Consider the following 115343-nt stretch of genomic DNA (forward strand, 5'->3'; position numbering starts at 1 on the left):
GGCTGTTTTCGATCGTCCCGCCCATCGGGTGCTCCCCTCGCGGCAGGACGAGCCGCAGTTTCCTGCCCGCGTTTCCCGTACGGAGGAGCGTCCTGTGACGGCCGGCCCGCTCAACCCCCAGATCGACACCAGCAAACCCCATCCGGCGCGCGTCTACGACTGGCTGCTCGGCGGCAAGGACAATTACCCGGTCGATCAGGCGGTCGGGGAGAAGCTGCCCCCGGAGGCGCGGGCCAATGCGGCTCGGAACCGGGCCTTCATGCACCGGGCCTCCGCCTGGCTGGCGCACCGGGGTGTCGATCAGTTCCTCGACGTCGGGACCGGCATTCCCACCTCGCCGAACCTGCACCAGATCGTCCAGGCGATCACGCCCACGGCCCGCATCGTCTACGCGGACAACGACCCCATCGTGCTGCGTCATGCGGAGGCGCTGCTCGTCAGCAGCCCCGAGGGTGCCACCGACTACATCCACGCGGATGTCCGGCAGCCGCAGCTGATCCTCGACCGAGCCCGTGAACTGCTGGACTTCGACAGGCCCATTGCCCTGTCGCTGATCGCGCTCATGCACTTCCTGCCCGACGAGCAGGACCCGTACGGCATCACCCGCACCCTGGTGGACGCCCTGCCGTCGGGCAGCTATCTGGTCCTGTCGCACGGTACGGCCGACCAGCATCCGGAGCTGCGCGTCGAGACCGAGGCGGCGTACAAGAAGGGCGCCATCGCGCTGCGGATGCGCACGCGCAGTGAGGTCGAGCCGTTCTTCGACGGTCTGGATCTCATTGCGCCCGGGCTGGTGCCGGCCGCGGAGTGGTACCAGGAGGAGCCGGCTCCGGAGAACGAACGGAGCGGTTTCTATGTGGGTGTCGCGCGCGTGAAGTGAGCGGGGCAGGTGGTGCCGACGCTCTCCGGCACCGCTTCGTGATCCTGTGTCATGTGCCGATCGGAGGCGGAGGGCGCGCTCCAGCCGGACGCGCCCGGACCGCCTTCTCGGCGCGGCTGCACAGCAGTTCGCCGTGGCTGCTCGCCGGTTGCGGACGCCGAGGCCATGCACCGGCTGATCCCGCAATCCGCGCTCGTCGTCGTCGACCGCGCCGGGCACCTGCCGAACCTGGAGCGGCCGGAGCGGTTCGACGCAGCGCTGCTCGGGTTCCTCGGAAGGCTCTGGACCAGGACAGAGGCCTGGATCAGGACTCCTGGAGCGGTTTGGCGAAGCAGAGGCTGCTCTCGTACGTGCGGTAGTAGCCGAACTTCTCGCACGGGGTGTAGCCGCTGGAGGTGTACAGCGCGATCGCCTCCGGCTGCTGGTTGCCGGTCTCCAGCACCATCCGGATGCGGCCCGCTGCCCGTGCGTCCGCTTCGAGGGCGGCGAGGATACGGCGGGCCAGACCCTGCCCGCGGCCCTCCCGGGTCACGAACATCCGCTTGAGCTCGGCGTCCCCGTCCGAGTAGCCCTCGTCGTTCCGGTCCTGCGCACGCCAGCCGCCGGTGGCGACCGGTGCGCCCGACTCGTCGTAGGCGAGCAGATACAGGCCGTTCGGCGGCCGGAACATCGACGGGTCGAGCGGTGTGACATCGCCCTCGTCCCCGTAGCGCTCGGCGTACTCGAGCTGCACCTCGTCGTTGAGTTTGACGGCGTCGGGGTGGTCGAAGGACCGCGGATGGATATACATGCGAAATATGGTACATGTATGCGGCATCCGTTAATCGGTATGGTGCCGGGATGCTCACCGTGACCACTGTAAATGTGAACGGGCTCCGCGCCGCCGCGAAGAAGGGCTTCACCGAGTGGCTGGCGCAGACCGACGCCGATGTGATCTGCCTGCAGGAGGTGCGGGCCGAGCCGCAGCAGCTCGCCGCCGAGGTGCGTGAGCCCGACGGCTGGCACACCGTGCACGCACCTGCCGCCGCCAAGGGGCGGGCCGGGGTCTCGCTCTACACGCGCCGGGCGCCGGAGCGGGTGCAGATCGGGTTCGGCGGGTTCGGGGACGCCGGGAGCGAGGAGTTCGTCGGCAGCGGCCGGTACGTCGAGGTCGACCTGCCCGGTGTGACGGTGGCGAGCCTGTACCTGCCCTCCGGTGAGGTCGGCACGGAGCGGCAGGACGAGAAGGAGCGCTTCATGGGCGCCTTCCTTTCATACCTCAAGGGACTCAAGGTGCGGGCTGCGGCCGACGGCCGCGAGGTGCTGGTGTGCGGTGACTGGAACATCGCCCACCAGGAGGCCGACCTGAAGAACTGGAAGGGCAACAAGAAGAACTCCGGCTTCCTGCCGGAGGAGCGGGAGTGGCTGACCCGGGTCTTCGACGAGGCCGTATACGTCGATGTGGTGCGGTGGCTCCACCCCGACGAGGAGGGGCCGTACTCCTGGTGGTCCTACCGGGGGCGGGCCTTCGACAACGACACGGGCTGGCGCATCGACTACCAGGTGGCCACGCCCGGTCTCGCCGGGCGTGCGGTGAAGGCATGGGTCGAGCGGGCCGCCACGCATGCCGAGCGGTGGAGCGACCACGCGCCGGTGACGGCCGTCTTCAACCTGTGAGGGTGCGGCGGTAGCTGCTGCCGTCCTTGGGGCGGGTCAGCAGGCCCGCCACCACCAGATAGCGGCGCAGCGCCGAGTAGTCGTCGTGCACCGTCAGCAGAGCCTCGTTGACCTCGCGCTCGCTGTACGTGCGGTCCGGCGCGAACAGCGTCCGGGCGAGGTGGACGAGCAGCTGTTCGCGGCGGGCCGGCTTGCGGGGGATCGCGGTCAGTCGACCGTGGGAGAACAGGGCGGCTACCCCGTGCGAACTGCTCGGATCGTTGTCAGGCATGAGCGGAAGCCTGGCGCACCGGGCAGGTGCGGGCAACGCAATTTCGGGCGACGACTCCGAGGGCTACGTCTCCGGCTCCGAGGGCTTTGGCCGGGTGTCGTCGTCGCGGCGCAGCCTGCGGTCGAAGGCCATCGAGAGTTCCGCGTCCACCACCGCGCGGGCGAGCGGGCGGAGTTGGGCCGGTTCGGCCTCGGTGGAGTGGGCCCGCATCACCCCGACGAAGAGTTCGGCGAGCGCGTCCGCGTGTTCGCGGACCCGGCGGCCCGCCGAGAGAACTGTGGAGAGCGGCACCCCTTCCCGTACCAGCTCAGCCGACACCTCCAGGAGGCGGCGGCTGATGTGCACGATCTCGTCGCCGTCGGTGGCGAGATAGCCGAGGTCCAGGGCGGCGGCGAGGTTCTCCGGGGTGACCTCGCCCTCGAAGTAGTCCGCGAGCTGTTCGGGCGTGAGGCGGACCGGGGTCTCCTCGGTCGGTTCGCCCAGCCCCAGCACCTCGGCGACATCTCGGCCGCTCTCGAACGTCCGGGCCAGATCCGCGATTCCGGTGAGGGTGTGGCCGCGCTCCAGCAGGCCGGCGATCGTCCGCAGTCGCGCCAGGTGATGGTCGTCGTACCAGGCGATGCGTCCCTCCCGGCGCGGTGGCGCGATCAGTCCGCGCTCCCGGTAGAAGCGCACGGTCCGTACGGGGATGCCGGCCTCTCTGGCCAGCTCCTCCATGCGGTATTCGCGGTGCTCGCGTCCTTCAGCCACAACGGCACCCTATGTTGTACCGTCGGTAACTTTCCCTTGCCCGACCCCTACCCATCGGTACGGAGCTGCTCTACTCTCCCCACAATGCCAGTGATTGCTGGCAGAGTCGTGTGACGTACCGCGGGAGGCGGCAGCATGGCCCAGCACGAGCATGTACGAGTGGCGGTGATCGGATCCGGATTCGGGGGCCTGGGGGCCGCGGTCCGGCTGCGCCGCGAAGGCATCACCGACTTCGTCGTCCTGGAACGCGCCGACTCCGTCGGTGGCACCTGGCGCGACAACAGCTATCCGGGCTGTGCCTGCGACGTACCGTCCCACCTCTACTCGTTCTCGTTCGCCCCCAACCCGGAGTGGCCGCGCACCTTCTCCGGGCAGGAACACATCCGCGCCTACCTGGAGCGCGTCGCCGACACCTTCGGGCTGCGTCCGCACATCAGGCTGGGTCACGAAGTGACGATGATGCGGTGGGACAACGACGAGCTGAACTGGACGATCGAGTCCGCGAACGGGACCACGATCGTCGCCGATGTCGTCGTCTCCGCGACCGGCCCGCTCTCCGACCCCAAGATGCCGGACATCCCCGGTCTCGCCGACTTCCCCGGCAAGGTCTTCCACTCGGCCCGCTGGGACCACGACTACGACCTGACCGGCAAGCGCGTCGCCATGATCGGCACCGGTGCCTCCGCCATCCAGATCGTGCCGTCGATCCAGCCGAAGGCCGAGAAACTGACCCTGTTCCAGCGCACCCCGCCGTGGGTCATGCCGCGCATGGACCGCAGCATCAGCGGTGCCGAGCGGTGGCTGCACCGCACGCTGCCGTTCACCGGCGCCGCGCGCCGCGGACTGCTGTGGGGCATACGGGAGTTGCAGGTCAGCGCCTTCACCAAGCACCCGAACGAGCTCGGTCTCGTCGAGAGGATAGCCAAGTCCAACATCGCCCGGGCCATCAAGGATCCGGCGCTGCGGGCCAAGCTGACCCCCTCGTACCGCATCGGCTGCAAGCGGATCCTGCTCTCCAGCGCCTACTACCCGGCTCTCGCCCAGCCCAATGTGGATGTGGTCGCCTCCGGGCTGACGGAGGTGCGCGGCTCCACCGTCGTCGCCGCCGACGGTACGGAGACGGAGGTCGACGCGATCATCTTCGGCACCGGCTTCCATGTGACGGACATGCCGATCGCCGACCGGGTCGTCGGCGCGGACGGCATCACGCTTGCCGAGGCCTGGAAGGACGGCATGCAGTCGCTGCGTGGCGCCACCGCCGCGGGCTTCCCCAACTGGATGACGATCATCGGCCCCAACACGGGGCTGGGGAACTCCTCCATGATCCTGATGATCGAGTCCCAGCTGAACTACATGGCGGACTATCTGCGCCAGCTGAACGTCCTGGGCGGACGGGCCGCGCTCGGCGCGCGGAAGTCGGCGGTCGGGATGTGGAACCGGCGGGTCCAGGAGCGGATGAAGCGGACCGTCTGGAACACCGGTGGCTGCACCAGTTGGTATCTGGACGCCAACGGGCGCAACACCACGGTCTGGCCGGGGACGACAGGTGAGTTCCGCCGTGCGACACGGACGGTGGACCTCGGGGAGTACGAGGTCATCCGGCCCCGGAAGGCTGATGCCGCCGCCGAGACCGTCGTCGCCGGGAAGTCCGTCGCCGAGGAGGTCGCGCGATGAGCCGGCTGCTGCGACGCGAGGACGCCCCGCCGGTGCCCGCGCGCGAACTGACCGCCGTCTCCGCGGACGGCTCCCGCATCCACGTCGAGGTGTACGGGCCGGACGACGCCCCCGCGGTGGTGCTGGCGCACGGCTGGACCTGCAACACCCACTTCTGGGCCGCGCAGATCCGGGACCTGGCGGTGGACCACCGGGTCGTCGCCTACGACCAGCGCGGACACGGGCGTACGCCCGCCGTCGGCCCCGAGGGGTACAGCACCGACGCGCTCGCCGACGACCTCGAAGCGGTGCTGGCCGCCGCTCTCGCCCCCGGCGAGCAGGCGGTGCTCGCGGGGCACTCCATGGGCGGCATGACGCTGATGGCCGCCTCGCGGCGGGCAGGGCTGCGTGAGCACGCGGCAGCCGTACTGCTGTGCAGCACCGGCAGTTCGCGGCTGATCGCCGAGTCGCTCGTCGTGCCGATGCGGGCCGGGGCCGTCCGGACCCGGATGACCCGCGCGATCCTGGGGGCGCGGGCCCCGCTCGGGCCGGTCACACCCGTCTCGAAGCGGATCCTCAAGTACGCGACGATGGGAGCCGGTTCGGCGCCGGAGCGGGTCGAGGCCTGTGCCAGGATCGTGCACGCCTGTCCGCGGGCGTCACGGGTCGCCTGGGGGCATGTGCTCGCGGAGCTCGATCTCGACGCGGGGATACGGGAGTTGCGGGTGCCCACGGCCGTGATCACCGGCACGGAGGACCGGTTGACGCCGCCGGTCCACGCCCGTGCCCTCGCTGCCGCGCTGCCCGACTGTCTGGGGCTGACCGAGCTGGCGGGCATGGGCCACATGACACCGGTGGAGGCGCCGGAGGCGGTCACCGCGAAAATCCGGGAACTGGTCGCCGGGTATGTCACCCCTGCCACCGGCACGGTCGGTGGCAGTGTTGAGGAGGAGGTCGTATGAGCGGCAGGCGCAGTCTCGAAGGACAGGTCGTGGTCGTCACCGGCGCGGCGCGCGGCGTGGGCGAGCTGCTGGCCCGCAAGCTCTCGGCCCGCGGTGCGAAGCTGGCGCTGGTCGGCCTGGAGCCGGACGAGCTGAAGAAGGTCTCCGAGCGGCTGCACTCGGAGAGCGCCCACTGGTATGCGGACGTCACCGACCATGTGGCGATGGCGCAGGTCGCGCAGGAGGTGAAGGAGCGGTTCGGCAAGGTCGATGTCGTCGTCGCCAATGCGGGGGTCGCCTCGGGCGGGCCGTTCGTCGACTCCGACCCGGAGTCGTGGCGGCGGGTCATCGAGGTCAATCTGATCGGCGGCGCGGTGACCGGGCGGGCGTTCCTGCCCGCACTGATGGAGAGCCGCGGCTATTTCCTGCAGATCGCGTCGCTCGCCGCGATCACTCCGGCGCCGATGATGACCGCGTACTGCGCGTCGAAGTCGGGTGTGGAGGCGTTCGCACACAGCCTGCGGGCGGAGGTCGGGTACCGGGGGGTGAAGGTCGGCGTCGGTTATCTGTCCTGGACGGACACCGACATGGTGCGGGGCGCCGATGAGGACGACGTCATGCGGGAGTTGCGGCAGCGGCTGCCGTGGCCGGCGAATCGTACGTATCCGCTGGGCCCGGCGATCGACCGGATCGTGGCCGGCATCGAACGGCGTTCCGCGCATGTGTACGCGCAGTGGTGGCTGCGGGGCATGCAGTCGGTGCGGGGCTACCTGCCGGCGGTCATCGGGGTGGTCGGGCAGCGTGAGATGAAGCGGTTCGGGCCGCGGCTGGAGGGCGTGGGCAAGGGGCTCGTGGGCGCCGGGGGTGCGGCGGACGAGAGTGCGCGGGGCGTGGGGGGAGCGGGGGGTGCGCGGGGTTCGGGCACTCAGCGTGACTGATCGAAATGCGTGGGATGTCCTGCCGTGTAAGTCTGGTCGAGGCCCTTACGGGCCACCCCCAAGCACCCCACTAGGAGTGAACAGCATGGGTATCGCAGACCAGTTCAAGGACAAGGCGCAGGAGCTCGCCGACCAGGCGAAGAAGAATGTCGGCGACAAGAAGGGCGACGCGCGGCAGCGGTCGTCGTCCGAGACGTCGGAGCGCGGGCGTGACAGGGCCCAGAACACGTCGCGGAACGCGGCGCGGGGCACGCACGACCGGATCGACGACGAGTCTTGACTTGATCGTTGGTGACCTGCGCGGAGGCGTGGGTTGAGGCTTCGCGCGGATGAGGGGCGCGTCCGGGAGACCGGGCGCGCCTTTCGCGTGCGTGGCGGGTTTCCTTCCCCACCCCGCCCCTTCCCGAATCCGGGGGCAAGCCCCCGGGCCCCCCTTGTCCGCAATCGCCGGACGGGTTCACATTGCCCTCGCCGGACGGCTTCACGAGCTGCCGTCGGCGGGCGTGGCTTACGAGTTGTCGTCGGCGGGTGGGTTCACATGGCCGTTGCCGGACGGCTTCACGAGCTGCCGTCGCCGGGTGGGCTCACGAATTGCCGTCGCTGGACGGGGCCCACAAGCTGCCGTCGTCGGACGTGGCTCACAAATCGCCGTCGGTGGACGGGGCCACGAGATGCCGTTGTCGGACAGAGCTCACGAGTTGCCGTCGCCGGGTGGCTCACAAGTTGCCGTCGGCGGACGGGTTCACGAGTTGCCGTCGGCGGACCGGCTCACGAGCTGCGTTCGTCGGGCGGCGCTCGTGAATCGCCATCGGCGTGGGGCCACATTCGCCCGCGGTCGCCCTCGAAGCCGGCGCGGGCAGTCGGCCCGGCCGGCGATCGAGGACGAACCGTGGAGCCGGGCCCCCGCGCCGAGTTACCTCGGGGGCAGGGGCGGGCGTGCCCGGTCCGGGACTGTTTCGTACGTGGGCGGGGTGGCGGCCGGCTGGGTCTTCAGGAGGTCCAGGGCCACTTGCACCGCGTCGTCCAGCACCGCGTGGCGGCCCTCCGCCCAGTCCAGCGGGGTGCGCAGGGCCTCCAGGTCCGGTTCGACGCCCCGGTTCTCCACCGACCAGCCGTACTCGTCGAACCAGGCCGCATTCATCGGCACCGTGATCACCGTGCCGTCGATCAGCCGGTGCCGGCCGGTCATGCCGACCACGCCGCCCCACGTCCGCTGACCCACGACCGGCCCCAGCTCCAGCAGGCGGAACGCGGCGGTGATCATGTCGCCGTCGGAGGATGTCGCCTCGTCGGCGAGGGCCACCACCGGGCCCCGGGGGGCGTTGGAGGCGTACGAGACCGGCTGGGCGTTGCGGGTCAGGTCCCAGCCGAGGATCGTGCGGGTCAGTTTCTCGACCACCAGCTCGCTGATGTGGCCGCCCGCGTTGCCGCGTACGTCGACGATCAGGGCCGGGCGGGAGACCTCCAGGCGCAGGTCCCGGTTGAACTGGGCCCAGCCCGAGCCGCCCATGTCGGGGATGTGCAGGTAGCCACACTTGCCGCCGCTCAGCTCGCGCACGACTTCGCGGCGTTTGGCCACCCAGTCCTGGTAGCGCAGCGGCCGCTCGTCGATCAGGGGCACGATCGCGACGCGGCGCGCGGGGCCCTCGCCCTCGGCGGGCTGGAAGGTGAGTTCGACCGTGGTGCCGCCCGCCGCGGAGAGGAGGGGGTAGGGGCCTGCGACGGGGTCCACCGGGCGACCGTCGACATGGGTGAGGATCGCGCCCTCCCGGATGCCGGTACCGGCGAGCGGTGAACGGGCCTTGGAGTCCGAGGAGTCGCCGGGCAGGATCCGCCGGACCACCCAGGCTCCGTCCCGGCACACCAGGTTCGCGCCGAGCAGCCCGATCGGCCGCTGGTAGTGCGGCGGGCCCTCGTTGCGGCGGGCGGGTGCCACGTACGCGTGCGAGGTGCCCAGTTCGCCGAGCACCTCGCGCAGCAGGTCGGCGAACTCGTCCGGCGTCGCCACCCGTTCGACCAGCGGCCGGTACTGGTCGAGCACGCCTTCCCAGTCGATGCCGCACATGTCCGGCTCCCAGAAGTAGGCGCGGATGATGCGCCCCGCCTCTCCGTACGCCTGCCGCCATTCCGCCGGCGGGTCGACGTCGTGCAGGATCCGCCGCAGGTCGAGGTAGACCGTCGAGTCGCTGTCGCCGGCCTCGGTGGCCGGTACGGCCCGCAGTTCGCCGTCGTCCATGACGACGAGCCGTGTCGCGTCGCCGCTGACGGCGAACCAGTCGAGATGGCCGACGAGTTCGGTCTTTCTGGCCTTGGTGATGTTGAAGTGTTCGAGGGTGGGGCGGCCCGAGGTGTCGGCCGGGTTGACGAACGTCTCGCCGAGCGCGCCGGAGATCGGCCAGCGCAGCCAGACGAGCCCGCCGCCGCTGACCGGATGGAGCGCCGAGTACTTCGACGCGGTGACCGGGAACGGTGTCACCCGGTTCTCCAGCCCCTCGAACTCGACGGTGACCGTGGCCCCTTCGACCGGGGTCGCTTCCGGAGCGTCGACCGGGTCGAGGCCGCCGGCCGCCGGGCGCCCTTCCGGTGAGAGAGCGAACGGGGACGGGGTGGCCGAGGAGAGCGGCACCAGGTACGGGCGGCAGCCGAGCGGGAAGGAGAGGTCGCCGGTGTGGACGTCGTACACCGGGTCGAAGCCGCGCCAGGAGAGGAACGCGAGGTACCGGCCGTCGCCCGTGAACACCGGGTTCTCGTCCTCGAAGCGGCCGTTGGTGACATCGACGATCACCGGCGCGCCGGGTCCCATGATCCGGGCCAGTTTGATCTGCCGCAGCGAGCGGCCGATCCCGGGGTGGGACCAGGTCAGCCAGGCGCCGTCCGGCGAGAACGCCAGATCGCGGACGGGGCCGTTGATGGAGCGGATCAGTTCGGTCGGTTCGCCGGTGGACTCTTCGGCGGTCTCCAGGAGGAGCAGGCGGCCGTCGTTCGTCGCGATCGCGAGCCGTTCGCCGTCCGGGTCGGAGGTCAACTCCTGGACCCGGCCGATCTGCCCGGAGGCCAGCCGGCGCGGCTCCCGGGGTCCACTGGCGCGCGGCAGGTAGGCGATCTCGATCGCGTCCACACCGTCCGCGTCCGTGACGTACGCGACCTGGCCCATGCTGCCGAGCATCTCGGGCTGCCGGATCCGGACCCCCGGTGTGTCGCTGATCGTGCGGGCCGGTCCGTCGCGGTGGGTGAGCCAGTACAGACTGCCGCGTACCGCGACGGCGCTCGCGCGTCCCGTCTCGTCCACGGACAGCGAGTCGACATGGCTGGCGGCCGGCACCTGGTACGGACGCCGCCCGGCCCGCGGCCCGCCGAGCCGCACCTCCAGCTTCCGCGGCACCGCGTCCGGCGACAGGTCGTCGACCAGCCACACTTCGCCCGCGCACTGGTAGACGACCCGGCGCCCGTCGCTGGACGCGTGCCGGGCGTAGAACGCGTCGTGGTCGGTGTGACGGCGAAGATCGCTGCCGTCGTGCAGACAGGAGTAGAGGTTGCCGACGCCCTCGTGGTCGGAGAGGAACGCGATTCGTCCGCCGACGAACATCGGTGCGTCCAGATGGCCGTCGAGATCGGGCAGCAGCCGCACGCCGTGCAGCCACAGTCGTCCCATCGCCCCGCCCCGGTACCGCTTCCAGGCGGCCGGTTCGTGCGGCGGCGTGCCGGTGAGGAGCAGCGTGCGCCGCTCGCCGTCGATGTCCGCGACCGCGATGTCGGCGACCGGGCCCCAGGGGAGCTTCCCGCCGGGGGAGCCGTCCGTGGGGACGCTGAAGGCCCAGGAGAAGTACGAGAACGGCTGGGCGTGCGAGGACACGGCGAGGATGTGGGACTGCTCGCCCGGATCGGGCGTCCAGCCGCGGACCCGGGCGTCGGTGGCCCCCCAGTAGGTGATCCGGCGGGCCGGCCCGCCCTCGACCGGGGCGAGATGGATCTCGGGGTCGAGGCTGCGCCAGGTCGTGTAGGCGATACGGGTTCCGTCGGGGGAGAAGCGAGGGTGGCTGACCCGGGTCCGGTCGACGGTCACCCGCCAGGCCCGGCCGGGCCGGTGCCCCTCGGGGACGAGGGGAGCGACCCAGAGGTCGTCCTCGGCCGCGAAGCAGAGCAGGTCCTCGTGGAGGTGCGGGAAACGGAGATACGCGACGTCGTCACTCACCCCCCAATGCTTTCCGTGCGAGAGGGCCCCGGCAACTCGTGGCGCGCCAAGTTGTGGTGCAGCACACAAGCGAAACGATTTAGTTTCGCTGAGTCGGCGAGGTACCGTCGATGTGTACGAAACAGTTTCGTTCGACTGATGTACGAGCGACTGACGTACGACCAGGAGAACAGGAGGTCGCACCATGGCACGCACCAGGCTCACGCCGGAGCGCGAGAGCGAGATGTACGCCGCGGTGCTCGACCTGTTGCGCGAGGTCGGCTACGACGCCCTGACCATGGATGCCGTCGCCGCCCGCACCCGTTCCAGCAAGGCCACCCTCTACCGCCAGTGGGGGAGCAAGGCGGAGCTGGCCGTCAAGGCGCTGCGGCACAACAAGCCGGGCGGCCTTGCCGAGATCGACACCGGCTCGCTGCGCGGCGACTTCCACGCCGCCCTCGGCCGTGCCGACGACTGCCAGATGGAGAAGGACTCCGCGCTGATGCGGGGCCTGATGCATGCCGTCCACGAGAATCCCGATCTCCACCAGGCCCTGCGCGAGCTGCTCATCGAGCCGGAGATGACCGGCCTCGACACGCTGCTCCGCCGAGCGGTGGGCCGGGGTGAGCTGCGTCCGGACAACCCGGCGCTGAAATATGTACCGCACATGCTGATCGGCGCCTTCGCCGCTCGGCAGCTGGTCGAGGACCGCGCCGTCGACCGGGCGTTTCTCATCGACTATGTCGACTCCGTGATCCTCCCCGCTCTCGGCGTCTGACCCCGTCCCCTCCGTACGGCCCTCTCCCCAAGCTCCACCTGACACGCCGCTCTCGTCGTCGGGCTGGTTCCTCACGCCCTTTTCCACTCACACGACCTGACCGGGAGTACGCCCCCGTGGCCACATTCCTCTACAAACTCGGACGGTTCGCCTTCCGGCGCCGCCGCTATGTCGCCCTCGTCTGGGTGGCGCTGCTGGCGCTCGCCGGATTCGGCGCGGCCTCCGCGTCCACTGCCACCTCCAGCTCCTTCTCCATTCCGGGTACGGAGGCACAGAAGGCCTTCGACCTGCTGGAACAGCGCTTCCCCGCCGCCAGCGCCGACGGCGCGACCGCACGGGTCGTCTTCAAGGCGCCCGACGGCGAGAAGATGACGGACCCGGCCAACAAGGCCGAGGTGCGCAAGGTCGCGGACGAGCTGAAGTCCGGCTCGGACCAGATCGCCTCGGTGACCGACCCGTACACGGGCAAGGCCGTCAGCAAGGACGGTTCCACCGCGTACGTCTCCGTCTCCTACAAGGTCAGCTCGATGGAGCTGACCGACGCGACACGGGACGACCTCCAGGACACGGGCAAGGCGGCGCAGCAGAGCGGGCTCACCGTGGAGATCGGCGGTGACGCGCTCCAGGTGATGCCGGAGACCGGTGCCACCGAGATCATCGGTGTGGCGATCGCGGCGGTCGTGCTGGTCATCACCTTCGGGTCGCTGATCGCGGCCGGGCTGCCGCTGCTGACCGCGCTCATCGGCGTCGGCATCGGCGTCTCGACGATCACGGCGCTGGCGAACGTGCTCGACCTGGGCTCCACCACCTCCACCCTCGCGATGATGATCGGCCTCGCGGTCGGCATCGACTACGCGCTCTTCATCGTCTCCCGCTACCGCGCCGAGCTGGCCGAGGGCCGCGAGCGCGAGGAAGCGGCGGGGCGGGCGGTCGGTACGGCCGGTTCCGCGGTCGTCTTCGCCGGTCTCACCGTGGTCATCGCCCTGGTCGGCCTGGCTGTCGTCAACATCCCGATGCTGTCGAAGATGGGCTTCGCCGCGGCCGGTACGGTCGCCATCGCCGTCCTGATCGCGCTGACCCTGGTCCCGGCGATGATGGGCTTCGCGGGCAAGCGGGTGATGGGACGCAAGGCACGCAAGGCCGCCGAGGCGGAGATCAAGACGGAGCCGAAGCCGAACATGGGCACCCGGTGGGCGCGGTTCGTGCTGCGCAAGCCGGTGTGGGTGCTGTTGGTCGGAGTCATCGGCCTCGGGACCATCGCCGTGCCGGCCGCCTCCCTGGAGATGGGCCTGCCCGACGACGGCTCCCAGCCCACCAGCACCACTCAGCGCCGCGCCTACGACCTGCTCTCCGACGGCTTCGGCCCCGGCTTCAACGGTCCCCTGATGGTCGTCGTGGACACGGCGAACAGCTCGGACGGCAGGACCGCGGTCAACCGCGTCACCGACGAAATCTCCGGTATCCCGCACGTCGTCGCCGTCTCCCCGGCCACCTTCAACAAGGCCGGCGACACCGCGATGATCACCGTCGTCCCCAAGGACCGGCCGAGCTCCGCCGAGACGGAGAACGTGGTCCACGCGATCCGTGACGCGGGCACGGACATCAAGTCCGACACCGGCGCCGAGGTCCTGGTCACCGGTTCCACGGCGATGAACATCGACTTCTCGCAGAAGATGAACGACGCGCTGCTGCCGTATCTGGCGCTCGTCGTCGGTCTGGCGTTCCTGCTCCTGATGGTGGTCTTCCGGTCGGTGCTGGTGCCGCTGAAGGCGGCCCTCGGCTTCCTGCTCTCGGTCGTCGCTGCCCTGGGTGCGGTCGTCGCGGTCTTCCAGTGGGGCTGGCTCGGCTCGCTCTTCGGTGTCGAACAGACCGGCCCGATCATGTCCATGATGCCGATCTTCATGGTGGGTGTCGTCTTCGGCCTCGCCATGGACTACGAGGTCTTCCTCGTCACCCGGATGCGCGAGGCGTACGTCCACGGGGAGAAGCCCCCGCAGGCGATCGTCACCGGCTTCCGGCACGGCGCCCGCGTCGTCACCGCCGCGGCCGTGATCATGATGGCGGTCTTCGCCGGGTTCATCGGATCCAGCGAGTCGATGATCAAGATGATCGGCTTCTCGCTCGCCATCGCGGTCTTCTTCGACGCGTTCGTCGTCCGGATGGCGATCGTGCCTGCGGTCCTCGCCCTGCTCGGCAAGCGCGCCTGGTGGCTGCCGCGCTGGCTGGACCGGCTGCTGCCCAACGTCGACGTGGAGGGTGAGAGGCTGCGCAAGCAGCTCGGCGAGACGCCGTCCGACGGCGAGGGCCACGGTGACGCCCAGGGTGAGCGCGAGCTGACCCGGGTCTGATTGCCGGGGGGGGGCAACCCCCTGAGAGCCCCGGGGCCCGCGTCTGAGCGGAGCGCGGCCCCGGACTGCACCGGTTACCTGTGGGGACGGGGGACCGGGGCGACGATGAGCCCCCGTGCGAGCGGCACGGGGGCTCATTCATGCCGTCACGCCCGGGCCGTCACCGCCTGCGCGGCCTCGGGACTGGTCTCGTCGTGGATGCGGTGCAGGAAGCGGATCATCGACGCGTTGTCGAACTGGACCACCTCGACACCGTCCGTCGAGTGCTTCTCCACCACCAGCTGTGCCCGGCCCAACGGCCATATCCGGATGGCGCCGCTCCTTGCCGGGGAGCGCATCCCGCCTTCCAGCAGATCGCGGCCGAAGGCCCAGTCGGTGCCGCCGGGGAAGGCGACATGGACGGTTCGCGGGTCGGAGCCGGCGTCGTACCGCAGGTCGACGGGGACTGTGAAGGTGTCGGTGGCCTCGGTGATGAGCCGGGCTTCGGTGTGCTCTTCGATCACGGGGGACATGGCCGACTCCTCCTATTTATTCACTCCTGCCCTCTAATGTCCCATATTTTGGCCGGTTGGCACGACGAGACCGGTTGGCGCGACGAGGGCGCCGGGCGGCCGGGGCGCACAGCTGTGAGGTATGCGCTCTTGCGAATGGTTCGCAACAAGGCCCTATCATTGAGAGGTTCATGACCCCGCGCAGCGAAGCAGGAAGCGGAGCCTCCTCCATGCATGTACCCGACGGATTCATCAACGCACCCGTCTCCGCCGCCGCCGGTGTCGTCGCCGCGGGTGCCGTTGCGGTCAGTCTGCGGGGTGCCCGCCGCGAGCTCGATGAGCGCACCGCGCCGCTCGCGGGTCTTGTCGCCGCCTTCATCTTCGCCGTGCAGATGCTGAACTTCCCGGTGGCCGCAGGTACCAGCGGCCATCTCCTGGGCGGAGCGCTGGCCGCGATCCTGGTCGGTCCTTATACCGGGGTGCTCTGCATATCCGTCGTCCTGCTCATGCAGGGCATCCTCTTCGCGGACGGCGGGCTCACCGCGCTGGGCGTCAACGTCCTCGACATGGGCATCACGACCACCGTCGTCGCGTACGCCCTCTTCCGCGGACTGGTCGGTGTGCTGCCGCGGACCCGTCGCTCCATGACGGTCGCGTCGTTCGTCGCCGCGCTGGTGTCCGTACCGGCCGCGGCGGTCGTCTTCACGCTGATCTACTGGATCGGCGGTACCACCGACATCGCGATCGGCAAGGTCTTCACCGCCATGGTCGGCGTACACGTCCTGATCGGGATCGGTGAGGCCCTGATCACGGCGCTGACCGTCGGCGCCGTGATCGCCGTCCGCCCCGACCTGGTGCACGGCGCCCGGGGACTGACCGCACCGCTCAAGCTCCGGGTCGGCGGCGAACTCGTCGACGCGCCGGCACGCGAGACCGCCCCCGTCGCCGGCCGGTCGACGCGCAAGGTCTGGGCCACCGGCCTGGTCACCGCCCTCGTCCTCGCGGGCTTCGTCTCCTTCTACGCCTCGGCCAGCCCGGACGGCCTGGAGAAGGTCGCCGCCGACCAGGGCATCGACGAGAAGACCGAGCCGCATGCGTCCAAGGACTCCCCGCTCGCCGACTACGGCGTCCGGGACATCTCCGACGCCCGGATCTCCGGCGGCCTCGCCGGAGTGATCGGGGTCGGCGCCACGGTCGTGGCCGGCAGCGGGGTCTTCTGGGCCGTGCGCCGCCGCCGTACGCCGGACGCACTCGACGCGCGCACCCGGGAAACCGTCTGATGGGCGCCGGGCACGCCCACAAGCTCTACCGCCACGGGCACTCGCCGGTCCATGATCTGCCGCCGCACTGCAAGCTGGCCGCCGTCTTCTGCTTCGTGGTGGTCGTCGTCTCGACGCCGCGCGAGGCGGTCTGGGCGTTCGCGCTGTACGCGGCGCTGATCGCCGCGGTCGCCGTGCTCGCCCGGATCCCGGCCGGGTTCCTCCTCAAGCGGCTGCTCATCGAGGTGCCGTTCGTCGCGTTCGCGCTGCTGATGCCGTTCGTGGTGCCGGGCGAGCAGACCGAACTCCTCGGTGTCCCGGTCAGCGTCCCCGGCCTCTGGGGCGCCTGGAACGTGCTGGCCAAGGGCACCCTGGGCGTCGCCGCCTCGGTGCTGCTGGCCTCCACCACCGAGCTGCGCTCCCTGCTGCTCGGCCTCCAGCGGCTCAAGCTGCCGCCGCTGCTCGTCCAGATCGCCTCGTTCATGATCCGGTACGGGGACGTGGTCACCGACGAGATGCGGCGCATGTCGATCGCCCGCCGTTCCCGGGGCTTCGAGGCGCGCGGCCTGCGGCAGTGGGGGGTTCTCGCCGCATCGGCGGGTGCCCTCTTCATCCGCTCCTACGAACGCGGCGAACGGGTCCATCTCGCCATGGTCAGTCGCGGCTACACCGGCTCGATGCCGGTCATCGACGAAGTGTCGGCGTCCCGTGCCCAGTGGGCGTACGCCTCGGCACTCCCCGTCCTCGCCCTCGTCGTCTGTCTGCTGGGATGGACCCTATGAGCATGTCACCGACGCCCCCCGCCTCCCTCGAGGTCAGCGGCCTCGCCTACGCCTACCCCGACGGCCACCAGGCGCTCTTCGGCGTCGATCTGACCGTCGCCCGCGGCGAGCGCGTCGCCCTGCTCGGCCCGAACGGCGCCGGCAAGACCACCCTCGTCCTCCACCTCAACGGCATCCTCGACGCGGGCGCGGGCACCGTCCGGGTCGCCGGTCTCCCGGTGGAGAAGCGCAACCTCGCCGAGATCCGCCGCCGCGTCGGCATCGTCTTCCAGGACCCCGACGACCAGCTCTTCATGCCGACCGTCCGGGAGGACGTCGCTTTCGGGCCCGCCGCCTCAGGGCTGCGCGGCGCCGAGCTGGAGGAGCGGGTCGTCGAGGCTCTGAAGCAGGTCGGCATGGAGGGGTACGCGGACCGGCCCCCGCATCACCTCTCCTTCGGCCAGCGCCGCCGGGTCGCCGTCGCCACCGTGCTCGCGATGCGGCCGGAGATCCTCGTCCTGGACGAGCCGTCGTCCAACCTGGACCCCGCGTCGAGGCGTGAACTCGCCGACATCCTGCGGTCGCTGGACGTCACCGTGCTGATGGTCACGCATGACCTGCCGTATGCCCTGGAGCTCTGCCCGCGCGCCGTCATCCTCAGCGACGGTGTCATCGCCGCCGACGACCGTACGCATGACCTGCTGTGCGACGAGGAGCTGATGCGCGCCCACCGTCTGGAGCTGCCGTTCGGATTCGACCCCCGCTCCGTGACCATGGGCGCGTGACCGGCGGGGGACGCGCGGCCGCCCCGGTCGTGCCGGGATGAACGTCACCCGCGGTACCGCTCACCTGCGGCGCCGTGCACCATGGGGGGATGAGCGGGAGTGCAGGAGCAGGCGTGGACGTACGGGGCACGGTGGCGGCCGGATTCGAACCGGTCAGGGACGCCTTCATCCGTAACTTCGAGCACCGCGGCGAGCGGGGGGCCGCGGTCGCCGTCTACCGGGACGGGCGCAAGGTCGTCGATCTCTGGGCCGGTACGAGGGACGTGGACGGCGCGGAGCCGTGGGCCGTCGACACCGTGCAGATCGTCCGCTCGGCGGGCAAGGGCATCGCCGCCGCCGTACCGCTGCTGCTGCACCAGCGCGGCCAGGTGGACCTGGACGCACCGGTCGGCACGTACTGGCCCGAGTTCAAGACGGCCGGCAAGGAACGCGTCCTCGTACGCCACCTCCTCGCCCACCGGGCCGGGGTCCCCGCCCTCGACCGGCCGTTGACGCCGCAGGAGGCCGCCGACGGGATATCCGGGCCGCTGGCCGTCGCCGCGCAGTGCCCGCAGTGGGAGCCGGGCACCGCGCACGGCTACCACGCGCAGACGTACAGCTGGCTCGTCGGCGAACTGGTGCGCAGGGTCACCGGGCGCACCGTGGGCCGCTGGGTCGCCGAGGAGATCGCCCGCCCGCTCGGCCTGGACTTCTGGTTCGGGCTGCCGGCGGAGGAGGCGCACCGGGTGGGCCGGATCGGACCGGTCGAGCCGCCCGCCCTCCAGGACAACGGCGGCGCACTGCGGCTGCGCCCCAAGCGGTCGGTCACGGAGGCCTACCGCGACCCGGAGTCGCTGACCCGTCGCGCGTTCGGCGCGATAGACCCGCTGCCCGACGAGAACGACCCCGCCTACCGGGCGGCCGAACTCCCCGCCTCCAACGGCACCGCGACCGCCCGCGCCCTGGCCCGGTGCTATGCCGCGATGATCGGACCGGTCGACGGCCACCGGCTGTTCGCTCCGGCCACCCTCACCCTGGCCCGCACCGAGGAGTCCGCGGGCCCGGACCGGGTGCTCGTCGTGAACACCCGCTTCGGCCTCGGCTACATGCTGCACGGCCCGGCCGCCCCGCTCCTCGCCCCCGGCTCCTTCGGCCACCCGGGCCGCGGCGGCTCGCTCGGCTTCGCCGACCCCGAATCGGGCATCGCGCTCGGCTATGTGACGAACGGTCTGCAGAGGGGAGTCACCGCCGATCCCCGTGCCCAGGCCCTGGTCAGAGCAGTACGGTCGGCGCTATGACTCCTACCGGTGATTCCAGGTTCGACGGATACGGCGTACTCATCACGGGCGCGGGACAGGGCATCGGCGCGGCCACGGCCCGCCGGCTGGCCGGCGAGGGCGCGCGCGTCCTGGTGACCGATCTGGACGGTGACCGCGCCGAGCAGACGGCGGCGGCGATACGGAAGACGGGCGCCACCGCCGAGTCGCTGCCCTGCGACGTGGGCGACCGGGCGGCGGTCGAGGCTGCGGTGGCCCGCGCGGTCGAGGCGTTCGGCACGCTCGACGTGCTGGTCAACAACGCCTACCGCTGCACCCCCGACACCCCGCTCTTCGAGGACGAGCCCGACGACGTCTGGCAGGGCGACCTGGACGCCACGCTCACCGGCCCGTACCGCTGCTCGCGCGCCGCTCTGCCGCATCTGGTGGCGTCGGGGAGGGGCGCGATCGTCAACATCGGCTCGGTCAACGGCGAGCAGGACTTCGGCAACCACGCCTACAGCGCCGCCAAGGCCGGACTGGGCAGTCTGACCCGTACGCTCGCCGGCCACGCCGGTCCGCGCGGGGTCCGGGTCAACCTGGTGGCGCCCGGCACGATCCGAACGGACGCCTGGGCCGGACGTGACCTCGAGCTGGACCGGGTGAGCGCGGTCTACCCGCTGGGCCGGGTCGGCGAACCGGACGACATCGCGGCCGCGGTCGCCTTCCTCGCCTCCCGCGACGCGGCCTGGATCACGGGTACGACGCTGCGGGTGGACGGCGGCCTGCTCGCTGTGAACACAGGCTTCCGGAGGGCGATCGCGGAGGACTGAGCCGGGTGGCCGCCGCCGGGCGGCATGCCTCTCGCGTACGGACGTGACAGGTGATCCTCGGGTGTCACGTCCGTTCACGGCACGTCCGCTGCCGTCCGGGACCGTCGCCGCGCGCGGGACGGCGTGCTCAACTCGTGTGCAGCATCAGCCCGATCCCGATGACCATCAGCCCGGCCGCCGCGATGCGCGGTGCGCCGAACCGCTCCTTGAAGAACACCGACCCTATCGCCGCGCCCACGATGATCGACGATTCGCGCAGGGCTGCGATCGGGGCCAGCGGGGCCTTCGTCTGCGCCCACAGGACCAGCCCGTACGCGACCACCGACAGGGCCGCGCCCAGCAGCCCCCGTGCCGCGAACGGCCTGAGCTGGGCGGCCAGTTGTCCGCGGCGGCGGCAGAGCGTGTACGCCGGGACGGCGAGCCCCTCCAGGATCATCAGCCAGGCGATGTAGCCGAGCGAGGTGCCGGAGGCCCGGACCCCCACTCCGTCGACGGTCGTGTAGCCGGCGATCGCCAGACCCGTTGCCAGCGCCGCGGTGATCGCGGGCCAGTGCGGGCGGGCCTGCGAGCCCCGGATGCCCCAGAGCGCGACGCCGACGAGCCCGGCGCAGGCGACCGCCACCCCCGCCGTCGCCCAGCCGTCCGGCCGCTCGCCGACGAAGACAGCCGCGAGCACCGTCACCACCAGGGGCGCCGTGCCGCGTGCGATCGGGTACATCTGGCCGAAGTCGCCGAGCGTGAACGACCGCATCAGCAGCGCCATGTAGGCGACGTGCAGGACCGCCGAGACGACCAGATACGGCCACGCCTCCGCGGCCGGCAGCGGTACGAAGCAGGCGGTGACCGCGCCGAGCAGCGCCCCGCCCCCGGAGATCAGGGTGAAGGAGAGCAGTTGGTCCTTGATGGCGTGCGCGATCGCGTTCCAGCTGGCGTGCGTGATCGCCGCGGCCAGGACCGCGATCGCGACCAGCGGCGTCACTTCGCCTGCTCGCGCACGTCCACCACGGTGCCGCCGGCATGCCCGATGACCGTCTTGGGGTCGAGCGGGAAGACGGTGTACGGGGTGCCCGCCGCGGCCCACACCACGTCGTGGTCGAGCAGCCCGCGGTCGGCCAGCACCCGTGTCTTCGTACGGTGGCCGAAGGGCGGCACCCCGCCGATCGCGTATCCCGTGGTGTCCCGGACCAGGTCGGCCCCGGCGCGCTTGACCTTCCCGGCGCCCAGTTCCCGCCGCACGAGCTCCACGTCGACCCGTGACGAGCCGTCCATCAGGACCAGCACGGGCGCCCCGTCGGCCTCGAAGATCAGCGACTTGACGATGGCGCTGAGGTCGCAGCCGATCGCGGCGGCGGCCTCGGCCGCCGTACGGGTCGCCTCCGGGAAACGGCGGATCTCGACATCGAGGCCCAGCTCGCGCAGGGCTTCGGCGAATCGGGGGTGGGCTTCGGCTGCGGCCTCAGGAGCTGGGGTGACGGGAGCCGTGGCGTCGGGAGTACTCATGCCCCGCACGCTAGCGGCCGTCCAGCGGGGCACGCGATTCTGTTTCGGCCACCGGACCCCGGTCGGAGCAGATCACGGCCCCGCGCGCAGCACCTGAGCCACCACCGGGCCCGCCGCGTCGCCGCCGTGGCCGCCGGACTGGACGACCGCCGCAGCCGCGAGGTCGTTGCTGAAACCGGTGAACCAACTGTTGGACGTGGCCTGTCCGTCGACCTCCGCCGAACCGGTCTTCGCGCCCTTGTCACCGCCGACCGAGGCCATCGCCGCCTTGCCGGTGCCCCAGCTCGCGGTCTGCCGCATCATGTTCGTCACCTGCTGGGAGACGGACGCGGGCAGCGAACGGGATGCGGTGGCCAGCTGACGGCCGTCCAGCTCCTGCGGCACGAGGACCGGCTGCCGGAAGGTGCCGTTGCGTGCGGTGGCGGTGATGGACGCCATGTTGAGTGCGTTCATCTCGATGGTGCCCTGGCCGATGTACTGCGCGGCGGCCTCACCGCCGGTGGCCTCGGGCACGCTGCCGTCGAAGGACGCGGAGCCGGTCTTCCAGTCGAGACCGATCCCGAAGACGTCCCGTGCCTCCTTGGCCAGTGCGGCGTCGTCCTTGGTCTCGTCGATCAGCTTGATGAAGGCGGTGTTGCAGGAGCGGGCGAAGCTGGTGGTGAGGGTGCCGTCCGGGATGGAGAACCCGTCCAGGTTCTGGAACGTACGGCCTTGGTACATCACGGTCTTCGGGCACTCGATCTTCTGGTTGGCGCCCGCGAGTCCCTTCTCGACCAGCATCGACGCGGTCACGATCTTCATCGTCGAACCGGGTGCCTGCTTGCCGAGCATGGCCGCGTTGAAGCCGGTCGCAGGGTTGTTGGCGACCGCGCGGATCGAACCGGTGGACGGCCGGACCGCGACCACCGAGGCCTGGCTGTACTGCTTGACCGCCTTCTCGGCCGCTGCCTGGACGTTCGCGTCCAGCGTGGTCTGCAGCTTGCCGGGCTTCCCCTTGGACAGCGTCAGCAGCGTCTGGTCCGGGGTGTCCTCGCCCGCGGACTCGATCCAGGTCTCAATGCCTGCGGTCCCGCCGACCTTCTCGCCGTACTTCTCGCGCAGCGCGTCCAGGATCGGCCCCAGCGACGGGTACTTCTCCTTCGTCAGCACCCTGCCGTTGTGGTCGAGCGCCTGGATCGACGGGGCGGAAGCCTCGCCGGTCTTCAGCGACTCGCCGTCCGCCAGGTCCGGGTGGATCACCGAGGGCTTCCAGTCGACCAGCGCCCGGCCGGTGGTCAGGCCGCGCACGACGGTCAGTTCGGAGGAGTACGACCAGGGCTTGGACTTCCCCTCGTAACTCACGGTCGCCTTCACCGTGAACGGCACTGTCGTGCCGGTCGCCGGGCCCGGAGTGATCACCGCCTTGGTGACGTGGGCCTGGGCGCTGTATCCGCTGAGAGCCGGTTCGGCCTCGGACGCGTTGTTGGTGAGCTGGGACGCGTCCGCCGCCTCGCCGGCCGCCCAGGCCTCGAGGAACTTCTTCGACGTCTCACTGATCTCCGCCTTGCTCGGCGGCCCCGTCTTCACCACGGCGGAGGCGGGGCGGCCGTCCGCTGCGTCACCCCCGCCGCCCCCGAGCCCGTCGAGCACGTTGTAGGCCCCGTACCCCACGCCGCCGACCACCAGCACGAACACTCCGCCGATGACGGCGACCTTCGCTCCACTGCGCATCTGTGCAGTCCCCCTCCCCAGGAGGCTCCCTTGAACATGTTCAAGAGAGCGCTTGCGGGCACTTTACGGGACGGCAGTGACTCCAGGGGTAGTTGTTATCGGACCGCGACCGGCAGCGGCAGGAGGAGGCCGGTCAAATCCAGGCATCCGACCACATGCGGTTGAACCAGGACCGTTCAGCTTGCCGCTTTGACTGTTGATGGCGCCGACACCACCATTTCCGGCGGCTTCGAGGTCGCCGGCCCCGCAGGCGCCCTCACCCTCGACGGCGCAGACCGAGGCCGCGACCGCGGCGACCGCCCGGCCCCCTGGAACATTGCCAGCCCGCTCCTCACCAGCATCGACCGCGACCACCGCGACGACCGTGACCAGGGTTGCCGGAACGGCTCAGGCCTGACCGTCCGGGGCGGCAACAGCACCGGCAACGGAGGCGCGCCGCGGTGTTGTCGGTGAGGGTGACGCAGTGCAGGGTGAGGCTGCGGTCGTCGTCGACGAGGACGGTCATCGCATCCAAGCTGAACCAGAACGCCGCGGGCGAGGGTGGCGCCGTGAACCTTGCTGGAGGGTCCGCGACGATCAGCAGGAGCCTGATCGAGGACAACACCGCCTCAAACGCCGGCGGCATCTTGGCCAACAGCACGACGGTGGACATCGACGACAGCACCATCCAGCACAACACCGCCACCAGCATCGGCGGCGGCCTGGCCACGATCGGCAACGGTTCCCTACATCTCCGGCGGAGCTCCGTCAGCGAGAACACCGCCACCGTCCAGGCCGGCGGCATTCAAGACCAAACCCCAGCGGTGATCGAAGACAGCAAGGTCAACGGAAACTCCGCCGCTCTTGGCGGCGGCATTGTGGTGGTCCTCGGCGACATGACCATGCGCCGCAGTCAGGTCAACGAGAATCGGGCAACCACTGGCGGCGGCATCGTCAACGTCAACAGCCTGACACTCACCGACGTCGAAGTGGCCCGCAACACCGCCAACACCTCCCCAGGCGGTATCCGTAACAGCGGCACCGTCACCACCAACGGCCAAATCCGCATCACCGACAACGTCCCCAGCAACTGCGCAGGCAGCTCCAGCCCTGTGCCCGGCTGCTCCGACTGACGGTCACATCGGAAAGCCCACGCCCACATTCGTGGCCCCGCCGCACGGCAACAGCGTGAGTCCTGAGCGGAATGACCACCCCCGCCCCTGAAATGCCTCGGCGAGCCACCAGGAAGGGCTCTGTCCTGGCTACGGACGGAATTTCGGCGGCGGGGGCTGTCAGGGCTTCGGCGTGTTCGCGCGATGTCCGTTTCATGATCATGTGAGCCGAGGAGGGTGAGCGGTCGGCGGGCGTCTTCACGCCCGCCCTGGGGCGCGTCATGCGCCCGCGGCGTCCTCGGCCTCCCAGCGCAGCAGGTCGCCCGGCTGGCACTTGAGCACCTCGCAGAGTGCGGCGAGCGTCGCGAAGCGCACCGCCTTGGCGCGGCCGTTCTTGAGTACCGCCAGGTTGGCGGGCGTGATCCCTACGCGATCCGCGAGCTCGCCCACGGACATCTTCCGCCTGGCCAGCATCACGTCGATGTCGACGGTGATCGGCATCAGATCACCTCGTCCAACTCGGCCTGCATCTGCGCCGCTTCGACATCGCGCGCGACGGCCTGGGCGAGCAGCATCCGTAGTACGAGCACCATGAGCGCGACCCCCAGGATGGCCACGCCGACCCCGCCCATGATGACGGTGACGCCCGGGTCTTCCCGCTGGCCCGGAGCGTTGAGGGCCGTGACCGCGAACCACACGAGAGCGGCCGCCACGATCGCGCCGATCATGACGTCCACGTACCGGAAGGCGGCGTGGGAGAACACGGTTCCGCGTCGCACCATCGTCACCAGCCGCCACACGCAGACCAGGGCGACCTGGGCCGACATCATGCCCAGGATCGTGATCACGCGCAGCGGGGTCAGCGGGAGCGACCCGTCCTCCGGGTCGCTCCCGCTGACCAATGCCCACACCATTCCTGCCTGTACGAACACGGTGCCGGCGAGCACCACCACGAGCACGGCGCGCAGCGCACGCACTGCCAGGTTTCCCATGACCCATCCTTCCATCGAGTTGCGATGGGAATCTATCGAATATCGATAGGTGAAGCAAGGGTTGGGACGGCGGGTGGGCGACGGTTTCGCACTGCGGCGGGACGTCGCCGAAGCCCTGAGGGGGCGTCTGCGGGCCGTCCGACGGTGGCCGATGGTCACCGATAGCGGCCGACGAACACCAAGAGGGCGCGGCCGCCGGCCGCGCCCTCTTGGTGTTCGTCAGCCGCTAAATCCAGGTATCCAGCCACATGCGGTTGCGCCAGGAATTCTCCGGAATGGACATGCCCGTGTACAGCGGCCAGAAATAGATGAAGTTCCAGATGATCAGCAGGACGAGTACGCCGGCCGCGACCGCCCCCAATGTCCGCCGCCGTTCACCGGACGGATCGCCCGTCACCAGGCCCAGTTCCCGCCTGGCCCCGGTGCCCGCCGCGGGCCCGATCATCGCGCCGATCATCATCGCCACCGCGAGACAGAGGAACGGCACGAACACGACCGCGTAGAACAGGAAGATCGTCCGTTCCTGGTAGAGGAACCACGGCACCCAGCCCGCCGCCACACCGCAGGCGATCGCGCCCGCCCGCCAGTCGCGCCGGAAGAGCCACCGCCACAGGACGTACACCAGGGCGAAGCACGCGGCCCACCACAGCAGCGGTGTGCCGATCGCCAGCACCTCACGGGCGCACTTGCCGGTCTCCGAGGCCGTGCAGCCGTTCTGCTCCTCGTAGAAGTACGAGACGGGGCGGCCCAGGACGATCCAGCTCCAGGGGTTCGACTGGTACGTGTGGCCGGACGTCAGGTTCACATGGAACTCGTAGACCTGGTACTCGTAGTGCCACAGGCTGCGCAGCCAGTCCGGCAGCCAGGTCCAACTGCCGCCCTTGCCGTCGGTGGTGGCCCAGTCCCGGTAGTAGCCGTGGTGGTCGGGATCGTTCCTGATGATCCAGCCGGTCCACGAAGCGATGTACGTCAGGATCGCGACCGGCACGGTCGAGACGAACGCGGGCACCAGATCCCGCAGGATCACCGCCCGGTACGGCTGGATCGCACCCGCCGTCCGGCGCGCGCCGACGTCCCACAGCACCGTCAACAGACCGAACGCGACCAGGATGTACAGCCCGTTCCACTTCGTGCCGAACGCCAGCCCCAGGGAGAGCCCGGCCGCGATCCGCCACGGCCGCCACCCCAGCCGCAGCGTCTCGGCGATCCGCGCGTCCGGGCGCAGCACCCCCTCCGCGTCGACCGGCAGTGCCGCGGCGAGCCTGCGCCGCGCCCAGTCCCGGTCGATCAGCAGACAGCCGAACGCCGCCACCACGAAGAACATCAGTACCAGGTCGAGCAGTGCGGTGCGGCTCATCACGAAGTGCAGCCCGTCGACGGCGAGCAGCGCGCCCGCCAGACACCCCAGGAACGTCGAGCGGAACAGCCGCCGCCCGATCCGGCACAGCATCAGCACCGACAGCGTGCCGAGCACCGCCACCATGAACCGCCAGCCGAACGGCGTGAACCCGAAGAGCTGCTCGCCGAACCCGATGATCCACTTCCCGACCGGCGGATGCACCACATAGCCGGGCGCCGTCGGCACCGTCACCAGCGAAGGATCGGCCAGGATCGACTTGTCGACGTCCTTCGGCCAGGACCCCTCGTACCCCTGCTTGATCAGCGCCCAGGAGTCCTTGGCGTAGTACGTCTCGTCGAATATCACCGCCTTCGGGCTGCCCAGATGCCAGAACCGCAGCACCCCCGCGACCAGCGTCACCAGCAGTGGCCCGCCCCAGGCCGACCACCGCACCAGCCGCTCGGCGGTCGGCGGCGACACTCCCAGCACCGCCCACAACTGCGGTCCCGGCCGGTTGTACGGCGGGACCAGCCGTTCCCGCAGCCCGATACCGGGCCGCGGCGAATGGCCGAAGCGGCGCAGCCGCTGCTGCCAGGAAGGCGGCTTTTCGCCGTGCTGTTCCCCGGCGTCTTGACCCTGCTGGGCTTCGGGCGCAGTACTCGTCACCGCGCCATCGTAGGGAACGCATCTGTGCGACTGCTGTCGCCCGTGCTGGGAGGATGGCTGATGTGACTGGAACGACTGGAACGCTGGTACTCGCAGGGACCCCCATCGGCGATGTGGCGGACGCCCCGCCACGGCTCGCCGCAGAACTGGAGACGGCGGACGTCGTCGCCGCCGAGGACACCCGCCGGCTGCGCCGGCTGACGCAGGCGCTCGGCATCCACACCACGGGGCGTGTGGTCTCCTACTTCGAGGGCAACGAGTCGGCGCGTACGCCCGAACTCGTCGAGGCGCTGACCGGTGGCGCCCGGGTCCTGCTCGTCACGGACGCCGGGATGCCGTCCGTCTCCGACCCCGGCTACCGGCTCGTCGCCGCAGCGGTGGAGAAGGGCATCAAGGTCACCGCGGTCCCCGGCCCGTCCGCCGTGCTCACCGCGCTCGCCCTGTCCGGTCTGCCTGTCGACCGGTTCTGCTTCGAGGGCTTCCTGCCGCGCAAGGCGGGCGAACGGCTCGGCCGGCTCCGTGAGGTCGCCGACGAGCGCCGCACCATGGTCTTCTTCGAGGCCCCGCACCGGCTCGACGACACCCTCGCCGCGATGGCCGAGGTGTTCGGCGGCGACCGCAGGGCCGCCGTGTGCCGGGAGCTGACCAAGACGTACGAGGAAGTGAAGCGCGGCCCGCTGGCCGAACTGGCGGTCTGGGCGGCCGAAGGCGTACGCGGCGAGATCACCGTCGTCGTCGAGGGTGCGGCGGATGTGGCCGAAGAGCTGGACGCCGCCGAGCTGGTACGCAGGGTGCGGGTGCGCGAGGAGGCGGGGGAGCGGCGCAAGGAGGCGATCGCCGCTGTCGCCGCGGCTGCGGGGCTGCCCAAACGCGAGGTCTTCGATGCGGTCGTCGCCGCAAAGAACGCGTCGCGGACCGGCCCTGCGGACGGCAAAGGACTGTCGTAAAAGAGCAAAGTGCGAGCCGCGCATCTGGCCCCTTTTGCCACGAGAAGGGCAAGACCGCTCCAATACTCGACAGGGCATGGTGCACTCCCGCCGGTAGAGGCGTCCACTGAATCAGGGACGCATTCTCCGGAGTGCTTGTCCGGCGGACAAGAGGAGCAGGCATGAGCGAGACCGCAGCAACCACCGTGCATGAGGCGTATGCCTTCGCCTGTATGAGGTGCGGACACGGCTGGGAACAGGCCTACGAGATAGAGCACCACGTCGACGGTTCCAACAACGACTTCGTCATCTACAAGGCGAATGGGGAGCGGGTCCCGTCACCCCTGTCCAAGCCCACCTGCACGAACTGCGACGGCCATGTGGTCCGGATCATGCGGTCCGGCCGGGTGTCGACCGTCCAGCGGCTGCTCCAGTCGCAGTACGAGACCGCCGGACACCCCGAGGACAGCGACGTCCGCGAACGCGAGGCGGTAGCCGCATCCGCAGCCGCTCCGGCGGCCGCGGAACACCACTGGCACCTCTCCGACCTGCTGCACCCCTTCCACCGCAAGTGAGAGCGGCGCCACGGTCCTCGTACGATCGTGGCATGAGCCGTACGGAAGCCCCGCCACTGCCCGAACCCCTGCGGGTACCGGTCGCCGATTCGCACACCCATCTGGACATGCAGGACGCCACCGTCGAGGAAGGCCTGGCCAGGGCCGCGGCGGTCAACGTCACCACCGTGATCCAGGTGGGCTGCGACGTGCGGGGCTCGCGCTGGGCCGCCGAGACCGCGGCCGCGCACGCAGGTGTGTACGCGGCGGTGGCCCTGCACCCCAACGAGGCGCCGCGCATCGTCCACGGCGACCCGGACGGCTGGTCCCGCCAGGAGGCGCGGGAGCCGGGCGGGAAGGCCGCCCTCGACGAGGCCCTTGCCGAGATCGACAAGCTGGCCGCCCTCGACCGGGTGCGCGGCGTCGGCGAGACCGGCCTCGACCACTTCCGTACGGGCCCCGAGGGCATGGCCGCCCAGGAGGAGTCCTTCCGGGCCCATATCGAGATCGCCAAACGGCACGGCAAGGCGCTAGTCATCCACGACCGCGAGGCGCACGCCGATGTGCTGCGCGTGCTCGCCGACGCGGGCGCCCCCGAACGGACCGTGTTCCACTGCTACTCAGGGGACGCCGAGATGGCCCGGATCTGCGCCGACGCCGGGTACTTCATGTCCTTCGCGGGCAACGTGACGTTCAAGAACGCCCAGCCGCTGAGGGACGCTCTGGCCGTCGCGCCGATCGAACTGGTCCTGGTCGAGACGGACGCGCCGTTCCTCACCCCCGCCCCGTATCGCGGCCGGCCCAACGCGCCGTATCTCATTCCCGTCACGCTCCGTGCGATGGCGGAGGTGAAGGGGGTCGACGAGGACACCCTGGCGTCGGCGATCAACGACAACACGGCTCGCGCGTTCGATTACTGACAGATCACGCTGTCACGGTGTGCGGTCGCGTCGCTTTGGAGAGTGACCGAAGCTCCACTATCGTCCCGGACGCCCATCGGGCGACCGGGACGAACGGACCTTCTGGAGCGTCGTGATCAATGCGCAGGGCAGTCACCGTGCGGTACCGGGCAGGGGACATGCGGGAGGTGCGGCGGTGGCGACACCGCCGACCGCTCCCGCGCCCCTGCCGTTCCACGAGGAGCAGGCGCTCGTCGCCCTCTGGCCGGTCCACGATCCGACCGTCGTCGACACGCCTGCGGCGCCGCCCGCCGGCCCCCGCACCGGCGGCCGGGCCGATGCCCGGCGGGCCGCGCACCGCCGCAAGAGCCCCGCACGTCCGGAGAACCTGCGCCGCCTCGTCCCGCAGGCCCTGGTCGTCGCCTTCCTGGCCGGCGGCACCACCGCGTTCGTCGCCCACGACAAAGCGGTGCGGCTCACCGTCGACGGGGAGCCGCGCACCCTGCACACCTTCGCGGACGACATCGACGAACTCCTCGACGACGAGGGCATCGCCGTCGGCGCCCACGACGTCGTCACCCCGGCCCCCGTCGGCGACCTCGACGACGGCGACGAGATCACCGTCCGCCACGGGCGCCCCATGACCCTCACCCTCGACGGGGTGCAGCGCCGGGTGTGGACCACCGCAGGCTCGGTCGACGGCGCCCTGCGCCAGCTCGGGGTGCGCGCCGAGGGGGCGTACCTCTCCGTCGCCCGCTCCTCCTCGATCGGCCGCACCGGGCTCGCCCTGGACGTCCGTACCGAACGCACCGTGACCTTCATGGCCGACGGCCGGGAGCGCACCGTCCGCACCAACGCCGCGACCGTCCGCGAGGCCGTCGCCGAGGCGGGCATCACCCTGCACGGCGAGGACACCACCTCCGTGGACCCGCACAGCTTCCCGCGCGACGGCCAGACGGTCTCCGTGATGCGGATCACCGACTCCCGCGAGGTGCACGAGGAGCCCGTCCCGTACGCCGAACAACGGTCCGAGGACGATTCGATCCGCGCCGGTACGGAGGTCGTCGAGCGCGAGGGCAGGCCGGGCGTCCGCCGGATCACGTACGGGGTGCGGACCGTCAACGGCGTCCGGCAGCGGCCGCGGGCGCTGGACGCCGAAGTCGTCCGCACGCCGGTCGACCGGATCGTGAAGGTCGGCACCGGAGCCCGCCCGCGGTCCGTGGCGGGCGCGGGCGGGCTGAACTGGGCCGGCCTCGCGTCCTGCGAGTCCGGCGGCCGGCCTCGCGCGGTCGACGCCAGCGGCACGTACGGCGGGCTGTACCAGTTCGACGCGCGGACCTGGCACTCCCTCGGCGGCAGCGGACGGCCGCAGGACGCCCCGGCGTCCGAGCAGACGTTCCGGGCGAAGAAGCTGTACCTGCAAAGGGGGGCGAGCCCGTGGCCGCATTGCGGCCGTAGGCTTACCGGGTGAGCACCACAGAGCCCGACGCCCTCCTGGGCCCCGCAGACATCCGCGACCTGGCCGCGAAACTGGGGGTACGCCCCACGAAGCAGCGCGGTCAGAACTTCGTCATCGACGCCAATACGGTCCGCAGGATCGTACGGACCGCGGAGGTCCGTCCGGACGACGTGGTGGTCGAGGTCGGACCCGGTCTGGGCTCGCTGACCCTGGCGCTGCTGGAGGCGGCGGACCGGGTCGTCGCCGTCGAGATCGACGATGTGCTGGCGGCGGCGCTGCCGGCCACGGTCCAGGCCCGGATGCCGCGCCGCGCCGACCGGTTCTCGCTGGTCCACTCCGACGCGATGCTGGTCACGGAGCTGCCGGGCCCGCCGCCCACCGCCCTGGTCGCCAACCTGCCGTACAACGTGGCCGTGCCGGTCCTGCTGACGATGCTGGAGCGGTTCCCGACCATCGAGCGGACCCTGGTCATGGTGCAGGCCGAGGTCGCCGACCGGCTGGCCGCCCGGCCGGGCAACAAGGTCTACGGCGTGCCGTCGGTGAAGGCCAACTGGTACGCGGAGGTCAAGCGGGCCGGGTCCATCGGCCGCACGGTGTTCTGGCCGGCCCCGAACGTCGACTCCGGTCTGGTGTCGCTGGTCCGGCGCACCGAGCCGATCACGACGACCGCGAGCCGGGCCGAGGTCTTCGCGGTCGTCGACGCGGCGTTCGCTCAGCGCCGCAAGACGCTTCGGGCCGCCCTGGCCGGCTGGGCGGGCTCCGCGCCGGCCGCAGAGGCGGCTCTGGTCGCGGCCGGGATCTCGCCGAAGACGCGGGGTGAAGCACTGACCGTCGAGGAGTTCGCGGCCATCGCCGAGAACAAGCCGGCGGTGGACGAGCCGGCGGCGGACTCGTCGAGCGGGAGCAGGCCTGGCGCGGACGAGCCCGCCGGGAACGGGAACGAGTCCACCGGGAGTGGCGAGTGAGCGTCACCGTTCGCGTCCCCGCCAAGGTCAATGTGCAGCTCGCGGTCGGCGCCCCGCGCCCCGACGGCTTCCACGACCTGGCGAACGTCTTCCTCGCCGTCGGGCTCTACGACGAGGTCACCGTCAGCCCCGCGGACGCGCTGACCGTCACCTGTTCGGGCCCGGACGCCGCGCAGGTCCCGCTGGACGCCGGCAACCTCGCCGCCCGCGCCGCGATCGCGCTCGCCGAACGCCACGGCGTCGCCCCCGACGTGCACATTCACATCTCCAAGGACATCCCCGTCGCGGGCGGCATGGCGGGCGGCAGCGCCGACGCCGCAGCCGCCCTGGTGGCCTGTGACGCCCTCTGGGCCACCGGCGCCACCCGGGACGAACTGCTCGCCATCTGCGCGGAGCTCGGCAGCGACGTGCCGTTCTCCCTGGTCGGCGGCGCCGCCCTCGGTATCGGCCGCGGCGAGCAGCTGACCCCGATCGACGTCGGCGGCACGTTCCACTGGGTGTTCGCGGTCGCCGACGGCGGGCTCTCCACCCCGGCCGTCTACGGGGAGTTCGACCGGCTCACCGCGGGCACCGACGTCCCCGCACCGGAAGCCTCGCCGGCCCTCCTCGACGCCCTGCGCACCGGCAGCACCGACGTGCTCGCGAAGGCCCTCTCCAACGACCTGCAGCCCGCCGCGCTCTCCCTGCGGCCCTCGCTCGCCGACACCCTCGCCGCCGGCACCGGGGCGGGTGCGCTGGCCGCGCTGGTCTCGGGCTCCGGGCCGACCACCGCGTTCCTGGCGGCGGACGCGGAGGCGGCGCGCAGGATCGCGGACACGCTGCGGACGTCGGGGACCTGCCGGACCGCGCGGGTCGCGGTCTCCCCGGCGCCGGGTGCCACGATCGTCTGACCGCGGGTACTCAGTCGGGAATTGAGTACGGTCGCGCTGCCGCCCCCGGGGCATCGGGCGCGACCGTACCCATATGGGATCAAGTGTTCGTGAACTGGCCGGGGCCACCCCGGCCACCCGGGACCGGTACATCGACCTGCTGCGTGTCGCCTCGCTCGGGACGGTCGTCCTCGGGCACTGGCTGATGGCCGCCGTCACCGCCGACGGCGTCGGCAACCTGCTCGCCGTCGTCCCCGGCCTCCAGCTGCTGACCTGGGTGCTCCAGATCATGCCGGTGTTCTTCTTCGTCGGCGGCTTCTCGCACGCCCTGTCGTACCGCTCCCTCGGCCGCAAGCAGCCCGCCGGCTCGACGGACTCCGTCTACTCGGCCTTTCTCCGGGCCAGACTGCAGCGGCTGCTGCGCCCCACCATGGTCTTCATCCTGGTCTGGGGGACGGCCGCGCTGATCGTCCAGCTGCTCGGCGGGGGCGGCGGGCTGACCGGGGTCACGCTGCGGCTGGTGGCCCAGCCGCTCTGGTTCATCGGGATCTACCTCGCGATGGTGGCGTTCACACCGCCGCTGCTGAAGCTGCACGACCGGTACGGCTGGGGTGCCTTCGCCGGGCTTGCCGCGGCGGCGGTCGCGGTCGACGTGCTGCGGTTCGCCGCCGGTGTCCCGTACATCGCGTTCCTCAATTTCGCGTTCGTCTGGCTCGCCGTGCACCAGCTGGGCTTCCTGCGCGCCGACGGCCGCATCAGCCGCCCCGCGCTGCTGGCCGGCCCCGGCCTGGCCGCCGCGGCCGCGCTGGTCGCGTTCGGCCCGTATCCGCTCTCCATGGTCGGGATGCCCGGCGAGAAGATCAGCAACATGGCGCCGCCGACGCTCGCCCTGCTCTGCCACGGCCTGTGGCTGGTCGGCGCGGTCGAGCTGCTGCGCGGCCCCGGCGCCCGGCTGGTCGCCCGCCCGCGGTTGTGGCGCGGGGTCGTGGCGGCCAACGGGGTGGCGATGACCGCGTTCCTCTGGCACCTCACCGCGATGCTCGGGGTCTACGGGGCGATGATCGCCCTGCACGTCCCGCTGCCCGAACCGGCGACCGGCGCCTGGTGGGCGCAGGTGCCGGTACGGATCGCGGTGGCGGCAGCCGTCACGGCGGGGCTGGTCACCGTCTTCCGCACGTTCGAGCGGCCGGTCACCGCGATACCGGGGAAGGGCTCCGGGCCGGTGTCCGCGCTCGGTGTGACCCTCTGCCTGTTCGGGGTGCTCGGGGTGTCGATGGTCGGGTTCGGCGGGCTGCTGGACGGGCATACGGCGGTGCTGATCGCCGTACGGGTCAGCGCCCCGACGGCCGTCGCGATGGCGCTGGGCGGCTGGCTGCTGGTGGAACGGGCGGGGCGGGGGAGGCGGGCCGGGGACGGAAGCCCCGGGTGACCCCCGCCCGGCTATGCCGGGCGCGGTGCCGTACAGCCGTGCCGTTGCGCCGATGCGTCGGCGAACCGCCGGAGCGCCGCCCGCAGGCCCTTGTGGTCCACGGCCGGGGCGGCCGTGTCGCGCCGGACGTCGTCGCGCAGGGTCCCGACCTCGTACACCGCCACGCCGCCCGCTCCAGGGCACTGGGCGACCAGGGTGTAGGTGCCGTCCTCCGTATCGACGGGGCCCTTGCCGTCGCGGGCCTTGTCGTGCGACGCGTAGCGCAGGTCGTCCCGCTTCTCCTGGCCGAACAGGCTGTAGTACGCGGTGAAGCCGTACAGCCTCGCGCCTTGGAGCCCGCCGAGTTCGCAGCTCTCCAGAGGCGCCGGGGCGGCGGCGGTCTCCACCGCGGTGCGCACACCCCACCGCTGGGCCGTTGTCGGGGACAGCAGCCCCGCGCAGGTGCCGTCCGCGGTCGTCAGCGGCTTGTAGTCCCAGTCGGTCATGGTGACCCCGACATCCTTCACCGGCCTTCCGAGGGGTGCGGCGCACTCGACGCGGTGCGTGTACGCCGTCGCCGTACCGGTCAGCACGGCGGTGAGTCGCTCGCGGGCCGCGGGGTCGTCGAAGCCCCCCTCGCCGAACTCCGCGTCGACCGTCATCACCAGCCCGTTCCCGGGCTCCTTGCCGCAGTCGAGCAACAGGGACGCCCGCGCCTCGTCCTGGTCGTACGCGTCGTCCGGGGAGAAGGCGAAGGAGCCCGTCCAGCCGTGCCCCAACGGGGCATCGAAGCCACTCGCGTCGACGGCGGCGAAGCGGGCGTCCGCGTCGCGGACCCGCAGTGTGAGACCGGCCGGGCCGTCCTTGTGCCTGTCGGCCGCGCTCACCGAGCAGCGCCATCCGCCGGACGTGTGGTCGTCGGAGGACTTCAGCTCGATGCCCCGGAACAGCTTTCGCACCTGGCCGGCCGCCAGGTCTCCGTCGCAGACCGAGTCAAGGGCCCGGTCGTGGCGCCAGGAGCCGTAGCCGCCCGACAGCAAGAAGAATCCGCCCACCGCCACGACAGCCACCGCCGTCCAGACGGCCGTGAGGCGTATGCGCCGCCTGCGCCAGTAGCGGTCGTCGCTCACTTCCATACCTTCCCCAGGATCCTGGTGTCACGGCAGTCGGCGGAGTCCAGATACGCGTCGACGAGCCCGTCGATGCGGGCGACCGAGAGTGCGCGGGTGGCGGTGTCCACCGTTACCCGGCTCAGCGTCCGGCCCTTCGCGCACACCGATTCGGCCCACACGGCGAGCGGATAACTGCGCTGGTCGGCCGTCGTCGCCGGGCTGTCCGTGAGCGCGGCGAGCTCCGCCCCGTACTCGCCCCGCACCTCGGGCAGCACCGCGCCCCACCAGCTCGCGGACGAGACCGCGGCGACCTGGTCCTGGAGGGTCGGGGTGTCCGCGCGCTGCAGGGAGAGGGAACAGGCACGCGCCCAGTCATGGCTCGCGCCCTGGTTACCGTGGTCCGCGCGGGCCCAGCCGTCGTCGCCGAGCAGCCCCGGCCGGAACCAGCGGCAGGACGCCGGATTCTCGTCTGAGTCCCGGTAGTCGTTCACGGGCCTCGGCAGTGGCCGTACGTCCGAGGGCTCGACCGCCGTCCCGCCGCAGTGGCTCTTCTCACGTACGTCGTTGGCGACGGCGGTCACCGCCTCACCCAGTTGCGGTTCCAGGCGTGCTTCCCGGTCGTCCTCGGTGTTCAGCGAGGCATGGACGCGGAAGCGGGTCACCGGCCGGGGATAGCCGGGCAGCCCGGTGGGGCACGCGGCCGTCACCTGGGTCGTGGCCCTCTCGTACGCGGTGGCCCACCTGGGTTCCTCCTCGTACGGCGAGGTGCTCAGGAGATCGCTGAGCCGGACGCCCCGCAGCGGTGCGTCGAGCACGGGCACCACCGTCACATCGAGGCTGCCCTCTTCGCCCCACTCGACGGAACACGTCATCAGCGTCCGCGGCCCGTGGCCGGACCGTCCGGTCAGGTCCAGATCCGTCCGCAGCCGCCAGGTCTCGTCGTCGGGCAGGACGCCGTGTACGGCCCGCTCGGGCAGAACGCCCGCGCAGGCTGTGGCCAGGACATCGGCATTGTGGTCTTCGCGCCGCTGGAACCGGACCAGGACCAGGCCCGTCACCATTGCCGCGAGCAGCACCACCACGGTCAGCTTCGGCAGCCATCGATGCCGCACGAATCGCGCCCATACCGTCGCCGCCATCGCGAGCCCCCGCCTCTTGATCGATCGCTGCACGCTATCGCACACGCCGAGGCGACTACCCTGGGATGTCGATCGATCCCCCAGTCAGGAGTGAAATGGCCGTCAATCTGGTCAATGTCGAGCAGGTCAGCAAGGTGTACGGCACCCGTGCCCTGCTCGACGGTGTGTCCCTCGGTGTGTCCGAGGGGGACCGGATCGGTGTCGTCGGCCGTAACGGCGACGGCAAGACGACCCTCATCCGGATGCTCGCCAAGCTGGAGGAGGCGGACACCGGCCGCGTCACCCACAACGGTGGCCTGCGTCTCGGTGTCCTCACACAGCACGATTCGCTCGACCCGAAGGCGACGGTCCGCCACGAGGTCATCGGCGATCTCGCCGACCACGAGTGGGCGGGCAACGCCAAGATCCGTGACGTGCTGACCGGACTCTTCGGCGGGCTGGACCTGCCCGGCTTCGAGCTCGGCCTGGACACCGTCATCGCCCCGCTCTCCGGCGGCGAGCGGCGCCGGATCGCGCTCGCCAAGCTGCTCATCGCCGAACAGGACCTGATCGTCCTCGACGAGCCGACCAACCACCTCGATGTCGAGGGCATCTCCTGGCTGGCCCGGCACCTGCAGAGCCGGCGCTCGGCCCTGGTCTGCGTCACCCACGACCGGTGGTTCCTCGACCAGGTCTGTACGCGTATGTGGGACGTCCAGCGCGGCACGGTCCACGAGTACGAGGGCGGCTACAGCGACTACGTGTTCGCCCGGGCCGAGCGGGAGCGGATCGCCGCGACCGAGGAGTCCAAGCGGCAGAACCTGATGCGCAAGGAGCTGGCCTGGCTGCGGCGCGGCGCCCCCGCCCGTACGTCGAAGCCGCGCTACCGCATCGAGGCCGCCAACGAGCTGATCGCCGATGTGCCGCCGCCGCGCGACACCAGCGAGCTGATGAAGTTCGCCAACGCACGACTCGGTAAGACCGTCTTCGACCTGGAGGACGTGACCGTCCAGGCCGGACCCAAGACGCTGCTCACCCACCTCACCTGGCACCTCGGCCCCGGCGACCGGATCGGCCTGGTCGGGATCAACGGTGCGGGCAAGACCTCGCTGCTGCGGGCGCTCGCCGAGGCGGCCCGCACCCAGGGCGAGGAGCAGCCCGCGGCCGGGAAGATCGTCGTCGGCAAGACCGTCAAGCTCGCCTACCTCTCCCAGGAGGTCACCGAGCTCAAGCCCAATCTGCGGGTGCTGGAGGCCGTGCAGCAGGTACGGGACCGGGTCGACCTCGGCAAGGGCCGGGAGATGACCGCGGGCCAGCTCTGCGAGCAGTTCGGCTTCTCGAAGGAGAAGCAGTGGACCCCGGTGGGTGACCTGTCGGGCGGTGAGCGGCGACGGCTGCAGATCCTGCGGCTGCTGATGGACGAGCCGAACGTTCTCTTCCTCGACGAGCCCACCAACGACCTCGACATCGAGACCCTGACCCAGCTGGAGGACCTCCTCGACGGCTGGCCGGGATCGATGATCGTGATCTCCCACGACCGGTTCTTCATCGAGCGGACCACGGACCGGGTGATGGCGCTGCTCGGCGACGCCACGCTGCGGATGCTGCCGCGCGGTATCGACGAGTACATCGAGCGCAGGCGGCGGATGGAGGAGGCGGCCGTACCCGCCTCGGCGCCCACCGCGGCGAAGGAGGCGCCGGCCGCCGCCGCGGTCTCGCCGCAGGCCGCCCGCGCCGCCAAGAAGGAACTGCAGAAGATCGAGCGGCAGCTCGACAAGATGTCGAGCAGGGAGACGACCCTGCACGCGCAGATCGCCGACAACGCCACGGACTTCGAGAAGGTGGCGAAGCTCGACGCGGAACTGCGGGAACTGGTCGTGGAGCGCGACGAGTTGGAGATGCGCTGGCTGGAACTGGCCGAGGACGCCTGATCGCTGACGTGCCTTCGGCGTGACCGGTGGGGTCTGTGGGGCGGGTGGTAGAAAGTAGGCTCGCCCGGCGCAGGTGCAGATGCCGGACCGATCCGCGCGAAGGGGGACGTGCTGATGGCCCAGCCGCCCGGCCAGCAACCGCCGCAGGGAAGCTTCGGGGATCCGTACGATCCACCGCCGGAGTCGGTCCAGCCGTCGCCACCCGGATACGGCTCCGCGCCGCCGCCCGGTCAGGCCGCGGGACCGTACGGGGCGCCGGTACAGCCGGGCCCGTACGGCACACCCGCTCAGCCGGGTCCGTACGGCGTTCCGCAGCCCGGGCCGTACAACGCGCCGACTCAGCCCGGGCCGTACGGCTATCCGTCGTCGCCGCAGCCCGGATACGGCTACCCGCAGCAGCAGTCGCAGCAGCCCCCGCCGCCCGGTGGCGGAGGGTTCTTCAGGGGCGGACGCGGTGCGGTCATCGGTGCCGTGCTCGCGGTGGTGCTGCTGGCCGGCGGTGGCATCTGGTTCGCCACCAGCGGGGGCGACGACGAGTCGAAGCCCACGGCAAGGGCGAGCACCGACCCCGGGCCGGGCGCCACCGGCGGCGGGGGCGGCGGGGGCGGCGGCAAGGCCGAGGACCGAGGCATGCACGACCTCGGTGCCGAGGCCGACGCGCTCAATGCCCAGCGCAGGCCGGGCGAGGCGAAGGTCCTCTGGCTCCAGGAAGGCGGCGTCGACCTGCCGCGCAACGGCTCGGACGTGTACGGCCCCTGGATCGTCGGCGACACTGTCGTCAAGGCCATGTTCCGGACGGTCTCCGGCTACTCCGTCACCGACGGCAGCCGGAAATGGAGTCTTCGTATGCCGTCGAGTCTGTGCGCGGCGCCTTCGCAGCCCACCGTGGACGGCAAGATCGTCTTCGGAATCGAGACCGGCACCGCGGACGACGCGCTCTGCAACTCCCTCCAGATGGTCGACCTCACGACCGGCAAGGCCGGCTGGCGCAAGACATACCGGCGCCAGGGTGCCTGGGATCTGCTGTCCGACGTCTCGATGGCGATCAACGGCGACACCGTGACCGTGGGGCGCACCAGCAGGACGGACGCCTTCCGAGTCAGCGACGGCGCGGTGCTCTTCGGCGAACTGCCGGGCAACTGCCAGCCGTTCGGCTTCGCCAGCGGCCCCGTGGCGATCGCCGCCACCAGTTGCCAGACCGCGGCCGACGACCACAAGGAGCAGCAGGTGCAGCGGATCGATCCGGTCACCGGAAAGGTCCAGTGGACGTACAAGGTCAAGAAGGGCTGGGAGGTTGCACAGTTCTACTCGGTCGGCCCGCTGGTCGTCTCGCTGAAGCAGGAGGACAAGTGGGCGATCATCGTGCTCAACGAGAACGGCACCTATCGGTCCCAACTGGTCGGCGGCACCGACGACTACGGGACGAAGTGCGGCGGTGACCTTCTCACCGAGGGCAAGAACCTCGACAACTGTCTCGGGGTGGCGGCCGACGACCGGATGGTCTACCTGGCGACCAAGCCCCCCGAGGACGACCTCACCCCCACCAACAAGGTCGTCGCCTTCGATCTGAACACCGGTCAGGCGAAGTGGAAGGCCGCGGCCCCGGCCGGACAGACCCTGATGCCGATACGGACGGAGGGCGGCAGGCTGCTGATGTATCTCGCCGCCGGGAAGAACAAGGGCGGCGGCATCGCGTCCCTCCCGCCGGCCGGTGGCACGCCGCAGATGGTGCTGCGGCACCCGGCAGCGGCCTCCATGGTGGAGCGCGGCTTCTTCGATTCCAGGGTCGCCTATCAGAACGGGCGTTGCCTCCTCATGCACGCGAGGATCAGCGGGATCGACGACGAGGACGAGAAATCGATGAAGTCGATGGCGGGCTTCGGCAGCTGACGGGCCGAGGCGTAACGAGGGCATCACGGCGCGGTTCTCCCTTGGGAACAGGGGGCGGACCGACTCGGTGTCCGATGCGTCGCGGGTGGTACAAAGAAGCCCCGCTCGACTGTCGTAACGCCGCGGAAGCCATGCCCGATTCGCTCCTTTCCGAGGGGAATTCAGCCCAGCGGAATCGCGGGGGAGACCGGAACGGGCACCGGACCGCACGAAGGGGGACGTGCTGATGACCCAGCCGCCCAGCCAGCAACCGCCGCAGGGAGGCTTCGGCGCTCCGCAGGATCCACCGCAGGGGAATCCTCAGCCGACGGCGCCCGGGCAGCCGCCGCAGGGTCAACCGCCTGCCCAGCCGCCGCAGATGCCTGCCGCGCCGCCGACACCCCCGCCGCCCGCTCAGCCGGGTTACGGCTACCCGCAGGCGCCGGGCCAGGCCCCCGGTTACGGCTACCCGCAGCAGCCGGGACCGTACAACCAGCCGGGACCGTACGGCCAACAGCCGGGACCGTACGGCCAACAGCCGGGTCCGTACGCCCAACAGCCGGGCCCCTACGGCCAGCAGCCGCAGCCCGGATACGGCTACCCGCAGCAGCAGTACCCCGGCGCTCCGGTACCCGGCGGCCCCGGCGGTACGGGCGGTGGCAGCCCCTTCAAGGGGAAGCCCGCAGTGATCATCGGTGCCGCGGTCGCCGCCGCGATCGTCGTCGCCGGTGGCGTGTTCCTCGCGACCAGCGGTGGTGACGACGACAAGAAGCCCGACGCGCGGGCGAGCACGGACGGCAAGGCGCCGAGCGGTTCGCCCTCCTTCGACGAGGGCGACGGCAACGGCGACGGGCGACCGGCCGATGACGACCTCAACGCCGGGCGCAAGCCGGGCGAGGCCAAGGTCCTCTGGCTGCAGAAGAACGACGTCGACCTGCCGCGCAACGGCGCGGACGTGTACGGCCCCTGGGTCGTCGGCGACACCGTCGTCAAGGGCATGTACCGCGCGGTCTCCGGCTACTCGGTCGCCGACGGCAAGCAGAAGTGGACGCTGAAGCTGCCCGCCGACATGTGCGCCGCGCCTTCGCAGACCACCGCCGACGGCAAGATCGTCATCGGGGTCAAGAACGGCACCACCGACAAGGCGGACTGCTCGGACCTCCAGATGATCGACCTCAACACCGGCAAGGCCGGCTGGAAGAAGTCGATCAAGAAGAACGGCATCTGGGACATGATGTCGGACATCTCCCTCGCCATCAGCGGAGACACCGTCACGGTCGGCCGGACCAGCAACTCCAACGCCTACCGGGTCAGCGACGGCAAGGAGCTGTTCGGCAAGCCGGCGGGCAACTGCCAGCCGTTCGCCTTCGCCGGCGGCCCCAAGCTGATCGCCGCCTCCAGTTGCCGCACCGATGACATCGACAACCCTCAGCACCAGATCCAGGAGATCGACCCGGCCACCGGCAAGCCCAAGTGGACGTACCGGCCGGCCCGTGGCTGGGAGATCGACCGGGTCTACTCGGTGAGCCCGCTCGTCGTCTCGCTGACCCAGAGCGAGAAGAAGAAGTGGAGCATCCTCGCCATCAAGGAGAACGGCACGCTCCGTTCCCAGCTGGTCGGTGACAAGGGCGACAAGTTCGCACCGGACTGCGGCAGCGCGTTCGCCATCTTCGGCAAGTCGCTGGACGGCTGTGTCGGTGTCGCTGCCGATGCCAACACCTTCTACATGGCGACCGAACCCGACTCCAGCGGCACCGCCCGTACGAACAAGGTCGTCGCGTTCAACCTGAACACCGGCAAGCCGAAGTGGAAGGCCGCGGCCCCGGCCGAGCAGACCGTGAAGCCGCTGCGGATGGAGGGTGGCAATGTGCTGCTCTACGTGGAGGCCGGATACAACAAGGGCGGCGGGATCGCCACCCTCGCCCCGACCGGTGGCGCACCGAAGATGCTGCTCCGGCACCCGGAGTCGACGTCCCAGATCGAGAGCTCGTTCTACAACGCGAAGATCGTCTACGCGGACGGGCGTTCCTTCATCGCGAGCGGCCGGGTCAGCGCGAGCAACGACAAGGAAGAGCTGGAGACGAAGACCATGATGGCTTTCGGCAAGTGACGGCTCACGCAGGCACCCGACGGACCCTGACCGACCGCGACAGGTCCCGACCGACCGACTCTCCTTCCCTCGAGGTACGTACGCCATGACTCAGCCGCCCCAGCCGCCCAACGAACCGCCCCAGGGCGGGTTCGGCGCCCCGCAGGACCCCCCGCCCGGCGGGTTCGGGGCACCGGTCCCGCCGCCCGCCGACCCGTTCGGCAAGCAGCCGCCCACCCCGCCCGCGGGCGGATTCGGCGCCCCGCAGGCGCAACCGCCCGCCGGTGGTTTCGGCGCCCCGCAGGCGCAACCGCCCGCCGGTCCGCCGCAACAGCAGCCGGGTTACGGCTATCCGCAGCAGCCCGGTTACGGCTACCCGCCGGGTCCCCCGGCCGGACAGGGCCTGCCGCCCGGCCAGCCGCCGCAGCAGGGCTACGGATACGGCTACCCGACCGCCCCGATGCAGCCGCAGTACGCGCCGCCTCAGCAGGGCGGGAACGGCGGCAAGAAGTTCACCACGCAGATGCAGATCATCGTTGCCGCGGTGGTCGCCGTGGCAGTGATCATCGGTGGTGGCATCTTCCTCGCCTCCGGTGGCGACGACAAGAAGAACGAGGTGTCCACCGCCGGTCCCACCGGTGGGGACAAGGGCGGCGAGGACAGCGGCATCGGCGGTGGCGGCAAGGAGAAGGTGCCGGCGAACACCAAGTCCACCGTCGCCTTCCAGCTGCCGGAGCCGAAGGTCGGCGACGTCACGACGGTCGACGGCTCCTGGCTGACCGACAAGGCGTATGTGAAGACCGGCGTCGACGAGATCGTCGGCTACGACAAGGTCAAGGGCACCAAGCTCTGGTCCATCCCGCTGGAGGGCCAGCTCTGCGCCGCCTCCCGGCACATGTCGAAGGACTACAAGACGGCCATCGTCTTCGAGGAGGGCAAGCCGACCAAGGCGAAGAAGTACTCGCCGTGCAACCAGGTCGGTGGGATCGACCTGAACACCGGAAAGCTGATGTGGAGCAAGCCGGTGACCGCCGCCACCAGCGGTGACGAGCCGGTCAGGTTCGACGAGGTCACGCTCAGCGGCAGCACGGTCGCCGCGGGCGGAACCGAGGGCGGCGCCGCCTTCGACCTGAACACCGGCGCCGAGCGCTGGAAGCCGAAGGTCGGCACCGATGGCTGCTACGACAAGGGGTACGGCGGCGGCGACGCGCTCGCGGTGGTCCGCAAGTGCGGTACGTACGACAGCCCGCAGCTCGTCATCCAGGCGCTGAACCCGACGACCGGCGCCCCGCTCTCGTCGTTCAAGATGCCGCCCGGCGTCGATTACGCGAGCATCGTCTCCACCAAGCCGCTGGTCGTCGCGGCCGATGTCGGCGACACCGCCGGCGACGGCAGTGGGATCTCGGACTTCTTCTCGATCGACGCGTCGACCGGCAAGCTCCTCACCAAGATCGCCGCGGACGGCGAGAAGTACGCCGCCCGCTGCGGCTCCACCGAGGTCGAGACCTGCCAGCAGCTGGCCGTCGGCAACAACCGGCTCTACCTGCCGACCGAGGAGCACGAGGGCACCGGCGAGTACGGCGACACGAACGAGATCGTCTCGTTCGACCTCACCACCGGCAAGCCGACCAGCGACAAGGCCGACGCGGGCGACCGGTACACGATGTTCCCGATCCGCATGGACGGTTCCAACATCATCGCGTACAAGGTTCCCCCGTACGACAAGGGCGGCCAGATCGTCTCCATCGACGGTTCCACCTTCAAGCAGACGGTGCTGATGGAGAACCCGGGGGACGAGTCCGTCCGGGACGCGGAGACCAGCTTCTCCATGGACTACGCGGAGATCCTGTACTCGGACGGCCGGATGTACATCTCCGAGGTGATGGTGAGCAAGCCGCGCGAGAGCTCCCTCGACGACAAGCAGTACCTCGCGGTCTCGTTCGCCACCGGCTGACCCCGGCGCGGCTACGCGCACGCACCACGGCCCTGCCGGTCGATCATTCGACCGGTAGGGCCGGTCGTTTTCTGCCCGCTCACCGATCCCTTCCGCCGGTTTACTGTCGGTCAACTGGACCCGAACAGCACATAATTCGGCATTCCGGGGGTCTTCTGCCTGGTAAGGGGCGCGCCACGTCGAACAAGCGTGTAGCTTGCCGGGTCAAAGGAGCCGGGGGGCCGGGGCCTGTCGTCGGACCGGCGTCCGCCGCGCGACGCCTGGGTGTGGCTCCATTGCTGCGGGGGGTAACTCGATGGGCGTGCGGCTCATGGTGGTCGATGACCACAGACTGCTCGCCGAGGCGTTGGCCTCGGCGTTGAAATTGCGGGGTCACCGGGTGCTCGCGGCGGCCGCGCCGACCGCCGGTGCGGCGGAACTCGTGGTGAGCAGAGCGCCGGAGGTCTGTCTGTTTGGCACGGCGGCACCCGCCGAACCCGGGGCGTTCGACCCGATAGCCCGGATCAAGCGGGAGCGCCCGCAGGTGGCGGTGGTGGTGCTCGGGCCGGTGCCGAGTCCGCGCGGGATCGCGGCTGCCTTCGCGGCCGGCGCCGCCGGGTATGTCAGGCACGACGAGCGGATAGAGGGTGTCGAGCGGGCGATGGTCAAGGCGCGGGCCGGCGAGGCGGCGATCGCGCCGCAACTGCTCCAGGGCGCCTTCGCCGAGCTGCTCAACCCGGCCGTCCAGCCGGACGACGAGGGGCAGCGGCTGCTGCGCATGCTCACCCCGCGCGAGGTCGAGGTCCTGGTGCGGGTCGCGGAGGGCGAGGACACCCGGCTGATCGCGACCGGGATGCGGATCGCGCCGAGCACCGCGCGTACGCATGTGCAGCGGGTGCTGATGAAGCTGGGGGTCGGCTCACGGCTGGAGGCCGCGGCACTGGCGGCCCGCACCGGACTGCTGGACCGCGCGGCGGTGGGCGGAACGTCGAAGGGGCCGGACGCCGGGTGACGTCCGGCCCCTTCGGGGCGGTGCGGAGACTGCTCAGGCGTCCGGGCCGCCGTCGGCGGCGCCGTCCGGCGCCGGTGCCGGACGCAGCTTCAGCCACAGCAGGAAGAACAGCCCCAGCACCAGCACGGCCAGCCCGGTCCAGAGGTTGATGTGGACGCCCTCGGCCTTCTTCAGGTCCGCGTCGGACGGGTTGATCCGGTGTTCGCGCCCCGGTTGGTCGGGATGTCGATGACACCCTGCCCCTGCTCGTAGATCCAGAATTGACGATCCATCACCGCTGGGCGGGGTGGCTCCCTTTGCTGCCCGGAGGCTGCAAATGTGGTTCCACGCGTCCGCCTCCGTCATGAGACGGGACTTGGCGCGGTGGGGCGCCTGCGCGTGCTATTGGTGACCGAGCCGCCCGTCCGGCGGGCTCGGGCCTCGATCTCGACCGAGGCGTTGTGATCGGCATCGTCCTCATGCCCACAGTTGACGCAGGTGAAGCTTCGCCCGCATCCAGGGCGAGATTCCGGATCCGCCCGACCACATTTCGCACATCAGGCCAGTTCCGACTCTCCGCGTGCAGCGGTCAGATATCGGCTCTGCTCCTGTGAGCGCAGGGTGCTGCCTCGCTGCTCAAACACGTATGTGCGCTGCTCGAGCGCAATGTTCCACAGGGTGCGTGCCGCATACCCCCACCGGGTCGGGACCTGTTCCTGCGCGCGGTTGGGATACAGCCGGTATCGGCGTCCCAAGTCTGCCTTCACGCCGGGGAACGTAAGGCCGGCTGCTCGGCGATTGCCAGTGGATCGAGTCCAGTTCACTCCTAAGCGTTCGGGTCTGGAACGTGCGTACGTGTCGATATGTGCAGCCGCGTGTGCCCACTCATTGACGTGTGTGTTGGCTTGTGGTTTGTTGTGTGCGGTTATGTTTGGAGGAACCTGATGAAGAAGACGGTTACGACGCTCGCCGACGGCCGGGAGCTGCTCTACTACGACAGCCGCGACGACGTGGTCCGGGACGCCGTCGACCGGCGGCCGCTGGACGCCGTATCGACCTCCTCCGAAATCCGCCGCGATCCCCTCCTCGGGGACAGCGTCGCCGTCGCCTCGCACCGTCAGGGCCGCACATACCACCCGCCGGCCGACGAGTGCCCGCTCTGCCCGTCCCGGGACGGACGGCTCAGCGAGATCCCCGACGACCGGTACGACGTGGTCGTCTTCGAGAACCGCTTCCCCTCGCTCGCCGGTGACTCCGGCCGCTGCGAGGTCGTCTGCTTCACCTCCGACCACGACGCGTCCTTCGCCGACCTCACCGAGGAGCAGGCGGCTCTGGTCCTGGAGGCCTGGACCGACCGCACCGCCGAACTCGCCGGGTTCGAGCAGGTCAAGCAGGTGTTCTGCTTCGAGAACCGGGGCGCCGAGATAGGTGTGACGCTCGGCCATCCGCACGGACAGATCTACGCGTACCCCTTCGTCACCCCGCGCACCGAGCTGATGCTCCGCTCGATGGAGGCGCACCGCGAGCGGACCGGTGGCAACCTCTTCGACGACATCGTGGCCCGCGAGCTGGCCGACGGCGATCGTGTGGTGCTGACCGGCGAGCACTGGGTGGCCTTCGTCCCGTACGCGGCGCACTGGCCGTACGAGGTGCATCTGCACCCGCGCCGGCGCGTCCCCGACCTGCGGGAACTCGACGAAGGCGCGCGCACAGAGTTCGCACAGATCTATCTGGAACTCTTGAGGCGATTCGACCGGATCTTCGGCCCCGGTGAGCCGCCGACCCCGTACATCGCGGCCTGGCACCAGGCGCCGTTCGGAGTCCCCGGGCGGGAGGAGTTCGGGCTTCACCTCGAGCTTTTCACCATCCGACGTACCTCCGGCAAGCTGAAGTTCCTCGCGGGTTCCGAGTCCGGCATGAGTGTGTTCATCAACGACGTGCCGCCGGAGGCCGCGGCCCAGCGACTGCGAGAGGTAGCGAGCGAGTGAGCAAGCCCCAGAGCGACCCCCGGATCGGCCCCCGGAAGAAGTACCTCGTCACAGGCGGCGCCGGATATGTCGGCAGTGTGGTGGCCGCGCATCTCCTCGAAGCCGGTCACGAGGTGACCGTCCTCGACGACCTGTCGACCGGGTTCCGCGAGGGCGTCCCCGCCGGGGCCGAGTTCATCGAGGGCTGCATCCAGGACGCCGCGCGCTGGCTGGACTCCTCCTACGACGGGGTGCTGCACTTCGCCGCGTATTCCCAGGTCGGCGAGTCCGTCACCGACCCGGAGAAGTACTGGGTCAACAACGTCGGCGGATCCACCGCCCTGCTCGCCGCGATGCGTGACGCGGGCGTCCGCACCCTGGTCTTCTCCTCCACGGCCGCGACCTACGGCGAACCGGTCTCCAGCCCGATCACGGAGTCCGACCCGACCGCCCCCACCAACCCGTACGGCGCGACGAAGCTGGCCGTCGACCACATGATCACCGGCGAGGCGGCCGCGCACGGACTGGCCGCGGTCTCGCTGCGCTACTTCAACGTGGCCGGGGCGTACGGCAGCCACGGGGAGCGGCACAGCCCCGAGTCGCATCTGATTCCGCTGGTCCTCCAGGTCGCGCTCGGCCGGCGCGAGTCGATTTCCGTCTACGGCGACGACTACCCGACCCCCGACGGCAGCTGCGTACGCGACTACATCCACGTCGCGGACCTCGCCGAGGCCCACCTCCTGGCCCTGGACGCGGCCACCGCGGGCGAGCACCTGATCTGCAACCTCGGCAACGGCAACGGCTTCTCGGTACGCGAGGTCATCGAGACCGTCCGCAAGGTCACCGGCCACCCGGTCCCCGAGACCGCGGCACCGCGCCGCGCCGGTGACCCGGCCGTGCTGGTCGCCTCCGCCGCCACCGCCAGGGAACGGCTCGGCTGGCAGCCGAGCCGTGCCGACCTGGCCGGAATCGTCTCCGACGCCTGGACGTTCGCCCGCCGAGAGGAGCCCACCGCGCCATGACCGACAACGCTGAGCTGGTCACCGCTTTCACCGAGCTGTACGGCACCGCCCCCGAAGGAGTCTGGGCGGCGCCCGGCCGGGTCAACCTGATCGGCGAGTACACCGACTTCAACGACGGCTTCGTGATGCCGCTCGCGCTGCCGCACACCGCGCGCGCGGCCGTCGCCCGCCGCACCGACGGTGAGCTGCGGCTGCACTCGACCGACGTGCCGGGCGGTGTCGTCCAGCTCCGCGTCGACGAGCTGGCCCCGCACTCCGGGCACGGCTGGGCGGCCTACCCGGCCGGCGTCGTCTGGGCGCTCGGCGAGGCGGGCCACCAGGTCACCGGCGCGGACATCCAGCTGACCTCGACCGTCCCCACCGGCGCCGGGCTCTCCTCGTCCGCCGCCCTCGAAGTGGTCACCGCACTCGCGCTGAACGACCTCTTCGAGCTCGGCCTGTCCGCCTCCGAGCTGGCGGTGCTTGCGCAGCGCGCCGAGAACGCATTCGTCGGCGTGCCGTGCGGCGTCATGGACCAGATGGCGTCGGCCTGCTGCACCGACGGCCACGCGCTGCACCTCGACACCCGCGACCTCACCCAGCGCCAGGTCCCGTTCGACCTGGCCGCGCACGGTCTGCAGCTGCTGGTCGTCGACACCCGGGTCAAGCACGCGCTGGGCGACGGCGCGTACGCGGAGCGGCGGGCCGGCTGTGAGGCGGGCGCGCGGGCGCTCGGCATCGGGACGCTGCGCGATCTTCCGTACGACGGTCTCGGCGCCGCGCTCGACACCCTCGCCGAGTCCGGTGCCGACGAGTCGGTCGTGCGGTACGTACGCCATGTGGTCAGCGACAACGCACGGGTGGAGCAGGTCATCGCGCTGCTCGATGCGGGCGATGTGCGCGCCGCGGGCCCCGTCCTCACGGCGGGCCATGTCTCGCTCCGTGACGATCTGCGGGTCTCCTGCCCCGAACTGGACCTGGTGGTCTCCACGGCGAACGCGGCCGGGGCGCTGGGTGCGCGGATGACCGGCGGCGGCTTCGGCGGGTCGGCGATCGTGCTGGTGGAGGAGGCGGACGCGGACGCGGTCACCAAGTCGGTTCTGGAGGCGTTCACTTCGGCGGGATACGCGACGCCCGGGGTCTTTCCGGCGGTCCCGTCGGCAGGCGCCCGTCGCACCGGCTGAGCCCGTCGGTCAGCCGAAGGCCTTCGTCAGGATGAACTCGGTGACGCCGGGCGGGTAGTTGTCGACCTGCCCGATCACCTCGTACCCCCGCTTGCGGTAGAAGCCGGGGGCCTGGAACCCCCAGGTCTCCAACCGGGAGCGGGTGCAGGCACGGTCCGTCACGGCCACCCGTTCGGCCTCGGCGAGCAGCTGCGAGCCGAGGCCGGAGCCGCGGTGCCGGTCGTCGACCCAGAGCAGATCCACATGGAGCCAGTACGCCCAGGTGCGTCCGGTCAGCCCGCCGGCCAGCCCGCCTCGGCCGTCCATCGCCCATACCTCCAGCGGGAGTTCGTGCTCGGCGGGCGTGGCGAGCAGGGCGCGGAGCTCCGGGGAGCGCTCCCTGTTGCTGCGGTGCAGCCGTTCACCCAGCAGAAGGCGACGATCTTTGTCTACTTCTGTCTCAAGACGAAACATGAACCACACCTTAAACACCGAGGTCCATCAGTTCTGTCAATTGCCTTCCGCTCCGGGCCCTCAGTCGTACGCTGATGCACAGTACCGGTGGGGGCCGGTGCTGATTCAGGGGTACGAGACAGTCGGGTACGGCGCCCGGGGCGGGGTGGCAATCGGCACACGGCGGCGGCCGTAGGACTGAGGTTCACTCATCGCTCCGGGCGTCGTGCCCGCACCGGTCCGCACCCCGTCGGGGGGCCAGGGGGTGGCCCCGCACCAGACGCAGCATGGGGGTGCCTGTGGTTCGTATCCGGGTTCTCGTGGTGGACGACCACCGCATTTTCGCCGAGTCGCTCGCGGCGGCCCTCGCGGCCGAGCCGGACGTCGACGTGGCGGCGGCCGGCAGTGGCCCCGCCGCGCTGCGATGTCTGGAGCGGGCGGCCGCCGAAGGCCGTAGGTACGACGTGATACTCGTCGACGCCGAACTCGGCACCCTGTCGCCGGGCGGTGGGCGCATGGCCTCGGGCCCGGTCCCGGTCCCGGCACCGAACAGCGGCGAGAGCGCGCCGGTCGACGGGCTCTCGCTGGTCGCCGGCGTCCGTGCGGGCCAGCCGTCCGCCCGTACGGTGGTGCTCGCCGAGAAGGACGACCCGCGCCGGGCCGCGCTCGCGCTGCAGGCCGGGGCGTCGGGCTGGGTCGCCAAGGACTGCTCGCTGCAACGGCTGCTCACGGTCATCCGGGGCGTGCTCCGTGACGAGACGCATCTGCCTCCCGCGCTGCTCACCGGTGTGCTGCGGGAGCTGACGGCGGCCCGCAAGCACCGCACCGAGAGCGAGCGGCTGGTCGAGTCGCTGACCCCGCGCGAGCGCGAGGTGCTGCGCTGCATGGTGGCGGGGCTGGGCCGCAAGGCGGTGGCGGAGCGGCTCTTCCTCTCCCCGCACACGGTGCGCACGCATATGCAGAACGTGCTGGGGAAGCTGGGCGTGCACTCGACCCTGGCCGCCGTCGCGCTGGCCCGACGGGCGGGCGTCGGACCGGCCGAGCTAGCCGGGGATGTTGTCGAACGGGGCGGTCAACTGGCGTAGCAGCGAGGCCAGTTCACCGCGCTGGTGACGGGAGAGCTCGCCCAGGATGGCACGCTCCTGGGCGAGCAGGCCGGCCAGCGACTGGTCGGCCTTGTCGCGCCCCTCGGGGGTGAGCCGGACCAGCACGCCCCGCCGGTCGCTGGGGTCGGGGAGCCGCTCGACGAGGTTCTTCTTGGTGAGCCGGTCGATGCGGTTGGTCATCGTGCCCGAAGTGACCAGCGTCTGGGTCAGCAGCTGGCCGGGAGAGAGCTGATACGGGGCACCTGCGCGGCGCAGCGACGTCAGTACGTCGAACTCCCACGGCTCGAGATTGTGTTCGGAGAACGCGATCCGGCGGGCCCGGTCGAGGTGACGGGCGAGGCGCGAGACGCGGCTGAGCACCTCGAGCGGTTCCACGTCGAGGTCGGGGCGCTCGCGGCGCCATGCAGCGACCAGACGGTCGACCTCGTCCTCCATGTGGATCAGTGTAAAGGGTCTGTCGACATGAAGTCTCTTGAACTCAAGTGTCTTGACATCAAGATACCTCGATGGTGATCCTGACTGCATGACGACACCGACCTGGGACCCGCAGCAGTACCTGCGCCACGCCGACCACCGCACCCGCCCGTTCCACGACCTCCTGGCCCGCATCCCGGAGCTCCCGGCCGCACCCGCACCCCGCATCGCGGACCTCGGCTGCGGAGCGGGCAACGTGACGGTCCTCCTCGCCGACCGCTGGCCCGAGGCCCGCATCACCGGCTACGACAACTCCCCCCAGATGCTGGAACAGGCCCGCGCCCACGCCACCCCCCTCCTGGACTTCGCCGAGGCGGACGCCACCACCTGGACGCCGGACGAACCGTACGACCTGATCGTCTCCAACGCCCTGCTCCAGTGGGTCCCCGGCCACGCCGACCGCTTCCCGGCCTGGCTGGACGGCATCACCCCCGGCGGTACGTTCGCCTTCCAGGTCCCCGGCAACTTCGACCAGCCCACGCACGTCCTGATGCGCGAACTGGCCGAGTCCCCGCGCTGGCGCTCCCGCCTGACCGGCATCCTGCGCCACGCCGACGCCGTCCTGACACCCACCGCCTACCTGGACACGCTCACCGCCCCCGGCATCACGGCGGACGTCTGGGAGACCACCTACCTCCACCTCCTGCAGGGCGAGGACGCCGCCCTGGACTGGGTCAAGGGCACCGGCCTGCGCCCGATCCTGACGGCGCTCGCGGACGACCCGCAGGCCAAGGAGGCCTTCCTCACCGAATACCGCGACGCGCTGCGCACCGCCTACCCGAAGGGTCCGCACGGCACGGTCTTCCCGTTCCGCCGCATCTTCGCCGTGGCCCACAAGGAGAAGTGATGATCGCCGCGATGGACCACGTCCAACTGGCCGCCCCGGCAGGCTCGGAGGACGCACTACGCGCCTTCTACGTGGACGCCCTCGGGATGACGGAGATCCCCAAGCCCCCGGTCCTCGCAACCCGAGGCGGCTGCTGGTTCCGGACGGGTCCCGTCCAGCTGCACCTGGGCGTCGAAGCGGACTTCCGCCCGGCGAAGAAGGCCCACCCGGGGCTGCGGGTCACGGACATCGAGGCGTTCGCGGCGCGCCTGGAGGCGCACGGCGCACCGGTGCGGTGGGACGGCGACCTGCCGGGACACCGCCGGTTCTTCAGCCACGACCCGGTCGGCAACCGGCTGGAGTTCCTGGAACCGGTGGACGGCTGAGTACCGGAGCCGGTGCGGGACGGGACGTCGGCAACGGCCGGCGGGCCCATCCCGGACGACAGGGCGGGCCCGCTCACGCACCGTGTCGGCGCACCGGTTCCTCCGGTGACCGGTCAGTTCTTCCGGTGGCCGATCAGCCGCGGCTTCGACTCCAGATTCTCCAGGCCGTGCCAGGCCAGGTTCACCAGATGCGCCGCCACCTCCGCCTTCTTCGGCTTGCGTACGTTCAGCCACCACTGGCCCGTCAGCGCCACCATGCCGACCAGCGCCTGCGCGTACAGCGGGGCCAGCTTCGGGTCGAAGCCGCGGGCCTTGAACTCCAGGCCCAGGATGTCCTCCACCTGGGTGGCGATGTCACTGATCAGCGACGCGAAGGTGCCCGTCGACTGGGCGACGGGGGAGTCGCGGACCAGGATGCGGAAGCCGTCCGTGTACGTCTCGATGTAGTCGAGCAGGGCGAACGCGGCCTGTTCCAGGAGCTCGCGCGGGTGGCCCGCCGTCAGGGCGCCGGTCACCATGTCGAGGAGCTGGCGCATCTCGCGGTCCACCACGACGGCGTACAGGCCCTCCTTGCCTCCGAAGTGTTCGTAGACGACCGGCTTGGAGACGCCGGCCCGGGCCGCGATCTCCTCGACCGAGGTGCCTTCGAAGCCCTTGTCGGCGAAGAGGATGCGGCCGATGTCCAGCAGCTGTTCGCGGCGTTCCTTGCCCGTCATCCTCACGCGGCGGGTCCGCCGGGTGGAGGAGGGACGGTTCTTCTCGCTGCTCGTGCTGCCGTCGGTCGCCACGTTGTCAATCATGCCGCGTCGGCACGCGCGGACTCGCGCCGGGAGTCGATACGCCGGGAGTCGATCCGGGACGCGTCCGGCCAGCGCACGTCGTACGCCCAGCCGAGCTTCTCGAACCAGCGGATCAGCCGGGCGCTGGAGTCGACCTGGCCCTTCATGACCCCGTGCCGGGCGCTCGTCGGGTCCGCGTGGTGCAGGTTGTGCCAGGACTCGCCGCAGGACAGGACCGCCAGCCACCACACATTGCCGGACCGGTCGCGGGACTTGAAGGGACGCTTACCGACCGCGTGGCAGATGGAGTTGATCGACCACGTGACGTGGTGCAGAAGAGCCACCCGTACGAGAGAGCCCCAGAAGAACGCCGTCGCCGCACCCCACCACGACATCGTCACCAGACCGCCGACCAGTGGCGGGATCGCCAGCGAGACGATCGTGAACGTGAGGAAGTGGCGGGAGATCCCGCGGAGCGCCGGGTCCTTGACCAGGTCCGGGGCGTACTTGTGCTGCGGCGTCTGCTCCTCGTCGAACATCCAGCCGATGTGCGCCCACCACAGGCCCTTCATCAGGGCCGGGAGCGTCTCGCCGAACCGCCACGGCGAATGCGGGTCGCCCTCGGCGTCGGAGAAGCGGTGGTGCTTGCGGTGGTCGGCCACCCAGCGCACCAGCGGGCCCTCCACGGCGAGCGACCCGGCGACGGCCAGGGCGATACGGAGCGGGCGTTTCGCCTTGAAGGAACCGTGGGTGAAATAGCGGTGGAAACCGATCGTGATGCCGTGGACACCGGTGAAGTACATGACGACCAGCAGACCCAGATCGAGCCAGCTCACACCGCGGCCCCAGGCCAGCGGAACCGCCGCGACCAGCGCCACGAACGGCACCACGATGAAGAGCAGCAGCGCGATCTGCTCGATCGGACGCTTCTTGTCGGCGCCGAGCGTGGCGGAGGGGAGATCCGGACCGTCGGCCGCCGGTGTCCGGGCGTCGTCGATCACGTCGGGGGTGGTGTTCATGGGGAGCCCCTGGAGGGTGAGAAGTACGACGGACAGCTCTGGCTACGCATCCGTAACCTACGGCTTCGTAAGTATGGCAGCGCCGAGGCCCGCAGCACGAGAGCTGCAGGCCTCCGCCATGAAGGGGAACGGTGGTCGGGCCGACAGCAGCGCCGACGGCGCGGCCACCTATCCTGGAAGCGTCGGACAGCGCGGTCCGCACTCTGCTTTCCCGGGGCCCGTGTCAGCCGCCGGCCCCGGATCCGGTGCTCAACCACTGCAAGGAGCCGCACACTGTGAGCAGTGCCGACCAGACCCCCGCCGCCAACGCCGAGCTGCGCGCCGACATCCGCCGCCTCGGCGACCTGCTGGGCGAGACCCTCGTACGCCAGGAGGGCCAGGAACTCCTCGACCTCGTCGAGCGTGTCCGTGCCCTGACCCGTACCGACGGCGAGGCCGCCGCCGAACTCCTCGGCGACACGGACCTGGAGACCGCCGCACAGCTCGTGCGCGCCTTCTCCACCTACTTCCACCTGGCCAACGTGACCGAGCAGGTCCACCGCGCCCACGAGATGCGCGACCGGCGCGCCGCCGAGGGCGGGCTGCTGGCCCGTACCGCCGACCGGCTGAAGGACGCGGACCCCGAGCACCTGCGCGAGACCGTCAAGAACCTCAACGTACGGCCCGTCTTCACCGCACACCCCACCGAGGCCGCGCGGCGCTCCGTACTGAACAAGCTCCGCCGCATCGCCGAGCTGCTCGACACCCCCGTCATCGAGGCCGACCGGCGCCGCCACGACCTGCGGCTCGCCGAGAACATCGACCTCATCTGGCAGACCGACGAACTGCGCGTGGTCCGCCCCGAGCCGGCCGACGAGGCCCGCAACGCCATCTACTACCTCGACGAACTGCACGCCAGCGCCGTCGGGGACGTACTCGAGGACCTCGCGGCCGAGCTGGAGCGGGTCGGCGTCGAGCTGCCCGCCGGAACCCGCCCGCTGACCTTCGGCACCTGGATCGGCGGCGACCGCGACGGCAACCCCAACGTGACGCCCGCCGTCACCTGGGACGTGCTGATCCTCCAGCACGAACACGGCATCACCGACGCGCTGGAACTCGTCGACCACCTGCGCGGTCAGCTCTCCAACTCCATCCGCTACACCGGCGCCACCGACGAGCTGCTGACCTCCCTGCAGGCCGACCTGGAACGCCTCCCCGAGATCAGCCCGCGCTACAAGCGGCTGAACGCCGAGGAGCCGTACCGTCTCAAGGCCACCTGCATCCGGCAGAAGCTCGTCAACACCCGCGAGCGCCTCGCCGGCGGCACTCCGCACCGCCCCGGCTGCGACTACCTCGGCACCGCCGAACTCCTCGCCGACCTGGAACTCATCCAGACCTCCCTGCGCGAACACCGCTGCGGCCTCTTCGCCGACGGGCGGATGAACCGCACCATCCACACCCTCTCCGCATTCGGCCTGCAGCTCGCCACCATGGACGTACGCGAACACGCCGACGCCCACCACCACGCCCTCGGCCAGCTCTTCGACCGGCTCGGCGAGGAATCCTGGCGCTACGCCGACATGCCGCGCGACTACCGGCAGAAGCTCCTCGCCAAGGAGCTCCGCTCACGCCGCCCGCTCGCCCCGACCCCGGCCCCGCTGGACGCCGCGGGCGAGAAGACCCTCGGCGTCTTCCACACCATCAAGGAAGCCTTCGAACGATTCGGCCCCGAGGTCATCGAGTCGTACATCATCTCGATGTGCCAGGGCGCCGACGACGTCTTCGCCGCCGCCGTACTCGCCCGCGAGGCCGGACTGCTCGACCTGCACGGCGGCTGGGCCAAGATCGGCATCGTGCCGCTCCTGGAGACCACCGACGAGCTGCGCGCCGCCGACGTGATCCTGGACGAAATGCTCGCCGACCCGTCCTACCGGCGGCTCGTCTCCCTCCGCGGCGACGTCCAGGAGGTCATGCTCGGATACTCCGACTCCTCCAAGTTCGGCGGCATCACCACCTCCCAGTGGGAGATCCACCGCGCGCAGCGCCGGCTCCGCGACGTCGCCCACCGCTACGGCGTACGGCTGCGGCTCTTCCACGGCCGCGGCGGCACCGTCGGCCGCGGCGGCGGCCCCTCGCACGACGCGATCCTCGCGCAGCCGTGGGGCACGCTGGAGGGCGAGATCAAGGTGACCGAACAGGGCGAGGTCATCTCCGACAAGTACCTCATCCCCGCGCTCGCCCGGGAGAACCTGGAGCTGACCGTCGCGGCCACCCTCCAGGCGTCCGCACTGCACACCGCGCCCCGCCAGTCCGACGAGGCCCTCGCACGCTGGGACGCGGCGATGGACACCGTCTCCGACGCCGCGCACGACGCCTACCGCAAGCTGGTCGAGGACCCCGACCTGCCCGCGTACTTCTTCGCATCCACCCCCGTCGACCAGCTCGCCGAACTCCACCTCGGCTCGCGCCCCTCGCGCCGCCCGGACTCAGGCGCCGGACTCGACGGCCTGCGGGCCATCCCGTGGGTCTTCGGCTGGACCCAGTCCCGGCAGATCGTGCCCGGCTGGTTCGGTGTCGGCTCCGGGCTCAAGGCACTGCGCGAAGCCGGCCTGGACACCGTTCTGGAAGAGATGCACGAGCAGTGGCACTTCTTCCGGAACTTCCTCTCGAACGTGGAGATGACACTCGCCAAGACCGACCTGCGGATCGCCCGCCACTACGTCGACACGCTCGTCCCCGACGAGCTGAAGCACGTCTTCGCCGACATCGAGGCCGAGCACGCGCTCACGGTCAAGGAAGTCCTCAAGGTCACCGGCGGAACCGAACTGCTCGGCACCAGCCCGGTGCTCCAGCAGACCTTCGCCATCCGCGACGCCTACCTGGACCCGATCTCCTACCTCCAGGTCTCGCTCCTGGCCCGCCAGCGCGCGGCCGCAGAGCGCGGTGAGGAAGCCGACCCGCTGCTCGCCCGGGCCCTGCTGCTCACCGTGAACGGTGTCGCCGCGGGCCTGCGCAACACCGGCTGACCCGCCCGGCAGTGCGCGGGCGTGGTTCTGTCACAGGGCGATGAACGTCGCCACCAGCAGAGCCGCGCCCGCGATCCCGGTGGACCAGGCGATCCGGGTCAGCCGCAGACCACCACCGATGATCAGGGCGGCCAGCAGCAGCGCACCGCCCAGTGGTGTCCAGGCATGCAGAAAACCCGGAAGCCCCGTGCGCACGACAACGTCCGTGCCAGGCTTCACGACGACCGGGAACCTGCCGCCCTTCCGCACCGCGACGGACTTCTCCGTCGTCACGCGCGGGCGGGCGGTGGCGCCGTCGGCCGGAGCGAACGGACCCGTACAGACATCTGCACCGCAGCCGGTGACGGTCATCGTGCCGTGCTCACGGCCCTTGGCGAGGACGATGTGCTGCGCCGAGTCCCAGGAGGACACGACGCCCGCGACGAGCAGCAGCAGCGCGATACAGCCCATGGCTGCGCTGCGGCCGTACAGGAGGGCGCGGTGGGAGGAGCTCCGCTTCATGGGGAGCGATCCTTGGCCAAGCGAACGCTTTCGGTCAACTCAGAGTCAGGCCATGGCCAGAAAAGACCCCGAATTGCCCGGCTAACTCACGAGTTGTACGCGCTCTGCGCGCGCTCCAACCCCTCCGCGAGCAGGCACTCCACCGAATCCGCCGCCCGGTCCACCAGAAAACCGAGCTCCTTGCGCTCGGTGGACGAGAAGTCCTTCAGAACGAAGTCCGCAACCTGCATCCGGCCCGGCGGCCGGCCGATCCCGAACCGGATCCGGTGATAGTCGGAGCCCATCGACTTCGTCATCGACTTCAGCCCGTTGTGCCCGTTGTCGCCGCCGCCCAGCTTCAGCCGCAGCATCCCGTAATCGATGTCCAGCTCGTCATGGATCGCCACGATGTGGTCGGTCGGCACCTTGTAGAAGTCGCGCAGCGCCGTGACCGGGCCACCGGAAAGATTCATGTACGACATCGGCTTGGCCAGGATCACGCGGCGGTTCGCCGGTCCGGGCGAGCCGATACGGCCCTCGACGACCTGTGCCTGGGCCTTCTGCGCCCGCTTGAACCTCCCGCCGATCCGCTCCGCGAGAAGGTCGGCGACCATGAAGCCGACATTGTGCCGGTTCGCCGCATAGTCGGGACCGGGATTACCGAGGCCCACGATGAGCCAGGGGTCGGTGGCTTCGGACATCTGCGCTCGGTCTCCTTCGCGTACGGATGGTTCCGGATGGCCCGGATACAGGCAAACGGGGCGGCGGGTCCCCGAAGAAGGAACCGCCGCCCCGTCAGTGAAGCAGGTGAAGCGTGGAGGGCGAGGCTCAGGCCTCGGTGCCCTCGGCCTCGGCCGTCTCGGCAGCCGGCTCCTCGGCCTGCGCGGAGACGACCTGCAGGACGACAGCGTCCTCGTCGCCGGCCAGCACGGAGCCGGAGGGCAGCGGGATGTCCTTGGCGAGGATGGAGTCACCGGCGTCGAGGCCCGCGATGGAGACCGTGACCGACTCGGGGATGTGGGTGGCCTCGGCCTCGACGAGCAGGGTGTTCTGCACGTACTCGAGGAGGTTGCCGCCCGGGGCCAGCTCGCCCTCGACGTGCACGGCGATCTCGACGTTGACCTTCTCGCCGCGCTTGACCGTCAGCAGGTCGACGTGCTCGATGTCGCCCTTGAGCGGGTTGCGCTGCACGGCCTTCGGGATGACCAGCGTGTCCTTGCCCTCGATCTCCAGACCGATCAGCACGTTGGCGGTGCGGAGCGCAAGGAGCAGGTCGTGGGCCGGCAGCGTGACGTGGACCGGCTCGGCGCCGTGGCCGTAGACGACCGCGGGGACCTGGTTCTCACGACGGGCGCGACGGGCGGCACCCTTGCCGAACTCGGTACGGGGCTGGGTGGCGAGCTTGATCTCGGCCATGACTGCACTCCTCGTGGGGTGACGAAAACTGGATGGTCACCCGGCCCACGACAGGCCTGCTACGAAGAGCGCGTCGATAACGGACCGCCGTACCCATGAGTACGGCCTCCCTCGCCGAGCAACTCGCTGAGTCTACCCGGCGGGGAGGCCGCACCCAAAGTGGATCTTTTCCGCAGTGTTGCTTACTGCTCCTCGAAGAGGCTCGTCACCGAACCGTCCTCGAAGACCTCGCGCACCGCGCGCGCGATCGTCGGCGCGATCGAGAGCACCGTGATCTTGTCGAGCTCCAGCTCACCCGGGGTCGGCAGCGTGTCCGTGAAGACGAACTCGCTGACCTTGGAGTTCTTCAGCCGGTCCGCAGCCGGGCCGGACAGCACACCGTGCGTCGCCGTCACTATGACGTCCTCGGCGCCGTGCGCGAACAGCGCGTCGGCGGCGGCACAGATGGTGCCACCGGTGTCGATCATGTCGTCGACCAGGACACAGACCCGGCCCTTGACGTTACCGACGACCTCATGGACCGTCACCTGGTTCGCGACGTCCTTGTCACGGCGCTTGTGGACGATCGCCAGCGGGGCGTCCAAGCGGTCGCACCAACGGTCGGCGACCCGCACACGGCCGGCGTCCGGGGAGACGATCGTCAGCTTCGACCGGTCGACCTTGGCACCGACGTAGTCGGCGAGGATCGGCAGCGCGAAGAGGTGGTCGACCGGACCGTCGAAGAAGCCCTGGATCTGGTCGGTGTGCAGGTCGACGGTGAGGATGCGGTCGGCACCCGCCGTCTTCATCAGGTCGGCGACCAGACGGGCCGAGATCGGCTCGCGGCCACGGTGCTTCTTGTCCTGACGGGCGTAACCGTAGAACGGCACGATCACCGTGATCGAACGGGCCGACGCGCGCTTCAGCGCGTCCAGCATGATCAGCTGCTCCATGATCCACTTGTTGATCGGAGCCGTGTGGCTCTGGATCAGGAAGCAGTCGGCGCCGCGGGCGGACTCCTGGAAGCGGACATAGATCTCACCGTTGGCGAAATCGAAGGCCTTCGTCGGCACGAGGCCGACACCCAGTTGGTGCGCAACCTCCTCGGCCAGCTCGGGGTGGGCGCGGCCGGAGAAGAGCATCAGCTTCTTCTCGCCGGTCGTCTTGATCCCGGTCACAGCACAGTCTCCTCAGACGTGTTCCTGGCGCTGCACGCATGTGTCCCGATGTGCAACGAGCCAGCCGAAATGGGGTGAGCATCTATCACGGTACGCCGTGCGCGGCGCACCCGTTTCCGGTCAGCTTTCGCTGTCGGCCTCCTGTGCAGCGGCCTGAGCCGCCTGTGCGGCAGCGCTGCCCGGACGCTTACGGGCCACCCAACCCGCGATATTCCTTTGCTGACCGCGGGCGACGGCCAGCGAACCGGGCGGCACATCCTTGGTGATCACCGAGCCGGCGGCGGTGTACACACCGTCCCCGATCGTGACGGGTGCCACAAACATATTGTCCGAACCGGTCCGGCAATGTGAGCCGATCGTCGTGTGGTGCTTCGCCACACCGTCGTAGTTCACGAAGACGCTGGCGGCACCGATGTTGGTGTGATCACCGATCGTCGCGTCGCCGACATAGCTCAGGTGCGGCACCTTCGTGCCCTCGCCGATCGTGGCGTTCTTCATCTCCACGTACGTACCGGCCTTGGCCTTCGCGCCGAGGCTGGTGCCGGGGCGCAGATACGCGTACGGACCGACCGTCGAGCCCGGGCCGATCTCCGCCCGGTCCGCGACCGAGTTGTCGACACGCGCACCCGCGTGCACGGTGGTGTCCGTCAGCCGGGTGTTCGGGCCGACCTCGGCGTCCTCGGCGAGGTGCGTGGTGCCGAGCAGCTGCGTACCGGGGTGCACGATCGCGTCCGGCTCGTACGTCACCGTGGCGTCGATCACCGTCGTCACCGGGTCCACGACGGTCACGCCGGCCAGCATCGCCCGCTCCAGCAGCCGCTGGTTCATCAGGGCTCGGGCCTGGGCGAGCTGCACCCGGTTGTTGATCCCGAGGATCTCGCGGTGGTCGGCCGCGACCGAGGCGCCGACGCGGTGCCCGGCCTCGCGCAGGATGGACAGCACATCGGTGAGGTACTCCTCGCCCTGGCTGTTGTCCGTACGGACCTTGCCGAGGGCGTCCGCGAGCAGCCGCCCGTCGAACGCGAAGACGCCGGAGTTGATCTCACGGATCGCGCGCTGGTCGTCGGTGGCGTCCTTGTGCTCGACGATCTCGGTGACCGCCCCGCTGGCAGCATCCCGGACGATCCGGCCATAGCCCGTGGCATCCGGGACCTCGGCGGTCAGCACGGTGACGGCGTTGCCGTCGGCCGTGTGGGTGGCGGCGAGCGCGGTGAGCGTCTCGCCGGAGAGCAGCGGGGTGTCGCCGCAGACGACGATCACGGTGCCCTCGACGGCGCCGCCGAGCTCTTCGAGACCGACGCGCACGGCGTGGCCGGTGCCGCCCTGGAGGGCCTGGTAGGCGGTCCGCACCTGGCTGTCGACGGTGGCGAGATGCGCGGTGACCTGCTCGCTCGCATGGCCCACGACCACGACGAGGTGCTCGGGGGTCAGCTCGCGGGCGGCGGTGACGACATGTCCGACGAGCGAGCGCCCGGAGATCTCGTGCAGAACCTTGGGAGTCTTCGACTTCATGCGGGTGCCTTCACCCGCTGCGAGGACGACGACGGCTGCCGGGCTGTTGACGCTCACAGATATGCCCTTCGGCTTCGGGTGGTGGACATCCGAAGGATACCGGGGGCGTACGGGGCGGACATGAGTGCGGGCCCTGACCGCGATGGTCAGGGCCCGCTCATCAAGGCTCCCCCGCCAGGACTCGAACCCGGACAAATAGCACCAAAAGCTACTGTGCTGCCAATTACACCACGGGGGAATAAAGCCAGCTAATCAGACATTTCCGTCTGACCGCTGGAACGGCACCCCAACACTATGCCGTACCAAGCCCCTTCCACGCGACGGTAGAGGTCGGCGTCTTGGATACCTAGATGACCAAGCAGCCTCGGTAGCTCTCCGTGGTGTTCTTCCGGGTCGTCCTCGGGTTGTGTTTCTTCAGCGTCGTCTTCTTGAGTGCGGAAGTGGGGATCCCTGCCAACTCTGCCCAGAACCGCTCTGCTCCGGGGATGTCTGCCGACTCATGGATGCTCACCCGCATGCGCATGCGGTCCTGTGTGACTCCCAGCAGGTCGAGCCGGCGCAGGTACAGCTTGATCACGTTCGGATCGCTGTTGATGAGCTGGAGGCACTCTCGTCGGCTGTACGTCTTGTCCTTGGCGCCCTCGGCCCAGTAGAGAGTCACGCCGACAAGGAAGAGCTCCCGGTCCGACAGATCGCCTACGGCGTCGCGTGCGAGGCGTGCTTGCGGAGGCTCTCGAAATCGGCGTACTTGCTGGTGATCTCCGTCATGCGACAAGCGTTGTCCGGAATGCGAACGTCCGGGTCGAAAGGTTGGCCGATTCGCAATTTCAGGCGGTGTCGACCGTTTCGGCTGTGTCCGAGCCCGGCGCGTGCTGTCCAGGTCGCCCGAAAATGAGATGCGTCCGCCCGTAGGCTGGATGCCATGACCGCAACGGGGGAACACCGGGAAGGCGCGGGATCGACCACTCGCGGCTATTGGTGGTGGGAACGACGACGCAGTGTCGCGCTGGACGTGGTGCTGGCGCTCCTGTCCGCGCTGGAATGCGCGTTGGAAGGGGTGAAGTTCGCGGGGGACGCCGGGTTGCCGGTGCCGCTGGGGGTCGTCTTCGGGCTGCTGGCGGGCTCCGTGCTGGTGGTGCGGCGGCGCTGGCCGATCGCCGTGGTGCTGGTCTCGATCGCGACGACGCCCGCGGAGATGGGCTTCCTGATGGGCCTGGTCGGCCTCTACACGCTGGCCGCGTCCGACATTCCGCGCAGGATCACCGCGGTGCTGATGGGGATGTCCCTGGTCGGGACGTTCATCGTCACCTATGTGCGGCTGCGGCAGAGCGTCTCGGTGCACGCCGGGAACTTCGGTCCCGGCGACTGGTACGTGCCGGTGCTGTCCCTCTTCATGTCGCTGGGGCTGACGGCCCCACCCGTGCTGTTCGGCCTCTACATAGGGGCGCGGCGTCGGCTGATGGAGAGCTTGCGGGAGCGGGCGGACTCGCTGGAGCGGGAGCTGTCGCTGCTTGCCGACCGGGCGGAGGAGCGGGCCGAGTGGGCGCGTACGGAGGAGCGGACGCGGATCGCGCGGGAGATGCATGACGTGGTCGCGCACCGGGTCAGCCTGATGGTGGTGCATGCCGCGGCCCTGCAGGCCGTCGCTCCGAAGGATCCGGCGAAGGCGGTACGGAACGCGGCGCTGGTCGGTGACATGGGGCGGCAGGCGCTGACGGAGCTGCGGGAGATGCTGGGCGTGCTGCGCACGGGTGATCCGATGACGGCCCGGGTCGCGAAGGTGCCGCTGGCCGCGGTGGGCCAGGCGGCGGCCGCGGCTGCCGCGGCGGCCGCGGAGGACGGCCCTCGGCTGCATGAGGTGGAGGCGTTGGTCGGGCAGTCCCGGGCGGCCGGGATGACGGTGGAGTTGTCGGTGGACGGTGAGGCGCGTCCGTATGCCCCTGAGGTGGAACAGACGGCGTACCGGGTGGTGCAGGAAGCTCTGACGAATGTCCACAAGCATGCGGCGGGTGCGAAGACGTGGGTGCGGCTGGCGCACCGCGGTTCTGAGGTCGCGATGCAGGTGGAGAACGGTCCGACGGACGGGGTGACGGCGGACGCGGGGTTGCCGAGCGGTGGCAACGGTCTGGTGGGGATGCGGGAGCGGGTGCTGGGTCTGGGGGGTGTGTTCGTGTCGGGCCCGACGGATGCGGGGGGCTTCCGGGTTTCGGCGGTGCTGCCGGACCAGCGCGCCGTGTGATTCGGCCGGCTCGGCTTTTCGGCCGCGCCTGTTCCGGGTCGCGGGGTGGGGCTGATGGTGCGGGAGCCCGTCAGCCCGACGTCAGCCGCTCCGGCTGGATCCCCCCGACGAGCATGGCCAGTGCCTGGTCGACGTTCGCGCCCAGGTACCAGTCCCCGGTGTGGTCGATGCTGTACACCCGTCCTTCGGTGTCGATCGCGAGGACGGCCTGCCCGTCGTCTTCCTCGCCGAGCGGGCTGACCTCGGTCTCCAGTGCCCGCCCCAGGTCGCCGAGTGTGCGGGCCAGGTGGAGTCCGCTCAGTGGGTCGATGCGCACCGAGGCCGGTGCGATCTGCCGGCCCGGCGCGGACGCGGTGATGTGCAGTCCGCCGAATTCGGCCCACGCCTCCACGGCCGCGGGGAAGACGGCGTGCTGATGCCCGGCGGGTGAGGTGTGGGCGCGCAGTGCGTCGGCCCATTCCTCCGCCTGCCGGATGTCCCAGCGGCCCGGCTGCCAGCCCGCGGAGCGCAGGGCGGCGTCGACGGCGACGGGGAAGCGGGGGACGGCGGCGCGGTCCGCGGGGGCCGTTCGGTCGGCCTGTCCGGGTAGGCCGGGAACGGGGTGGTCGTCGGTTCGGTCGTGCATCGGCGCGCGATCAGCCCTTCTCGGCGGTGGTCGCCGCGCTGGTGGTGGTGAGGTCGACGGGGCGTACGCCGAAGTGGGCGAGCATCGCCGTGCAGGAGCGGCAGGGCGGTGCGTAACTGCCGTGCATGGGGTCGCCGTCCTCGCGGATCCGCCGTGCGGTGAGCCGTGAGTGTTTCAGTGCCCGCCGGGCCTCGCTGCTGGTCAGCGGCTTGCGCTGGGCTCGTTTGGATCGGTCGGCCTCGGTGGCGGCGAGTTGACGGGAGAGCAGTATTGCTTCGGGGCAGCGGCCGGTGAAGCGTTCGCGCTGGCCGCTGGTGAGGGTGTCGAGGAAGTCCTGTACCAGCGGGTGCAGTACGGGTGGCTGGTCGCCTTTGCCGGCTGTGCAGGTCAGTGTCTCGCCGCGGACGGACAGCGCTGCGGCCACGGCCGGCAGGATGCCGTCGCGGCGGTGGAGCAGGCGAGGTGTGCGGCTGGTCTCGGTGCTGCTCCAGCTGAGGCGCGGATCCCCGGATGTGACTGTTTGTGCTGTGTGCATGGTGCGGATGTCCCTCCCGTGCAATCCCCCGAGTTGCGGTGACAGCCTGCCAAATGTGCCAGGTGGTGGGGAAGCTGGGTCGGTGAAACGTGTCTGCGTGTCGCGGAAGGTGGCCTGACCGTCGCTCGTCCGTCACTCAGTTGTGACGGTTGGTGATCGAAGCGGGGGGTGAAGCAGAGGCGAAGTGGAGTGGCGAGACCGCTTGTTGCGTCACCGCATAGGCTGTGCCTGGACCGCCCCCATGGGCAGGTCGGTCCTCACCAGACAGACGCAGCAGGGGGCAACCGCCATGACGACAGGTCGGCTCGGGCAGCAAGCCGCGCCACCGAACGCGGCCTACGCCGGGCAGGTCGTGCACTTCCCGGATCCGGTCCGGGCGTCCCGCCACCCCAGGGGTGTGCGCGTGGACGAGAACGGCTGCCCGGTATTCACGCCGTACGCACGGGCCGCTGCCGAGATCGCGGAGCCTCCGCAGGGCTTCGGCGTCGATGAGCTGCGGCTCACCGACTATGTCTCGGCGAACGCGGCGTTGGCGGCGACCGGCCATGAGCTGTGGGACACGATTCCGGCGGTTGCCACTCCGCACGGCTGGACCTGGCACCACGTGCCGGGCGGCCGTCGGATGGAGCTCGTTCCGGTCGAGGTCAAGGCGCTGTTGAGGCACCACGGGGGTCTCGCCACCACTGCGGTCGACCAGAACAAGCGGGGCACGCGTCCGCTGCAGGAGACCCGGCCTGCGCATTTCCGGCTCCCGAAGGGGGCGGTGGCAGTCGGCGAGCAGCAGATCCTGGGTGTCGAGGAGGACCTCGGTTACCGGCTGCCGGGCGCGTACCGCTCGTTCCTGAAGGCGGCGGGCGGTTCGGCTCCGGTGGGTGCGGCGCTCGATGCGGAGCTGGGTCTCCTGGTCGACCAGCCGTTCTTCACGGTGCGCGAAGAGGCCGGCGTGAATGACCTGGTGTACGTCAACAAGTGCCTGCGGGACCATCTCACCAAGGACTATCTGGGTGTCGGTTTCGTCCAGGGCGGCATCCTCGCGGTGAAGGTACGGGGCGACGGTGTCGGCTCGGTCTGGTTCTGTGCGTACGACGATGCCAGGGACCGGGACGGCTGGAGTGTGCAGGAGCGCGTGGACCGGCTGTTGCTGCCGTGCGGTGCGGACTTCGACGCCTTCCTGCAACGGCTGGCGGGTAATCCTCCGGAGCTGGAGACCGTGGCAAACCTGATGGTGGACGGTGGCTTCGCGTACGCCGTCCCGGTGGAGGGGTGAGCGCGATGGTGACCTTCGCGCAGGCGCAGGAGCGCGCGGAAGAGTGGGTCAACGGTGAGGTGCCCGCGTATCAGCATCGCGAGGTGCGGGTCCGCGAGTTCGAGCTGGGCTTCGTGGTGTGGGCCGAGGACCGTGCGGAGGGTCCGGTCTCGGACGGCGGCCGTCAGCGGCTGGTGATCGCCCGGGACAGCGGTGAGGCCACGCTGTGGCCCGCGCTGCCGGTGGGTGAGGTGATCCGGCGGTACGAGGAGGAGTACGGCGCACTCGACGCGGCCCCGGCCGCTCCCGAGCCGCCGCAGCGCATCGATCTGAACCAGACGTCGTTCCTGTTGAGCCCCCCGGAGTGGCTTCAGGAGGCGGCGGACAAGCTCGGGATTCCGGACCAGCGGGCGGAGCGGTCCGGGGACGAGCGTCCTGTCTCCCCCTCTGCTCCTTCCTCCTCCTCTTCTCCTTCTTCTGCTGCTCCCGAGGCCGTGGGCGGGCCCGGGCTGCCGTCCGGCGGGACGCCGTGGTCCGGCGCCGGTGCGCGGCCCGCGTACGAGCCCACCGCTCAGGACGGCGTTCCGGCCGCTGCGCCGAGTGTGCCGACGGGGGCCGCCCCGTGGGCCGGGACCGACACCAACGCGGACTCCGACGACGGGGCGGTCGCACTGCCGGCCACCGTGTTCGCGCCGCCGCTCTCGGGTGCCGATGACGACGGCACCCCGCCGCCGGCGGTGTCGGCGGAGGCGCCGACCGCGCTGATGTCCGGTGGCAGCGGGCTGCCGCGGACGGCGGTCGCTCCGGGAATGAACCCGCAGGGGCCGGGCGCGCCGGGCCCTGGAGCTCCGGTTCCGGGTGTTCCCGGTGTTCCGGGGAGTGGTGACATCGCGGACGCGGCCACCAGTAAGGCTGTGATGCCTCCGCGCGGTGCGCGCGGGGGTGGTTCGACGACTCCGCCGCCGCCCGGCGCACCCGGTACGCCGGGCGTCAGGCCGGGTGCGCCGGTACCGCCGCCCTCGGGCCCGGGTACGCCCGGCGTTCCGGCGGGCGGTTATCTGCCGACGCAGCTGGTCCCGCAGGCCGGACCGCCCGGTGTGCCGCAGCAGCCCGGTCCGCCCGCGCCTCCTGGTCCTCCCGGTCCTCCTGGTTCGACACCGCCGCCCGGTGGTGGCTTCGACCACGCCGCGACCATGCTGGCCGACCCGAGCGGCATGGGCGGCCCCGGCGCGCCTCGGCCGCCGGCCCCGCCCGGTGTGCCGCAGCAGCCCGGTCCGCCCGCGCCGCCCGGTCCTCCTGGTTCGACGCCGCCGCCCGGTGGCGGGGTGCATCAGGCCGAGACGATGTTCGCCGACCCGAGCGGCATGGCCGGCCCGACCGCGCCTCGGCCGCCCGGGGCGCCCGGCGCCCCTGGCACGCCTGGTGTGCCGCAGCAGCCCGGTCCGCCCGCGCCGCCCGGTCCTCCTGGTTCGACGCCGCCGCCCGGTGGCGGGGTGCACCATGCCGCCACGATGCTCGCGGGCCCCGGCCAGGCCGGTCCGCCCGCGCCGCAGCCGCCCGGAGCTCCCGGTATGCCGCCGGGTGGCGCGCCCGGTTCCGTACCGCCGAATCCGCACACCCCGCCGCCCCCGGCGTACGGCTATCCGCAGGCGCCGGCCGGTCAGCCGACCGTCGGCCCCGGCTACCAGGCGGTCCTGCGCTTCCGCGCGCCCGATGGCAGCGAGCAGCAGTTGATCCGCCGCTCGGCGCCCGGCACCCCGCACCCCGAGTGGCAGATGCTGCACGAGCTGCGGGCCATGAACGTGCCGCCGCAGCAGGTCATCGAGCTGCACACCGAGCTGGAGTCGTGCGAGCTGCCCGGTGGCTACTGTGCGCGCATGATCCGGGAGACCTGGCCGCAGGTGCGGATCACCAGCGTCGCCCCGTACGGCACCGATCACGCCAGCCGCCAGCAGGGCATGCAGCATCTGCTCACGCACCAGGGCGAGTTGCACCAGGTCGCGGACGGTCCGGCGCGTCCGGCTCCGGTACGGGCTCCGCTACCGCAGATGCCGCCCGCGATGCCGATCCCGCCGGAGGTCATCGCTGAGGAGCTGCTGCAGTCCTTCGGGCCGCAGGGCGTGCTCCGTTTCGACCAGCGCGCGGTGTCCCGGCAGGGGGTGCCCGAGGTCGTGGCGCGGACGCTGGTGTGGGCGGGGCTGCCCGCCGATTTCGGGCCGTTCTTCTGGGCGCAGCCGGGTCAGCCGGTGGTGCCGACGCTGGCTGAGCTGGCCGCGCAGCGGCAGGTGCAGCCGGCTGCCGACGCGGGGGCGTACCTCGTCATGGGGTCCGACTTCGGGCGGGCGATCTGTGTCCAGTACGGCACGGCGAACATCGTGGCCGTGCCGGTCGAGGCCGGTCCGGGCGGGCAGCCGGTGCCGCCGCAGTTCGTGAACACCGGGCTGCCGGAGTTCACCCGTTCGATGGCACTCCTGGGCCGGATGTGGCGGCTCCGCTTCGGCCTGAACCCGGAGCAGGCGGGCCGTTGGACAGTCGATTTCCAGGCGCAGCTGGTGGCGCTGGACTCGGCGGCGCTGGCGTCGCCGGAGAGCTGGTGGTCGGTGCTGCTCGAGCAGATGTGGGACGGGCTGATCTGACCTGATCCGACCTGCCGCGTACGAGGCGCCCGGACTCCAACAGGGGTCCGGGCGCCTCTGCGTCTGTGATCGACCGTCTTGTGACACCCGTCGCTTCCGTCCGAAAAGTACCGAAACGATTCCGACTTCTCTGCCAATTGCCGCATCCTTGACGTATTGCTTGGTGTTCGGAGAGTCGGAGAAAGGCTTCAGGATGAGTGCTGCACCGGTGTCCGCGCACGGCTTCGTCGTGATGCGCGGGCGTGGCTACCGCCCGGAGCAGGTGGACGGGTCGGTGACCGCCCTGTCGGCGGAGCGGGACGAGGCGTGGGAGCTGCTGGCCCGGCTGACCGCGCTGGCCGAGGAGCTGGAGGCCGAGTCCGCCCGGCTTGCCGAGGTCGTTGCCACGCTCGCCCCGCAGACGTACGTGTCGCTCGGCGAGCGGGCGCAGGAGATGCTGGCGCTCGCCCAGGCGGAGGCGGAGGCCGTGCGCGGTGCCGCGCTGGAGGAGGCGCAGGCGCTGCGGGACGCGGCGGACGCGGCGGCCCGCGCGTTCCGCAGCACAGCCCGCGCGGACTCCGACGCCATGCGGGCGGCAGCCGGGGCACACGCCGACGAGACGGTGTCCACGGCGCAGCGGAGCGCCGACGACATGCTTGCCGCGGCTCTCGAGGACGCCGGAGAGGTACGGGACGAGGCGCAGGCCGCGGTGGCCGAAACGCGCCGCCGCACGGCGGCCGTGCTGGCGAATCAGGAGCAGGAACACACCGAGCGGTGGAAGGCGGCCGAGCGGGAGCTGGCCGAGGCCGAAGCGGCGCAGGCCGCGCACCACGATGCGCTGACCGAGCAGGCGGAGAATCGCCTGGCCGAGGCGCGGCGGGCGCTGGCCGAGGAGGAGGAGGCCGCGCGGCACGGCCAGGAGGACGCGGAGGCGAGGGCCGCGGAGCTGATCGCTGCGGCGCGGGTGCAGGAGGAGCGGGTGGTCCGGGAGACGGAACGGATCCTGCGGGAGCACGAAGAGGGCCGCGAGGAGGTCCAGGCGCACATGGCGCACGTACGGAACTCGCTCGCGGCTCTCACCGGGCGTGGGGCTACCGCGGAGGGCTGAGCGTCGCGGGACCGGGCGTCGTAGGAGCGGGAGCCGCAGGACGGGGAACTGCAGGAACGGGAGCTGCGGACCGGGGGCTGCAGGACCGACGCATGCGTGGTCCGTGCCCTTGAGCGGATGTGGCCCGCTCCTACCCCGCCCGGCGCGCCGTTGCCGGGGGTGCGCCCGCCAGGATCCACGGCTCCTCGGCCTCGTACAGCCTGCGTTCCTCGGCCGCCGTGCGCCCGCCGAGCACCGTTCCCAGCCAGCCCGCCAGGAAACCGACCGGGATCGACACGAGCCCGGTCGTGGTGAACGGGAACCAGTTGAAGTCGCGTCCGGGAAAGACCGACCCGGGCGAGCCCGAGACCAGATTGGTGCCGGTGATCAGCACCAGCACGGCAACGGTGCCGCCGATGAGGGTGCACAGCAGCCCCGTGCGGGTGAAGCGCCGCCAGAACATGCTGTAGACGAGCGCCGGGGCCAGCGCCGACGCCCCGATGCAGATGGAGAGCATCACCAGCGCCTGGACGTTCCAGTGCCGGGCCAGTACGGCGAGCGTGATGGCGACCAGGCCGACACCGACCGCGGCTGCCTGCGCCGTGCCCATCTCGATGCGGTCCTCGACCGGCTCCTTGCCGCGGTCGCGGATCCCGTGCAGCCCGTGGGCGAACAGGTCGTGGGCGAGGGAGTTCGCGCAGGCCAGAATCATTCCGGCGACCGAGGCGAGCAGCGTCAGGAAGATGGCTGTCGTCATCATGGTGACCACCAGCGCACCGAGCTCGCCGCTGCCCGCGACCGCGCCGCTGACCTGCAGGATCGAACCGTTTCCCTGCGCTCCGGCGGCCACGATGAGGTTGTGGCCGACCAGTGCGGCCGCACCGAAGCCGATCACGGTGAGCAGCAGGCAGAGACCCACGACCACCGAGATCGCCCAGGAGAGTGAGCGGCGGACGGCCTGTGCGCTGCGGGCGCTCGACATGCGCATGGTGATGTGCGGCAGACAGGCGCCGCCGACCACCACGGTCAGTTCGGAGCTGACCATGTCGAGCCCGCTGCCGCCGAACTGCAGGCCGGAGTGGAGATACGCCGCACCGGCGCCGCTGCCCCGCTGGGCGGCGGTGAGCAGGGCGTCGGTGGACCAGCCGAAGCGGTTCATGACCAGTGCGGAGATGGTGAGGCAGGCGGCCACGAGGACGACCGTCTTGACGATCTGGATCAGGGCGGTGCCCTTCATCCCGCCGATCGCCGCGTAGCTGATCATCACGATGCCGAGGACGATGATCGAGCCGGTCCGGAATCCGGAGCTGTCGAAGCCGAGGATGAACGCGAGCAGATCGCCACTTCCTGCCAGCTGCACGACCATCAGCGGAACGAGCGCGGTCAGGGTGACCCCACAGGCGGCGATGCGGACCGCGCGGCCGGGGGCGCGGCGGGTGAGCATGTCGCCCATGGTGAACCGCCCTGCATTACGCAGCGGTTCGGCCAGCAGGAACATCAGCAGGACCAGGGAGAGGGCGGTGCTCAGGGCGAGGACGAGCCCGTCGTAGCCGGTGAGGGCGATGATTCCGGTGGTGCTGAGAAGGGTTGCGGCGGAGAGGTAGTCGCCGGCGATGGCGAGGCCGTTGCGCACCGGGGTGAGCGAGCCGTAGCCGGTGTAGAACTCGTCGAGGTCGTCGCGGTCCGGACCGGTCATCACGCAGAGCAGCAGGGTGACGGTGGCCACGGCGATGAACGCCACGAGGGACATCGTCTGGGCGGACTCGTCGAATCCGTTCATCGGGTCCCTCCTGTTCTGCGGAGTTCGGTGGCGAGCGGGTCGATCGTGCGCCGGGCGGTCCGCTCGTAGAGGGCGATCGCGAGCAGGGTCACCGGGAGTTGGCACAGACCGAGTGCGAGACCGGTGGTGAGGCCGCCGCCGAGGGGGTGGGTCATCAGCCCCGGGGCGAAGCCGGACAGCAGGAGGAAGAGCGTGAAGAAGCCGAGTGCTGTCAGCGTCGCGCCGCGCCGCAGGATGCGGTAGGCACCGCGCAGCCGGCGCAGATCGCTGTGGTGGCCGGGTGCGGGGACGGGCGTGGTGGGCGGGCTTGGCCAGCGGGGCGGGGGTGTGGGTGTGGAGCTCTGCCAGGGGAGGAGGAATGCGGGGTCGTGCGGAGGCTCGTACCGGGGCCGGTGGGTTGGCTGCGGCCGTTGGTGGCGGGGTTGGTACGGGGGACGGTGCGGCGGGCGGGGAGGCTGGTGCTCAGGGGAGGGCTGTGCGGGTTCGTACGACGACATTTGGATGCTGCTCCTTGCACGGCTTCGGGCCCGGGGACGGGCTGCAAGGGAGAAGCGCGGGTGCGCTGCCGGATGCGCGTACGTTACTCGTGAGTAAAGCGGCTGGGGAGGGGTTGGTCCGAACTACCTACGGTAACCCTTCAGTTGTCCAGTCCTTTGTTAGTTCCCGGGGTCTTCAGGAACCGGCTTCCGATATCGCCGCCGGCCTCCTCGGTGCCCTCCGCGAGGATCGGGAAACGGCGTGGCGCCACGAAGACCAGCACCAGCAGAGCCACCGCCGCAGCCGCTGCGGCCCCGAGGTAGACCTGGTCTACGGCCGCGTCGACGGCCCGCCGCAGGTAGTCCGCCCCGGCGGCCGAGAGCGCACCCGGGTCGTCCAGTGCGTGCGAGATCGCGTCCAGGTCGCCGGGCAGCCCGGGGACGGGCGCGTCGGCGAGCCGGGACGCGAGGACGCCGTTGGCGACGGCCCCGAAGAGCGCGGCGCCCAGACTCTGGCCGACCTGGCGGCAGAAGAGTACGGAGGCGGTCGTCGTGCCGCGTTCGGACCAGCCGACCGTCGACTGGACCCCCACGATCAACGGGAGCTGGAACAGTCCCAGCGCCGCACCCAGCAGCAGCATGATGAGGGCCGGCTGCCATGGCTCGCCGGGGTACGGCAGCAGTGGGAAGGACAGCAGGATCAGCAGGGCGCCGCTCATGCCGATGATCGCGGTGCGGCGGAACCCGATGCGGTTGTAGACCCGGTTGGACAGGGCCGCCGACACCGGCCAGCTCAGCGTCATCACGGAGAGCACGAAACCGGCGGCGATCGGCCCGAGGCCGAGGACCGACTGGGCGTACGTCGGCAGGAAGACGGTCGGGGCGACCATCAGCAGCCCCATCGCGCCCAGGGCCAGATTGACCGAGGCGATGGTCCGCCGCCGCCACACCCAGCCGGGGATGATCGGGTCGGCGGCGCGTCGCTCGATGACGACGGTCAGCGCGGCCAGAACGGCGCTCGCGCCCAGCAGGCCGAGCGACGGCGCCGACAGCCAGGGCCAGGCGACACCGCCCTGCACGAGCGCGGTCAGCAGCAGGGCGCCGGTCGCGAAGACGGCGAGGGCGCCCGCCCAGTCGATGCGGAGCCGGGATGCGCCCGCGGCGCGGTGGCCTCGCGACGGTTCGTGGAGGTGGCGTACGACCAGCCAGAGCGCGACCGCCCCGATCGGCAGATTGATCAGGAAGATCCAGCGCCAGTCGGCGTAGGTCGCGAGCAGGCCGCCGACCACCGGCCCTGCGACGGCGGACGTGGCCCAGACGGTGGACAGCCTGGCCTGGATCCTCGGACGTTCCTTGAGCGGGTAGAGGTCGGCGGCGATGGTCTGCACCGTCCCCTGCAGCGCGCCGCCGCCGAGTCCCTGGACGACGCGGAAGGCGATCAGGGCGGCCATGTTCCAGGCGGCCGCGCAGAGCACCGATCCGGCGAGGAAGAGGATGATGCCGGCGATCAGGACCGGCTTGCGGCCGAAGGTGTCGGAGAGCTTGCCGTAGACCGGGAGGGTGACGGTCACGGCCAGCAGATAGCCGGAGAAGAGCCAGGAGAAGACGGCGAACCCGCCGAGATCGCCGACGATCTGGGGGACCGCGGTGGAGACGATGGTGCCGTCGATCGCGGTCAGGGCCATGCCGAGCATCAGCGCGGCCACGACGCGGCCACGGCCACGGCCGTGGTGTGCGGTGGGGGAGGGGGCGGGGGCCGGTCCGGCCCCGGACATCGCTTCGGTATCGCCGCCCGCGCCGCTCACAAAGATCCCTTCCCCATGCACGTACTTTCCCGGGGACACTGTCTCACCCCCTGCCGTGCCAGGACACCGGAACGGTCACGGCTGCCCGTGACCGCCCATGGGTGGAGACCCTGAGATCCGGCTCCACCCATGGGCGGAGACCCCTAGGGGTAGCTCCTTACATCTGGCCGGGGACGGTTCCTCCCGGCGGAGGACGTGGCGGAGGGCTCCCGTTCCTTAGCGTGTTCCTACACCGCGATTTGCGGCTGACCGCAGGGGGCGGGGTGGGGAAAACCCCACCTGAAGACTGCGCTGGGCACCAGCGCGCCGACAGCCGTCAGGCCCCAGACTCAGTACGTACACAACGACGCACTCAGTACGTACACCACGACGTCCAGGTATCGACCGACATAGGAGAATTACCGTGACAACGGCTGTAACCATTCCCAGGCACGGGGGCACTGGAGGGCGTACGGCCGTCGCTGCGCGAGCGCGGCAGGTCGTCAAGGCGTACGGAGCGGGGGAGACCCGGGTCGTCGCGCTCGACCATGTAGATGTGGACATCGCCCGCGGGCAGTTCACGGCGATCATGGGCCCGTCCGGCTCCGGCAAGTCGACGCTGATGCACTGCCTGGCCGGTCTGGACACGGTGACCTCGGGTGAGATCCACCTGGACGAGACCGAGATCACGAAGCTCAAGGACAAGAAGCTCACCCAGCTCCGCCGGGACCGGATCGGCTTCATCTTCCAGGCGTTCAACCTGCTCCCGACGCTCAACGCGCTGGAGAACATCACGCTGCCGATGGACATCGCGGGCCGCAAGCCCGACGCCGACTGGCTGCGGCAGGTCGTGGATACGGTCGGTCTCGCCGAGCGGCTGAAGCACCGCCCCACCGAGCTCTCCGGCGGCCAGCAGCAGCGCGTCGCGGTGGCCCGGGCGCTCGCCGCCCGCCCGGAGATCATCTTCGGTGACGAGCCCACCGGGAACCTGGACTCGCGGGCCGGCGCCGAGGTGCTGAGCTTCCTGCGCAAGTCGGTCGACGAGCTGAACCAGACCATCGTCATGGTCACCCACGACCCGGTGGCCGCTTCCTACGCGGACCGGGTGCTGTACCTCGCTGACGGTCGCATCGTCGACGAGATGCACAACCCGACGGCCGACCAGGTCCTCGACCGCATGAAGGACTTCGACGCGCGCGGGCGGACGTCATGACCATCTGGAAGACCTCGGTGCGCAACTTCTTCGCGCACAAGGGACGGATGGCGCTCTCCGCCGTGGCGGTCCTGCTGTCGGTGGCGTTCGTGTGCGGCACGCTCGTCTTCACCGACACGATGAACACCACGTTCGACAAGCTGTTCGCGGCGACCTCGGCCGATGTCACCGTCAGCCCCAGGAAGGCGCAGGGCGCCGACGAAATGCCGCAGAACGGCAGGCCTGTCTCGCTGCCCGCCGCAGCCGTCGAGCAGGCCAGGAAGGCGGACGGGGTGAAGACCGCCGAGGGCGCGGTCACCAGCATGTCCGTCACCGTCGTCGACAGTCACAACAAGAACATGGGCTCCTCGACCGGCGCCCCGACGATCGCGGGCAACTGGACGCAGAACGACCTGCGTTCGATGGAGATCACCTCCGGACACGCACCGCGCGGACCGACCGAGGTCATGGTCGACGCCGACACCGCGGACAAGCACCACCTGAAGATCGGCGACGAGCTGCGCACCATCGCCGTCACCGGCGACATCAGGGCGACGATCAGCGGTATCGCCTCCTTCAAGGTCACCAACCCGGGTGCGGCCGTCGTCTACCTCGACACCGCCACCGCGCAGGCCAAGCTGCTCGGCAAGCCCGGTGTCTTCACCCACATCTCCGTCACCGCCGAACCCGGTGTCAGTGACACGCAGTTGAAGAAGAACGTCGCCACCGCCCTCGGTGACAGCGCCGCGTACAAGCTCCAGACCCAGCAGGAGGCCGCGGACGCCAACAAGGACTCGATGGGCTCCTTCCTCGACGTGATGAAGTACGCGATGCTCGGCTTCGCCGGGATCGCCTTCCTCGTCGGCATCTTTCTCATCGTCAACACCTTCTCGATGCTGGTGGCCCAGCGCACCCGCGAGATCGGCCTGATGCGGGCCATCGGCTCCAGTCGCAGGCAGGTCAACCGGTCCGTGCTGGTCGAGGCGCTGTTCCTCGGCTTCGTCGGCTCCGTCCTCGGCGTCGGTGCCGGAATCGGTGTCGCCGTCGGTCTGATGAAGCTCATGACCGCCATGGGCATGAACCTGTCCACCGAGGACCTCACGATCGCCTGGACGACTCCGGTGCTCGGGCTGGCGCTCGGCGTCATCGTCACCGTCGTCGCCGCGTACGTCCCGGCCCGCCGGGCCGGGAAGATCTCCCCGATGGCCGCCCTGCGCGACGCCGGCACCCCGACGGACGGCCGCGCCGGGCGGGTACGGGCCCTGATCGGTCTGGTCCTCACGGCCGCCGGTGGGGTCGCCCTGTACACCGCGGCGCAGGCCGACGAGGCGAGCGCCGGATCGCTCTTCCTCGGTGCCGGTGTGGTCTTCACCCTGATCGGCTTCATCGTGATCGGCCCGCTGCTGGCCGGCTTCGTGGTCCGGGTGCTCAGCACGGTGGTGCTGCGGATGTTCGGCCCGGTCGGGCGGATGGCGGAGCGCAACGCGCTGCGCAACCCGCGGCGTACCGGAGCGACCGGAGCGGCCCTGATGATCGGCCTCGCGCTGGTCGCCTGCCTCTCCGTCGTCGGCTCGTCGATGGTCGCCTCGGCGACCGAGGAGCTCGACAGGTCGGTCGGCGCGGACTTCATCGTCCAGCCGAGCGGCAACCCGCCCCAGCCGATCGTGCCGCAGGCCGCGAAGGCCCTGGAGGCCGTCCCGGGTATCGAGCACATCACCGACTACAAGTCCGTCAGTGCCAAGCTGACCGCCCCCGACGGCGCGGTCGAGGACGAGGGTGTCGTCGCCGCGGACCCGACGTACCAGGACGACCTGCGCCGCGAGACGGTCTCCGGGAATCTGGCCGACGCCTACGGCAAGGACGCCATGTCGGTCGGTGACGCGTACGCCACCCGGCACAAGGTCGAGGTCGGCGACCGGATCACCGTCGCGTTCAAGGACGGCGGGACGGCGAAGCTGAAGGTCGCCGCGATCACCTCGGACGACACGAACGTCGACAAGGGCGCGATGTACACCAGCATCACGACCGCCGAGAAGTACGTTCCCGCCGACAAGATGCCGAAGAACATGATCATGTTCGCCAAGGCGCAGGACGGCAAGGAGAAGGAGGCGTACACCGCCCTCAAGGACGCCCTCGCCGCTTACCCGCAGTACTCCGTGCAGAACCAGGCCGACTTCAAGCAGGATCTGAAGGACCAGATCGGCCAGCTGCTGAACATCGTCTACGGCCTGCTGGCGCTCGCGATCATCGTCGCGGTGCTCGGTGTGGTGAACACCCTGGCCCTGTCGGTGGTCGAGCGGACCCGGGAGATCGGCCTGATGCGCGCCATCGGCCTCTCCCGCCGCCAGCTGCGCCGCATGATCCGCCTGGAGTCGGTGGTCATCGCCCTCTTCGGTGCCCTGCTCGGCCTCGGCCTGGGCATGGGCTGGGGCACGGCTGCGCAGAAGCTGCTGGCCCTGGAAGGCCTCGGCGTGCTGGAGATTCCGTGGCCGACGATCCTCACGGTCTTCGTCGGCTCGGCCTTCGTCGGCCTGTTCGCAGCCCTGGTCCCGGCGTTCCGGGCGGGCCGGATGAACGTGCTGAACGCGATCGCCACCGAATAGCGGCCGCGGAGATCCACGTAGGATGACTGGTCCGGCCCCGGGGTGATCTTCCCGACAGGTGGAGGCTTGAGCACCTAGGGGCCGGATCAGTCGTTTGTGACGAACCACCCTCGCTGCGGGACAACGAACAACACGCCCTCGTCGGCGAGCAGGATCAGCGCCCGGCGAACAGTGCTGCGGGCTAGCCCGTACTCCTGCACCAACTGCCCCTCGCTGGGGATGGCACGCCCGGCCGACCAGTCACCGCGCGCGATACGGGCCCGCAGGATCTCGGCTAGCTGCCGGTACGGGGTCAGCGGTGCACCGGGGTCAATGACGTCGTCTGCGTCCATGGGGCCAGCCTGCGCGTACCGCTACGGCTCGGCACAACGCGCGAGAGCCCCCTACCGGCCTCTCAGTAACGGGAAGCTGATAGGGGGCTTTGCTGTGCTGCGGGATGCCGAGGCGGCCATTGAGAGATACCGGCGGCCGGTCCTCTCGGACACGCCGTAATGGTCGGCCGGCGTGCGACCGGTCACGGGTCGGCCAGTCCCGCAGCGAGTGATGCCATGGCCGTGCGGACGTCCTCGGCGCTCGGCGGGGTGACCGGTTCGGTGTCCGGCACGCTGGCTTCAGAGTCCTGCCACAGGTCAGCGTCCGGCCACGTGTCCGGCAGGCTCTCGACGGGCGCAGGCTCCACGGGGACCGGCACGGCCGCAGGCGTCCGGTGCATCCGCCACAGGGCCAGCGGGAATACAGCATGCAGTCCGGCCGAAACCCAGGTATCGACGCTGGCCAACGACTCGGCGGTCAAGACACCGGCCACGTTCGCCGCAATGGACACGAGGACGGACAGCGCTACATCACGCCGTGTCCGCACCGGCCGGGCCGCTTTCGGGCAGTCCCGGCTGTGTCACGCAGGGACCACAGCACTCAGCGCAGCCTAGTCGTCGAGCATGTCGGTGTTGTACTGGTCGTGCCTGATCCGGAAGGCTTTCAACTCTTCGCGGCTGCGCTGTGAGTACTCCGCCACCTTCTCGAAGTACTCCTCCCTGGGAGCTCCCGGTGTGAAGAGCAGCAGCAGCGACACCGGGGCGTCGCTGTCGTTCTGGAAGGCGTGGAGCCCGCCGGCCGGTACGTAGAGGAAGTCTCCCTCGCCTCCTGTGACCCAGCGTTCGCCGTTGTAGAGCCGGACCTCGCCGGACAGGACGTAGAAGGACTCGGAGATCGTACGGTGAAAGTGTTCCGTGGCGCCCATGACCTTCGGCCCCATGTCGATCTTGTACAGGCCGAACTCGCCGTTGGTGTTCTCCTGCTTGGCCACGTAGCTGATGAAGCCGGTGTCGGGCTCCGGGGATGCAGGTCGGAACAGTGCGCTGACCTGGCCCCTTTCGCCGAGATAGCGGGGCTCTGGATAGGACATGGCGACTTCCTTTCGGGTCGGCCTTGGGCGCCGCACAGGAGGGGCCTCGGCAGGAGTCATGCAGCACCCCACTGAGCCGACCCCGATCGAATCGACCACGCACCGGAAGGGAGCCGGTCCGCCGGAGGCTGCGCGCTCCTTCAGCAAACCGTCTTTTTCTGAAGATCGCTCTGTGGAGCCGGTCCGGCCGTCCCGCAGGATGACCAGGGCATTTGAACGCGTTCAGATTAGGCGGACTTGCTCGAATGTGCAGCGGCATACAGGCGTAGCGCCTTGCGCATCACGCTGGTCACTGACTCGCGCTGTTCGGTGCATATCTCCTGCAGCAAGTGCCAATCGCTGACGTGTAGTCGAATGCGAATGTGTTTGATCACGCAGCCTCTTCCCTGCGCTGCCGGCGCAGTTCCCGTGTGTACTCCGTCTTGCACTCTCGGCACCAGGGCTGGAAACCCCGGCGAGCCGCGAATGCGAATGCGGACTCCGGCTTATCCCGGTCGCAGCGTGTGCAGTAGCTACTGGCTACAGCGAGGTGGCTGGCGCGTCATGTCGGCGTCCCCTGGTCATTCATCCCGGAGCACGGCATCAGCAGCGTCGGCGGCGTGGTCCGGTCCCCACGTGATGCTCAGCCGGTCTGCCTGCCGCTTCGGTCCGAGCTCAACTCGCAGCCCCATTCCAGCAAGTAGCCGTGTCCGTTCCGCTGTGTCCTCCCATGCCGTCGCCAGGGTCCTCCCGGTGGGTACAGGCACCTCCCGGACTTCCGGGTCATGAGCGGCCCGCAAAGCGGCATACGCGGCCTCCAGCTCCTCGGCCATGCTTTCCAGGGTGCTGATCATCAGCGGCCCGGCAGACTTCATTCGCTGTCCGAGGCGCTCCGCTTGCTCCTGCGCTTCGATCATCTCCGCGGACAGGTCGTTGCCACCTTCACGGCGAACCACGGTTTCAGTGAACTCGCCCCAGGCAGCGAGGAATTCAGCCTCCACCCGTTCATCCAGCTTCGCGGCCGTGATGCTGACGTGTCCGGCCTTGCACTTGTAGCGGGGCACACCCTCGGACATGCCGCCGTTGAGCCGTCCACCACAGCGCTCACAGAAGGCAAGCCCAGCACACATCGGCGCTGCTTTGCGGGGAGCGCGATCCGTACCTGTAGCCAGCGCTGCGAGGCGTTCCCGAATGGCCTTGGCGTCCGCCGCAGTGATGATGGGCTCGGCGAACTGAACGGGCGTGATCCCATCCTCGGCGAGCACTGGGGCGCCCTTGTATTCGCGCTGTCCGCGCAGGGTGGCCGACTTCAGCAGTGAGCGCCACGCCCTATCGGTGAGCCCGACCAGAGGTGCCGTACCGGTCACCGTGCCCCCGTCGACCAGCTTGGTGATAGCGGCGCGTACGAGCGTGGCTTGGGCAGCGTCGACAGCGAGATACGCGGCACTATCCCGGCGCTCGATGCGGTAGCCGTAGGGGGCCGGACCGGACGACCACCGACCCCGATTCCGCCGGGTCTCGTGTCCCTCGACGATGCGGCTGGTGATCATGCTGCGCTCCCATTCAGCGAGAGCGGCGAGCGCCGTTGCGACCATGCGGCCAGTCGGCGACGTCGTGTCAATGGTGCCGTCCGTGGTGGCCAGGGCGGCGCCGTGCGCTTCGGACCAGGCGACGAGCCGAAGGAACTCGGAGACGCTGCGGGCGTAGCGGTCCAGCTTCCACGCGACGATGACAGCGGGACGAGCATCCATGAGCGCCGACATGCCCGCTCGCTGCTCCAACGGCTTGGCACCGGATACCCCAGCGTCCAGATACTCCACAGCTTCCGCCGGGTCATGGCCATGCGCCTCCAACCAGCGGTGGGCGGCTGCTCGCTGTGTGTCCAGGGATGCACTGTCCTCGCTGTCCCGGCTGAGGCGGAGGTAGATGGCGAGCTTGGCGTTCTCGGGTGTCGTCACGTGCTCAAAGGTATCGGAGTTCCGGCAAACACCTCGGGGCCGGATGCGGGAGAGGACGCCGGAGGACGTGGTCACCCTCAGGGGGACGGCCAGGGTGCGCAGGGGGTGCGGCCGGGGTACGACGTGCTGTCGGACGTCGCCGGCCTGTGCCGGAGGGCGACCGGATCCGGCCCGCCGAGCCGGATTGCGGGCGCGGGTGTCACAGGGGAGTCGTACGCTGGGAACCCCCGGCCCGTGATACGTGTCGGGCCCTTCGCGTTGCCCCCTGGCAGCAGCCGGCTGCCGGGACCTCGCCCTCGTAACCCGGACGGAAGCCCTTCATGAGCCTGCACGGTCTGCTGGATGTCGTCGTACGTGACCCGGCACTCGCCGAAGCGGTGAAGGCCGCCACCGACGGCCACCGGATGCATGTCGACCTCGTCGGCCCTGCCGCTGCCCGCCCCTTCGCCGTGGCCGCACTGGCCCGCGAGGTCGGGCGGACGGTGCTCGCCGTCACCGCGACCGGACGGGAGGCCGAGGATCTGGCCGCCGCCCTGCGGACGCTGCTGCCCCCGGACAGCATCGCCGAGTTCCCGTCCTGGGAGACCCTGCCGCACGAGCGCCTCTCACCGCGCTCCGACACGGTGGGCCGCCGTCTCGCGGTGCTGCGCCGGCTCGCGCACCCGAGGGTCGACGACCCGGAGACCGGCCCGGTCAGCGTCGTCGTCGCACCGGTGCGTTCCGTACTGCAGCCGCAGGTCAAGGGGCTCGGCGACCTGGAGCCCGTGGCGCTGCGTATCGGTCAGAGCGCCGATCTCGGCAAGACCGTCGAGGCGCTCGCGGCAGCCGCGTACTCCCGGGTCGAACTGGTCGAGAAGCGCGGTGAGTTCGCCGTCCGTGGCGGCATTCTGGACGTTTTCCCGCCGACCGAGGAGCACCCCCTCCGGGTGGAGTTCTGGGGCGACGACGTCGAGGAGATCCGCTACTTCAAGATCGCCGACCAGCGGTCGCTGGAGATCGCCGAGCACGGGCTGTGGGCGCCGCCCTGCCGTGAGCTGCTGCTCACCGACGACGTACGCGAACGGGCCGCCGCCCTCGCCGAACGCCACCCGGAGCTGGGCGAGCTGCTCGGCAAGATCGCCGAGGGGATCGCGGTGGAGGGCATGGAGTCCCTCGCCCCGGTCCTCGTCGACGACATGGAGCTGCTGCTCGACGTGCTGCCCAAGGGGTCGATGGCGCTGGTCTGCGACCCTGAGCGGGTCCGCACCAGGGCAGCGGACCTGGTCGCCACCAGCCAGGAGTTCCTCCAGGCGTCCTGGGCGGCGACAGCCGGTGGCGGTGAGGCCCCGATCGATGTCGACGCCGCCTCCCTGTGGGGCATCGCGGACGTCCGCGACCGGGCCCGCGAGCTGAACATGATGTGGTGGTCGGTCTCCCCGTTCGCCGCCGACGCCGAGCTCGACGAAGACACGCTGAAGCTCACGATGCACGCCCCGGAGTCGTACCGCGGTGACACCGCCCGGGCGCTCGCCGACACCAAGGGCTGGCTCGCCGAGGGCTGGCGCACGGTGTACGTCACCGAGGGCCAGGGGCTCGCCACCCGTACCGTCGAGGTGCTCGGCGGCGAAGGCATCCCGGCCCGCCTCGACGCGGACCTGGCGGAGATCTCGCCGTCCGTGGTCCATGTCTCGTGCGGTGCGATCGATCACGGCTTCGTCGACCCTGCGCTGAAGCTCGCCGTCCTCACCGAGACGGACCTGACCGGTCAGCGCACCGCCACCAAGGACCTGGGCCGGATGCCGGCCCGCCGCCGCAAGACCATCGACCCGCTGACGCTGGAGACGGGCGACTACATCGTCCACGAGCAGCACGGTGTGGGCCGCTACATCGAGATGGTGCAGCGCACGGTGCAGGGCGCCACCCGCGAGTACCTCCTCGTCGAGTACGCCCCCGCCAAGCGCGGCCAGCCCGGCGACCGCCTCTACATCCCGACCGACCAGCTGGAGCAGGTCACCAAGTACGTCGGCGGCGAGGCCCCCACCCTGCACCGGCTCGGCGGCGCCGACTGGACGAAGACCAAGGCGCGCGCCAAGAAGGCCGTCAAGGAGATCGCCGCCGACCTCATCAAGCTCTACTCGGCGCGGATGGCGGCGCCCGGCCATGTCTTCGGCCCCGACACCCCGTGGCAGCGCGAACTGGAGGACGCCTTCCCGTACGCGGAGACGCCGGACCAGCTCACCACGATCGCCGAGGTCAAGGAGGACATGGAGAAGTCGGTCCCGATGGACCGGCTGATCTGCGGCGACGTCGGGTACGGCAAGACGGAGATCGCAGTCCGCGCCGCGTTCAAGGCGGTGCAGGACGGCAAGCAGGTGGCCGTTCTGGTCCCCACGACGCTCCTGGTCCAGCAGCACTACGGCACGTTCACCGAGCGCTACTCCCAATTCCCGGTCAGCGTGCGGGCGCTGAGCCGCTTCCAGTCCGATTCCGCGTCGAAGGCGACCCTTCAGGGCCTGCGCGAGGGCTCCGTCGACCTGGTCATCGGCACGCACCGGTTGTTCTCCTCGGAGACGAAGTTCAAGGACCTGGGGCTGGTCATCGTCGACGAGGAGCAGCGCTTCGGCGTCGAGCACAAGGAGCAGCTGAAGAAGCTCCGGGCCAATGTCGACGTCCTCACCATGTCCGCGACGCCGATCCCGCGCACGCTCGAGATGGCTGTCACCGGCATCCGTGAGATGTCGACGATCACCACGCCTCCCGAGGAGCGCCACCCGGTTCTGACCTTCGTCGGCCCGTACGAGGAGAAGCAGATCGGCGCGGCCATCCGTCGTGAACTGCTGCGTGAGGGGCAGGCGTTCTACATCCACAACCGTGTCGAGTCCATCGACCGCGCGGCCGCCCGCCTCCGCCAGATCGTTCCCGAGGCCCGGATCGCGACCGCACACGGACAGATGTCGGAACAGTCCCTGGAGCAGGTCGTCGTCGACTTCTGGGAGAAGAAGTTCGACGTCCTGGTCTCCACGACGATCGTCGAGTCCGGCATCGACATCTCCAACGCCAACACGCTGATCGTGGAGCGCGGCGACAACTTCGGCCTCTCCCAGCTCCACCAGCTGCGCGGCCGCGTCGGCCGTGGCCGGGAGCGCGGTTACGCGTACTTCCTGTACCCGCCGGAGAAGCCGCTCACCGAGACGGCCCACGAGCGCCTTGCCACGATCGCCCAGCACACGGAGATGGGTGCGGGAATGTACGTGGCCATGAAGGACCTGGAGATCCGCGGCGCCGGAAACCTGCTGGGCGGCGAACAGTCCGGCCACATCGCGGGCGTCGGCTTCGACCTGTACGTACGCATGGTCGGCGAGGCCGTCGCCGACTACCGGGCCTCGCTCGAAGGCGGCGTCGAGGAGGAGCCGCCGCTGGAGGTCAAGATCGAGCTCCCGGTCGACGCGCACGTCCCGCACGACTACGCCCCGGGCGAGCGGCTGCGTCTGCAGGCGTACCGCGCGATCGCGTCCGCCACCACGGAGGACGACATCAAGGCGGTCCGCGAGGAGCTCACCGACCGCTACGGCAAGCTCCCGGAGCCGGTCGAGAACCTCCTGCTGGTCGCGGGCCTGCGGATGCTGGCCCGTGCCTGCGGCGTCGGTGACATCGTGCTCCAGGGCCCGAACATCCGGTTCGCCCCGGTGGAGCTGCGCGAGTCGCAGGAACTGCGCCTGAAGCGCCTCTACCCGAAGACGGTGATCAAGCCGGCCCTCCACCAGATCCTGGTCCCGCGCCCGACCACCGGAAGGGTCGGCGGCAAGCCGGTCGTCGGCCGCGAACTGCTGGCCTGGACCGGCGAGTTCCTCACGACGATTCTGGGGTCGTGAACAACAGCCCGGTGAGCGACCGGAACACCTCCTCGGCGTTCCGGTCGCCCAGCGGGTCGTTCAGGTTGCCGCTCAGGAGCAGGGTGGCGTAGCCGTGGGCGAGGGACCAGGCGGCGATGCCGGCGAGTCGCGGGTCGTCACCGCGTCCCCCGGCGGGGAGGCCGGTGACCCCTGCGCGCAGCGCCTGTGCCGCGCGGGCCTTCGCCGCGAGGAGTTCCGGGTCGTCCGGGCGGTAGAGCTCCGGCTGGAACATCACCTGGAAGTGCGCGGGGTGGCCGGTCGCGAACCGTACGTACCGCACGCCCCTCTCCCGTAGGTCCGGCGCGTCGGCGAGGGCGTCGGCGAAGAGCGCGTACCCCTCGGCGGCGATGGCGGTGAGCAGGCCCGTGCGGTCCTTGAAGTGGTGGGCGGGGGCGGCGTGGGAGACGCCGGCCCGGCGGGCCAGGTCGCGCAGGCTCAGGGCGCCGGGGCCCTCGGTGCGGATGACGTCGAGTGCGGCGGTGAGGACGGCCCGCCGCAGGTCGCCGTGGTGGTAGGTGCGATCGCTGCTCATGGTCAGCACATTACGCGGAATCTAGTCATTGACAAGTTCGGGTGGAGCGAGGATTCTCTAGAACTAGTCAGCGACAAGATGATGGATCGGCCGGAGGGTGGAGACATGTCCGAGGAGTTGGGTCGCGTACGTCAGATGTGGCACCTCCTGGAGCCTCTGCACGCGGTGCTCTATTACGCGCCGGAGGCGTTCGAGGAGGCTGCCGTGCTCGGCTACCGCACCGATGAGCGCTGGCCCAGCTACTTCGCCTGGCGCGCGGCGCCGCTGGGGGCGGTCGACGCGGAGCGGGTTGCCGAAACCTTCTACAGCTTCAGTCCGCAGATGGTGCGGGAGCACATTCCGGCCGCCTGGTCCGTCGCCTCTCCCGATGTGGTGGTCGCGGCCCGCACGAAGGCGGTCGACCGTGCGTACCGGGCGCTGTTCGGGGAACAGGCCGCCGGCCCGGAGATCACCGAGGCCGCCGTGCTGGCCCGGCGCGTCGCGGAGGCAGTGGACGTGACCGGTCGTCCGTTGGCCGAGGCCAACGCCGCCCTGCCGTGGCCGGACGAACCGCATGCGGCGCTCTGGCACGCGGCGACGGTTCTGCGCGAGCACCGCGGGGACGGGCACATCGCCGCCCTCGCCGAGGCGGGGCTCGACCCCGTCGAGTCGCTGGTCTCGTTCGCCGGCATCGGTGCCGCACGCCCGGAGGTGTTCGAGAGCCGGGCCTGGAGCGGCGAGGAGTGGAGCGCGGCCCGTGGACGGCTGGTGAAGCGTGGGCTGTTGGAGGAGGACGGTACGGCGACGGGGGCGGGCCGGGCGCTGCGCACCGAAGTCGAGCGGCGCACCGACGAGCAGGCGGCCGCACCCTGGCGGGTGCTCGGCGAGGGGGAGCGGGAGCGGCTCGTGGAGCTCCTGGGGCCGTTGTGGGTCGCGGCGATCGGGTCCGGGCTGCTGCCGTCCGAGACGACGCTCGGCATCGGGAAGGTGTGAGGAGGAAGGTGTCGGGCGAGCGGGAGTGTGATTCGGGCCGCATCACTCGGGTATCGCGGCCATGAACGTCCGTCAGCGGGGAAGACGTCCGTAGGATTCGCGGGTTCGACTTCCCCCGTCAGGACGGCTTCGAGTGATATCTCCCCACGCGTACCGAGTGATGCTGCCTGCGCTGGCCGCGGCGGCGGTTCTGGCCCTGGCGGGCTGCGACCCCGATGACGTGACCGCCGGTGGCAGCGGATCGGCGGGCGGCGGGCAGTCGGCGGGCGGCTTCGGCGCCGGCCCGCTGAGCAACCCCGACGGTACGAAGCCCGGCCTCGCCCCTCTCACCTCCGACGCGGACCGGGCCGCCGCCCGGAAGCTCATCGAGAAGGTGAGCACGAAGGGCCGCGGGCCGAAGACCGGTTACGAGCGGGACAAGTTCGGCTACGCCTGGAAGGATTCGGTCGACGGCATCCCGCTGTCCCGCAACGGCTGCGACACCCGCAACGACCTGTTGGCCAGGGACGGAAAGGATGTCGAACTCCGGTCGGGTTCGGACTGCGTCGTCGTCTCCATGACCCTCAAGGACCCGTACACCGGATCGACCATCGAGTGGAGCAAGCAGCAGGCGACGAAGGTCCAGATCGACCACGTGATGCCGCTCTCGTACGACTGGCAGATGGGCGCCTCCCGCTGGCCCGAGGCCAAGCGCCAGCAGATCGCCAACGACCCGCTCAACCTCATCCCGGTCGACGGCCCGGCCAACAACGCCAAGCGTGACTCCGGCCCGGCCTCCTGGCTGCCGCCGTACAAGCGGATCCGCTGCTCGTACGCGGTGCGGTTCGCGCAGGTCTCGCTGAAGTACGCGCTGCCGGTGACCACCGCCGACAAGCGGGCGATGCTGGCGCAGTGCGGCGGTTGACGGCGTCGGGCCGCTGAGAAGGGGACACGCACGAGGCCCTGGAGGCAGCCGCCCCTCCGGGTGGGTCCGGGGGCCGACGGTGCCGGACGGTGCCGGGCGTACGCGCGGTCACGTGGCCGCGGCCGTGCGGCGGGCCATCGGTAAACGGGTTGGCTTCGAGGGGTCCGCTGCCTAGCGTGTGGGGGATGGAGCTGAAGATCACCACCCTCGCCGCGCGCCCCGAGCTCGCCGGGCCCATGCAGGAGATGCCCGAGACCTGGCCGGAGTTCGTCCTGGAGGACCTCGTCGGGTGGGCCAACTTCCCCAGGCTCGCCGTCGATTTCCCGGAGTACGCGCTCGTCGCGACGGACCCGGACGGTGCCGTCGCCGCGCGGGCGTACAGCGTGCCGTTCGCGCTGCATGCCCCGGGGCGCGGGGAGTTGCCCGAGGGCGGCTGGGACCAGTCGCTGCTGTGGGCCTTCTCCGACCTGCGGCGTGGGCGTACGCCGGACACGGTCGGCGCGGTCGAGATCGCCGTCGCCAAGGGGCGGCAGGGGGAGGGGATTTCGGGGCGGATGGTCGCCGCGATGCGGGAGAACGCCGGGCGGCTCGGGTTCCGCGAGCTCGTCGCCCCGGTGCGGCCGAGCGCCAAGCACCTGGACGCCTCGGCCCCGATGGAGGAGTACGCCCGCCGGACCCGGGCGGAGGACGGGCTTCCGTACGATCCGTGGCTGCGCGTCCATGTGCGGGCGGGCGGGGTGATCGAGGCGGTGGCGCCGGTGTCCATGACGGTGTCGGGTTCCCTCGAGCGGTGGCGGTCCTGGACCGGGCTGCCGTTCGACGAGGAGGGTCCGGTGGAGGTTCCGGGGGCGTTGGTGCCGGTGCACTGTTCGGTGGCGCACGGATACGCGGTGTATGTGGAGCCCAATGTGTGGGTGCGGCACCGGGTGTGACGACGAACGACCCGCCTGTACGTGTGTGTACAGGCGGGTCCGTGTGTCAGACGGCCGGTCCCTTCACCGTGAACGGTTTGTCGAACTCGGTGAACTCGACGGTGAGCGGGGTCCCGGTGCTGGAGCGCAGCTTCAGGAGGTGGGGCCTGCCCTCCGCGGCCACCGCCGCCTGCCATGTCCCCCTGCCCGCCCGGCCGGTGAGGGACAGGGCGGGCATGGAACCGACAGTGGTCGCCCTCCCCTTGTGCGCGGTATCGCTGTTCTCCGCCAGGCGGTCGAGGAATCCCTTCCGGTCGCAGTAGCCCAGGGCCTGCGCCGTGAACCTGTCGGCGCGGTCCGCCTTCACCCAGCGGCCCGTGAGCTTCTTGACCTCGGCGTCCGTGCCGGTGTGCGGCCGGTCCGCGGAAGCCGCCCGCAGCATCGCCTCGTCGGACTGGGCGTAGACCGTGCTGCCGGTCCTGACCAGGTCCATCGTGCCTGCCGCGCCCATGGACAGGGTCACCGTGCACTCGCCCCTGATGTCGGTGGCCACGTACGCCTCGACCGGGGTGCCGTCGGGCGACTTCGTTCCCATGGTGATACGTACCGACTTGGCGGCCCGGGTCGCCGCCAGGGCCTTGTCGGCGACTTCGGGTCCCGTCAGCCGGGCGAACGGCGCGGTGTCGTGCTGCTGCGCGAACACCGGGCTGCAGGCCGTGAGAGCCAGGGCCGTGACGGCGCAGAGCGTCGCTGTCGCGGTGCGCACAGCGGTTGCCGTGATGCGGGCGAGGAGGCGCATGGTCGGGTTCCCGTCGGGGTGGCGAAGGGCGGGGCGCTCTAGAGCTTCAGGTCCCACTGGGTGGCGTCGTACGTGAAGCCGGGGTTGACCTCGACGGTCAGGTCCTTGGCGTCCGCGGGGGCGTCGAAGGCGAACTGGACGGTGACCTTCTTGCCCGGCAGGACCGTGCCGCTGAAGCCCTCGCCGACCTTGCCGTCGAAGATCTGCTCGGCGTCCACACCGTCCTTGCCGGCCCGCGCCTCGACGTTGACGAGCGCCGAGTCGAACTTCTCCTTGCCCGCGTTCTCGATGACCACGGCGATCCGGTACGCCTTGTTGCCCTTCGTGTGACCGGCGGCGAACGAGTCGGGGGTGTACGAGGTCGCGTCGCCGACCGTGACCGTCAGATCGTCGTCGTAGACGGCCGAGTCACCGGCCTCCAGCGCCTTCCCGGCGTCCGGCTTGCCGCCGGAGTCCTTGTCCTTGTTCTTTCCGGAGCCCGTGTCGCCGGCCTTCGGCGCGGCGGTGGCCGTGGTGTCCGACACCGCCCTGTCGAGCTCGTCCACCGCGTCGCCCACCGCCTTGAACGTGATCACCGCACCGACCAACGAGAGGATCAGCGCGATCAGGCCGAGGACGGCGCCGAACGTGGTCGCGCCCTTGTTGGTGGCTTCGCCGCGCTTGACCCGGCCGCGGCCGACCAGGCCGAGGATCAGGGCGATGACGCCGAGGATGCCTGCCAGCCAGAAGAGGAACGGGATCAGGCCGGAGACGGCGCCGATGATGCCGAGGATCAGCGCCGAGATGCCGAGGCCGTTGCGGGCCGGGCGCAGGCCCGGCGTCTGGGCCGGGGCGTACGGCTGCTGGGGCTGCGGGGACTGCGGCGGCTGCGTGAACTGGGACATGGCTGTGCCCTCCGGCAAGTGCAGGGATGAGTGGTGAGCGGAATGCTGCGCCGCCTGGTGTAGCGGCAGGTCAATAACAGCAGAGCTTGTGAACCGAGTCAACACAGTTCGCGCGAAACGGATTCATGCACGGCGTGAATCGATGTCGTGTGAACGGCTCGGTATGCTCGCCTACACAGAGCAGGCAGCGCGGACGGATCAGGACCAGGACGCCCAGGACCAGGGAGACAGTCAGTGCCGGAGAACTCGACAGAGGTGACCGCGGCCGGGATCGCCCGGCTCGCGGGGGTGGGCCGCGCCGCCGTCAGCAACTGGCGACGCCGCCACGCCGACTTCCCCAAGCCGGTCGGCGGCACGGAGACCAGCCCGTCCTTCGCCCTGCCCGAAGTCGAACAGTGGCTGCGCGACCAGGGGAAGCTCGCCGAGGTCCCGCTCCGTGAACGGGTCTGGCAGCAGCTGGCCGGGCACCCGGCCGGCGCCGTCCCCGCCCTCGTCCGCACGGGCTGCGCCCTGCTGCTCGTCCGGGACAGGCCCACCGCCTGGCTGGAGATCACCGCCGTGTCGGACGGGCGGATGGCCACGGTGCTGCACCTCGCCCTGAACGACCTGCTCACCGCACGCTTCGGTCCGGCCACCGAAGCAGGCGACGGAAGCGGAGGCGGAACGAGTGGGTGTGTACGCGCTGTTCACACCCCGACCGCCGACGAACTCCTGCCGTCCGTTCCCCTGCTGCGCGCCGCTGCCGAACTCGCCGCCGAGACCGGCGCCCGCCAGGCCTTCGAGTTCCTCCTCGGCCGCCAGCTCGACGCCAACCCGCGCCAGTTCACCCTCACCCCTCCGGGCCTCGCCGAGCTGATGGCCGCCCTCGTGGAGACGGGCAGTCGGCCCGCCCGTACGGTTCTCGACCCGGCCACAGGAACCGGCGCCCTGCTGCGCGCCCTCAGCCGTCCGACCGCCCTGTACGCGCAGGATGCCGACCCCGACCTTGCCGCGCTGACCGCGCTCCGCCTCGCCCTGAACGCCACCATCGAGAGCTGCACGGTCGCCGTGCGGGCCGGCGACACCCTGCGCGCCGACGCCTTCCCGCAGCTCGCCGTCGACGCCGTGCTCTGCCACCCGCCGTTCAACGAGCGCAACTGGGGGCACGACGAGCTCGCCTACGACCCCCGCTGGGAGTACGGCTTCCCCGCCCGTACGGAGTCCGAACTCGCCTGGGTCCAGCACGCCCTGGCGCACCTGCGCGAGGGCGGCACCGCGGTCCTGCTGATGCCCCCGGCTGCCGCGTCGCGTCGTTCCGGCCGTCGGATCCGTGCCGATCTGCTGCGCCGCGGCGCCCTTCGTGCCGTCGTCGCCCTCCCGGCCGGCGCCGCACCCCCGTACGGCATCCCGCTCCACCTCTGGGTGCTGCGCAAGCCCGGCGCCGGTGTCCGCCCCTCGCCCGAGCTGCTGCTCGTGGACACCGCCGAGCCGGCCGAACCGGCTGCGGCGACCGCTGCCACGCCCGCATCGGGCGGGCGCGACAGGCTCGACTGGCAGGCGGTGCGCAGCGCCGTGCTGGACGCCTGGGAGCCGTTCGACCGGGCGGAGCGGACCGGTCCCGAGCCGGACGCCCCCCTCGGCCGAACCGGCCAGGACCGGCCGGGTGTCAGCCGGGTCGTCCCCGTCATCGAACTCCTCGACGACGATGTGGACCTGGCCCCCGCCCGCCATCTGCCCCCGCCGACGGCCGGTGGCGGACCCGCCGAACTCGCCCGCGTACGGGACCGGCTGACCGAGACGCTGCGGCTGACCGCCACTCTCACCCCGCCGCTCGCGGACCTCTCCGACCCCGCCCGCTGGCCCCTCACCACCGTCGGTGAACTCGCCCGTGCCGGCGCACTCCAGCTCCGCACCGGCGGCTCCGGCACCGGACCCGGGCCCGTCCTCACGGAATACGACGTCCTGGGCTCCACCGCCCCCTCCGGAACACTTCCCGCCACCCCCGCGAGCACCGACGGGCCGCCCGAGGAACCGGTCCTCGTCGAGCCCGGTGACGTCGTCGTCCCCGTACTGGGCGGCGGCATCGTCGCCCGGGTGATCGACGAGGCCACCGCGGGCGCCGCACTCGGCCGCAACCTTCAGCTGCTGCGCCCCGATCCGGCCGCCCTCGACCCGTGGTTCCTCGCCGGTTTCCTGCGCGGCACCGCCAACAACCGGCAGGCCAGCAGTTACGCGTCGACCGCGACCCGGCTCGACGCCCGCCGTCTCCAGCTGCCGCGCCTGCCACTCGCCGAACAGCAGCGGTACGGGGCGCAGTTCCGCGCCCTCGCCGCGTTCGAGGACGCCCTCCGGCTGACCGGCCGGCTCGGCGGGCAGTTGGTCCAGGGGATGTACGACGGGCTGACGGACGGTACGGTCACGCCGAAGTGAGCTGAACCACAACGGTTCCGTACAACCCCGGGACCGTTGTCGGTGTCGCCCTTTACGCTCAGGTCTGCCAGATCTGCGCGCGCTGACAGGTGCGTTCAGCACTTCCCCGACCAGGTACCAGGAGCAGCCATGTACGGCCCGGGTCATCCGCCGCAGCCGACGCCTATGCCGCCGCGTCGGCTGCCCAGCCGGGCCTGGATCGTCTCGATGCGCGTGCTGTTCGTGGTGCTCTCGGTCTGCTCGATCGGTCTGCTGCTGTGGGCCCCGCTGCTGCGCCTCGCGATCGTGCGCCGCAGGACGTCCGACTGGTGGCTGACCGGGGCCGGCTTCGTGTTCATCTGTGTCCTCCTGCCGATCATCGGCAGGGACGGCAGCAATGCCGATGCCAACGGCATCGACTTCGTCCTCATACCGATGCTGTTCCTGGCGATGCTGGGCGCCCCCGTGTACTACCTGGTCGCGGACATCCGCCACTACGAGCAGCTCGAGAAGCAGCCCTTCGCCGGCGGGTACCTGCCGCCGGGGTACGGGTACACGACCGTGCCCGTACAGCAGCAGCGGCCCGCTCAGTCGCAGCAGTACCAGCAGCAGCCACAGCCACAGCCACAGCAGTACCAGCAACATCAGCCGCCTCGGTACCAGCCCCACTCCCAGGGTGCGCGCCCTGGGAGCTCCCAAGCCCAGCCTGCGCAGCGCGCGTCCGCGCCCACCCCACCCCACCGCATCGACCAGGTCCGCGCCGAGCTCGACGAGCTGAGCGACTACCTCCGTAAGGAGGAGGACCGTTGAGCGGACGCGTCATCGCCGGGCGGTACGAGCTGGCGACCATCCTGGGCCAGGGCGGCATGGGCCAGGTCTGGACGGCGTACGACCAACGCCTGGACCGCAGGGTCGCGGTGAAGCTGCTCCGGCCCGACCGGGTTGCCGGTCCCGGCGGCAGCGGTGCCGCCGAGGAGCTGCGGCGCCGGTTCGTGCGCGAGTGCCGGGTCACCGCCCAGGTGGACCATCCGGGCCTGGTCACCGTCCATGACGCGGGCAATGACGGCGACGACCTGTTCCTCGTCATGCAGTACGTCGAGGGCTCCGACCTCGCCGACCATCTCGCCGAGCACGACCCGTATCCCTGGCAGTGGTCCGTCGCCGTGGCCGCCCAGCTCTGCGCCGCGCTCTCCGCCGTGCACGCCGTGCCGATCGTCCACCGCGACCTCAAGCCCCGCAATCTGATGGTGCGCCCGGACGGCACGATCACCGTCCTCGACCTGGGCGTAGCCTCCGTCCTGGACAACGACACCACCCGGCTCACCCACACCGGTACGCCGATCGGTTCCCCGGCGTACATGGCGCCCGAGCAGGCGATGGGCGGCGCCGTCGGCCCGTACACCGACCTCTACGCGCTCGGGGTGCTGCTCCACGAACTGCTCAGCGGGGACGTGCCGTTCGCCGGGTCCACCGCCCTCGGTGTGCTGCACCGCCACCTCTACGAGCCGCCGCTCCCGGTCCGGCAGATCCGGCCCGAGATCCCCGAGCCCCTCGAAGCGCTCGTGCTGCGGCTGCTCGCCAAGGACCCGCAGCACCGTCCGGCGAGCGCCCAGGAGGTGTACGAACACCTCACCCCGCTCCTACCGTCCCGCTCCACGGGGCTGCCGTCCGGCCCGCTCGACCCGACCCGCCCCTTTCTGCGGCCGCACGCCCCGTGGCCCGATCTCGTCACCACCCCGCCCGCCGCGCAGCCGGCGCCGGTGGCCGCCAAACCGGATGTCGCGGCCGCCGTCGACGAGGTGAAGCAGCTGCTCGGGCAGGGCAGGATCACCCAGGCCGTGGACATCCTCGGTGGCATCCTCCCGGCCGCGGCCGAACAGCACGGTGAAGGTTCGCCGGTGGTCCGCATCCTGCGCAAGCAGTACGCGGCGACGCTCATGGACGACGGGCAGTACCGTCGTGCCCTGCCCGAACTGCGCCGCCTCGCCGACGACCGCGCGGCGGAGGCCGGCCCGGCCGACACCCAGACGCTGCAGTACCGCTACGACGCGGCGCAGTGCCTGGAGCAGCTGGGCGAACCGGCTGCCGCGCTCGCGGAGTACCGCGCGGTCCTGCCGTACTACGAGAACCAGTACGCGACGGGCACCGACCCGGCCCGTTCCTTCGAGATCCGTCAGCGCATCGGGTATCTGCTGCTCGCGGTCGGCGACCACGCGGCGGCACGCGGGCAGCTCCAGGCACTGCTGTACGACACCGAGCGGATGTACGGGCCGCACCACCCGCTGCCGGTGGAGCTGCGCCGCCAGCTCGACCGGCAGATGCAGGTCCGCGGCGGCTGAGCGGACCGGACGCGGCGGTCCGGTCCGGTCCGGTCCGTGAAAGCAATGACACCGGGCACCGCCGCGGTCACCGGTACGCCATCGACAAGAGGGTGACACACACCGGTGGCACGCTCACGATCGACCGGAACGCCCCGGCCGCGATCGTGGGGAGCTGAGGCCGCCGGGCATGGCTGACTGAGCGACCACCCCAAGGGCCTTTCGTTCGGACCCCGAGAGCCCAGCATGATCCGAACGAGAGGCCCTCATTCCCCACCGTCGCTCGCGCCCGCAGGCCGGTCCGACGGGACGTGCCGTCGGACCGGCCTGCGGGCGGGGGCCGGGTCAGTCCGGTCCCGCCAGTACAAGGTCCTGCCGCCCGGCGCGTCGACGCACCAGCGCACCCCACACCGCCACTGCGGCCAGCACGAGCAGCGCGCCCGCTCCGACCGTCGAACCGGCCCGCAGCCCGGGCGGCCGGAACGTGCAGTCCACAGAGGACGCGTGGGCGGGGACCGGCACCGCGACCAGTCCCAGATACGAGTCGGCGGGGCGCCCCTCGCAGCTCCAGCCGGCGATCCGGGGCGCGGCGAGCACGACGGTTCCGCGGCTTCCGGGCGGCAGTTCGGCCCGGACGCCGTCGTCGGTGAGGCGGACGGACGTCGCTCCTGTGCGCCGCAGCCCGGTCACGGCCGCGGCCAGCCGGTCCCGGTCCAGACAGCCGAGGGCCTCGCGCGGCACGGTCCCGGCGCGGACGGACCGCAGCGTGACCACGACCTGCCCGTCGGCGCCCACGATCCGTCCAAGTGGTTCCATCGCGGCGCGGCGGGCCGGCAGCAGGCCCCGGAGCTCGGTCTCCTGGCCCGCGCCCGGCCGATCGCTCACCTGCGCCGAACCGAACACTCCGGGAGCCCACAGATACACCTCGCTGCCCGCCGGACAGCGGGCGGTCAGCTGGTATGTGCCGCGCCCCACCCGGTGGGTGCGGTCGTCCCGATCCTCGACCGGAGCACCGCTCACCGTCCGGAGGGTCGTCCGCGGCAGGGTATAGACCCGTGAACCGAGCAGTGCCTCCTGGTTCCGGAACGGCGACGGGCCGAAGGACGGCGCCGCGCCCGGTTGCCGCACCGTCACCAGCGGCGGCACCTGCTGCCGCGCCACCGTCACCGGCCGGTCGTCCGGTGCGTTCCACCGCTGGTGCGGGTCGCGCGGCCCGTGGACCCGAGCACCGACCGAGAAGATCGCGTCGGTGACGGGGTTGTCCAGGCTCTGCACGGCCCGGCCGTGGGACGTCCAGCCGCCGCCGAGGGCGGCGAGCGTGCGGGTCAGCACGGCCGGCGTATGGCTGCTGTAGTACGCGGCGCCCTGACCGCCCACGAGCAGTGGATCGTTGGCGGTGGTCCGCTCCCCACCGGGGTCGGTGCGGTAGCGCGGCCAGCCGTCCACGCGGGCCACCGCGTCGGCCTGTACACGCTGCCGCTCGCCCCAGGGCGCGTAGTGATCGAGCTGGGCCAGGCGCTGCCGGTCGGCGAACGCAGTGGTCGCCGCGGCCTGCCCCACCAGCGCACCGGTCAGCAGCAGCACGGCGGCGAGACCCGCCCGACGGCCCCGGGCGGGCAGGGCGAGCGCGGCGGCCGTCGCCACCAGACCGGCCGCGAACAGCAGATACGACCGGTGCGTGGCCAAGTCGCTGAAGGCCGCCCCCGCCGCGATCAGCACCAGCACCGCGCCTCCGCCGACCAGGGCCCGGGGCCCCGGCCGGCCGTACGAGACCGAGATCCAGGCAGCGATCACCACCAGACCGGCGAGCACGAACGTCTGCCGGTACGGACTGCCGTTGGGCGTCGCGAACGCGTGCCAGAGGAGATGGGTCGGCCCCCACTGCAGCGACAGCCCGACCCCCGCCACCAACCCCGCCCACGCCCACCGTTCGCGCCGCGGCACACCCCGCTGGAAGACGAGTGCGCAGGCCGGGAGCAGTGCGACGGCGCTCAGGAAGAGGGCGGGAGTGAAGAAGCCGTACGTGCCGGGGAACAGCCGGGCCAGCACATCGGGCCAGGCAGCTGGCTGGAACGTCCGGTCCCAGCCGGGGTAGGCGTGTTTCGTGCCCAGGTAGACGGGAATCAGGACGGGCGCCGCGAGCCCGATCCCCACCAGTACGCTCCCGGCCGCCCGCGCCAGCCCCCGTATCGCGGCCTTCGCCCTCCCGGCCCCCTCCTCACCCTCCGTCAGCAGACGTACCACCAGCACCAGGGCGGCCCCCAGGGTCGCCATGTACGCCGTATAGAAGTTGGCGACCCACACCACCGCGACGAGCAGCGGAGCCACCATGCGATGGCGCCCCGTCCGGGCCCACTCACCGACCAGACAGAGCAGCGGCAGGGCGATCAGACCGTCCAGCCACATCGGGTTGTACGACGCCTCGGCGACCGACCAGCCGCACAACGCGTACGAGCCGCCGAGCACCCCGGCCGGCCACCAGCGCCCGCCCCGCAGTGTCAGCAGCAGGAATGCCATCGCGGCCGCAGCGGACGCCATCTTCACCACGGTCACCACGTACACCGCGAGGTCGATGCGGTCCCGGGGGAAGACCCCGACGAGCAGTGCGAACGGGCTGGTCAGGTAGGTGCCGAGATCCGGCAGGAAGCTGGTGCCGTACGCGGACGACCAGTTCAGGAACAGGCCGCCGTCGCCGCGCCCGTGCAGCAGGTCCCAGAGCCGGGTGTGGAACGGCACGAACTGATTGCCTAGATCATTGACGCTCCGGGTGCGCGGCCCGAACGGAAAGCTGCGGGCCCTGGCGTCGCCCGCGCACACGGTGGCCGTGGTGATCAATGCGGCGAGCGTGGCCGCGGCCGTGCGGGGACGGAAAGTCGGCATACGGACGAATATCGCAGCCGTGAAAGTGATGAGCAGTACGGAACCGTCATTCAATAGTTCAATTCACCTGATGGTTGCTCACTGTCCATGTCCGGCCTGCATGTCTGACGTACCGACAGGGTGAGATGCTCCTGTGCTGATCTCGTTAGTAGTGCCTTGTTTCAACGAGGAGGAGATCCTCGAACGCTTCCATGCGCGTGCCACGGACGAAATGAGCCGGCTGGCGCACGAATTCCAGATCGTCTACGTCGACGACGGCAGTGCTGACCGCACGCTGCCGATCCTGGAGGAGCTGGCGGTAGCCGACCCGCGGATCCGCTATCTCTCCTTCAGTCGCAACTTCGGCAAGGAAGCCGCCATGCTCGCCGGCCTCCAGCACGCCGACGGCGATGCGGTCGTCATCATGGACGCGGATCTCCAGCACCCGCCCGAGCTCGTCGGCCGCATGCTGGAGGAGCACGCCCACGGCTACGACCAGGTGATCGCCCGCCGTAACCGCAAGGGCGACCGCGTCACCCGCACGCTCGGTGCCCGCGCCTACTACTCGCTGATCAACCGCCTGGTGGACGTGGAGCTGGTCGACGGGGTCGGCGACTTCCGGCTGCTGTCCCGGCGTACCGTCGACGCGGTCCTCGAACTCACCGAGTACAACCGCTTCTCCAAGGGCCTGTTCGCCTGGGTCGGATTCCGGACGACGACCTTCGAATACGAGAATGCGGTCCGTGAGAAGGGCAGCTCCGCCTGGACGATCGGGAAACTTCTCAACTACGGACTCGACGGGCTGCTCTCCTTCAACAACAAGCCGCTGCGCGCCGCCCTGTACCTGGGGATGGTGCTGATGTCCGTCGCCTTCGCCTACGCCGCCTGGATCGTCGGAGTCGCCCTGGTCAAGGGAGTGGACACGCCCGGTTACGTCACGCTGATCGTCGTGGTCACGGCCCTCGCCGGGGTCCAGATGGTGATAGTGGGCGTGGTCGGCGAGTATGTCGGCCGCATCTATTACGAGGTGAAGCGGCGCCCGCACTTCTTGGTGAAGGCATCCAATACCGGCGTACCGAATCAGCAGCGGCCGCGGGAGTTCGTACGCCGATGACGGTCACGGCCCAGATGACCCGCTTCGCTCTCGTCGGCGTCGTGAACACCGGTACGTACTACGGCTGCTACCTGGCCCTGCTGACCGTACTGCCGTACCTGGCCGCGCATGTGATCGCGTTCGCGTTGAGCATGACCGGCTCGTTCCTGCTGAACTCGTACTTCACGTACCGGACCCGGCCCACCTGGCGGAAGTTCCTGCTCTTCCCGCTCACCAACGCCGCCAACTTCGTCATCACGACCGGCGGTGTCTGGCTGCTGGTCGACCATGCCGGCTTCAGCAGCCGCTATGCACCGCTGGTCGCGGCGGTGGCGGCCATCCCGATCACCTTTGTGGTCTCCCGCGCGATCATGCTGCGACCGGACGCGAGGCTCAAAGCGGTCGAACGCGTGCGCTGAGCGGACCGAATTCGGCCCACATCCCCAACTCCTGCCGAATCGTTGGTCGAACCAGTGGCCCGGATCACGACCACTGCCTAACATCGATCACCGCAAGGTCTTGTGCACCGCCGCACAATCTCTCCCCGGGAGGCTCCTTTGCACCGCCGCCGTCGCACCGCGCTCGTCGTCTCCGCCGCCATGCTCGTCGCGGCGCCGCTGCTCTCCGCCTGTGGGAACCAGGCCCACCCAGGTGCCGCAGCCGTGGTCGGAGGGGACCGGATCGAGGTGTCCACCGTGCAGGCCCAGGTGGCGGAGGTACGCACCGCGCAGCGCGAGTCCGACCAGTCCGTCCAGCTCATCAACAAGTCGGGGCAGCTCGGCCGGGCCAAGCTGCACGGGATGATCTTCGACCGGATCCTGGACAAGGCCGCCGCGGACGCGGACGTGACGGTCAGCCGCAAGGAGATCCAGGAGATGCGGCAGTCGGCGGCCACCCAGTCCGGGGGAGAGGCACAGCTGCGGACGATGATGCTCCAGCAGAGCTGGGTCGCCCCGGACCAGATCGAGGCCGTCCTGCGCGAGCAGGTCCAGCTGACGAAGCTGGCCCAGGCGCTCGGCGCCGACCTGCAGCAGCCCGCCGGGCAGAAGGCCGTCGGCGACGCACTCACCGCGGCGTCGAAGTCGTTGCACATCGACGTCAACCCGCGCTTCGGCACCTGGGACGACAAGCAGACCCAGCTCGCCAACTACAAGGCCCCGTGGATCACCCAGGTCACCAAGCCCGCCCAGCAGGAAGCCGCAGCAGGCGCGTAGGTAGGTTGGTGGGGTGAACGCTGAAGATCCCGGTCGTATCGTCCTGCTCACCGCCAGCCACCGGGTCGCGCCCGGGCTGCTGTCCTGGCCGGCCTGGCAGACGCTGCAGGCCGCCGACCGGGTGCTCTGCGCCGAGCAGGACCACCCCCAGCTGCCGTATCTGCGCGAGGCGGGCGTCACCGTCGAACACGCCGCGCCCATCGCGCAGGAGCTCGTCGACGCCTGCGCGGGCGGCCGGACCGTCGTGGTCGTCACCGGCGGTGAGGGCAACCAGCCGCTGACGGACGGGCTGGCCCGGCTCGCCGGATCGGGCCGGGTGCAGATGCCGAACCTGGAGCTGCTGCCCGGCTCGTACGATCTGCCGGGCGCCCGCCTCCTCGATCTCGTCCAGGTCATGGACCGGATCAGGGCCGAGTGCCCCTGGACGTCGCAGAAGACCCACCAGGGGCTCGCCAAGTACGCCATCGAGGAGGCGTACGAACTGGTCGAGGCGATCGAGGACGGCGACCGCGACGAGCTGCGCGAGGAACTCGGGGACGTACTCCTTCAGGTCGTCTTCCACGCCAGGATCGCGGAGGAGGACGAGGACCAGCCGTTCTCCGTCGACGACGTCGCGGCCGCCCTCGTCGAGAAACTGATCCACCGCCATCCGCATGTCTTCGGCGACGAGACCGCCGAGACCCCGGAGGACGTGCACGCGCACTGGCTGCGCACCAAGGCCATCGAGAAGCAGCGCGACTCGGTCACCGACGGGGTGCCGCTCGGCCAACCCGGCCTGGCGCTGGCGGCGAAGCTGGCCGGCCGGGTCCGTACCGCCGGACTCGATGTGGCGCTCCCCGCGGGGGACGGCATCGGGTACGAGCTCCTCGCCCTCGCCGTACGCGCGGAACAGGACGGCACCGACCCCGAGGCCGCACTGCGGGCCGCCGGCCGCGCATACCGGGACGCGATCCTCGCGGCGGAGGGCAACGGATAACGTCAGGGGGTGAACGACAGCCCCGCCGACACCCCTGCCGACAGCCCCGCCGACGCTCCTGCGGACGCCCCCGAACTCTTCACATGGGAGTTCGCCACCGACCCGTACCCGGCCTACGCCTGGCTGCGTGAGCACAGCCCCGTGCACCGCACCGCGCTGCCCAGCGGGGTCGAGGCATGGCTGGTGACGCGGTACGTGGACGCCCGGCAGGCCCTCGCCGACACCAGGCTCTCCAAGAACCCGGCGCACCACGACGAGCCGGCGCACGCCAAGGGGAAGACCGGCATCCCGGGCGAGCGCAAGGCGGAGCTGATGACGCATCTGCTGAACATCGACCCGCCCGACCACACGCGGCTGCGCCGCCTCGTCTCGAAGGCGTTCACGCCGCGCCGGGTCGCGGAGTTCGCGCCGCGCGTGCAGGAGCTGACGGACCGCCTCATCGACAACTTCATCGAGGAGGGGAGCGCGGACCTCATCCACGACTTCGCGTTCCCGCTCCCCATCTACGCGATCTGCGATCTGCTCGGCGTTCCGCGCGAGGACCAGGACGACTTCCGGGACTGGGCGGGCATGATGATCCGCCACGGCGGCGGGCCGCGCGGCGGGGTGGCGCGGTCGGTGAAGAAGATGCGCGGCTATCTCGCCGAACTGATCCACCGGAAGCGGGAGAACCCCGGGGACGATCTGATCTCGGGGCTGATCCGGGCCAGCGACCACGGCGAGCACCTCACCGAGAACGAGGCCGCCGCCATGGCCTTCATCCTCCTCTTCGCCGGCTTCGAGACGACGGTCAACCTGATCGGCAACGGGGTGTACGCCCTGCTGCGCAACCCCGAGCAGCGGGAGCGGCTGCAGCGTTCGCTCGACGCGGGGGAGACGGGGCTGCTGGAGACCGGCATCGAGGAACTGCTGCGGTACGACGGCCCGGTGGAGCTGGCGACCTGGCGGTTCGCCACCGAACCGCTGGTGCTCGGCGGGCAGCGGATCTCGGCGGGCGACCCCGTACTGGTGGTGCTCGCCGCCGCGGACCGGGATCCGGAACGGTTCGCCGACCCCGACACGCTCGACCTCTCCCGGCGTGACAATCAGCACCTCGGCTACGGTCACGGCATCCACTACTGTCTGGGGGCGCCGCTCGCCCGACTGGAGGGACAGGCCGCGCTGGCCACACTCCTGAGGCGCCTCCCGGACCTGCGTCTTGCGGTGGAACCTACCGATTTGCGGTGGCGTGGGGGGCTCATCATGCGCGGACTGCGCACTCTTCCCGTGGAGTTCCATCCCGGACATCGCTCCGGTGAAGGTGACACTCTGTCAACTCCGTGACTTTCACGTGATCTGCGCTGCATCGACTTGTGACAAGCGTTCGACTGCCGCTACGTTCACCGTTCGACTCACCAGTCACTTGTCAGTCACACGGAAGGCAACCCCATGGGCTCCGCGAACGGCAGACACCGTCGCCCTCGTCAGGCACCCGCCATCGTCGTCGCCGCAGGCGTCACCGGCTCGGCCATCGCCATCCCGCTGCTCGGCGCGGCCGGTGCGCACGCGGCCGACGCCACGACCTGGGACCGGGTCGCCGAGTGCGAGAGCGGCGGCATGTGGAGTGCCGATCTCGGCAACGGCTTCTACGGCGGTCTCCAGTTCTCGCAGGACACCTGGAAGTCGTACGGCGGCGAGGCGTACGCCTCGCGTGCCGACCTCGCCAGCCGCTCGCAGCAGATAGCGGTCGCCGAGAAGGTCCTCGACGACCAGGGGCCACGGGCGTGGCCCAGCTGCGCGGTGATCTCCGGGCTCACGGTGGACGGGACGCTGCCGGGTGTCGATCCGGGAAGCCTGCTGTCGCCCGACCCGACGGAGAGCGCGGACCCGTCCGACGAGGCCTCGGACGAGGCGAGCGCAGAGGGCGGATCGAAGTCGTCGTCCGCCAAGTCGTCGGAGAAGTCGTCCGGCAAGACGTCGGGCAAGGCGTCCGGTCAGGCATCGAGCGAGCCGTCAGCCGATGTGTCGGATACATCCGGTTCGGCCGACTCGTCCCGCTCCTCCGGTTCTTCCGGCAGCGAGGCGGGCGGTAAGCACCGCGGCGCGCCGGCCCCCGAGGCGGGCCAGGGCATGGGAACGGGCGGTGACCGCGACTCGGGCCGCCATGCTTCCCGCGGTAACGGTGACGGACGCGACACGCGCGACTCGGCCGCGGACGGCACATACACCGTTCGGCCGGGCGACAACCTCTGGGCGATTGCTGATGCACAGAAGGTTCATGGCGGATGGCCGGCGCTCTATGAGGCCAACAAGACTGCTGTCGGCGACGACCCGGATCTCATTCTTCCTGGCCAGAGCCTCGATCTCGGTGTGAAGGCGGAGTGAGACCGGTCTGATCAACAGCTTAAATCACCCCAAAAATAGGGGTAGTTCAGAGGCCTATGTCCACTTATGTGTAAGTGAGACATGGGTCTCTTTGCGTTAATCGGCGTGTCTCGTCTGTCAGGCCTGTCCGCATCGCCCCCCACCTGCGAAAACGATGACCGGCCGGACGTGAGTAGGGGATGATTGTCAGTTATGTCCGTCTTTGAATGTGGGGGTTGCGTGCGTTTACGGTCGGAACCGCTCGCACCGCGGGCCCCATCGACCGTCACGCCGAATCCTGCCGTCGGTCGAAGGGAACAGACGCGTAAAGCGCCGTAGGCAGGAGCGGGGGACCCAGGTAAGCGCCGGGCCCGATGGTCGAAAGACCGTCAGGACCGGCTTGGGGTGAAGTCGCGTGCTAGGACATGCGACCGGGCAACTCACTTGGCCCGAACCCGACAGCTCACCTCGTAGGCGTCGGTGAGGAGAATTTGCATGCTGCTGAACAGCAAGGGCAAGCACCGTCGCCCGTCCAAGGCCGTCCGTGTGGCCACGCTCGCCGGTGTCGCCGGTGCCGCCATCGCCGTTCCCCTGATGGGTGCCACGGGTGCCTCCGCGGCCTCCGTCGCCACGTGGGACGCCGTCGCCCAGTGCGAGTCCGGTGGCAACTGGTCCATCAACACCGGCAACGGCTACTACGGCGGCCTGCAGTTCTCGCAGTCCAGCTGGGCCGCCGCCGGTGGCACGCAGTACGCCCCGCGGGCCGACCTGGCCACCAAGGCCCAGCAGATCGCCACCGCCGAGAAGCTCCTCGACATGCAGGGTCCGGGTGCCTGGGGCTGCGCCGGCGCCGGCAACCTGACCAACGACGGTGTCGACCCGGGTGTCGACACCGGCTCCGCCGCCGCGAAGCCGGCCGCGCCGAAGCCGGCCGAGCACACCGAGGCCCCCACCGCCTCCCGCTCGGACCGCGGCACCGCCCCCGAGGCCGCGAAGACCGTCACCACGCCGACCGGCCAGAAGGTCGCGAAGGGCGACGGCGAGTACAAGGTGAAGGCCGGTGACTCGCTCAGCAAGATCGCCGAGGCGCACAAGGTGAAGGGCGGCTGGCACCAGCTGTTCAAGCTGAACAAGAACATCGTCAAGGACGCCGACCTGATCTTCCCGGGTCAGCAGCTCCACCTGACGAAGTAGTACGAGCCTCAGCAGAAAAGCGCTCTCTCTCCTCCCTGAGCACCCCGACCCGGCGCGGATTCCCCCGTACGCGCCGGGTCGGGGTTTCTGCGCTCACCGTTCAACCGTTGTGGTTACTGCTCAGTAGATTTCTGAACGTTTGCCCGTCTACGGGTGCCCTTGGGTCCTTTTTCGTCCCAGGAGGCGGGCGGTCGCCGAACGCAGTGCGCCAGGGCGGTTAGGCTCTTGGCGCAAGGCCAAAGCGACCCTGCACAACCAGCGTCATATCCCAGAAGGAGATGCCTCGTGCCGTCCATCGACGTCGTCGTAGCCCGGGAAATCCTCGACTCCCGCGGAAACCCCACGGTCGAGGTCGAGGTTGGCCTCGACGACGGCAGCACCGGCCGTGCTGCTGTTCCGTCCGGCGCCTCCACCGGTGCGTTCGAGGCCATTGAGCTTCGCGACGGTGACCCCAACCGCTACCAGGGCAAGGGCGTCGAGAAGGCTGTCCTCGCCGTGATCGAGCAGATCGGCCCGGAGCTCGTCGGCTACGACGCGACCGAGCAGCGGCTGATCGACCAGGCGATGTTCGACCTGGACGCCACCGAGAACAAGGGCTCGCTCGGCGCCAACGCCATCCTCGGCGTCTCGCTGGCCGTCGCCCACGCCGCCTCCGAGGCCTCGGACCTGCCGCTGTTCCGCTACCTCGGTGGCCCGAACGCGCACCTGCTGCCCGTCCCGATGATGAACATCCTCAACGGTGGGTCGCACGCCGACTCCAACGTGGACATCCAGGAGTTCATGATCGCCCCGATCGGCGCGGAGTCCTTCTCCGAGGCCCTGCGCTGGGGCGCCGAGGTCTACCACACGCTGAAGAAGGTCCTGAAGACGAAGGGCCTGTCGACCGGTCTCGGCGACGAGGGCGGCTTCGCGCCGAACCTGGAGTCGAACCGCGCCGCCCTGGACCTCATCCTCGAGGCCATCAAGGAGGCCGGCTACGCCCCGGGCAAGGACATCGCGCTGGCGCTCGACGTCGCCGCCTCGGAGTTCTACAAGGACGGCAAGTACGAGTTCGAGGGCAAGTCCCGCTCGGCCGCCGAGATGACCGAGTACTACGAGGAGCTCGTCGCCGCGTACCCGCTGGTCTCCATCGAGGACCCGCTGTACGAGGACGACTGGGCCGGCTGGAACGTCATCACCCAGAAGCTCGGCGCCAAGGTGCAGATCGTCGGCGACGACCTGTTCGTCACCAACCCGGAGCGTCTGGCCCGTGGCATCGAGGAGGGCTCCGCCAACGCCCTGCTCGTCAAGGTCAACCAGATCGGTTCGCTGACCGAGACCCTGGACGCCGTCGAGCTGGCCCAGCGCAACGGCTTCAAGTGCATGATGTCCCACCGCTCCGGTGAGACCGAGGACACCACCATCGCCGACCTCGCCGTCGCGGTGAACTGCGGTCAGATCAAGACCGGCGCCCCGGCCCGCTCGGACCGTGTCGCCAAGTACAACCAGCTGCTGCGCATCGAGGAGATCCTCGACGACGCGGCGGTGTACGCGGGCCGCTCCGCGTTCCCGCGCTTCAAGGGCTGATCGCAGGCCCGTCACGGGTCAAAGGCACCGGCCTCCGTCCGTCCCCGCACTCGGTCCCGTACCGTGTGCGGGGACGGACGTGCGTAGTGGGGAGGCGGAGACATGGCCGCGAAGGACCGGGACCGGTTCTCCACCGCGACCCGGCTGCGGCTGCTCGGAGAGCAGACCGCCGCTCGTGTCTACCGTTCCCAGAACCGCCGTCAGGCCCGCCGTTCCCGGCTCACGGGCCGGGCCGCTTTCCTCGCCCTGGTCGTCTGCTCCCTGGTGGTGGCGCTCGCGTACCCGATGCGACAGTACGTGTCGCAGCGCGACGAGATCGCCGACCAGGAACGGCTGGCGCAGGAGGCGGAGGCACGCACCGAGGAGCTCCGCGACGAGAAGGCGCGCCTCCAGGACGACGCGTACATCCGGCGGCTGGCCCGGGAGCATCTGCACTACGTCCTTCCCGGGGAGACCGGTTACACCGTGGTCGACCCGGACGCGGCCAAGGAGCGCAGCGGAGGGTCGGAGGAGACCGACCGGCCGTGGCACTCGAACCTGTGGGACGGCGTGGACTCCGCCGACCGCGACTGACCTCTTCTCCCTTTCTCCTGATCCGCTGCGGAACCGCAGTTCAAGCATCCCGAGTAGAACCAAGGCAGGCATGGAAACGCCCCCTCCCCAGACCGAATCCACCACGCCCACCGAGGCGGACATCGCCGCGTTCCAGCAGCAGCTCGGCCGCCCGCCGCGCGGGCTGCGCGCGATCGCGCACCGCTGCCCGTGCGGCAACCCGGACGTGGTCGAGACGCAGCCCCGGCTGGAGGACGGTACGCCGTTCCCGACGACGTACTACCTGACGTGCCCGCGCGCGGCGTCCGCGATCGGAACGCTGGAGGCGAACGGCGTCATGAAGGAGATGACGGAGCGTCTGGCCACGGATCCGGAGCTGGCGGCGGCGTACCGCAATGCCCACGAGGACTACATCGCCCGGCGGGACGCGATCGAGGTGCTGGAGGGCTTCCCCAGTGCGGGGGGCATGCCGGACCGGGTGAAGTGCCTGCATGTGCTGGTCGGGCACTCGCTGGCGGCGGGTCCGGGGGTGAATCCGCTGGGGGACGAGGCGATTGCGATGCTGCCGGAGTGGTGGCGCAAGGGGCCGTGCGTGACGTCGTGCGAACCCGCGGCCGAGGCCGGCACCGCAACACCGTCCGGCGACCCCGGAGCGGGGTCCGGGACGGATTCCCAGGCATCACGACAGGAGCGTCCATGACCCGCGTTGCCGCCATCGACTGCGGAACCAACTCCATCCGGCTGCTCGTCGCCGACGCCGACCCCGCCACCGGTGAGCTCACCGAGCTCGACCGGCGGATGGAGATCGTCCGGCTCGGGCAGGGAGTGGACCGCACCGGCAGGCTCGCCCCCGACGCGCTGGAGCGGACCTTCGCCGCCTGCCGCCGGTACGCGGCCGTCATCAAGGACCACGGCGCGGAGAAGCTCCGCTTCGTCGCCACCTCCGCCTCCCGCGACGCGGAGAACAGGGACGAGTTCGTCCGTGGCGTGCTGGAGATCCTCGGCGTCGAGCCCGAGGTGATCAGCGGCGACCAGGAGGCGGAGTTCTCCTTCGAGGGCGCCACCAAGGAGCTCGCGGGCCGGGACCATCTCGCCAAGCCGTATCTGGTGGTCGATATCGGCGGCGGTTCCACCGAGTTCGTCGTCGGCGACGACCGGGTACTGGCCGCGCGGTCCGTGGACATCGGCTGCGTACGGATGACGGAGCGCCACCTCGTACGCGACGGTGTCGTCACCGACCCGCCCACGCTGGGTCAGATCACCGCGATCCGCGCGGACATCGACGCCGCCCTGGATCTCGCCGAGGAGAGCGTCCCGCTCACCGAGGCCGCCACGCTCGTCGGCCTCGCCGGCACCGTCACCACCGTGGCCGCGATCGCGCTGGGACTGCAGGAGTACGACTCCGAGGCGATCCACCACTCCCGGATCTCCTTCGAGCAGGTCCAGGAGATCACCGGGCGGCTCGTCACCTCGACCCACGCCGAGCGCGCCGCGATCCCCGCGATGCACCCGGGGCGCGTCGATGTCATCACCTCCGGGGCGCTCGTCCTGCTGGCCGTGATGAAGCGGACCGGGGCCCGCGAGGTCGTCGTCAGCGAGCACGACATCCTGGACGGAATCGGCTGGTCGATCGCCTAGTCGAGGCGGCCGGGCAGGGGTGCGTGCGAGCGTGGCCGACAAGGCGCTCATGCGCACTCCCGCCTGCACCTTTGAGCCTCCGTCGGCTCCTCGTGGACCCTTCGCGGACCCCCTCCGGGGACACGCCACGACGAAGTTCGTGAACTTCTTCACAAGGAATTCGGCGCTCCGGACCACACTTCTGCTCCGTACGGGCTTCCACGGCCGCCGAAGGGTCCGCCCGCCGCGCATGCAGGATGGTTTCGGGTGTGTTTCGAGGAGGTGGGCGAAGGGGGTGGTCCACTGTGCTCGCAAGGCTCAACGGCCTGCTCACAAGCGGTGAACAACGTTCGCCGCGGCGCGGGGGTTCCCCCGCGCTGCCATGACCTCGGTCACGTGGGCGGCGGAGTGTAGCAGAGGGTGGGGGATACCTTGTGAAGGGGCTCACGAGCGTGCCCCCCAGGTGGGGTGGATACTCGATGGCATGAGCACCACGGAGCGTCCCAGGATCCTCGTAGTAGGCGGTGGGTACGTAGGCCTGTACGCAGCTCGGCGCATTCTGAAGAAGATGCGCTACGGCGAGGCGACCGTCACGGTCGTCGACCCCCGGTCGTACATGACCTACCAGCCCTTCCTCCCCGAAGCCGCCGCCGGCAGCATCTCGCCTCGGCATGTCGTCGTCCCGCTGCGACGCGTACTGCCGAAGGCCGAGGTTCTCACCGGCCGCGTCACGACCATCGATCAGGACCGCAAGGTCGCCACGGTCGCGCCGCTCGTCGGCGAGGCCTACGAGCTGCCCTTCGACTACCTGGTCATCGCGATGGGCGCGGTCTCCCGCACCTTCCCGATCCCCGGCCTGGCCGAACAGGGCATCGGTATGAAGGGCATCGAGGAGGCCATCGGCCTGCGCAACCACGTTCTCGAGCAGCTGGACAAGGCCGACTCGACGACCGATGAGGACGTCCGCCGCAGGGCGTTGACGTTCGTCTTCGTGGGCGGCGGCTTCGCCGGTGCGGAAACCATCGGCGAGGTCGAGGACATGGCCCGCGACGCGGCGAAGTACTACACGAGCGTGAAGCGCGAGGACATGCGCTTCATCCTCGTCGACGCCGCCGACAAGATCCTTCCCGAGGTCGGCCCGAAGCTGGGCACCTGGGGCCGGGAGCACCTGGAGTCACGTGGTGTCGAGGTCTTCCTCTCGACCTCCATGGACTCCTGCGTCGACGGTCACGTCGTCCTGAAGAACGGCCTCGAGGTCGACTCCAACACCATCGTGTGGACGGCCGGCGTGAAGCCGAACCCGGCGCTGGCACGCTTCGGCCTGCCGCTCGGTCCGCGCGGTCACGTGGACACCTCCGAGAAGCTTCAGGTGCAGGGCACCGACTACATCTGGGCCGCGGGCGACAACGCCCAGGTTCCGGACATGGTCGGCCGCAAGGCCGGCAACCCGAACGCCTGGTGCCCGCCGAACGCCCAGCACGCACTGCGTCAGGCCAAGGTCCTCGGCGACAACGTCATCTCCGGGATGCGCGGCTTCCCGCAGAAGGACTACAGCCACGCCAACAAGGGTGCGGTCGCCGGTCTCGGCCTGCACAAGGGCGTCGCGATGATCGTCATGGGCAAGATGAAGATCAAGCTCAAGGGCCGTCTCGCCTGGTACATGCACCGTGGCTACCACGGCATGGCGATGCCGACCTGGAACCGCAAGATCCGGATCTTCGCCGACTGGACCCTTGGGATGTTCCTCAAGCGCGAGGTCGTCTCGCTCGGCGCCATGGAGACGCCGCGCGAGGAGTTCTACGAGGCCGCCAAGCCGGCTCCGGCTCCGGCCGCCGCCAAGGCCGAGGGCGAGAAGGCCAACGCCTCCTAGTCCACCCGCGGATGCTCGCATCCGCGCAGCTTGTGCATGACCCCGAAGGGGCCGTCCGCCATCCGTGGTGCGGGCGGCCCCTTCGGCGTGCCCGGGAAGGGGCCGGCCTGGCGACCCGGTAAGTGTGTGTGAACTACAGGTATTTTGCCGATCCGTTGCGCCGCTGCGGGATGGCGTTGGCGCCGGAGAGTGTTGAGGGGGGTGTACCTCGTCGTGGCACCACGGGTGCGGGGCGTGGTTCACGGCATGTTTGGGCATGTTCGGGCACGTTGGGAAACACCATCACGGAGGTGTACGCCATGGCAGACGCCGCGTTGCGGCTGACCGCTCTCGCCGAGGAGTTGCTGGGAGAACCCGTCCCGGTCCGGATCCGGGCCTGGGACGGCAGTGAATCCGGACCGCCAGGTGCCCCCGTACTCGTCGTCCGGAACCGCCGCGCGCTGCGCCGGCTGCTCTGGAAGCCGGGCGAACTGGGCCTGGCCCGCGCCTGGGTGGCCGGCGAGCTCGACATCGAAGGCGATCTGTACGAGACCCTGGACCGGATGGCGGGGCTGCTCTGGGAGCGCGGGGCGGACGCGAAGGACACCGTCCACCCGATCCGGGACCCCAAGGTGCGGTCCGCCGCCCGCGGCCTGCTGCAGCTGGCCGGGCCCTGGCCGCCCCCGCCCCCGCCCGCCGAGGAGGTCCGCCGCCGCACCGGCCCCCTCCACACCAAGCGCCGCGACAAGGAGGCCATCAGCCACCACTACGACGTGGGCAATGACTTCTACGAACTGGTCCTCGGCCCGTCCATGGTCTACTCCTGCGCCTACTGGGAGGACGGCGGCAGCCTGGAGGACGCCCAGCGCGACAAGCTCGACCTGGTCTGCCGCAAGCTCGCCCTGAAGGAGGGCGACCGCCTCCTCGACGTCGGCTGCGGCTGGGGTTCCATGGCCATGCACGCGGCCCGCGAGTACGGCGCCCAGGTCACCGGAGTGACCCTCTCCACCGAGCAGGCCGCGTTCGCCCGCAAGCGCATCGCCGAAGAGGGCCTGACGGACCGGATCGAGATCCGGGTCCAGGACTACCGGGACGTCAGGGACGGCCCGTACGACGCCATCTCGTCGATCGGCATGGCCGAACACGTCGGTTCGGTCCGCTACCGCGAATACGCCGACAGCCTCTACGCACTGCTCAGGCCCGGCGGCCGGCTGCTCAACCACCAGATCGCCCGCCGTCCCGAGAAGGACGAGTCCGCGTACCACGTGGACGAGTTCATCGACGCGTACGTCTTCCCGGACGGCGAACTCGCGCCGGTGGGCCGGACCGTCGCAACGCTCGAGGAAGCGGGCTTCGAAGCCCGCGACGTCGAGTCGATCCGCGAACACTACGCACTGACCCTGCGCCGCTGGGTCGCCAACCTGGAGAAGCACTGGGACCGCGCCGTCACCATGACCTCGCCCGGCCGGGCCAGGGTCTGGCGGCTCTACATGGCGGCCTCCGCGCTCTCCTTCGAGCACAACAAGATCGGCGTCAACCAGATCCTCGTGGTGCGTCCCATGGACGGCGGGGCTTCCCGGATGCCGTTGCGCGCCCGCGAATGGAAGGCCTCCGCGGCCGACTGAACGCGTACGGATGCAGAGAGGGCCGGTACCCGCAGCTCCAGCTTGCGGGTACCGGCCCTCCGTATCAGGGGCCGGCCATCAGCGGCTCACTCGCTACTCCGTCTTGATCGCCGTCAGCATGTTCAGCTTCGCCGCGCTACGGGCCGGCCAGAGCGAGGCCAGCACGCCCACCAGCGCTGCCAATACCAGGAAGACCGCGATCCGGTCCCACGGGATCACCAGGGCGTAGCCCGGGATGGCGGAGGCCAGCGTCCGGCCGATCGCCCAGCCGAGGAACGTACCGAGCGCGACCCCGATCACCGCACCGAAGACCGAGATGACCACGGCCTCCAGCCGGATCATGCGCTTGACCTTGCGCCGGTCCAGCCCGATCGCCCGCAGCATGCCGATCTCCTGCTGGCGCTCGAAGACCGACATCGCCAGGGTGTTGATGACTCCGAGAACCGCGATGATCAGGGCCATCGCCAACAGCCCGTACATGATGTTCAGCGCCGTGCTGATGAAGCCGCCGAACATGTCCCGGATGTCCTGACGGTCCATCACGGACATCGCCGGGTTGTCACCCAGGGCGTCGACCACGGCCTGCTCGTTGGCCTTCGACGCGCCGCCGTCCGTCTTCAGCCAGATCTCGCGGATGTCCGGGCGGCTCTGGTGCGCGTCCAGGATGTTCTTCGGCATCAGGACGGGCGAGAGGAACTCGTTCTCCTCGTAGACCGCGCCGACCTTCAGGGTGCCCTTCTTGTCGTCGTCGTACGTCACCGGGAGCGAGGTGCCGGGCTTCCAGCCGTTGGACTTCGCGGTCTTGTCGCCGACGGCGATCTCGCCGTCGGCGAGCGAATCCAGCGAACCGGAGACCGTCTTCACGGAGAAGACCTTCTGCACATCGCCCGGCGTCACCCCGGACGCCGCGTGGTAGGTGCCCTCGACCCTGATGGAGGCTGCCTGCTGGGGCGAGACCGCGGAGACGGCGTCGGACTTCTCCAGGGCGGTGAGTGCCGACTCGTCGAGCGAGTCGCCGCTCGCCATCGAGATCATGTAGTCGGCCTTGATGTTGTCCGTCGTCATCCGGTCGACGGCCTGGCCGAGCGTGACGCCGAGCACCGAGATGCCGGTGACCAGGGTGAGGCCGATCGCGAGCGCGGAGGCCGTCGCTCCGGTACGCCGGGGGTTACGGACCGCGTTCTGCGCGGCCAGCTTGCCGGAGACGCCGAACAGCTTCTGCAGCAGCGGCCGCACCAGCGCGATGACCGGCCGCGACAGCAGCGGGATCAGCACGATGACACCGATCAGTGCCACGAAGGCGCCGGCCCCGATGATCGTCCGGCCGTCCGAACCGGCTGCTGCACCCGCGACGATCCCGGCCGCACCGAGCAGGGTGAGCACCCCGCCGATCGAGTTCCGTACGACCAGCGACTTGGTGGTGGCCACCGCGTGGACGCTGCTCATCGCGGCCACCGGCGCGATCTTCGCGGCGCGGCGGGCGGGCAGCCAGGCGGCCAGCACGGTGATCAGGACGCCGACGCCGAGTGCGGCACCGACCGCGACGGGGGAGATCACCAGCGGACCGGCCGGGATCTTCCCGCCGATCAGGCTCATCGCCGAGCGCAGTCCGGTGGCGAGACCGATACCGAGGAGGAAGCCGATCACCGAGGCGAGCGCGCCGACCACGGCCGCTTCGAGCAGTACGGATCGCTTGACCTGGCGGCGGGAGGCGCCGACGGCGCGCAGCAGCGCCAGTTCCTTGGTGCGCTGGGCGACCAGCATGGTGAACGTGTTGGCGATCAGGAAGATGCCGACGAACAGGGCGATGGCAGCGAACGCGAGCAGCATCGTGTTGAGGTTGCCCAGACCGTCCTCGATCTGCTTCGCCTGCTCATCGGCGAGGGCCTTGCCGGTCCTTGCGGTGGCGTCCTTGGGCAGCAGCGGCTCCACCGCGTCCAGCAGTTTCCGGTCGGAGGAGCCGGCCGCGGCGGTGACGGTGACGTCCTGGAACCAGCCGGGCTTCAGATAGAGCTGCTGGGCGACCTGGGTGTCGAAGAGGACCAGGCTGCCGCCCGCGTTGACCGCGCCGTCCTCGGTGGTGAAGATCCCGGAGAGGGTGTACTCCTTCACCGGCCCGTTCGTGGCGACCCTTACCCGGTCGCCCACCTCGTAGGAGCCCTTCTTCGCGGTCTCCTTGTCGAGCGCGATCCGGCCGTCGCCGACCGGGCCCGTGCCGTCGACGAAGGTGTACGAGGCGTCCTTGCCGTTCGTGCCGGGGGAGAAGTTGCCGCCGGTGTTGGACCAGCCGTTGCCGATCAGCTTGCCGCCCGGGTCGGCGACCCCGGCGAAACCGGAGACCCGGCCGGTGACGGTGGCCACCCCGTCCAGGGACCGGATCTTCTTCAGTGTGGCCGCGTCGATGCCGGACGTCTTTGCGTCACGTCGGTCGGCGTGGGTGGTGACGGCGACGGCGACGTCGTCGTAACTCTTCGCCGACTGGTTGCGGAAGGCGTTGCCGAGGGTGTCGGTGAAGACCAGGGTGCCGGAGACGAAGGCCACGCCGAGCATCACGGCGAGCACGGTCATCAGCAGCCTGGCCTTGTGCGCGAGCACATTGCGCAGGGCGGTACGGAACATGTCTGTCAGTCCTGGGATGGGGTCCGAAGCGGGAACGGGGAAGGCGGTGGGTGCGCAGCTGGAAGGGTGCTCAGCTGGTGCGGCCCTTGGAGTCGAACGCCTTCATCCGGTCCAGCACCCCGTCCGCGGTGGGACGCACCATCTGGTCGACGATCGCCCCGTCCGCGAGGAAGATCACCCGGTCCGCGTAGGAGGCGGCGACCGGGTCGTGCGTCACCATCACCACGGTCTGGCCCAGCTCGCGCACCGAGTTGCGCAGGAAGCCCAGGACTTCCGCGCCGGAGCGGGAGTCCAGGTTCCCGGTCGGCTCGTCACCGAAGATGATCTCCGGCCGGGAGGCCAGGGCGCGGGCCACTGCGACGCGCTGCTGCTGGCCGCCGGAGAGTTCGGTCGGCCGGTGCTTCAGCCGGTCGGACAGGCCCACCATGTCGATCACGCCACGCAGCCAGTCGGCGTCCGGCTTACGGCCCGCGATGTCCATCGGCAGGGTGATGTTCTCCAGTGCGGTCAGCGTCGGCAGCAGGTTGAACGCCTGGAAGATGAAACCGATCTTGTCCCGGCGCAGCTGGGTGAGCTGCTTGTCCTTGAGGGAACCGAGCTCCGTCTCGCCCAGCCGTACCGAACCGCTGCTGAAGCTGTCGAGGCCGGCCACGCAGTGCATCAGCGTGGACTTGCCGGAGCCCGACGGGCCCATGATCGCGGTGAACTCACCCTGCGGGAAGTCCACGGTGACCCGGTCCAGGGCGGTCACCTTGGTCTCGCCCTCTCCGTAGATCTTCGACAGTTCCGTGGCGCGGGCGGCCACCGCGGTGGCGCGGTG

General features: G+C 70.4%; 99 protein-coding genes, 1 tRNA gene, 2 pseudogenes and 1 riboswitch (1 of these 103 cut by a window edge). Of the genes and pseudogenes, 60 read left to right on the top strand and 42 right to left on the bottom strand.

Annotation, left to right across the window (positions count from 1 at the left end):
* The first annotated feature begins 94 nt into the window (after positions 1-94).
* Positions 95-880, top strand: coding sequence for an SAM-dependent methyltransferase (locus tag OHB49_RS24945; RefSeq protein ID WP_030976765.1), 786 nt, complete (start codon positions 95-97; stop codon positions 878-880).
* A gap of 304 nt (positions 881-1184) precedes the next feature.
* On the opposite strand, the gene OHB49_RS24955 is transcribed toward OHB49_RS24945, so the two are convergent.
* Positions 1185-1670 (bottom strand): GNAT family N-acetyltransferase, encoded by a 486-nt coding sequence (locus tag OHB49_RS24955; RefSeq protein ID WP_030976767.1) that lies wholly within the window; start codon positions 1668-1670, stop codon positions 1185-1187.
* Positions 1671-1720: 50 nt separating this feature from the next.
* Here OHB49_RS24955 and OHB49_RS24960 point away from each other — a divergent pair, with 50 nt between their 5' ends.
* Positions 1721-2536 carry an exodeoxyribonuclease III gene (locus OHB49_RS24960; RefSeq protein ID WP_329163166.1) on the top strand — a complete coding sequence of 272 codons (816 nt, stop codon included), beginning with the start codon at positions 1721-1723 and terminating at the stop codon, positions 2534-2536.
* Here the strand turns inward: OHB49_RS24960 and OHB49_RS24965 are convergent.
* Positions 2526-2807: a DUF2087 domain-containing protein gene (locus OHB49_RS24965; RefSeq protein ID WP_030976771.1), complete on the bottom strand. Its 282-nt coding sequence runs from the start codon at positions 2805-2807 to the stop codon at positions 2526-2528. The two genes, OHB49_RS24960 and OHB49_RS24965, sit on opposite strands and share 11 nt — an antisense overlap.
* 63 nt (positions 2808-2870) lie before the next feature.
* Complete coding sequence (locus tag OHB49_RS24970; RefSeq protein ID WP_030976772.1) at positions 2871-3524, bottom strand: MerR family transcriptional regulator; 654 nt, start codon at positions 3522-3524, stop codon at positions 2871-2873.
* Positions 3525-3692: 168 nt separating this feature from the next.
* On the opposite strand from OHB49_RS24970, the gene OHB49_RS24975 reads away from it, so the two are divergent.
* The 4 genes from OHB49_RS24975 (at position 3693) to OHB49_RS24990 (ending at position 7369) form a co-directional block, all read left to right on the top strand.
* Complete coding sequence (locus tag OHB49_RS24975; protein WP_329163168.1) at positions 3693-5231, top strand: flavin-containing monooxygenase; 1539 nt, start codon at positions 3693-3695, stop codon at positions 5229-5231.
* A complete protein-coding gene (locus OHB49_RS24980) occupies positions 5228-6172 on the top strand; it encodes an alpha/beta fold hydrolase (RefSeq protein ID WP_329163170.1) in 945 nt (314 codons plus the stop codon). Before OHB49_RS24975 ends, OHB49_RS24980 begins: the two co-directional genes overlap by 4 nt.
* Entirely contained in the window at positions 6169-7089 is a 921-nt protein-coding gene (locus OHB49_RS24985; protein ID WP_329163172.1) for an SDR family oxidoreductase, read from the top strand. Before OHB49_RS24980 ends, OHB49_RS24985 begins: the two co-directional genes overlap by 4 nt.
* A gap of 85 nt (positions 7090-7174) precedes the next feature.
* A complete protein-coding gene (locus tag OHB49_RS24990) occupies positions 7175-7369 on the top strand; it encodes a hypothetical protein (protein WP_329163174.1) in 195 nt (64 codons plus the stop codon).
* 633 nt (positions 7370-8002) lie between these two features.
* On the opposite strand, the gene OHB49_RS24995 is transcribed toward OHB49_RS24990, so the two are convergent.
* Positions 8003-11281 carry a S41 family peptidase gene (locus OHB49_RS24995; protein ID WP_329163176.1) on the bottom strand — a complete coding sequence of 1093 codons (3279 nt, stop codon included), beginning with the start codon at positions 11279-11281 and terminating at the stop codon, positions 8003-8005.
* A 184-nt stretch (positions 11282-11465) separates the two neighbouring features.
* On the opposite strand from OHB49_RS24995, the gene OHB49_RS25000 reads away from it, so the two are divergent.
* Both OHB49_RS25000 and OHB49_RS25005 read left to right on the top strand, forming a co-directional pair.
* Positions 11466-12038 carry a TetR/AcrR family transcriptional regulator gene (locus OHB49_RS25000; protein ID WP_329163177.1) on the top strand — a complete coding sequence of 191 codons (573 nt, stop codon included), beginning with the start codon at positions 11466-11468 and terminating at the stop codon, positions 12036-12038.
* Positions 12039-12154: 116 nt separating this feature from the next.
* A complete protein-coding gene (locus OHB49_RS25005; RefSeq protein ID WP_329163179.1) occupies positions 12155-14386 on the top strand; it encodes an MMPL family transporter in 2232 nt (743 codons plus the stop codon).
* Between the two features lie 146 nt (positions 14387-14532).
* On the opposite strand, the gene OHB49_RS25010 is transcribed toward OHB49_RS25005, so the two are convergent.
* Positions 14533-14898: an SsgA family sporulation/cell division regulator gene (locus tag OHB49_RS25010; protein WP_030976792.1), complete on the bottom strand. Its 366-nt coding sequence runs from the start codon at positions 14896-14898 to the stop codon at positions 14533-14535.
* A 209-nt stretch (positions 14899-15107) separates the two neighbouring features.
* Here OHB49_RS25010 and OHB49_RS25015 point away from each other — a divergent pair, with 209 nt between their 5' ends.
* From OHB49_RS25015 to OHB49_RS25035, 5 genes are all read left to right on the top strand, one after another.
* Positions 15108-16157, top strand: a complete 1050-nt coding sequence (locus tag OHB49_RS25015; RefSeq protein WP_329163182.1) for an energy-coupling factor ABC transporter permease — start codon at positions 15108-15110, stop codon at positions 16155-16157.
* Positions 16157-16918 carry a cobalt ECF transporter T component CbiQ gene (cbiQ, locus tag OHB49_RS25020; protein ID WP_329163185.1) on the top strand — a complete coding sequence of 254 codons (762 nt, stop codon included), beginning with the start codon at positions 16157-16159 and terminating at the stop codon, positions 16916-16918. The genes OHB49_RS25015 and cbiQ overlap by 1 nt, the downstream gene beginning before the upstream one ends.
* The gene (locus OHB49_RS25025; protein ID WP_030976796.1) at positions 16915-17682 is read left to right on the top strand and encodes an energy-coupling factor ABC transporter ATP-binding protein; all 768 of its coding nucleotides are present in this window, start codon (positions 16915-16917) and stop codon (positions 17680-17682) included. The genes cbiQ and OHB49_RS25025 overlap by 4 nt, the downstream gene beginning before the upstream one ends.
* A gap of 113 nt (positions 17683-17795) precedes the next feature.
* On the top strand, positions 17796-18959 hold the full coding sequence (locus OHB49_RS25030; protein WP_329166609.1) for a serine hydrolase domain-containing protein: 1164 nt from the start codon (positions 17796-17798) through the stop codon (positions 18957-18959).
* Entirely contained in the window at positions 18956-19750 is a 795-nt protein-coding gene (locus OHB49_RS25035) for an SDR family NAD(P)-dependent oxidoreductase (protein ID WP_329163188.1), read from the top strand. The genes OHB49_RS25030 and OHB49_RS25035 overlap by 4 nt, the downstream gene beginning before the upstream one ends.
* 127 nt (positions 19751-19877) lie before the next feature.
* Here OHB49_RS25035 and OHB49_RS25040 read toward each other — a convergent pair whose 3' ends face one another.
* From OHB49_RS25040 to OHB49_RS25050, 3 genes are all read right to left on the bottom strand, one after another.
* Complete coding sequence (locus tag OHB49_RS25040; protein ID WP_329163189.1) at positions 19878-20729, bottom strand: DMT family transporter; 852 nt, start codon at positions 20727-20729, stop codon at positions 19878-19880.
* Positions 20726-21250 (bottom strand): YbaK/EbsC family protein, encoded by a 525-nt coding sequence (locus tag OHB49_RS25045; RefSeq protein WP_329163190.1) that lies wholly within the window; start codon positions 21248-21250, stop codon positions 20726-20728. Before OHB49_RS25045 ends, OHB49_RS25040 begins: the two co-directional genes overlap by 4 nt.
* 72 nt (positions 21251-21322) lie before the next feature.
* On the bottom strand, positions 21323-22960 hold the full coding sequence (locus OHB49_RS25050) for a penicillin-binding transpeptidase domain-containing protein (protein ID WP_329163191.1): 1638 nt from the start codon (positions 22958-22960) through the stop codon (positions 21323-21325).
* A gap of 189 nt (positions 22961-23149) precedes the next feature.
* Between OHB49_RS25050 and OHB49_RS25055 the strand changes: the two genes are divergently transcribed.
* Complete coding sequence (locus OHB49_RS25055) at positions 23150-23413, top strand: hypothetical protein (protein WP_329163193.1); 264 nt, start codon at positions 23150-23152, stop codon at positions 23411-23413.
* A 191-nt stretch (positions 23414-23604) separates the two neighbouring features.
* Positions 23605-24072 (top strand): hypothetical protein, encoded by a 468-nt coding sequence (locus tag OHB49_RS25060; protein WP_329163195.1) that lies wholly within the window; start codon positions 23605-23607, stop codon positions 24070-24072.
* Positions 24073-24330: 258 nt separating this feature from the next.
* Here the strand turns inward: OHB49_RS25060 and OHB49_RS25065 are convergent, their stop codons facing one another.
* The 3 genes from OHB49_RS25065 to OHB49_RS25075 all read right to left on the bottom strand — a co-directional run bounded on the left by OHB49_RS25065 (position 24331) and on the right by OHB49_RS25075 (position 27048).
* Positions 24331-24552, bottom strand: a complete 222-nt coding sequence (locus OHB49_RS25065; protein ID WP_329163196.1) for a helix-turn-helix domain-containing protein — start codon at positions 24550-24552, stop codon at positions 24331-24333.
* A complete protein-coding gene (locus OHB49_RS25070; protein ID WP_329163197.1) occupies positions 24552-25043 on the bottom strand; it encodes a DUF2975 domain-containing protein in 492 nt (163 codons plus the stop codon). Before OHB49_RS25070 ends, OHB49_RS25065 begins: the two co-directional genes overlap by 1 nt.
* A gap of 226 nt (positions 25044-25269) precedes the next feature.
* Positions 25270-27048: a dolichyl-phosphate-mannose--protein mannosyltransferase gene (locus tag OHB49_RS25075; protein ID WP_329163198.1), complete on the bottom strand. Its 1779-nt coding sequence runs from the start codon at positions 27046-27048 to the stop codon at positions 25270-25272.
* Positions 27049-27101: 53 nt separating this feature from the next.
* On the opposite strand from OHB49_RS25075, the gene rsmI reads away from it, so the two are divergent.
* The 7 genes from rsmI (at position 27102) to OHB49_RS25110 (ending at position 34149) form a co-directional block, all read left to right on the top strand.
* Complete coding sequence (gene rsmI, locus OHB49_RS25080; RefSeq protein WP_329163200.1) at positions 27102-27995, top strand: 16S rRNA (cytidine(1402)-2'-O)-methyltransferase; 894 nt, start codon at positions 27102-27104, stop codon at positions 27993-27995.
* Positions 27996-28156: 161 nt separating this feature from the next.
* Positions 28157-28549: a hypothetical protein gene (locus tag OHB49_RS25085; RefSeq protein ID WP_329163202.1), complete on the top strand. Its 393-nt coding sequence runs from the start codon at positions 28157-28159 to the stop codon at positions 28547-28549.
* A gap of 32 nt (positions 28550-28581) precedes the next feature.
* Positions 28582-29448: a TatD family hydrolase gene (locus tag OHB49_RS25090; RefSeq protein ID WP_329163203.1), complete on the top strand. Its 867-nt coding sequence runs from the start codon at positions 28582-28584 to the stop codon at positions 29446-29448.
* A 175-nt stretch (positions 29449-29623) separates the two neighbouring features.
* On the top strand, positions 29624-30898 hold the full coding sequence (locus tag OHB49_RS25095) for a ubiquitin-like domain-containing protein (RefSeq protein ID WP_329163204.1): 1275 nt from the start codon (positions 29624-29626) through the stop codon (positions 30896-30898).
* Positions 30895-31851, top strand: coding sequence for a 16S rRNA (adenine(1518)-N(6)/adenine(1519)-N(6))-dimethyltransferase RsmA (gene rsmA, locus OHB49_RS25100; RefSeq protein WP_329163205.1), 957 nt, complete (start codon positions 30895-30897; stop codon positions 31849-31851). Before OHB49_RS25095 ends, rsmA begins: the two co-directional genes overlap by 4 nt.
* The gene (locus tag OHB49_RS25105) at positions 31848-32741 is read left to right on the top strand and encodes a 4-(cytidine 5'-diphospho)-2-C-methyl-D-erythritol kinase (RefSeq protein ID WP_329163207.1); all 894 of its coding nucleotides are present in this window, start codon (positions 31848-31850) and stop codon (positions 32739-32741) included. The genes rsmA and OHB49_RS25105 overlap by 4 nt, the downstream gene beginning before the upstream one ends.
* A 73-nt stretch (positions 32742-32814) precedes the next feature.
* Complete coding sequence (locus OHB49_RS25110; RefSeq protein ID WP_329163208.1) at positions 32815-34149, top strand: acyltransferase family protein; 1335 nt, start codon at positions 32815-32817, stop codon at positions 34147-34149.
* 11 nt (positions 34150-34160) lie between these two features.
* Here OHB49_RS25110 and OHB49_RS25115 read toward each other — a convergent pair whose 3' ends face one another.
* Together OHB49_RS25115 and OHB49_RS25120 are read right to left on the bottom strand one after the other, a co-directional pair.
* Positions 34161-35264: a hypothetical protein gene (locus OHB49_RS25115; RefSeq protein ID WP_329163209.1), complete on the bottom strand. Its 1104-nt coding sequence runs from the start codon at positions 35262-35264 to the stop codon at positions 34161-34163.
* A complete protein-coding gene (locus OHB49_RS25120) occupies positions 35255-36379 on the bottom strand; it encodes a hypothetical protein (RefSeq protein WP_329163211.1) in 1125 nt (374 codons plus the stop codon). The genes OHB49_RS25115 and OHB49_RS25120 overlap by 10 nt, the downstream gene beginning before the upstream one ends.
* A 95-nt stretch (positions 36380-36474) precedes the next feature.
* On the opposite strand from OHB49_RS25120, the gene OHB49_RS25125 reads away from it, so the two are divergent.
* From OHB49_RS25125 to OHB49_RS25145, 5 genes are all read left to right on the top strand, one after another.
* A complete protein-coding gene (locus OHB49_RS25125; RefSeq protein ID WP_329163213.1) occupies positions 36475-38289 on the top strand; it encodes an ABC-F family ATP-binding cassette domain-containing protein in 1815 nt (604 codons plus the stop codon).
* Between the two features lie 114 nt (positions 38290-38403).
* Positions 38404-40179, top strand: coding sequence for an outer membrane protein assembly factor BamB family protein (locus tag OHB49_RS25130; protein WP_329163215.1), 1776 nt, complete (start codon positions 38404-38406; stop codon positions 40177-40179).
* Positions 40180-40405: 226 nt separating this feature from the next.
* Positions 40406-42268: an outer membrane protein assembly factor BamB family protein gene (locus OHB49_RS25135; RefSeq protein ID WP_329163217.1), complete on the top strand. Its 1863-nt coding sequence runs from the start codon at positions 40406-40408 to the stop codon at positions 42266-42268.
* Between the two features lie 85 nt (positions 42269-42353).
* On the top strand, positions 42354-44201 hold the full coding sequence (locus tag OHB49_RS25140) for an outer membrane protein assembly factor BamB family protein (RefSeq protein ID WP_329163219.1): 1848 nt from the start codon (positions 42354-42356) through the stop codon (positions 44199-44201).
* Positions 44202-44496: 295 nt separating this feature from the next.
* On the top strand, positions 44497-45192 hold the full coding sequence (locus OHB49_RS25145; protein WP_329163221.1) for a response regulator transcription factor: 696 nt from the start codon (positions 44497-44499) through the stop codon (positions 45190-45192).
* A gap of 33 nt (positions 45193-45225) precedes the next feature.
* Here the strand turns inward: OHB49_RS25145 and OHB49_RS25150 are convergent, their stop codons facing one another.
* From OHB49_RS25150 to OHB49_RS25160, 3 genes and pseudogenes are all read right to left on the bottom strand, one after another.
* Entirely contained in the window at positions 45226-45537 is a 312-nt protein-coding gene (locus tag OHB49_RS25150; RefSeq protein ID WP_329163223.1) for a hypothetical protein, read from the bottom strand.
* Positions 45534-45716 (bottom strand): annotated as a pseudogene (locus OHB49_RS25155) (zinc ribbon domain-containing protein); the annotation flags it as partial. The gene OHB49_RS25150 and the pseudogene OHB49_RS25155, both read right to left, overlap by 4 nt.
* 12 nt (positions 45717-45728) lie before the next feature.
* Entirely contained in the window at positions 45729-45938 is a 210-nt protein-coding gene (locus OHB49_RS25160) for a helix-turn-helix domain-containing protein (RefSeq protein ID WP_329163226.1), read from the bottom strand.
* 177 nt (positions 45939-46115) lie between these two features.
* On the opposite strand from OHB49_RS25160, the gene galT reads away from it, so the two are divergent.
* From galT to galK, 3 genes are read left to right on the top strand one after another with little or no spacing between them, the layout of a single operon-like run.
* Positions 46116-47159, top strand: a complete 1044-nt coding sequence (gene galT, locus OHB49_RS25165; RefSeq protein ID WP_030976839.1) for a galactose-1-phosphate uridylyltransferase — start codon at positions 46116-46118, stop codon at positions 47157-47159.
* A gap of 23 nt (positions 47160-47182) precedes the next feature.
* The gene (galE, locus tag OHB49_RS25170) at positions 47183-48160 is read left to right on the top strand and encodes a UDP-glucose 4-epimerase GalE (RefSeq protein WP_329166610.1); all 978 of its coding nucleotides are present in this window, start codon (positions 47183-47185) and stop codon (positions 48158-48160) included.
* Positions 48157-49323, top strand: a complete 1167-nt coding sequence (gene galK / locus OHB49_RS25175) for a galactokinase (RefSeq protein ID WP_329163228.1) — start codon at positions 48157-48159, stop codon at positions 49321-49323. The genes galE and galK overlap by 4 nt, the downstream gene beginning before the upstream one ends.
* 9 nt (positions 49324-49332) lie before the next feature.
* Here galK and OHB49_RS25180 read toward each other — a convergent pair whose 3' ends face one another.
* The gene (locus OHB49_RS25180) at positions 49333-49776 is read right to left on the bottom strand and encodes a GNAT family N-acetyltransferase (protein ID WP_030976845.1); all 444 of its coding nucleotides are present in this window, start codon (positions 49774-49776) and stop codon (positions 49333-49335) included.
* Between the two features lie 278 nt (positions 49777-50054).
* Here OHB49_RS25180 and OHB49_RS25185 point away from each other — a divergent pair, with 278 nt between their 5' ends.
* Entirely contained in the window at positions 50055-50840 is a 786-nt protein-coding gene (locus OHB49_RS25185) for a LuxR C-terminal-related transcriptional regulator (protein ID WP_030976847.1), read from the top strand.
* Here the strand turns inward: OHB49_RS25185 and OHB49_RS25190 are convergent.
* Complete coding sequence (locus OHB49_RS25190; RefSeq protein ID WP_030976849.1) at positions 50799-51296, bottom strand: MarR family winged helix-turn-helix transcriptional regulator; 498 nt, start codon at positions 51294-51296, stop codon at positions 50799-50801. The genes OHB49_RS25185 and OHB49_RS25190 overlap by 42 nt on opposite strands.
* Before the next feature lie 88 nt (positions 51297-51384).
* Between OHB49_RS25190 and OHB49_RS25195 the strand changes: the two genes are divergently transcribed.
* Together OHB49_RS25195 and OHB49_RS25200 are read left to right on the top strand one after the other, a co-directional pair.
* Complete coding sequence (locus OHB49_RS25195) at positions 51385-52182, top strand: trans-aconitate 2-methyltransferase (protein ID WP_329163232.1); 798 nt, start codon at positions 51385-51387, stop codon at positions 52180-52182.
* Positions 52182-52547, top strand: a complete 366-nt coding sequence (locus OHB49_RS25200) for a VOC family protein (protein ID WP_329163233.1) — start codon at positions 52182-52184, stop codon at positions 52545-52547. The genes OHB49_RS25195 and OHB49_RS25200 overlap by 1 nt, the downstream gene beginning before the upstream one ends.
* Positions 52548-52660: 113 nt before the next feature.
* On the opposite strand, the gene OHB49_RS25205 is transcribed toward OHB49_RS25200, so the two are convergent.
* Both OHB49_RS25205 and OHB49_RS25210 read right to left on the bottom strand, forming a co-directional pair.
* The gene (locus OHB49_RS25205) at positions 52661-53347 is read right to left on the bottom strand and encodes a TetR/AcrR family transcriptional regulator (RefSeq protein WP_329163234.1); all 687 of its coding nucleotides are present in this window, start codon (positions 53345-53347) and stop codon (positions 52661-52663) included.
* Entirely contained in the window at positions 53344-54345 is a 1002-nt protein-coding gene (locus OHB49_RS25210; protein ID WP_329163235.1) for an acyl-CoA desaturase, read from the bottom strand. Before OHB49_RS25210 ends, OHB49_RS25205 begins: the two co-directional genes overlap by 4 nt.
* Before the next feature lie 275 nt (positions 54346-54620).
* Here OHB49_RS25210 and ppc point away from each other — a divergent pair, with 275 nt between their 5' ends.
* The gene (gene ppc, locus OHB49_RS25215; protein ID WP_030976859.1) at positions 54621-57350 is read left to right on the top strand and encodes a phosphoenolpyruvate carboxylase; all 2730 of its coding nucleotides are present in this window, start codon (positions 54621-54623) and stop codon (positions 57348-57350) included.
* Between the two features lie 30 nt (positions 57351-57380).
* On the opposite strand, the gene OHB49_RS25220 is transcribed toward ppc, so the two are convergent.
* The 7 genes and pseudogenes from OHB49_RS25220 to OHB49_RS25250 form a co-directional block, all read right to left on the bottom strand.
* Positions 57381-57851 carry a hypothetical protein gene (locus OHB49_RS25220; RefSeq protein WP_030976861.1) on the bottom strand — a complete coding sequence of 157 codons (471 nt, stop codon included), beginning with the start codon at positions 57849-57851 and terminating at the stop codon, positions 57381-57383.
* Between the two features lie 86 nt (positions 57852-57937).
* On the bottom strand, positions 57938-58531 hold the full coding sequence (pth, locus tag OHB49_RS25225; RefSeq protein ID WP_030976863.1) for an aminoacyl-tRNA hydrolase: 594 nt from the start codon (positions 58529-58531) through the stop codon (positions 57938-57940).
* Positions 58532-58658: 127 nt separating this feature from the next.
* On the bottom strand, positions 58659-59246 hold the full coding sequence (locus tag OHB49_RS25230) for a 50S ribosomal protein L25/general stress protein Ctc (protein ID WP_030976865.1): 588 nt from the start codon (positions 59244-59246) through the stop codon (positions 58659-58661).
* A 182-nt stretch (positions 59247-59428) separates the two neighbouring features.
* A complete protein-coding gene (locus OHB49_RS25235) occupies positions 59429-60403 on the bottom strand; it encodes a ribose-phosphate diphosphokinase (RefSeq protein ID WP_030976866.1) in 975 nt (324 codons plus the stop codon).
* A 120-nt stretch (positions 60404-60523) separates the two neighbouring features.
* Positions 60524-61972, bottom strand: coding sequence for a bifunctional UDP-N-acetylglucosamine diphosphorylase/glucosamine-1-phosphate N-acetyltransferase GlmU (gene glmU, locus OHB49_RS25240; RefSeq protein WP_329163241.1), 1449 nt, complete (start codon positions 61970-61972; stop codon positions 60524-60526).
* Between the two features lie 109 nt (positions 61973-62081).
* Positions 62082-62153 (bottom strand) — tRNA-Gln (locus OHB49_RS25245).
* A 10-nt stretch (positions 62154-62163) separates the two neighbouring features.
* A pseudogene (locus OHB49_RS25250) lies at positions 62164-62633 on the bottom strand (hypothetical protein); the annotation flags it as partial.
* A 204-nt stretch (positions 62634-62837) separates the two neighbouring features.
* Here OHB49_RS25250 and OHB49_RS25255 point away from each other — a divergent pair.
* Positions 62838-64154 carry a sensor histidine kinase gene (locus OHB49_RS25255; RefSeq protein WP_030976872.1) on the top strand — a complete coding sequence of 439 codons (1317 nt, stop codon included), beginning with the start codon at positions 62838-62840 and terminating at the stop codon, positions 64152-64154.
* 70 nt (positions 64155-64224) lie between these two features.
* On the opposite strand, the gene OHB49_RS25260 is transcribed toward OHB49_RS25255, so the two are convergent.
* Positions 64225-64779: an SUKH-3 domain-containing protein gene (locus tag OHB49_RS25260; RefSeq protein WP_329163244.1), complete on the bottom strand. Its 555-nt coding sequence runs from the start codon at positions 64777-64779 to the stop codon at positions 64225-64227.
* A gap of 10 nt (positions 64780-64789) precedes the next feature.
* Entirely contained in the window at positions 64790-65314 is a 525-nt protein-coding gene (locus tag OHB49_RS25265; protein ID WP_030976875.1) for a YwqJ-related putative deaminase, read from the bottom strand.
* Between the two features lie 289 nt (positions 65315-65603).
* Between OHB49_RS25265 and OHB49_RS25270 the strand changes: the two genes are divergently transcribed.
* The 3 genes from OHB49_RS25270 to OHB49_RS25280 all read left to right on the top strand — a co-directional run bounded on the left by OHB49_RS25270 (position 65604) and on the right by OHB49_RS25280 (position 70283).
* Entirely contained in the window at positions 65604-66581 is a 978-nt protein-coding gene (locus OHB49_RS25270; protein ID WP_030976877.1) for an SMI1/KNR4 family protein, read from the top strand.
* A gap of 5 nt (positions 66582-66586) precedes the next feature.
* Positions 66587-69196 (top strand): SUKH-4 family immunity protein, encoded by a 2610-nt coding sequence (locus OHB49_RS25275; protein ID WP_329166612.1) that lies wholly within the window; start codon positions 66587-66589, stop codon positions 69194-69196.
* A 193-nt stretch (positions 69197-69389) separates the two neighbouring features.
* The gene (locus tag OHB49_RS25280) at positions 69390-70283 is read left to right on the top strand and encodes a hypothetical protein (RefSeq protein WP_030976881.1); all 894 of its coding nucleotides are present in this window, start codon (positions 69390-69392) and stop codon (positions 70281-70283) included.
* 130 nt (positions 70284-70413) lie between these two features.
* Here OHB49_RS25280 and OHB49_RS25285 read toward each other — a convergent pair whose 3' ends face one another.
* From OHB49_RS25285 to OHB49_RS25295, 3 genes are all read right to left on the bottom strand, one after another.
* Positions 70414-72042 carry a sodium/solute symporter gene (locus tag OHB49_RS25285; RefSeq protein WP_329163250.1) on the bottom strand — a complete coding sequence of 543 codons (1629 nt, stop codon included), beginning with the start codon at positions 72040-72042 and terminating at the stop codon, positions 70414-70416.
* Positions 72039-72539, bottom strand: a complete 501-nt coding sequence (locus OHB49_RS25290) for a DUF485 domain-containing protein (protein ID WP_329163251.1) — start codon at positions 72537-72539, stop codon at positions 72039-72041. Before OHB49_RS25290 ends, OHB49_RS25285 begins: the two co-directional genes overlap by 4 nt.
* Before the next feature lie 140 nt (positions 72540-72679).
* Positions 72680-74293, bottom strand: coding sequence for an MFS transporter (locus tag OHB49_RS25295; RefSeq protein ID WP_329166613.1), 1614 nt, complete (start codon positions 74291-74293; stop codon positions 72680-72682).
* Between the two features lie 433 nt (positions 74294-74726).
* Between OHB49_RS25295 and OHB49_RS25300 the strand changes: the two genes are divergently transcribed.
* Both OHB49_RS25300 and OHB49_RS25305 read left to right on the top strand, forming a co-directional pair.
* A complete protein-coding gene (locus OHB49_RS25300; protein ID WP_030976889.1) occupies positions 74727-75515 on the top strand; it encodes an ABC transporter ATP-binding protein in 789 nt (262 codons plus the stop codon).
* Positions 75512-78097, top strand: a complete 2586-nt coding sequence (locus OHB49_RS25305; protein ID WP_329163254.1) for an ABC transporter permease — start codon at positions 75512-75514, stop codon at positions 78095-78097. The genes OHB49_RS25300 and OHB49_RS25305 overlap by 4 nt, the downstream gene beginning before the upstream one ends.
* 86 nt (positions 78098-78183) lie before the next feature.
* Here the strand turns inward: OHB49_RS25305 and OHB49_RS25310 are convergent, their stop codons facing one another.
* From OHB49_RS25310 to OHB49_RS25325, 4 genes are all read right to left on the bottom strand, one after another.
* Positions 78184-78429 (bottom strand): GntR family transcriptional regulator, encoded by a 246-nt coding sequence (locus OHB49_RS25310; protein WP_329163256.1) that lies wholly within the window; start codon positions 78427-78429, stop codon positions 78184-78186.
* Positions 78430-78611: 182 nt separating this feature from the next.
* Positions 78612-78902 (bottom strand): hypothetical protein, encoded by a 291-nt coding sequence (locus tag OHB49_RS25315; protein ID WP_329163258.1) that lies wholly within the window; start codon positions 78900-78902, stop codon positions 78612-78614.
* Between the two features lie 117 nt (positions 78903-79019).
* Positions 79020-79499, bottom strand: coding sequence for a cupin domain-containing protein (locus OHB49_RS25320; RefSeq protein WP_329163260.1), 480 nt, complete (start codon positions 79497-79499; stop codon positions 79020-79022).
* A gap of 560 nt (positions 79500-80059) precedes the next feature.
* Positions 80060-81436, bottom strand: coding sequence for a recombinase family protein (locus OHB49_RS25325; RefSeq protein WP_329163262.1), 1377 nt, complete (start codon positions 81434-81436; stop codon positions 80060-80062).
* Positions 81437-81756: 320 nt separating this feature from the next.
* Between OHB49_RS25325 and mfd the strand changes: the two genes are divergently transcribed.
* A complete protein-coding gene (gene mfd, locus OHB49_RS25330; RefSeq protein ID WP_329163265.1) occupies positions 81757-85287 on the top strand; it encodes a transcription-repair coupling factor in 3531 nt (1176 codons plus the stop codon).
* On the opposite strand, the gene OHB49_RS25335 is transcribed toward mfd, so the two are convergent.
* Complete coding sequence (locus tag OHB49_RS25335; RefSeq protein ID WP_329163266.1) at positions 85265-85840, bottom strand: TetR/AcrR family transcriptional regulator; 576 nt, start codon at positions 85838-85840, stop codon at positions 85265-85267. The two genes, mfd and OHB49_RS25335, sit on opposite strands and share 23 nt — an antisense overlap.
* 105 nt (positions 85841-85945) lie before the next feature.
* Between OHB49_RS25335 and OHB49_RS25340 the strand changes: the two genes are divergently transcribed.
* From OHB49_RS25340 to OHB49_RS25350, 3 genes are all read left to right on the top strand, one after another.
* Complete coding sequence (locus OHB49_RS25340; protein ID WP_329163268.1) at positions 85946-86812, top strand: SCO6745 family protein; 867 nt, start codon at positions 85946-85948, stop codon at positions 86810-86812.
* Positions 86813-86972: 160 nt separating this feature from the next.
* Complete coding sequence (locus tag OHB49_RS25345) at positions 86973-87716, top strand: HNH endonuclease family protein (protein WP_329166614.1); 744 nt, start codon at positions 86973-86975, stop codon at positions 87714-87716.
* Positions 87717-87901: 185 nt separating this feature from the next.
* A complete protein-coding gene (locus OHB49_RS25350) occupies positions 87902-88648 on the top strand; it encodes a hypothetical protein (protein ID WP_030976909.1) in 747 nt (248 codons plus the stop codon).
* Between the two features lie 46 nt (positions 88649-88694).
* On the opposite strand, the gene OHB49_RS25355 is transcribed toward OHB49_RS25350, so the two are convergent.
* Positions 88695-89426, bottom strand: coding sequence for a hypothetical protein (locus OHB49_RS25355; protein ID WP_329163271.1), 732 nt, complete (start codon positions 89424-89426; stop codon positions 88695-88697).
* Positions 89427-89464: 38 nt separating this feature from the next.
* Positions 89465-90310 (bottom strand): DUF4190 domain-containing protein, encoded by an 846-nt coding sequence (locus tag OHB49_RS25360; protein WP_329163273.1) that lies wholly within the window; start codon positions 90308-90310, stop codon positions 89465-89467.
* A gap of 234 nt (positions 90311-90544) precedes the next feature.
* Here OHB49_RS25360 and OHB49_RS25365 point away from each other — a divergent pair, with 234 nt between their 5' ends.
* The 3 genes from OHB49_RS25365 (at position 90545) to OHB49_RS25375 (ending at position 95037) form a co-directional block, all read left to right on the top strand.
* Positions 90545-92719 carry an N-6 DNA methylase gene (locus OHB49_RS25365; protein ID WP_329163275.1) on the top strand — a complete coding sequence of 725 codons (2175 nt, stop codon included), beginning with the start codon at positions 90545-90547 and terminating at the stop codon, positions 92717-92719.
* Positions 92720-92848: 129 nt separating this feature from the next.
* A complete protein-coding gene (locus OHB49_RS25370) occupies positions 92849-93508 on the top strand; it encodes a hypothetical protein (RefSeq protein WP_329163276.1) in 660 nt (219 codons plus the stop codon).
* Entirely contained in the window at positions 93505-95037 is a 1533-nt protein-coding gene (locus OHB49_RS25375) for a serine/threonine-protein kinase (protein WP_030976919.1), read from the top strand. Before OHB49_RS25370 ends, OHB49_RS25375 begins: the two co-directional genes overlap by 4 nt.
* Before the next feature lie 324 nt (positions 95038-95361).
* Here the strand turns inward: OHB49_RS25375 and OHB49_RS25380 are convergent, their stop codons facing one another.
* The gene (locus OHB49_RS25380) at positions 95362-97896 is read right to left on the bottom strand and encodes a YfhO family protein (protein WP_329163277.1); all 2535 of its coding nucleotides are present in this window, start codon (positions 97894-97896) and stop codon (positions 95362-95364) included.
* Positions 97897-98029: 133 nt separating this feature from the next.
* On the opposite strand from OHB49_RS25380, the gene OHB49_RS25385 reads away from it, so the two are divergent.
* The 13 genes from OHB49_RS25385 (at position 98030) to OHB49_RS25445 (ending at position 111904) form a co-directional block, all read left to right on the top strand.
* Positions 98030-98989: a glycosyltransferase family 2 protein gene (locus tag OHB49_RS25385; RefSeq protein WP_329163278.1), complete on the top strand. Its 960-nt coding sequence runs from the start codon at positions 98030-98032 to the stop codon at positions 98987-98989.
* Positions 98986-99387 (top strand): GtrA family protein, encoded by a 402-nt coding sequence (locus OHB49_RS25390; protein WP_329163279.1) that lies wholly within the window; start codon positions 98986-98988, stop codon positions 99385-99387. The genes OHB49_RS25385 and OHB49_RS25390 overlap by 4 nt, the downstream gene beginning before the upstream one ends.
* A gap of 138 nt (positions 99388-99525) precedes the next feature.
* Positions 99526-100182 carry a SurA N-terminal domain-containing protein gene (locus tag OHB49_RS25395; protein ID WP_030976926.1) on the top strand — a complete coding sequence of 219 codons (657 nt, stop codon included), beginning with the start codon at positions 99526-99528 and terminating at the stop codon, positions 100180-100182.
* A 13-nt stretch (positions 100183-100195) separates the two neighbouring features.
* Complete coding sequence (locus tag OHB49_RS25400; RefSeq protein WP_030976928.1) at positions 100196-101158, top strand: nucleoside triphosphate pyrophosphohydrolase; 963 nt, start codon at positions 100196-100198, stop codon at positions 101156-101158.
* A gap of 9 nt (positions 101159-101167) precedes the next feature.
* A complete protein-coding gene (locus OHB49_RS25405) occupies positions 101168-102481 on the top strand; it encodes a cytochrome P450 family protein (protein ID WP_030976930.1) in 1314 nt (437 codons plus the stop codon).
* Positions 102482-102586: 105 nt separating this feature from the next.
* Positions 102587-103522 (top strand): transglycosylase family protein, encoded by a 936-nt coding sequence (locus OHB49_RS25410; protein ID WP_329163280.1) that lies wholly within the window; start codon positions 102587-102589, stop codon positions 103520-103522.
* Positions 103523-103822: 300 nt separating this feature from the next.
* A riboswitch (cyclic di-AMP (ydaO/yuaA leader) is annotated at positions 103823-103993 on the top strand.
* A gap of 3 nt (positions 103994-103996) precedes the next feature.
* The gene (locus tag OHB49_RS25415) at positions 103997-104695 is read left to right on the top strand and encodes a LysM peptidoglycan-binding domain-containing protein (protein WP_030976933.1); all 699 of its coding nucleotides are present in this window, start codon (positions 103997-103999) and stop codon (positions 104693-104695) included.
* Between the two features lie 285 nt (positions 104696-104980).
* Entirely contained in the window at positions 104981-106261 is a 1281-nt protein-coding gene (gene eno / locus OHB49_RS25420; protein ID WP_030976934.1) for a phosphopyruvate hydratase, read from the top strand.
* Positions 106262-106363: 102 nt separating this feature from the next.
* Complete coding sequence (locus OHB49_RS25425; protein ID WP_329163281.1) at positions 106364-106834, top strand: FtsB family cell division protein; 471 nt, start codon at positions 106364-106366, stop codon at positions 106832-106834.
* Between the two features lie 70 nt (positions 106835-106904).
* A complete protein-coding gene (locus OHB49_RS25430; RefSeq protein ID WP_329163283.1) occupies positions 106905-107513 on the top strand; it encodes a DUF501 domain-containing protein in 609 nt (202 codons plus the stop codon).
* Positions 107510-108451 (top strand): Ppx/GppA phosphatase family protein, encoded by a 942-nt coding sequence (locus tag OHB49_RS25435; protein WP_329163285.1) that lies wholly within the window; start codon positions 107510-107512, stop codon positions 108449-108451. Before OHB49_RS25430 ends, OHB49_RS25435 begins: the two co-directional genes overlap by 4 nt.
* Before the next feature lie 463 nt (positions 108452-108914).
* Positions 108915-110300, top strand: a complete 1386-nt coding sequence (locus tag OHB49_RS25440; RefSeq protein ID WP_313937651.1) for an NAD(P)/FAD-dependent oxidoreductase — start codon at positions 108915-108917, stop codon at positions 110298-110300.
* A 299-nt stretch (positions 110301-110599) separates the two neighbouring features.
* A complete protein-coding gene (locus OHB49_RS25445; protein ID WP_329163287.1) occupies positions 110600-111904 on the top strand; it encodes a cyclopropane-fatty-acyl-phospholipid synthase family protein in 1305 nt (434 codons plus the stop codon).
* Between the two features lie 93 nt (positions 111905-111997).
* Here OHB49_RS25445 and OHB49_RS25450 read toward each other — a convergent pair whose 3' ends face one another.
* Positions 111998-114523 (bottom strand): ABC transporter permease, encoded by a 2526-nt coding sequence (locus OHB49_RS25450; RefSeq protein ID WP_329163289.1) that lies wholly within the window; start codon positions 114521-114523, stop codon positions 111998-112000.
* A gap of 70 nt (positions 114524-114593) precedes the next feature.
* Positions 114594-115343: the 3' portion of an ABC transporter ATP-binding protein gene (locus tag OHB49_RS25455; protein ID WP_093776545.1), read on the bottom strand. The gene runs 21 nt beyond the window's last position; only the last 750 of its 771 coding nucleotides appear in the window; its start codon lies beyond the right edge, outside the window — the gene reads right to left on this strand; its stop codon occupies positions 114594-114596.

This window comes from Streptomyces sp. NBC_01717 (assembly GCF_036248255.1).
Lineage (GTDB): Bacteria > Actinomycetota > Actinomycetes > Streptomycetales > Streptomycetaceae > Streptomyces.

Bases quoted from the DNA above. Each gene is read 5' to 3' on its own strand.
- OHB49_RS24980 (WP_329163170.1), top strand. From the start codon at position 5,228: ATGAGCCGGCTGCTGCGACGCGAGGACGCCCCGCCGGTGCCCGCGCGC.
- OHB49_RS25255 (WP_030976872.1), top strand. From the start codon at position 62,838: ATGACCGCAACGGGGGAACACCGGGAAGGCGCGGGATCGACCACTCGC.
- OHB49_RS25180 (WP_030976845.1), bottom strand. From the start codon at position 49,776: ATGTTTCGTCTTGAGACAGAAGTAGACAAAGATCGTCGCCTTCTGCTG.
- OHB49_RS25310 (WP_329163256.1), bottom strand. From the start codon at position 78,429: ATGGACGCAGACGACGTCATTGACCCCGGTGCACCGCTGACCCCGTAC.
- OHB49_RS25290 (WP_329163251.1), bottom strand. From the start codon at position 72,539: ATGTCGTCGTACGAACCCGCACAGCCCTCCCCTGAGCACCAGCCTCCC.
- OHB49_RS25410 (WP_329163280.1), top strand. From the start codon at position 102,587: ATGGGCTCCGCGAACGGCAGACACCGTCGCCCTCGTCAGGCACCCGCC.
- OHB49_RS25195 (WP_329163232.1), top strand. From the start codon at position 51,385: ATGACGACACCGACCTGGGACCCGCAGCAGTACCTGCGCCACGCCGAC.
- galT (WP_030976839.1), top strand. From the start codon at position 46,116: ATGAAGAAGACGGTTACGACGCTCGCCGACGGCCGGGAGCTGCTCTAC.
- OHB49_RS25380 (WP_329163277.1), bottom strand. From the start codon at position 97,896: ATGCCGACTTTCCGTCCCCGCACGGCCGCGGCCACGCTCGCCGCATTG.
- OHB49_RS25190 (WP_030976849.1), bottom strand. From the start codon at position 51,296: ATGGAGGACGAGGTCGACCGTCTGGTCGCTGCATGGCGCCGCGAGCGC.
- OHB49_RS25415 (WP_030976933.1), top strand. From the start codon at position 103,997: ATGCTGCTGAACAGCAAGGGCAAGCACCGTCGCCCGTCCAAGGCCGTC.
- OHB49_RS25265 (WP_030976875.1), bottom strand. From the start codon at position 65,314: ATGCACACAGCACAAACAGTCACATCCGGGGATCCGCGCCTCAGCTGG.
- OHB49_RS25115 (WP_329163209.1), bottom strand. From the start codon at position 35,264: ATGGAAGTGAGCGACGACCGCTACTGGCGCAGGCGGCGCATACGCCTC.
- OHB49_RS24965 (WP_030976771.1), bottom strand. From the start codon at position 2,807: ATGCCTGACAACGATCCGAGCAGTTCGCACGGGGTAGCCGCCCTGTTC.
- OHB49_RS25205 (WP_329163234.1), bottom strand. From the start codon at position 53,347: ATGATTGACAACGTGGCGACCGACGGCAGCACGAGCAGCGAGAAGAAC.
- OHB49_RS25425 (WP_329163281.1), top strand. From the start codon at position 106,364: ATGGCCGCGAAGGACCGGGACCGGTTCTCCACCGCGACCCGGCTGCGG.
- OHB49_RS25285 (WP_329163250.1), bottom strand. From the start codon at position 72,042: ATGAACGGATTCGACGAGTCCGCCCAGACGATGTCCCTCGTGGCGTTC.
- pth (WP_030976863.1), bottom strand. From the start codon at position 58,531: ATGTCCGAAGCCACCGACCCCTGGCTCATCGTGGGCCTCGGTAATCCC.
- OHB49_RS25025 (WP_030976796.1), top strand. From the start codon at position 16,915: ATGAGCATGTCACCGACGCCCCCCGCCTCCCTCGAGGTCAGCGGCCTC.
- OHB49_RS24955 (WP_030976767.1), bottom strand. From the start codon at position 1,670: ATGTATATCCATCCGCGGTCCTTCGACCACCCCGACGCCGTCAAACTC.
- OHB49_RS25230 (WP_030976865.1), bottom strand. From the start codon at position 59,246: ATGGCCGAGATCAAGCTCGCCACCCAGCCCCGTACCGAGTTCGGCAAG.
- OHB49_RS25360 (WP_329163273.1), bottom strand. From the start codon at position 90,310: ATGTCCCAGTTCACGCAGCCGCCGCAGTCCCCGCAGCCCCAGCAGCCG.
- OHB49_RS25350 (WP_030976909.1), top strand. From the start codon at position 87,902: ATGGAGCTGAAGATCACCACCCTCGCCGCGCGCCCCGAGCTCGCCGGG.
- OHB49_RS25335 (WP_329163266.1), bottom strand. From the start codon at position 85,840: ATGAGCAGCGATCGCACCTACCACCACGGCGACCTGCGGCGGGCCGTC.
- cbiQ (WP_329163185.1), top strand. From the start codon at position 16,157: ATGGGCGCCGGGCACGCCCACAAGCTCTACCGCCACGGGCACTCGCCG.
- OHB49_RS25370 (WP_329163276.1), top strand. From the start codon at position 92,849: ATGTACGGCCCGGGTCATCCGCCGCAGCCGACGCCTATGCCGCCGCGT.
- OHB49_RS25340 (WP_329163268.1), top strand. From the start codon at position 85,946: ATGTCCGAGGAGTTGGGTCGCGTACGTCAGATGTGGCACCTCCTGGAG.
- OHB49_RS25345 (WP_329166614.1), top strand. From the start codon at position 86,973: ATGCTGCCTGCGCTGGCCGCGGCGGCGGTTCTGGCCCTGGCGGGCTGC.
- OHB49_RS25220 (WP_030976861.1), bottom strand. From the start codon at position 57,851: ATGAAGCGGAGCTCCTCCCACCGCGCCCTCCTGTACGGCCGCAGCGCA.
- OHB49_RS25015 (WP_329163182.1), top strand. From the start codon at position 15,108: ATGCATGTACCCGACGGATTCATCAACGCACCCGTCTCCGCCGCCGCC.
- mfd (WP_329163265.1), top strand. From the start codon at position 81,757: ATGAGCCTGCACGGTCTGCTGGATGTCGTCGTACGTGACCCGGCACTC.
- OHB49_RS24960 (WP_329163166.1), top strand. From the start codon at position 1,721: ATGCTCACCGTGACCACTGTAAATGTGAACGGGCTCCGCGCCGCCGCG.
- OHB49_RS25275 (WP_329166612.1), top strand. From the start codon at position 66,587: ATGGTGACCTTCGCGCAGGCGCAGGAGCGCGCGGAAGAGTGGGTCAAC.
- OHB49_RS25320 (WP_329163260.1), bottom strand. From the start codon at position 79,499: ATGTCCTATCCAGAGCCCCGCTATCTCGGCGAAAGGGGCCAGGTCAGC.
- OHB49_RS24990 (WP_329163174.1), top strand. From the start codon at position 7,175: ATGGGTATCGCAGACCAGTTCAAGGACAAGGCGCAGGAGCTCGCCGAC.
- OHB49_RS25390 (WP_329163279.1), top strand. From the start codon at position 98,986: ATGACGGTCACGGCCCAGATGACCCGCTTCGCTCTCGTCGGCGTCGTG.
- OHB49_RS25125 (WP_329163213.1), top strand. From the start codon at position 36,475: ATGGCCGTCAATCTGGTCAATGTCGAGCAGGTCAGCAAGGTGTACGGC.
- OHB49_RS25135 (WP_329163217.1), top strand. From the start codon at position 40,406: ATGACCCAGCCGCCCAGCCAGCAACCGCCGCAGGGAGGCTTCGGCGCT.
- OHB49_RS25295 (WP_329166613.1), bottom strand. From the start codon at position 74,293: ATGTCCGGGGCCGGACCGGCCCCCGCCCCCTCCCCCACCGCACACCAC.
- rsmI (WP_329163200.1), top strand. From the start codon at position 27,102: ATGGCTGATGTGACTGGAACGACTGGAACGCTGGTACTCGCAGGGACC.
- OHB49_RS25430 (WP_329163283.1), top strand. From the start codon at position 106,905: ATGGAAACGCCCCCTCCCCAGACCGAATCCACCACGCCCACCGAGGCG.
- OHB49_RS25085 (WP_329163202.1), top strand. From the start codon at position 28,157: ATGAGCGAGACCGCAGCAACCACCGTGCATGAGGCGTATGCCTTCGCC.
- OHB49_RS25130 (WP_329163215.1), top strand. From the start codon at position 38,404: ATGGCCCAGCCGCCCGGCCAGCAACCGCCGCAGGGAAGCTTCGGGGAT.
- OHB49_RS25010 (WP_030976792.1), bottom strand. From the start codon at position 14,898: ATGTCCCCCGTGATCGAAGAGCACACCGAAGCCCGGCTCATCACCGAG.
- OHB49_RS25050 (WP_329163191.1), bottom strand. From the start codon at position 22,960: ATGCGCAGTGGAGCGAAGGTCGCCGTCATCGGCGGAGTGTTCGTGCTG.
- OHB49_RS25150 (WP_329163223.1), bottom strand. From the start codon at position 45,537: ATGACGGAGGCGGACGCGTGGAACCACATTTGCAGCCTCCGGGCAGCA.
- OHB49_RS25140 (WP_329163219.1), top strand. From the start codon at position 42,354: ATGACTCAGCCGCCCCAGCCGCCCAACGAACCGCCCCAGGGCGGGTTC.
- OHB49_RS25000 (WP_329163177.1), top strand. From the start codon at position 11,466: ATGGCACGCACCAGGCTCACGCCGGAGCGCGAGAGCGAGATGTACGCC.
- OHB49_RS25120 (WP_329163211.1), bottom strand. From the start codon at position 36,379: ATGGCGGCGACGGTATGGGCGCGATTCGTGCGGCATCGATGGCTGCCG.
- OHB49_RS25280 (WP_030976881.1), top strand. From the start codon at position 69,390: ATGAGTGCTGCACCGGTGTCCGCGCACGGCTTCGTCGTGATGCGCGGG.
- OHB49_RS25445 (WP_329163287.1), top strand. From the start codon at position 110,600: ATGGCAGACGCCGCGTTGCGGCTGACCGCTCTCGCCGAGGAGTTGCTG.
- OHB49_RS25035 (WP_329163188.1), top strand. From the start codon at position 18,956: ATGACTCCTACCGGTGATTCCAGGTTCGACGGATACGGCGTACTCATC.
- OHB49_RS25355 (WP_329163271.1), bottom strand. From the start codon at position 89,426: ATGCGCCTCCTCGCCCGCATCACGGCAACCGCTGTGCGCACCGCGACA.
- OHB49_RS25090 (WP_329163203.1), top strand. From the start codon at position 28,582: ATGAGCCGTACGGAAGCCCCGCCACTGCCCGAACCCCTGCGGGTACCG.
- OHB49_RS25435 (WP_329163285.1), top strand. From the start codon at position 107,510: ATGACCCGCGTTGCCGCCATCGACTGCGGAACCAACTCCATCCGGCTG.
- OHB49_RS25065 (WP_329163196.1), bottom strand. From the start codon at position 24,552: ATGCCGATCACCGTCGACATCGACGTGATGCTGGCCAGGCGGAAGATG.
- OHB49_RS25305 (WP_329163254.1), top strand. From the start codon at position 75,512: ATGACCATCTGGAAGACCTCGGTGCGCAACTTCTTCGCGCACAAGGGA.
- OHB49_RS25200 (WP_329163233.1), top strand. From the start codon at position 52,182: ATGATCGCCGCGATGGACCACGTCCAACTGGCCGCCCCGGCAGGCTCG.
- OHB49_RS25440 (WP_313937651.1), top strand. From the start codon at position 108,915: ATGAGCACCACGGAGCGTCCCAGGATCCTCGTAGTAGGCGGTGGGTAC.
- OHB49_RS25270 (WP_030976877.1), top strand. From the start codon at position 65,604: ATGACGACAGGTCGGCTCGGGCAGCAAGCCGCGCCACCGAACGCGGCC.
- OHB49_RS25260 (WP_329163244.1), bottom strand. From the start codon at position 64,779: ATGCACGACCGAACCGACGACCACCCCGTTCCCGGCCTACCCGGACAG.
- OHB49_RS25070 (WP_329163197.1), bottom strand. From the start codon at position 25,043: ATGGGAAACCTGGCAGTGCGTGCGCTGCGCGCCGTGCTCGTGGTGGTG.
- OHB49_RS25145 (WP_329163221.1), top strand. From the start codon at position 44,497: ATGGGCGTGCGGCTCATGGTGGTCGATGACCACAGACTGCTCGCCGAG.
- OHB49_RS25450 (WP_329163289.1), bottom strand. From the start codon at position 114,523: ATGTTCCGTACCGCCCTGCGCAATGTGCTCGCGCACAAGGCCAGGCTG.
- OHB49_RS24975 (WP_329163168.1), top strand. From the start codon at position 3,693: ATGGCCCAGCACGAGCATGTACGAGTGGCGGTGATCGGATCCGGATTC.
- OHB49_RS25110 (WP_329163208.1), top strand. From the start codon at position 32,815: ATGGGATCAAGTGTTCGTGAACTGGCCGGGGCCACCCCGGCCACCCGG.
- OHB49_RS25045 (WP_329163190.1), bottom strand. From the start codon at position 21,250: ATGAGTACTCCCGACGCCACGGCTCCCGTCACCCCAGCTCCTGAGGCC.
- OHB49_RS25210 (WP_329163235.1), bottom strand. From the start codon at position 54,345: ATGAACACCACCCCCGACGTGATCGACGACGCCCGGACACCGGCGGCC.
- OHB49_RS24985 (WP_329163172.1), top strand. From the start codon at position 6,169: ATGAGCGGCAGGCGCAGTCTCGAAGGACAGGTCGTGGTCGTCACCGGC.
- OHB49_RS24970 (WP_030976772.1), bottom strand. From the start codon at position 3,524: ATGGAGGAGCTGGCCAGAGAGGCCGGCATCCCCGTACGGACCGTGCGC.
- galK (WP_329163228.1), top strand. From the start codon at position 48,157: ATGACCGACAACGCTGAGCTGGTCACCGCTTTCACCGAGCTGTACGGC.